Origin of the sequence: Herbaspirillum sp. WKF16 (assembly GCF_028993615.1) — a bacterium.
Lineage (GTDB): Bacteria > Pseudomonadota > Gammaproteobacteria > Burkholderiales > Burkholderiaceae_D > Herbaspirillum.
The window spans coordinates 4,362,852-4,478,194 of record NZ_CP118632.1 but is presented as its reverse complement, the minus strand read 5'-3'; the positions used below and the strand labels follow the sequence as shown (position 1 = coordinate 4,478,194).

Here is a 115,343-nt window from a genome sequence, read left to right as displayed (position 1 = left end):
AGCAGAGGTGACAGCGCCCGCAGAACTTCGACTCTATCGCCTGGATTGCGGCACCATGCGCCTGGGAGACATGTCCCTCATGTCTGATCGAGGTCGATATCAAGGACGTTCATACGATATCGTCATCTCCTGCTATCTCATCAAACATGGAAATGAATGGATGCTTTGGGATACAGGGCTGTCTCGCGAGTATCTGCAGGGTGTGACCGCGGATAAGCTCGAAATGAAATTGGAAAAGCCCATCGTCGACCAGCTGAAAGCCCTCGGATTAAAGCCAGGGGATATCAATTATGTTGGCTTGTCGCACGCGCATTTTGACCATACCGGCCAAAGTAACGAGTTTCCCGACGCGACCATGATTCTTCAGAAAAAGGAGTATGAGGTCCTGTCATCTGAACGTGCGGCAGAACATTTCATCGATCCAGCCTTGCTGGAGAAGCATGTCAAGGGTGGCCGCCTGCGCTTGATTGACGGAGATACGGACATTTTCGGAGATGGTCTGGTTCAGACCATTCTGCTTCCCGGCCATACCCCTGGCCATATGGCATTGAAGCTGAATCTACAGCATGCCGGCGTGGTGATCCTGTCGGGTGACCAATGGCACTTCCCCGAAAATCGGGCTGGCAACCAGGTGCCGAAGTTCAATTTTGATCATGACGATACGATCGCATCGTCAGCGAAGCTGGAGCGGATTATCAACGAGACTCATGCAACCCTGGTGATTCAACACGAACCGGCAGACAATCAAAAACTGCCGGCACTGCCGGCATTCTTGGAATAGCATCGACAAACCGTCCCCTCAAAAGAGAGGGGACGGATAAATCAGATGAGTTGCTCAAGCTTGCTGACTGACAGGTCGGCCCGACCATCGAGTTCTCTGACCAACTCCTTGAAAGCCGCGCCTTGTTCGTGGTTCTTCAAATCTTCTTCTCCCAGCCAACGTTCCAGCATCACCAGCCTGTCCGGATTCCCGCTGTCCCTGTGCAGGTCGTAGCGTTCACAGCCAGCTTCTTCCCGAACCAGAGGAACAGCCTTTTTAAGTGCAGCGGTAACCGCAACACGATGTCCAGGGCGCGCTGTAATTGTGGCGACGACGATAATTGCGTTTTTCATCATAATTCTTTCAGTTGAGATTCTTCACAGCGAAGCAGACATATTGTTGAATTTGGATTGCAGGTATTCGCGCAGCACGCGCGAAGTTGCTGAAATCTGTTTGCGCGCAGGGCTGAGCAGGTAAAGTGGGGCGGCTTCGCCATCCCAGTTCTTGCACAGCGTCACCAGCCGGCCCTCGGCGATATCGGCGGAAACGTCCAGGTACGAGCGATAACAGATACCGTGTCCGTCAATTGCCCATCGACGAACGGCGTCAGAGTCATCTGCCACTCGATTACCTTTAACCCGTACGTCGATTTCTTCTGTGCCGCGCGTGAATCGCCACCGATCGTGCAAATCTTCGCCGCGCATATACACTAAGCAATTACGATCTGTAAGCTCGGATGGATTTTCGAGTTGGCCGTGCTGTTTCACATACGTCGGCGAGGCACATAACACACGTCGGTTGGACTGCGCCAACGGGATCGCCACCATACTTGAATCAGGAGGGACGCCGTAGCGCAGGGCCAGGTCGACCGGCTGGCGGACAATATCGGCAATACGGTCGGTCAGTTGCAGGCGCACGGATACCGAGGGATAGCGATCCTGGAATTCGTCCATCCACCGCATCAAAACATGCCGACCGAGATCTGAAGGCATCGAGATTTGGAGAACTCCACTCACGCTGTGTGAAGATGCCATCTCCTGCTCGGCCTCCTGCAAGCTCGAGAGCACGGGACGGCAGTACGCCAGAAAGCGTTCACCGTCCTTCGTCAGGCGAATGTGGCGTGTGGTTCTGACGAAGAGAAGTACTCCCAGTTCCGCTTCAAGGCGTTTGAGCGAAACACTCGCGACTGCCGCCGATATGTCCAGGCTATTGGCAGCGGCAGTCAGACTTTTGAGTTCTGTCAGACGGACAAACAGCTCCAGGTCGCCGATGTATTTGATCTTCACGATGTTCAGTCCCGCCGCGGCAACCGGTTGTTACCCTGCTCATACATGACATTGATACGCGCGACGTATTTCGGAGTGCCGGCATCCACGCGGGCACCGACGTGCGCTACCGACTGCGTGTGGAAGCCATGACGGAAGAACAAGGCCGCCCCTTTGCGTGGTTGGACTTCCAGAATTTCGCCGCGGTGTCCGTAAAGCAAGGTGCTACCGCCCCGCACACCATCATTGGCATCGTTCAGGTAAAGCAACATGGTGAGCTTTGAGCGTAAACCAGGCCATTCCAGCATGGAGGTGCCATCCGCGCTGAGTCCGAATCCAGGCCAATCTCCATCGAGATGGCGATTGAAAACGTCATCTGCATCGTAGCGATACATATTGATCCTGTGGCTAAGACGGTCATGTAGTACATCGCCATCGATCTCTTTTGGCAGCAAAGGACTGATACGTTCCAAGATCGGACCAAGCAGGTCCTGCTCGGCAACCCAATGCACCGTCTTGTTCATGCGCATGCCTGGCGGGGTGGAAATTCCGGGCGCCTCAGACCGGTATCCCAGTTTTTCGCTCCAGGCGATCAACGCATCTGCTTCGGTGGCAGTGACCACATTATCGATGATGAATGCCATCAGGCCTGGCAATACGAGATCCGTACGGGCGGGCTTCAAGGCTTGTTCCGAAGCAAAGCGCAGTGCTGCCGGTAAGTTCCTGAAAGCATGAACAGGCGTATCGGCGACGACGCCCCCCATTGGCTTGGAACCCGGCAGGCTTGCAACGGTAAAGTGTGCCGTGTCGAGGGGCGACCGGATCAGTTCTGAAGTTTCAGATTGCGACATGATGTTCTCCTTACCAGTGACCAATATTGGGCATCGACACCCATGGTTGCGCTGGAGCGAGAGGTGCGCCTTGCTGCAGCAACTCGATGGAAATGCCGTCAGGTGAACGGACGAACGCCATGAAGCCGTCACGGGGTGGTCGGCTGATCTGCACGCCGTGATCAACGAGGCGTTGGCAGGTCGCATAGATATCTGGAACTGAGTAAGCGATATGCCCGAAATTGCGTGCATTGTCGTACTTGTTCTCGTCCCAATTCCATGTCAGCTCTACTTGCGCTGCCGAATCGCCAGGCGCCGCCAGATAGGCCAGTGTGAAGCGCCCTGCGGGCATCTCCATGACGCGTAACAATTCGAGACCGAGTGCGTCGCGATAGAAACCGAGCGATTGTTCCAGGTCGGCGACTCGGACCATTGTGTGAAGGTATTTCATGGCATTCTTCCTGTAAGGTGCTTACTTCAGCAGCACGGGACCAGCGTCAATGCGAACACGGAACAGGAGATACGGCTTGTTTCTCAGGTCAGTGCCTTCATGGAAGCCAGCCTGGCGATGCAGCTGGTTAGCCGTGAAATACAGGTAGCCGTCAGGTCCCACCGACAAGGTGTCCGGCCACAGCATGCGAGGATCGGATGCGATCGTGCGCCATTGGCCATCAGGCAGTCGCTGATGGATGCTGTTGTGCTCATAGTCGCTTGCATACACGCGGCCCTTGTTGTCCGATTCCAGGCCGTCCGACGCACCTTTCTCGCCCAGATCCTGTACCGCACGGCCGGCGACCTCGTCACTGATGGTGGGATCGGTCAGCATCGAGGTTGGGACCGAAAAGAGGTGCCGGCTCGACAGCGGGCTGTAGTACAAGGTCTTCCCGTCAGCAGAGAGGGCGATACCATCCGAAGCCACGCTGAAAGGCTGCGGTGCCTTTCCGGCGGCGCGTTGCATCAGGCGCTCGCCTTCCACGAACGGGACGAAGGAAGGATCGACCGACGTCGATGCGTGTCCGGTCAGTTTGCGCCAGCTCTTGCCACTGTCCAGGTCGACCACGATGATGCCGCCGGGTCCGGAAACCGAAGAGTCGGTGATATAGGCGATGCCCGCCTTGCCCACGCGCAGGTCGAAGCGCACGTCGTTCAGGTAGGTGGTATCCAGAGCCACATCGGGCGGAATGACAATCGATTTGACGACTTTGTCGTTATTGAGGTCGACGGCGATCAGCTTGGCGGCCCCTGCAATCCGGGTCTGGAATCCGGGCGCCGCGGTATCGAGAATCCAGAGCCTGTTGGCAGCATCGACGACCACACTTTGTACGCTGGACAAGGTCTGGCCAGGATGCGCGGGATCGAAGGTATTGATCTCTTTCGACGGGAAAGGAACGACCTTGCCTTGGCGGATCTCTCCAACCGTGAACGCGACGTCGTCGCCCCAGCGCGGGAAGTTCACGAAAATACGACCCGATTGAGAAACGGTCACGCCGGTGGGCATTGGACCGCTCGAGAACCGATGCACGACTTCAATGTTGCCGACCGGACGCACGCTGGGAGCTTCCTGCTTGGCAGCAAAGGCGGGCGAGAAGGTCGCTGTGCCAGCGAGCGCAGCACCAATCGAGAGCGCTGCTACAAGCATGCGGATCGGCTTGCTTGGCGTGGTAATTGCGGAGGAACGGTTAGATTTTGCTGTTGACATGATGAGATCCTGGAAATGAGAAGTAGCAGTTCTCTGGCGTCCGGGAGGTAATTCCTCGGTGCTGAACTGATGGGCTCAAGTCTGTCAGGATCTCTTCAAGTTGACGACGGGCGCGCGGCGAAATCAATTTCAAAGGAAATTTGATAATCAACCGGCAGGCCACGTCGGCAAAGCTTACCTTACATGGCGCGAGGCTGTTTTCGCGCGTCCATCCAATCACTTGGAGGAGGCATTGCCGTCTCGCTGGAACGTGCTATTCCGTATTCACGTAGCGCGCGACTCTCTCGGTCAGCAATTCACGTAGCGCCTTGACCGTGGGGGAGAGCATCATCCGGTGAGTACATACCAGGTTTAGCGGCGCCGCTTCTCCTTCGTATTCATCCAACGCCGTCAGTAGACGACCTCGTCGCAAGTCTTCGAGAACATCCAATCGTGATTTATATGCAATGCCACGCCCCTCAATGGCCCAGCGATGCACCAGCTCGCCATCGTCACAGACACGGTCGCCGTTGACGATGACATGCATGGGTGTCCCGTCTTTGCTAAAGCCCCAGCGGGAATGCAAGTTATCCGATAACAAGTAACGAAGACAATTATGCTGGCGCAGGTCCGCCGGGTTCCTTGGCTTGCCGTGCCGGGAGAAATATTCCGGCGATGCGCAGACCACCCGTCGGTTTTCCGGTGCCAGGGGCAAGGCCACCAAGCTGGAATCCTCAGGTGGGCTGTATCTGATCGCGACTTCTACCGGCTGACGATACATGTCGGCGACACGATCGCTGATCCGGACCTGCAAGACGACTGCAGGATGCAAGTTCTGGAATTCATCCAGCCATTTGAATACCAGATTACGTCCGACATCCGAAGGCAGCGACAGGGAAAGATGTCCTCCCACAATTCTTCGACCGTGGGCGATTGCATCGCGGCCGGCATTTACTTCGGCCAAGGTATTGCGGGCGTACTGAAGATAACGTTCCCCGTCCGGAGTAAGTTGCAGGCTACGTGTAGAGCGTGTCAGCAACCGGGCGCCGAGCTCTCCTTCCAAACGCTTGAGCGCGGCGCTGGCGACTGCCGGCGTCACCTCGTATTGGCGCGCGGCAGCGGACAAGCTGCCGTTGTCGGCAGCACAGATGAAAATGGCCAGATCTTCTAAACGAATCATGAGCAATAGTCGGGATAAACGGACGTAAGCACGAAGCGGCCATTCTACTTTCAAAATTGCTTTGAAAATGTTTTCGCTTTCGTCTGGTTTTTTGAACGCCGGAGTTCGGTGATCATGCGCTCATGAAATGCCATCCGGCTTTTCGAAAATCCCGAACCAAGGAGAAACCTCATGAGCATCCTTCAGTACGCCCGCAAGCGCCACTCTACCAAGGCCTTCGATCCCACCCGCAAGATCCCTGGCGAGAAAATCGCGGAGCTGCGTGAAGTGCTGCGCCTCGCGCCGTCGTCTGTCAACTCCCAACCCTGGCACTTTATCCTTGCCTCCACTGAGGACGGAAAAGCGCGAATCGCCAAGGCGGCACAAGGCAATTACGCATATAACGCGGCCAAGATTCTTAATGCATCGCACGTCCTCGTGTTGGCCACTCGTACCGAAATCACAGACACCCATCTGAACGCCATATTGACGCGTGAGGATGAAGATGGCCGTTTCATCAACGCCGACGCGAAAGCGGCAACTAACGGATCGCGGCTGTCGTACAGCAACCTTCATCGCTACGACCTCAAGGACGCGCAGCACTGGATGGAAAAACAGGTTTATCTGGCGCTGGGAACCGCGCTATTAGGCGCCTCGGCGCTGGGGATTGATGCGGTTCCAATGGAAGGATTCGACGCAAAAATCCTGGATAGCGAACTGGGTCTGCGCGAAAAAGGTTTCTCCAGCACTGTGCTAGTGGGCCTGGGCTATAGCGGGGTCGAAGACTTTAACGCCAAGTTGCCGAAGTCGCGCCTGGCCGATGCTGCCATTTTCACCGACATTTGATGAATAGCCCGCTTGCCCGCATTTGAACAGGTGCGGGCACTTTCGCGATTCCCCATTTTGCGGACATCTGTCTGATCTCCCGACTGGCCTCACCAATTCGAAATTTCCCGATGGAAATTCTCGATTGCGCCTGTGAGAGCGGCGTCGCTGTCCGGAAATACCTTCATGTGAGGCAGGTGTGAGTTCCAGGCAGGGACATCCCTCCCTCCCGCGCAAAGACCGAAAACATGCACATCTTCGTCATGTCATTCATTTGCACGCTCCCTATCATTGCTACATACGCTGTTGCTTCATCACGCGTGGTTTTTGTGAAGTTCAAATACTAAAAATCCAATCATACCCAGGGGAATATCGTGAAAACAGAAAATAGTGATATCAAGCGCACCTCTCTGAGTGTTGCCGCACGCTTGGCGCTGAGTTTTGCGCTGGTGTTGGCGATGATGCTGGCATTGACGGTAGCCAGCATTTCTAAAGTCAATTCCATCGAAGGCAGTTTGACCACCGTCAGCGAAGACAACAACGTCAAGCAGCGCTATGCCATCAACTTCCGTGGCAGCGTGCACGACCGCGCCATCGCCCTGCGCGATCTGACCCTGGTAGGTGACGCCGAGGTGAAAGATGTGGCGGCGTTGATCAACAAGCTCGATAGCGACTACCAACAGTCGGCCAAGCCGCTGGACGCGATTTTCGCCGGCGAACGCGGCCGACAGATCCGCGCCGAGGAACGCGCCGACCTTGATGGCATCAAGTCCGTCGAGGCGCGCGCCATGCCACTGGCGGCTAAGGTTGTCGCTGCCCGTAACGCCGGCGACATCGATGGAGCACGTCAGCTGATGCTCACCCAGGCAAAGCCTGCTTTCATTGAATGGCTGGCGGCGATCAACAAGTTCATTGACCTGCAGGAGAGCCTGAGCCAGGCTGAATCTGCGAAGGCTCGCGCAACTGCTCGCGGCTTCCAGGCATTCATGCTGGTTTTACTGGCGGCCGCTTTGGTAGCTGGTGTCGTTTTAGCTACCCTGATCACACGCTCTATCCGCCGCGCGTTGGGCGCCGAGCCGGATGACGTTAAAGACCTCGCGTTAGCGGTAGACCGCGGTGAGCTTTATCACAAAGTGTCGCTGCGCAAGAACGACGGCGGCAACCGCCTTAGCATCATGGCAGCACTATCCGAGATGAGTGGCAATCTTCGTGCTACCGTTACCGAAGTGCGCGACGCCGCCGCCGGCGTAGCCACCATCAGCGCCCAGATCGCTGCTGCCAACACCGACCTCTCGGCGCGCACCGAAGACCAGGCCGCCTCGCTAGAGGAAACCGCATCGGCCATGGAGCAGCTGACCGCCACCGTCAAGCAGAACGACGCCAACGCGCGCCAGGCCAACCAACTGGCGCACAGCGCCTCCGACATCGCAAAGCAGGGGGGCGCTATCGTTAGCGAAGTGGTCGACACCATGGCGGCCATCAACGAATCGTCACGCAAGATCGTAGACATCATCAGCGTCATTGACGGCATCGCTTTCCAGACCAACATCCTGGCCCTGAACGCGGCAGTCGAAGCGGCTCGCGCCGGAGAGCAGGGCCGTGGCTTTGCGGTGGTCGCCACCGAAGTGCGCAACCTCGCGCAACGCAGCTCGGCCGCCGCCAAGGAAGTGAAGCAGTTGATCGATACCTCGGTGGAAAACGTCGAGAATGGCACCAAGCTGGTCGAGCAGGCCGGCAGTACGATGCAGCAGATCGTCACCAGCGTGCAGCACGTCACTGACGTAATGGGAGAAATCTCCGCTGCCAGCCACGAGCAGAGCCTGGGCATCGAAGAGGTTCATAAGGCCATCGCCCTGATGGATGAGGTCACTCAACATAATGCGGCACTTGTGGAACAGGCCGCCGCTGCCGTGGGCAACTTGCAAGACCAAGCCGTGAGCCTGAATCACGCGGTGGGCGTTTTCCAGCTGGAGCCTCCATCAGTCATCGGCGCGGCAACGTCTACTTCGTCCAACGTTTTGCAACTGCGCACTGTGGACGTCAATCCGCGACTGACACTGGGCGTGGTGGCAAAGGAGCGTGCATATGGTTGAGGCGCATAACGATGCGCCCACTTTGCAGGAAGACGAAATGCAGCGCCTGGCAGCACTGCATTCCCTACACCTGCTCGACACCGGCGCTTCCGAAGATCTGGACAACGTCACCCGTCTTTGCCTTGGTGTCTTTGGCGTTAGCGGTGCATACGTGTCGTTGATAGATGCCGACCGTCAGTGGCTCAAGTCACGCAGTGGTCCCGACATGTGTGCGCCGTCTCGTGAACAATCCTTTTGCCACTACACCATCATGGATCGTGCGGTTATGGTGGTAGAGGATGCAGCGGCCGACCCGCGCTTTGCCACCAACCCAATGGTGACCAGCTCGCCGCACATCCGGTTCTATGCCGGTGCGCCGCTGATCACGCCGGACGGTCATGCCATTGGTGCCCTGTGCATAACCGATACCGAAACGCATAGCTTCACAGCAGCCCAGCGACGGCAACTGCAGCAGCTCGCCGCGCTAGCTATGTCGCAGATGCTGCTGCGGCGTGCGGTGGGCCGCGTGGATGTACTGACCGGCATGCCCAATAAATACCAACTGCAGGAAGACCTGGAAGCAGTGGCGCGGCAGCGCGTGATAGACAACGACACGGTGGAAACTCCTGGCACACGCACGCTGGCCTATATCGATATGCCAGATGCCAATACTGCGTTTGAAATTGCCAGCGTTCTTGGCACACGTGTCTTCGATGACCTGGTCCGTAATGTCGGCGCGAGGCTTCAGCATCTGACAGTCGGCAGCGCCGATGTCTATCACGTTACCGATGCCCGTTTCGCGCTGCTCTCACATGAAGGTCAGGCCCAGCATTTCGCGCAGAAGCTCCGAGAAATCACACCGGCACTTGAACAGCCGGTGCACAGCATGACACTACCGCTAAACTTGCCTAGTTATGGCGGCATCGTGCGTGTGGCGCCGCAACGTGAGGCCCTGTTGGATGCTCCACGCAAGGCGGTGGCGGCGTTACATGAGGCCGTTACCCATCAACGCCGCTGGGCCGATTATGACGCCGAGGCAGACGTGCGCCACCAGCGCAGTTTTCGACTGCTGAACGACATCCCGGAGGCGATCCAGGCGAAAGACGGCTTCCAGCTTGCCTACCAGCCCAAGCTGGACTTGCGGACCGATACCTATCACGGCGCCGAAGCGCTGCTGCGCTGGCAACACCGCGAGCTTGGCGCGATCTCGCCGGCCGAGTTCATTCCTCTGGTGGAGCGCACAGCGCTAATCCGGCCGGTGTCGGACTGGGTGATAACGGCGGCGCTGAAACAGATGGCCTCGTGGCGCGGCGAAGGCATGCATCTTAAGCTGGCAATCAACCTATCAGCGCCCAATTTCGAGGAAGGTGACATCGTCAAGCGCCTGGAGCGCGCCTGTATCGAGGCCGACATCGCACCGGCGATGATCGAGATCGAATGCACTGAAGGCCTGTGGATGCAGAGTCCTGCTGTGCTGAAGATGTTGCATGAGATCCGCAATTTGGGGATGGGACTGGCGCTTGACGACTTCGGCACCGGCTACAGCAACTTCGCCTATCTGCAACAGGTGCCGGCGTCGGTGGTCAAGATTGATCAGTCGCTGATTCGCAATCTCGACTCAAACCCGCGTGATCGTCGGATTGTGCAGTCGCTGATTGCACTCGCCAAGGAACTTGAATACCGGATTGTGGCTGAGGGCGTTGAGACAGCGCAGACCCTGCAGATGATTCGCGACTGGGGAGTAGACGAAGCCCAAGGCTATTATTTGGCTCGGCCGTTGGCACCGGAAGCGTTCCTGGCTCACATCCGTAGCGATTAATGCGCCAAGCCGCTGCTGGCACAACACTGCCAATATGAGTGAGGACAGAATCGGTGTGAGCTATCACGGTGCATACCAGTTCTGCCCATCAAGATGTGTCCTCTTCAACGCTGTTCCATAGATGGAAATTTAACGTGTGCTGTCTAGGGATTTTAATACCTCAATAAATGCCCGAAGCCCTGCCGGAACCTGACGATGTCCAGGGTAATAGAGAAACAGTCCTGGATAACTAGGGCACCAGTCTCGCAGCAAGGGCAGTAGCACTCCTGTGTCCAAATGGGCTCGTGCAATACGTTCGGGAACAAACGCGATACCGAGTCCCTGCAAAGCGGCCTCCAGCATCAACTCTGTTCGGTTGAGCATGATGTGCCCGGGCACCTCCAACGCCATCGATTCACCGTTACGGGAGAACTCCCATTTGTAGGGTCTTCCGTTGGGTGTGCGTGATCGAATGCAAATATGTCCTGCGAGATCATCGGGTGTTGTTGGAGCAATACGCCCCTTGAGATAACTCGGGGACGCCACGGGAATCATCCGCGATGTGCCACCGAAACGCACGGCCACCATATCTCGCGCAACGTTTTCCCCGAGTCTAAATCCGGCGTCATAGCCTTCAGCTACGATATCCACGAGAGCAGGTTCTGCAACCAAATCCACTTCCATCTCGGGATATTGCGTAAGAAACGTTGGAATGACTTCCTGGATCAACAGCATTGACACCGTTTCTGAGGCAGTTAGCCGCAATAAGCCGCTTGGACGATCACGTGATGCATCAACCTCAGCGAGTACCCGTTCTAGGTCCTGCAGTATGGGCCTGATTTTTGCGACAAGACGCTCACCAGCTTGCGTGGGCGAGACGCTTCGCGTGGTGCGGTTCAGCAGGCGCGTACCCATGCGATCTTCTAGACCTCGCATCATGTGGCTCAAAGTCGAGGGCGCCAGCTCCAGTTCATCCGCTGCCTTGCGAAAGCTGCGGTGCGTAGCGATGCACGCCAGAGCTTTCAATTCTGAGAGAGAGGGTTCATTCATGGTTATTTGCCACTAACGCATGCCATATTAGCTTACTTATCGCCACGTATGAGAATGGTTACATTGACTACTTCATTCATCACCAAAGAGGAATAGTCATGTCTCGTACTTGGTTTATCACTGGCGTCAACAGCGGCTTCGGCCGGGAAATGTGCAATCAACTCTTGGCGCGGGGCGATTCTGTATATGGAACCGTGCGTGATTTGGACAGTGTCAAGGACTTGACGGACCTATATGGCAAGCAATTTCGCGTTGCTCAGTTGGACATGACCGATACGCTGGCCATCGCGCCGCTTGTGAAGCGCGCCTTTGACGAAGCAGGTCATATCGATGTTGTAATGAATAATGCTGGCTATGGCTTGTTTGGCCCTGCCGAGGGGCTGACAGATCAACAGATACGCCATCAAATCGATACAAATCTGATCGGCCCTATCCAAGTGGCACGTAGCGCCATTCCTTATCTGCGGCAGCAGAGAGGCGGCAGACTAATGGTGATGTCCAGCTACGGTGGCCAAGCTACACACCCGGGAGCCTCCCTTTATCACGCAAGCAAGTGGGGAATTGAAGGATTTTTCGAATCACTGGCAGTTGAAGTTGCAGCATTCAACATTGATGTGACGATTGTCGAACCAGGTGCGGCACGTACTGCTTTTCGTAAGACCGCCGGCGCGCGGATGGGTGATTTTCCCGATGCATACGCCGATTCTCCGCTGGCGGCCATGTTTGCGCGCCTGTCTGACCCGGGATTCCTGGCCGCAGGAGATCCAGTGAAGATGGTAAAGACTATGATCGAATGTGTAGAGCAAAAACCCGCGCCGAAAAGATTGGTTTTGGGTTCTGATTCGTATGCAATGCTGCATAAGGCGCTGACTGAGCGCTTGGCCATGCTTGAGTCACAGCGAAGCGACGCACCGCTGACCGATTTCCAGAGCGGCTCTTGATTCAGATTTCCAAATAGATCTTGTCTCGCGACCGATCCCGGCAGTCCGCTTCTGGCCGATAACAGACGAAGTATTAGTTGTGTCGAAAAAAGAAAAGCCACCTGTGACGGTGGCTTTTACTTTTGAGGCCGAGCTACACATTTAGTCATAACATGTGCATGATGCAAAGGAATGAAAGCCTTTCTGGCTGCTATCCGTTAGCGCTCCAAGTAACTGAATTTATTACGTTAAATGTCTTTGAGAAAAGCTTTTGAGAGCCAAGATTTACACCCCATAAGCCTCAGTCAAATATTTCTTTATAGTTTAGGAATGAAAGCTTTTCTCGATAGACTTAGTGCGGATTAGCGGTCGATCTAACTTCTCTCCTTTGCACCTTGGGTCCGATGTCCGAGTGCACTACCCGTTATTGCACGCGTGTTCTGCAACCTCCATTTCTTCCTCACCGAGATGTCGCAGAGGGCTCTTTGCGCGAGGCCGCAGGTGTATTCGAACAGTAGATAGGCAAGTCAGCGCTATTACTGCGCACCGACTCTCCCTCCGCAGCCCATTGAAAGGCCCACCGGGTGCAAGCTCAGTTTCGCTGCCTTCATTTGCTTGATCTTCAAATCCAATTTCCTTGATGCTCACTAGGTCTCATGTATCGAATAGAATTTCTATAGTTCCTATGTGGTTTGGCGGGAAAATTCCAATGGAAATCATACTAATTAAAGAATATGGGGAAGATATGGACAATAAGCACGAGCAATCGTACGCGGACATTTTCAATAGAAAATTGGAGGAGAAAGCAGGGCCGGATAAATTTCATGCCTTTTCGGTAGACGGTCAAGACCGTGATGCAGGATGTGATTACGTAATTACAGATTCGGACAGGTTTGCGATTATTGAATTCAAGTGGCAAGAGAAGGACCTTCCAAGCGAAGCGAAAAAGGGTAGGCGTCGTGAACTATGCCAAGAATTAGAAAAAAACGAGGAGATGAAGAACTTGCACGATAGATGTCATTTCATTTCATGGTCGGACTCGATTCAAGGTAAGAGCCAAACGAATATCTACCGGAAGGAAATTTGCATTGGGGATATTTTTGGGGCGGGTTGTGGCTTCGGTGCAGCCGGCGCTTCAACCGAATCGCGCGTTGGCCTAGGTGAATTTGCCGAAGAATTTTTTGAAAAAAAGCGGTCGCTGAAACGACGTAAATTTGAAAAATATCTGGCGTGGGTCATGACTGAAACCAGTGAGTCTAAAAGCTCGACTGTTGAGTTGATCGCCTACAGGGAAAAATCTGATGACGTATTTACGTTCAGAATGAATTCACTTTCAGAAGTGAAAGCCTGGATGAAAACCTACAAGGTCGAGCCAAGGAACAAACAAAAAAAGAGAAAAGATAATAAATTTTAGTGCTAAGGGGAAAATGACTCGGTAGAAGAAGTTCCATCAACGCGCTTTACAAACAGGGGCTGATCCACTAAGGTGTCATCAGCCGTTTCACGTCGGCTCGCGCGCCCACTTAGCGAAGTGCAGTTAGGCAACGTGTCTCTCTCTGGTTGCAAAGGGATTCCCCTTTATCGCTACCTATTTTGGTATGTGGGCGTGCTGATGCTTGGTAGCTTTAATTGGAGAGCCCAGTGGCCATCATCTTTTCCGACGTCGATATCAAACGCTTCCGTCTCCGCGCGAAGCATCTTTCCCGAAGCTCCAAAATTTCGCACACAGAGGCTCTGGATGCAGTCGCTCATGAAGAGGGCTTCAGCAATTGGGCTTTGTTGATGAAGAGTGCGTCCCCCACGGAGGCTGCACCAGTTTCGACACTGAGACGTGAATACTTCCGATTTGTGCGAACAACGGAAGGAATGCACCAGGCTATGCGTAAAGTGCGAGCTCAAGGCCCGTATGACTACACTCAACGAGGAAGTCCGGCAGAGCGTGCGACAGCACAACTCGCAAATGACTTTGCGGATGGCGCCAATGCTGTCGATTTTGCAGTCGACTTCATGGAGTGCCTGCTGTCGGTGCCACAGTTCCGAATCCACCCTGAGTCACTGGTGAAAGCAGAAATGCGCTCCTGGTTGCCGTACTTTGTGTCTCCTCAGAACGACGACGCACAGCTTCTCGTGAATCGCCATTACAAGCCAGTAGGGCTAAGGACACCCGAATGGGTGGAATACGCTGCATATCCGCATTTAAAAGTTGCATTGAATAGCGAACAGCGACTGACCATTGCGCATAAGCCCTCGGCTGTAGGCTTTTTGTATGCCGACGCTATTGCGCCATGGCAGTCTCGGCAGAATGCCGAGCTTTATCTAGTCCGGTTGAGGGCATTGCAACAATTTCTTCGAGCCTCCCCACGCCGCAAGGTGTCCTTGTCGAGCTTGACGTCGACTCCGCCACGCAGCCTCGAACAAATTCGCGAGGCCTTCGCACAGGGTCGGTTTGCAGAATTGAAGCCTGACCAAGCGTAGTGAGCGCCGATTGCAGTTTCGCAGCCCAGCCAGGCTCAGCGCTTGGCTGGGAATTTCTTTTGACGGCGGCCACCTGGGTGGCCCTTTGTCGCACAGCAGCAACTCATCTGATAGCAGTCCGATTCCTGAAATTCGGGGGCAAGACTTGGCTGCTATGTATCGCTAATATTCATTGTGACCAATTTGGCGTGAAATCAGCACCAGACGATTTCCCACGCGTTCTCGTCTAGGTCTTTCTTGATTTTTTCGAACCTCGCTTCTTGCACTGCAAGGCAGAGTAGGTGGGTCGGCCGGGAGAATCCTACATAAACCATCTTGGATGATTGCTTGACCAGATTGTGTGCCGTAGCTTTGATCGTGTTTCCCTTTAGTTGATCTGCAAGGCGCTCTGACTCGAAGTTGCCCCCTTGGCCTTTCTCGTAATAAGTTTCCAAGTATAGGGTTGCCGTGTGCGTCTCTCCTTTTACGCCGTGAATAGTCGAAATTTCGACGGTGACTCCATCATGCTGCAGCATGTTGCAAGTATCCAATGAGGCTATCTGAGAAGAGGTCGTAGCGGCCGCCGGTGCGGAAATGAACGGAGCGCTATGGTTGATGACTCCATTGAACTGGACGAGAAATTCAGGCAAGTGTGCTTTGAACTCCGAGAGTGCTTCGGACTTCTTTCCACGAACCACGTTCATGCACCAATCGTATAGCTTGGACCGAAATAGCTGTAGATAATCTGGCCTCGCTTCCATCAGGAAAGCAAACATGCGTCGCTTTGAAAACGGGTTGCCGTTTTCGTCGAAGATATGCTCCTCGCGCAATATTCTAAGCAGTGCATTACAGATGTTCCTCTCAACTGGCGATATATTGCGGTCCCGGTTATCGTGATCGAAGTAACTTTCGAGAGACGTGTGATCCATCCTTCTTTTTGAATCAACCCTGGTATAGCCAGGGAAGTAATTACACAGCCTCAGCTTACCCTTCTCTCGTTTGGCTACCCATCCGACTGCCTTGTACTTGTTGCATGGGTCATCCGGAATTGAGCCCGCTTCAACAAACGACTTCACCAAGGTCGCGAACCTTGGAATGACTGCCTCCACTTTGTCTGCGGGAAAAACGATCATGTGAGGCTTAATGGGAATGTCGTTGCCGTCTTTTCCCTTTGCTCGGCCGTCGATTCGTATAGAGCTTACGGCAAAGCGACTGACCAAAGTGGCTACCATCCGGCTGAGTCGGTGGCTACCGTTCAGGTGTAAGACAACCTCTCTGTCGATCCAGAACTGCTCTGTTTCAGTACGTCCGTCATAAATCGACTGATTTTTATCGCCGATGCGCTGGTATGCAGACTGACTCGCTCCTCCATTGAAAAAGACGTCCTCAAGTATTCCGTATTGATGCGGCTTCATGTCTTGCATTTCATCGACGAACACCATGGAAAACCGCTTCTGAAGAAGCTGCTTTACACCGGGGTGCTTGTGAACGAATGCATCGGCCAGAAAGTACGCATCGTCGAAACTGAGGTAGCCAGCTTTCAGTATCTTTGTTTTAAAGTTGGATATCCAAGATTGAACTCTTCCTTTTTCAGTCGTGCTCCAGTCCTGGTATTTTTCCTTGGCGGTTTTTCCTTTGGGCTTCTTGAAGTCAATCATCGGGCCGCGCAGCCCGTTGGTTAGCTTGGCGCTGCCGTCGAGAAATGACCACCGGATTGCATATCGATTCAGCAGTAGAAAGTAACGTGCGTTCTTGTTTTCTTGCTTGCTGAATTTATCGAGATAGAAAGGTGGGCGTGAAAACTGCTGGTCGTATAAATCGTCGTCGATTCGTACAGGGGGATGCTTGTACTTGCTGATGAAGAAAGGGATAGCAAGAAATTCGTCGACGAAACTCTGAATGGTGCCGACGAAATTGGGATACCTAAAAAGCTTCGTGCAGTGAAGACCGATCCGGTTTTTTATCTCATCCATTGCCGCATTTGTATGCGATATCACCAGGATGCCGGAGCCGTCCGCGAAAGGCATGTAGCGGTCCAGAATTAGAAGCTTGGCGAGCAATGCGGTCGTTTTTCCGCTACCTGGGACCGCCTGCAAGTCGAGCGTACTAAGGTTCTTGATAAATGCTCGCCGTTCCTCGTCAAACGAAGCTCCTGGAGCCAGCAGAATGCTCTCGGCGAAGGCAATATCTTCCTCGGTTATTTCAATCTCCACAGGCATATTCGATGGCCTTCAACAAGTAGCTGATGTTTTCGTCTTCGTTGAGTTTGGCGCCGTCTATTTTCTTGTCTGCCATGGCCTGGGCTAACCTACTAGCAATCTCAGTCTTGGCAAGGGTGCCGTCTATCAATTTCTTTGAGAGCATCCCGTCGAAGTCTGTCCAGTCCGACCTGTTGTGGACGGCTTTGGCTATTTCTGCAAATTTCTCCTTGAAAACCACAGATTGCGAGAGACAGTATTCGAGCGTCCAACGCGGCGCGATAAACGAACGCACACATTGACCGTCAAAATTATCGACCTTAGCCTTTATAGCCTTCGCAAGATTGGCCTTGTCGCCGAGCACGTCTCCATCCTCCTTGTCTAGCGGGATATCGACATCGGTGACTATGGCGACCGGCTTCTTGAAATGGGGCTCGTTCTTGCGCTTGAAAATATTCGCGTATCTAGTGAATGCCAAACTCTGGACGTTAATTATCGCAACCCCTTTTTCAGTTAAATTGCGCCCAGCCATCTTCGCGAGTTCCGGCAAGATGAGTTCTTCTGACCATCCTTCCACTAGGATTAGCCCCTTCGCGAAGAACAGGTTTGCTTTCGTCACGTCGAGGAAGCGTTGGAGGAAGGCGTAGTCGTCGGGGTCTAGCTCCGTGTACTCTTCTCCAAGGGGGAGGGCATGTGCTCCATGGCAAATGATCAGATTTTTTAGTTCAAGTTTCGATCCTATGTTGGGACTGTGTGTGGTCAGGATAAGTTGAACGCCGTCTTGCTTCTGGAATGTTTCAATGGCTTGCATTTGTGCTTGCGGATGCAGGTGCGCTTCCAGTTCTTCCACCAATCCAAGTCGAATTCCAGCCCAATTCTTCTTATTCAAGTGGAGAAGTTCGGACGCCATGAAAAGCCGGTTGAGGGTTCCAAGTCCGGGGCCGATTTCGTCTCGGATTGAAAGCTCCAATTTTTCTAGCAAACTCTTTAGCTGCCACCTTTCAGTCACCGCGAGACCGGTGCTTTTCGAGGAGTCGTATAGAGAACGAATGTAAGTATCGATCTCGCTTTTTAGCTCTTTTCCCCGCAGGTCTTTTATATCGTTGCCTGCGGTGTCCTTTCCCTCGAAATAGTTTTCGATGGAGCCGTTAAAGTCTTTCAGGTGGCTGATGAGTAGATGGTCATAGCCATGGCCTTTAAATGCCTCGTGGCCTATCAATATCTGCGATAGCCGCGAATTTTTCCGGGCGATCAGTTCTTCTTCGGCGTCCCTCAGCGGCTTCAGATACGTAACCTTCAGGTATTCCTTGGCTTCTGGGCTGAGGGCTTTACCGTCGCTATCGGCGCCGGCACGAACCTCGTACGGAAGTACCTGGTTCGAGGTATGGTTCCGCTGAACGTCTAGGATGAGGCGCAACATTGGGGATGCCTCCTTTCCAGTCGACTCCCATGAAAGAAATTCTGTGAAGTTCTTTCCCTCGTCCGGTTCGATACCGCGGAGAGACAGCTCTATCCTCAGCCTGTGTTGACCAATATGAAAATCATCCCCATCAATCCTTAACCAGTCATAGCTGTGCGTTTTTAGTACGTGTCGGATAGAGTCAATAATCGCTGACTTCCCGGAATCATTTTCTCCGATCAACACATTCAGACCAGGATTGAAGTTTAGATCGAGATTCGGCGACTCAATGCTAAATTGGGCATCGCTACCGAATTTTCTGAAATTCCACAGTTTGAGGTTGGATAGGTACATGTTGGACGTTGTTGTAGTTGTTTTTTAGAAGTCACTAGTTTCCCGGAAGAGCAAGCCAGATAGTAGGACGGTAACATACTCGGCTGTTAAAATTTTGACTGCCAGCTTGACACTCAGGCTTCTATCTAGCGCTGAAATCAGTTGGGATATACTCATTTGATAAGGGGCAAGCGTGACTGGCCTCATGATCTGACAGCTCGTTCACACACGGAGAGTATATGAAGAGAAGTTTTGCTGAGCGGATTGCTTTCATGAATTCGATGTATGGTCTACCGTCGAATTCTTCACCAACGGTCCCTGAAAACGTCCAGGATCGACTCAAGAAATTTAAGGCAACGTTACTGGATGAAGTCAACGAAATCGACGACATCGTGAAACTTGCTGACGACGGTGCAAGTAAGGATGACATCGTCGTTGCGATTGCTGATCTGCTAGGTGATGTCATCGTCTACTGTCGGTCTGAGGCCTTGAAGTACGGAATCCCACTTGAGCAAGTCTTGGATGTCATCATGGACAGCAATGAGAGCAAGCTAGGGGCAGACGGTAAGCCGATTTACGACGAGAATGGAAAGTTTCTCAAGGGACCAAACTACTGGAAGCCAGAGCCAAAAATCCGTGAGCTTCTCGAATCTGCAGCATCTAACCGCTAGTTCATGCATGGTTATGGAGCCAATCGTTTTATCGGATTTAAAGACGCTCACCGAAGTTGAGGCAGGCCTGCGCTCAATTGACGAATCTCGTGGCGCACCACTTCAAGTTCAGCGCGATGCTGTGAATAAACGCAGTGGCGCCTTATACGATGCAGCGCGGTTGCAATTATTTGTGACGTGGGCGAGAGCGGCAAAAGAGGAAAACATTCATTTCCATCCTTCGAACAATATGGATGCGCTCATAGAAAAGCTTTGCGATTATGCTCCCGGTATCGCAATGCTTCGAATGGCAGGAGGAGTCCAAGTTGGTGAACAGATCGTCGGACGGCGTGAGGCTTTACGTCAGGCGAGAGAAAAAATGCAGCTGACTGATGATGAGGATTTGCCAAATATCATCAAAGGGCGATGCATAGATATGACATGCGTTAGCGGGATGAGATTGCAATATCTGGCACCGCTTTTTTCATTACGTTCTCCGAACGCATCGAAGGATGCCGCAGGAATGCTGGGGCTATTCAAGAGGTTGTTTGCACGGATTGCCCAACAAGATCAGGAGCTGTTGCCGGAATCTTTCTTGCAAGCCATCAGTATTTTTTCTTCTGAACTCTTCAGAAATACTCAGGAGCACGCTACAAGTAATCATCGCTACGACGAATATATCGCGCATGTCGAAGGATTCATTGCTAGTTGGGGCGTGATGGAGGAGCGACTGTTTAAGTCCGACTTTGAGGGGCACCAAAAACTGAGAAATTTTTGGGCTCGGGAGTCGTTGGTTTCGCGTGAGCCAGGGATGAGTTCGGTGCGGTGTTTGCAATTAAGCTTCTTTGACTCTGGCCCAGGATTCGCTAGTCGTGCCGCAGGTAAGCCGACCATAGAGCTGACGAGGGATGAGGAACGAAGGATTCTGATTCAGTGCCTTCAAAAGAACTTTACGACCAAGCAGCAGACCGGAGCTGGGCAAGGGATTCCCGGGGTACTCAGCGCTCTTAGGGATATTGGCGGGCTGATTAAGATTCGATCTGGTCGTCATTCCATTTTTAATTGCTTCGGGTTGGGAGAATCGAACCAACTGTTCGAGTTCGATGATTGGAGTGAGGAGGAGCTTGCAGAGGCCGCGGGGGCGGTAGTCACGATCATCATTCCATTGCGAGTCAATTGATGGACATGTCCTTCTTCTACAACGCTAAAAGCGTTTGTCAGCGGACCAATCTGGGAATTGATGTGTCGTGCATCTTCTTTGATGACCGGCGAGAGATTTCCAGTGTCGAGTTTTTCTCCGAGCTTGAAACTGCACTGAAAAGTAATGACACCATGCCGGATTGCATGGTGTTTGTCGCAGGCCAGAATCTTATAAGTGCTCTGAAGGTGCATTGGGATTCTCCAACGCAGCAAGATACGTTTGTAACGCGCGGGATTCGCAATCAAATTCACTACATCAAAGAGTTCCACTTCTATTCTTGGGAAGCTACTGGGCTGGTTGAGCACCATATTCACTCAACTTCTCAAGGAGGCAGTCGCTTCACACTAAATGTAGGCGAGATTTTGAGCCAAGGTTTGAAGAGCTTGGTCGAGCGCAACGATGTTGTCCAGGTTGCTCCAGCAGGCCATGTTTTTAGACACCCATCGGGTACTGTCAATAAGTTATTCATCCAGGCACGCGAGCTGGCAAAGTCTGAGCCACAGCTTTGCTTTATTGGTAGGTTGATCGTCGCGCAGCTGGAGAATTCTGTTAAAGATGAGTTGTGCATCGTGTTTATCGACACGATGAGTATCTATCACTATGTGCATGAGGCATTGAGCTTCATTGGAAGCTCAGCGCGTATTCATAGCTTTCATTCTTACGACGATGTCAAAAAAATCACGCCTCCAACAGAGCCGTATTTGGTAGTAATTTCGGCATCCACGTCCGGTGGCATGGCTCGTCAACTGCACAAGAATCAGCGATTTGATCCGAGGAGGTTGGTGACACTTGTTGACATGAGTTCGCAAGGTCGCAGCGGCAGCGTGTTGGTAGCCCTCGATAAAATCGACAGTCAATTTAGAACGCTCACCGAAACTGGTGTGGAGACAGAGATCGAACTAGTAGGCGAACATTTTTCATCGAAAGCTAAGCCGCCTCGGGCTGTGACGTTGGGCATCCCGCATACGCCAAAGCACTTGAAAGCAGCTTTGAAGTTCTTTGATGTCGCGGGTTTTTCTGCCCTCAATGTTCCAAAGCAGCCAAGTGGGACGCGTGTCATATCCCTTACTCCGCCCCTGATACAAGATGGGGATGTATTTGACAGATGGCTGAGGGACGAGATTAGGTGGAGTGTTTCTTCGTCGATTGATTTCATTGTTCATACAAATGATGATTGCTCACTGGCGCTAGCTAATCGTGCTTCAGTGCTATTGGCTGAAGCTAGAGGTGGCGGTTCGATTGCCGTGCTTTCGAGCGCCTTAATTAATCATGATGTGCTTGCACTGGCCAAGGGCATACTGGTTGTTACTGCACTCGCTGGTGACGGAGGTCAGCTTCGCGAAATTAGCCGTGATTTGCGTGAATACGTTGATCCGCTATTGCCAAGACATTTTCTTGTCGGTACAGGACTGCCTCAGTCTGAGGAGGCGTGGGACCGACTTAAGCAGTTCTTGGAGAGGAACACGTCACATCGGCGATATGGTTTTTCAGCTCGTTTAGTTTTGCCAACAGGACCCGAAAGTTCGGATGATGCCTGGCGAGCGATGCATAGGCTGGCTGAGAAGGCAGATATTACAGAGCTAGAGCATGTCTCGGTCGCTGCTTCAATCGTGACCGATTCTCTCCAGGCGGCTACTGGCGCACTTCATGCTGGTGCTAATGGATATTTGGCGAAATTCGACGGTTCGGCCCTAAGGTTGTCGGAAGGATTTCTATTTTTTGATGACGTTTTTAAGGACCGAATTCAAGAGGTTCCTGAGGCGGCGATATTCTTGGCGATGAGCTCTGCGATGCAGGCGGCTAGAGAATGCAAGATACCCGGCAACCAACTGAAACCGACAGGTTATGAGTCAGTCGTGATTTCGCCGGAATGCTTCCTACGGTTCAACGACAGTATTCTCCAAGCGTGTCTCCTCAGGGCCAGCCTTCCCTCTGAGTTGGACTACTCCGCTAGCCCTCATCTTAGTAAATTGATGAAGGAGTTCTTGATTAAAGTGTTTGATCGTTATTCCCACTCATATGGTGCTGCAGCGTCGGAATTCGCTGCCGCCTTGGCTACTGGGAGGCTAAAACTAAAAAAGAGTGATCAGGACGAGGTTCTGTCGAAAGCAATTGATCATGTCAAGGCCGCTCCATCGGCACTGCTTGGCTTGCTCTTGCTGGCCAATGATCTGTGACATTGCCGAGAGCGCGCTAAGAACTGAAGTGGTACGCAAGAGGGTAGCCCGCCCAGGTGACAATGCCAGGGTGGGATTTTTTCTTTGAAGGTACTCATCTTGGAGTCTGCAGTCATCTTCGAAAAGCTTGCTGGATAGCCACTTTGTCGCATGGCCACAACTCATCAGGGAGGCCGTTATAACCACAATTTGTAGTATGCCAACCGGACAGAAAAACGCTTTGACGGGGAACGCAGGCGCGCCGTAGATTGAAGTTTCGAAAGGGATGGACGGCTTGCCGCCCAGCTTCAATCCAGTCAATCTCAAAGGCGGGCACGCGTATGAGCTCTGTCACCCTCCAGGATGTACCTGCCGACTTTCCGCGATCCAGGCACCTTGCCTCGGTGGGCGGGGCCCAGCCTAAAGCCTCAGTGCGGCTAGTCCAAGGACGATTCCTCGAAGGCTGGACCGACACAGAACTCATAGAGCGATTTGATGCCTGCCACGATTTGGTGGAGCAACTCACGCCATTCTGCCGTGAGAAGTTGGCAAGCATTACTGGTTCGACCACCGAGAGCCTACTTCCGCGCGTGCGCAAAGGGGTGCTTAACAAAGGCTGGGACCTGACTGATGCGGAGTTGGACTGGATTTTTGCTCGGCTCAAATCAAGATTGGCGGAGCCATGAGCTCTCCCCCGAGGCGGTAAGGTCTGGACGAAAAACGGCGCAATGGGTGTCGAGAGATCTGCCCCCCATCCCGGCCATCCGAGATGGGGGACGAAGGGACGGTGTCAGTGGCCGGCCCTACCACTAAGCATCGAAGAGACCTACCTGCGTGTGCTGCTCGTGGTGTTGAATGACCTTGAGGACACGGCGGTTGGTATTAATCTTTTGGCCGACTTTGTACTGCTGGATATGCATCTCAACCTGCAGCATGTCACCTTTACCGAAGCGCTCACCTTCATTCACCCGCCGAACAAAGTCTTCATCTGCCAAAATGGCAGAGAAGTGGTTGTTGTCCCCGTCGCTGAACTTCCATTTATTGCCCTCTTGAAAATTGGGAGAGAGCAGTATGAGCGACATAGTTACCACGTTATCTGAGAGCTTTTCTTCGGGAGTGATTGACACGAAAAAATCTGCTTCTTCCTTCTTGACCTCTACCAACGCATCGTTCCCTCCCTCGATGTTCACTGAGTCGACTCCTTTTTTCTGGAGGGCTTCTCGAATGAATCGGCCGACAGTATCAGAACCTTTATCGCTGAGAACAATGTTCAGTGCTTCGGTTTGGACCTGAATAACATTCCCATTGTTATTGGTCACATTGGCTTGCATGCCATTCTCGTTGGTGTACGAAACAGCCTTTGGCTCCGAGCCCTTGAGAAACTTCCACAAAGACATCGCGTCTTTGATGAGCGAATAGACGTCCTTAGCGGAAACGGTTGCCAAGAGTGTCGCCGCAGGTCCTGCAATGTCCATGACCAAATTCGTGACGAACGAGCCGTGCTCGAATCCAGAAACCTCGGCTTTTACGTCGGTCTCGTCACCGTACTTGGTCTTTACGGCTGTAACCATGAATTCCGAGAACGCAATCATATTGCTAGCCGCTTGGTAGACATCCATCAGGCCATCGTCAACGGCTGGCCCTTTATACCGGATAGAGATGCTGGTCTGCATCTGGCATTTCCCCCATGTGTGTTCTGATTCTGTCCACTATGTTGATGCACCATCAGACTTTTATCAACCATCCGCGGCGTAAAGCGAAATCTGAGAAATCCTGGTCCGTAGTAGATAAGTTACGATGACGGCTTAAGAATGGGGAGGGGCGATGGCAATATTGGATGAATACAAAGAGAAAAAAGACAATTATGTTGAGTTGAAGCGCGTAGCGTTGAAGAGAATAAGGCGAATCCTACGCCAACATAATCTGAAAGTTCACCTTGTCGGTGGGCGCGTAAAGACGGGGAAAAGCTTAGCGGGGAAGATAAAGAAGAAGTGGTCTCGATATGAAACGTTGACAGATATTACTGATATCTGTGGGCTGCGAATCACGACCTATATGTCGTGCGAAATCGACGCTGTCGCCGCTCTGTTGACGGAAAGTTTTGATTATGATCCGTCGAAATCGGTCGACAAACGAAAGAAAATGAATCCACTGGAGTTCGGTTACTCCTCTCTACACCTGATACTTTCCCTTACTCGAGGTGGCTCTATCGAAGAGGGCGTTCCTCATCTACGCGGACTGCAATTTGAAGTTCAGGTGAGAACAATTCTTGAACATGCGTGGGCTGAAATCGAGCACGATATTGGCTATAAAGGGACCCAGGTCTCAGATGAGACGAAGCATAGCTTTGGTCTTATAGCGGCTGGACTGGAGCAGGCAGATAACGAGTTCGTGCGAATCCGCGATAAGCTGGAGCGAGACGATGTGAATGCCCATGCCAAACATCAAGATGTCCCGAAACTAACTCCAGAAATGAATGTGTCCATCAACACCCTCGAAGCATTTAAAACGAGCGATGTAGTCGGTGAGATGGAGGCACAGTTGTATGAAATCGCAAAAGTAAACTGGTTAGCGCCAGAAGGCAGATCAAATTTGCTCAAGCTTGTTGAGGCATTCGATGCCGTGAATGTCACGACCGTTTCTCAGTTGGGGAGTCATTGCGAGCGATTGAAATCGTATGTCCCAGCATTTCTTATTCATCACGGCGACGGATTTAACCGGGCATCCCTACCAAGGGGATCGATTCTGGCTTTTGTTCCGTATGCGATTGCAGCTGAAATGAACGATCCTGCCATATTCAATAGTCTGGCAGAGGTGTTGGGTATAAAAGTCGAACGGAAATTCACACTAGCAAGTTTGCGGGATTCCTACGAGAGAGCAGTTCAGGACCCTATGTTGAAGAAGCTGGGGAATTTTATTAAATGACCGAACCCGGTGCCAAGAGATGTTGGCCCCCGGGGCTTTTCGTAGATGTATGCCGCTAGAGTTTCAGAATCCGTTTTAATTTCCACGCGAAAAATGCAGTGCACAGCAATGCCCCAATGATCACGGCCTCCGTGGTCATATATTCTGACGCTAGATTATCAAGAGGGGTGATGTGCGTTTGAATACACTGCGTTTTGTTCGCCGCAGTTTCACAGCCTTTGCGGATATCTACGATTCGTGCGGTGGCATCCTTTCCTAACGTTTCAATCATTGGAAATACGGTGCTTGCGATCAGCCCTCCTACCAAGCCCATAGCGACGCCGACTTCAGCGTTGAGAATCGCAGATTTCTGTTCCGCGCGTGAGGGAAACATCTTCTCGAATCGCTCAGTTTTCTTTTCGAGTCGCTTTATCAGGCGGGCTGTCGTTGGACTACTTTGGTTTCTCGGATCGGTCTCCGACAGGAGTTCGAAAAATAGCTCAAAGTATCCACGTAGCAAATCGTCCCGGTTGCTGCGCAAAAACTCGGAAGCATGCGCATGGTGGCCGACTACGTAGCACGTGTCCCGAACATAATCCCGCTTTTCAGACCTATGGGGATATAAAAGGACTACGACCGATCCGTTTGAACTCAACGAGAACACTATGTCTGAAGCTGTTGGTGTTTTTACGAATTCTGGAATATTGGAATTGATGACAGCTCTGAAGTTGTATGTGATATGAGAGGTGTCTATTTCGCTTTGTTTGCCGCAGTAGAAGGTGTAATACCTAGAATTCGCTTCACCTTGCAATTGGCGCGAAACTGTATCGATCCTAGGTATGACCTCTTTGATGAAAACATTGCGCGAAAGATGCGCATTGGCCACTGATGCACTTGCCTTGGCACTTTTTTTGTCCAGACCTTGCCTGAGTATGTTCATCAATCGTTCGAGTTTGAGTTGTTCTTCGTCTTCGGAGGTCCCTACCATAGAGCCGAAGTGACGCTTAATTTTGTGAAGAGTCTGTGACGCCAGAGTCTTGATAAACATACTTATTTTTATGTTTGCATAGTTAGGGTTTAGGAGTATCTCTCTTCAAGATGGCATCTTTTTGACCTTCCGGCATTAGTGCAAAAAGGGCATCTCGCTGCTTCGGACTGGTAATCATCTCCTGAACAATGTAGTTCACTAGGAAAAACATTTTACGAACAAGATCGACATTGTCTTCAACCTGTATTTCTCCTGGATGAACTGAGCTGTTGCCTACGATCCGTACTACATCAAGTGCTTGTTGAATCTGTGCATTCAAGCTCCCTTTTTTTACCAAAGAGGCGATATCAGCATTAATGTTCTTTCCAGGCTCTCCGAAATGAACGCAAAGCTTCTGGACTATGAGGCGAAGTAGCGCTGCGGCTGCCCGAGGAGACAACTCAAGAATCTCCCTCGCCTCTCTGTAGTCTTGTCGGCAATCTTCAGGTAAGTCCATACTTGCCGGTGGGGCAGTGCTTTCTCTCGGATATATCATCGTGCCTGGTACTTCTACTATCGCGCTTTTGCTGGCCAGATCAGAGAGGAGTTGCCGTGTCGAGTTTAAATCTGAGCGCCAAATGGATACCTCGTCGCAGGCATTACATTTCGCTTGTCCAATGCGGTTTGAAGAAAATTCTTTGGGCGAGTCCCCATACGTCCAAGTCATCTGCGCAACCGCGCTACAGAACGGGCACGTAAATTTTTTCTTTTGATACCCTGGTTCATTTCCTGTCATTTATCTTCCCCTATTGGTAACACGGCGCACTTTGTGCGACTTATACCGCTCGAGCGAGATTGCTATGGCGGCTGCTGGCTGACCTCTGCGGCGGTTTGCGGCTTCCTGTCGACTTTAGTTTTTTATCGTGGACGCAGCAATTGTGCTTCAGAAGCTGGTCCAGCAGGGCAAGCTCCCGGCACAACTCGCTAAATCCAAGCATTGATTTTTTAACCGAGAAGAAGCCCGCCACTCAAGCGGGTTTTTTCTATCCCCGCAGCTCAATATTCAGTGCTTTTCAGCAGATAACTCGACCGATCACCTCCTCATTGCAAACTTTCTTCCGCGTTTGGCGCTTTCGCGCAAGGATCGAAATATCGCACCTGAAATTTACTAAAAAATCACCACCTCAAGGGTGGCGATTTTTTAGGCGTTGTCAGAGAGGAAGAGCTGCAATCAAGGTTCCGTGAATCTGAATTGGTGGTTGCCCTGGTACCGGCGAGTTACCACTCAATTGGAAGCCCGCACCTGATGCTTTTCCAGTGAGCTGCAGTTGAAATTTATTTCCACCGGTTCCGAACACTGAAGTGGCTCCGGTCACATAGCCTGCAATAATGAGCGATGCGCTAAGGATTTCTCCGGATTGGCTCAGACTGCCAGAATAAAGAAATTGCGGGTCGGCACCTTGAACTTGGCCATCGCGTACAACAACTACGCCGCCACTGCCTGGTTGAAGAGCGTGAAAAGCTACTTTGTAGAATCCGTCTTTCATGCGTATTCCTTTCTTGGATTTTTGATGAAGAAGCGCAGTATCAACTTAGCCTTCCCTCCATAGCTAAGTGGATCAAATCTAACATAGGGAAGCCTTCCGTTCCTGCACTGGGTCGGTTAGCGTCTATCAGCACTTCCTAATTTCCTCTAGAGTAAAGCGAAGTTGCCGTCGCGCTAGCTTCCAGCATGACCTGGCGACGTCATCCGCTATTACTGGGCGTCGCCGAACTCGACGTAAGCTATGAGGCCCATCAGATGATGTAGCCGAGGGCATCAGCCAAAATTAGACTAGTAATCCTTGTAAAGCACCTGGTTGTCATTCAGTGTTGTGCGTTCAATTGTCATTGCTTCTTCATGAGCGGTCGGCGCTTCGGGCTTGGATGGTTCAATACCAAGCTGTTCCTTCCGAGCCTCATGGTCGCTCCGCTGCTGATCCGCTTTCATCATCTTACGTGCTTTCCGAGCTTCCACCGCTCCTTGTGGCTCTGGAGCCGGCGCTGGAATGGTGGAACGCTGTTCGGTTTCGTCCACAGTAGCTTGCTTTGCCTTAGATAAGCGTCCAGTTTTACGCCTGTTATAGGATTTCACGGCTTGACCATACTTGTATAGCGCATTCGCAGACCTCTCCAGCTTGTTCAGGTAGTCGTTCAAGAAGTCCGCACGGTCGTCATAGTCTACTTTTTCGTGCTCAATGGCATACAGGCTAATCGGGTTTCCTTTCTCCCGCTCCCACCAAAGTTCGAATGGTGCATTTGGGATTGTGTGAACCACGATCTTCATTCCCCGGCCACGATGGGCTTGCGCATATTCTTCGGCATCTTGCTTCAAAATGTCATTTTCATATGAAATTCTCTTCACTGTGACTAACCCATTCGATTGAACGGTTCTAGGGTAGGCCGTGCAGAGTTTCCTATAAATGGTTTCTTCCGGCCAATCCCAACTGAAATCGCCCTTGCGGTTAGCTTTATTGAATTCATAAATGTGATAGGGCGTTGGCTTCACTCCCTTCATTAGCATTTTCAAGCTCAGTCTTCTTCTGGAAACAGGCCGGAGATTTCTATCGCTGATAGCGGTGAGTAGGCCGGCCATGAATTCTTCCAAGGTGACGGCATCCCCAGATTTAATGTTGGCCCGCCTCTTTCTATCTTTCTCAGCGTTACCGGTGCCGTGGATCGAGCCGGGGATTTTGACGAGTGCTTTTTGGAACCAGCGCATTGCCTGTTCGGCATGGCCTTTTCCCTTGGCATTCCTAGGTGCCGCGATTAGAGAGCATGCTTTCAATCGCTCGACAATGGCCTTTTGCACCGCCTTCGATACACCAGGCCCTCGATCTATGAATATCGCACTAGCACAGCCAAAGACCATACCGGGAAGGTCTGGAACACCCCAGCGCGTAAGTTCCTTGTCTTTCGGCGTGTATGCGCTAAAAACACATGAGAGATAGGCATCGCCATCTTCAAATCCGAATGTCACGTACCAGCCAACGATGGCGGCACTGGTCCGGTCAACGGCGAGTAATACCGTCGGGCGACCCTTTCCATCGATTGATATCTTTTTTCCTTCGTAAAGTAGGAAATTGTCAGCCAATGTTCCATCGATGTCGTATACAGATAGTTCGCGGTACACGATATCCCGAGCACTCCCCCCACTTGGCGCACGCGTATGGAGCGGCTCATATTCTAGGCCGCGGTTTCGAAGCTTCTTCTCTTCTCTAAGAATGCCTCGCGTCAACTCAAGCCCGTAATCCTCATTGGGTAGATGCTTTGGATGAACAGGATATTTATCGGCATCCGTCTTGCCGTTGATGCCTACCCGGGTAGAGACGAAGTCCCTGTAAATGACAGCAGCAGACTCCTCATCGTCTTCAAGTCGCTTCACCACCTCCTTTCGGAGAAGTGTTAAAAACCTCTTGGACACAAGCTTTCTTGGTGCGGCTGTCTTTGGATTAATTTTCTCGGCATCACTTCGACGACCGGACATCACGAGGGTGCCATCATTCTTTCGCTTGCCACGGCGTGCAATTCCTTTCCCGCCCTTCAACCAGTCTTGGTCGATCTGTGCATTTGGATGCCCGCCATAAAACTGGTCGGCGAAGATAGCTGACCGAATCGTAGGCCTGCTCAGCGGTACCTTAGACATGGCCCAAGTAACTGCTCCGCTGAATATCTTTATGCTTGTAACCAATCCATCGCCAAACTTCTGCTTTAGCTTTCGCACCAAAAGGTTCTTCAGTCGGAATTTATAACTATCCTTAGCATCCATCTGTTTGGGGTGTTTCATTTCATTTGGAATACCCCAATTCTCTGCATCTCTTGGCAAGAGCTTGCCTGCGCGTCCCCAACGCAAGACATCAACTGCAGGAAGTGGTTTATGTAGTTTCGCGCTCGTAGGGGCGGGATGGATTTTGTATTCGCCATCGATACTTTCACCGACTTCGATAACGTGTACCCAATTTCTGTCTTCGACAAGAACTCGATAGTATTTGGTAGGCTCGTTCGCAGCCGTTTTCAATGACCATAGAGATGTGCGATTGAGTGGAAGTTTGAATTTTTGATCAGGGATAAATTCCATCATTTCTCCTTACGGCGGATACTGCCGTATGTCGATGAAGCTGGCGGCTCAAGCATCATTGATAGTTTCGGGTCCAATCTGTGGTGGTGATTCCAACGGAGGAAACCTAGGTAATGAGCCAGAGCAAATAACATGTATCCGGTGGATTCCCGATCTAACTCCATTTTGGTACAAGTGATACCTAAGACCCTCTCGAGCGGTCCGCTTGCAGTGGAGTCGTGCAAACGCCGTGCAAGTTCACGGGCATGCGCTACGTAAATCGGCTCAATAGTCTCGGTTTTTTGCATGTATGAATGGAGCATCAGGTTGTTTTCGTCCTGTAGCTGTGTAATTGATTGCTCCGTGATGATGATGTGTTGAGAGCCTGGGATATCAAACAAGCGGTCTTCGTCCTCATGTCGCCGAATTACCTTTGAAGTTTCCAATTCATTTTCATATTTGCAGGACACACCAACGTATTGAAGAGGGCCGCTCGTTCGGGGCTTCACGGTGACGCAAAAATCAATGGCCTTGATGGCGGTGCCCAACATGTTTATATTGAGTTCCTTGTTTCTTGCATACGTTGATCGGTCCCATACTGGATACTGGCCACGAATTTCTACGATGCTTGGCTCCATATTCGCGAACCGAAGAAATTTGTGTTCAAGCCATGATTGGCATGGAACGTAGAGCCCACCACTTTTCAAGCTTGGGCCGTTTCCAGGTATGCCGAATATGCTCTCCGTGGCCTTATTCCAAGTTTTAAACTCTTTTGTGTTGATAACGCTGGGATATCCACGAGGGTCATACATTGGCAATTCAATTTCCAAGTCGTGGAAAGGGCTGCCATTGAAATCCCAGCGTAAAGGTGACGGAAGCGGCGTCTGATTTTGCACGCGTGCAAGCTGAATCCTGTGCGCCTCTCCGCGAGAAAATGGAAGTTGGCTGAAACGGTCCATTAGAGGTTTTGAGTGTTTAACCATTGTTTTGCTTTCCACAGACGCTTTACAAAATTTCGATGTGTATTGAGCTTTGTAAATGATTCTTCAACACCAAAATGATGGCCAGGAGAAACCGTTCGCACGTGTGAGCAAATAAGAGGTGTAACTCTCATTCGGAAAGTCTCATTGGTGTCCTTAAGCGTGTTCAGAAGCGAAACGATGGCCACTGACTTGTGTGCCATTGACTTACTTGACTCCGACGGAAATCCATTCAGTAGATATCGCTCAGAGATTCGGGAAAAGGGTTTCGTGGATATAGCCAGCTCGTACCGATTTTTGATATAGGTTTCCAGATGGCTTATTCGTAGTTGGATTGCACTCTCGTTTTTCCTTTGGCGCGCTGACAGCATCTGAGGCGGGAGGGTGCTTTCAAACCAAGCACTGTCTATTGCGCTCATATGCAATTGAACGGCGTATCCTCCTTCAAAAAGGGGAATGTCTGTTCTCTTGAAACTAGGGTTCTCACGTTTTTTTTGTTTTATCCATGAGCGGTGTTGCATGGTGATAGCTTGTCTCTTTCTTTTGGAAAGAGAATTCAGACGTTCTGCGTATGTGAGCTTTTGCAATTGCCATTTGGATGAGGAATTTATCCCCTTTGATTCAGGGGTAGATAATTGGGCGATAGACTTTGAATAGGAGCTAGTGCTCTTTGCCATATTCATAATTTGCTCAAATCCTCCAAACACCGCATGGACAACCGCCATAACGTGAATAGGTGTTCTCACAGGGCCAAGGTTCCGGAATCGCGGAACTCCGGCCAAACGCTTCATTGTGGTTTTTCGGATGTGAAGGCTTTCCAGTACCGAGGGGCCAAAGGCGCTCAACAGGGCATCCTCTAGACGCGCAACAATGATTTCCTCTGAGGAAGAAAAACTGCTGAGTGCAGCATGTGTGAGATCGGAAATCTGGGTTGGAGAAAGATGCTCGGGTATTTTTCCAAGCAATGCCGCCTCCGCCATTCCAGCTAGAACCATTTCTGAGGCCTCGTCATTGGCTGCAACGTTGGCTATGACCTTTAGACTTCCGCCACACAGACATGACGTGCTTGGAAGCCAGTGCGATTTGAGTCTGCGATGGCCGTCCTGGCAAGATTCGCAAAAAGTCATTAATGGCTGCCCGTGCTGCGGACACATCAACATTCGAGGTATGTGATGAAGTCGCTTCCAAGTCGCGTAACCCGGTCCAGATTCATGGGAAAGGTCTTCACCGATGCAGTCGATACAAACCGCCATCTTCCCTCTGAACATATGGCTACCAGTCGTGGAGGCGATCCCTCGCTGTGCCTCGTCAAGATGATGGCGACGAAGTACATCGGTATCCACTTCATCTAGGAATGGTGAAAAGTATGGGAACAGTGTGTGCTTCATGAGCAGGGCCTCTGCATCCGGTAGGACATCTGCGTATTCATTGGCAATCGACTGAATTCCTGTGGGAAATACCCATGCTGGTTTATTCGTTTCGTTAGACACACTCTTCGGCATGAGTAACCTCTCAAACGTATTCCGTCGTAAGCCTTGAACCGCTAGATATCCTGAAATGTGTTCTTCGGGACTAATTCGAGCGACAACCAATGCTGCATTTCTATCAATCTGAGCCAATTTTCTAGTTCCTTTGCTTCTTTGTCTTTGTGCTTCGCGCTTCAAGCACTGTTTGTTTTCTCAGGCCTGCTCTCCTAGCCAGGTCCCAGGTTTTCAGGCTCATATTTTTATTGCGGTTACGAACCCAATTGAGGCGCCGATTTATAAATCGTGGCCGGGTTTCATAAGATTCCTGTAGAACCCGAGCGCGTTGCAGTCCCCGTTGGGTGGACTCGCTGATGCCAGTGAGTGATCGCAATCGGTACAGAGATATATGAACAGGCCGAGCGTTACTGCGGCGGCATTGTGCGTTGGCCTCATTAAGAGCAGAGCCAAATAGCTTCAAGAGTTCGCCAGGCGCTCTCCGACGTGTACGCGGTCCTGCAACGGAAGCGGTCGGCCGGTGCAATTTCAGCCACTCTGGCGCCTTCCTGTAAAGCTGCATCCAGACACGCTGATGCAATTTTCGAAGTGCTGTATAACTAAGCCCGGGGCGGCTTTCGATAGCAGCTAGCCAACGCCTCTTTGCTTCCTCGGTTCTCAACCCAATAGCCTTGTTCTCGGGGTTAAGGTCATCTGCCCGGCCGCGAAGAATGCGGTAGGCCATGGTCTGGCTGATCCGAAACCTCTTCATCACATCGGCAGGACGCATTCCCTTGTCATAGGCTGCATTGATGGCGGAAACAAGTGCCGCGTCGTACTTCTTGGGCTTCGCATTAAATGGAATCATGTAGCTTGAGCAGAGGCAGGTTAGCTTCGCCATGTCTATGCCCATTGCCTTTGCCGTGGCCGTCAAGGTGCCGTGTTGCTCCATTTGCGAGGCAATCTCCTCCTTCGTGGGAGTTTTTGTGACACGCAAATTTTTCACGGCTGATTTCGTAGCTAGCCGAAGCTCTGACTCGGAAAACCAGACGAACAAGATGCACCAGATAGGGTGAATCCCTCTCTCTTCCCGAAGGAGAGAGCGAAGTGCGTCATTGATGTGCTTGTCGGACTGGGTGAGGTAGTCAAGACGCGCATCTGCGAAAGTTCTGTAAAACCTCTTGCAAAACCGCTGAGTAAATTCAGTCAGATGTAGCCGACCAGAATCGCTAATCCAACCCGAAGCTTTGAGTTTCGTAACCACTTCCTCTTTGTGATATCCCGATTGTTCTGCGCTCACAAGCATGCAGTGATTGATACGGTTCCCAAGTTCAACGTCATGATCAACCTGCGCTGGAGTTGCAGGCTGTTCGCAATGCTTGTCGAAGAGAAGAATTTGGGAGTGAAATCCTGCCAAGGGGAGCCGGTGCTCGGGGCAGTATTGAATAAACGGGGCTCCCATAAACCTGTGAATAAATGAAAAGCCGACCCGAGCCAATTGCTGCGCTTCGCATTCTGGGCATTTACGGTAGCGTCCTTCCAGGACGCCAAATATAGGAGGAAGACGGCACAGTCTCACGGGCCCCTTGAACCGATACTTCAATCGCCTCAACTGCTCCTCGAACTTCGTGCGGGGGAGCCCACAGCAGAAGAAGTGGTATTCCGTATGTTCGTGAACCCATTCATCGAGACTCTTATACAAATGCCCGACGGATTCATGAAGTGCGACGAGATTGCTCGGCATCCCGTCGAGCCCTCGTCTTTTACCGTAAAGCGCTTTATATGCGCCATCCATTGAATAGGCAGCACCGAAATTCATCATCCTCCATATGAATGCAGGAATGATCTCGCCGGACGGAAGGTCGGGCACTACGTGGATATCTGGATGGATATTCACTGAACCGCCTTTCGCGTTAGCGAGTACATCTGCTCCTTATACTTAGGCAAATGGAAGAACGATGGAAGGAAGTGATCCATATGGCTGATGAACTCCGCATCGGAAACGGCTTTTTTTGTTTCCGAGCTAGCGGTAGCGTCGCGCGCAGACTTCTGTAATAACAATGCCTTATCAAATATTTCCGTTACCAGGTCTTTGGTCACGAGACCGTTTAATGCCACATCGGGATTTCTGGCCAGATGCAGGTGTAATTTTTTAAATCCCGCCTTGAGCCAGCCACGTCGGCCGCGGGTAAGGGCGTGAGTCCAGAATGGCAGCATTGATGGCATCTGAATCTTTTTTGGGAGGACACCCAGAGACCAATGCCAATCATTGTGTTGATACCAAAGACCGCCTGTGTTGACGCGCTTATCGGCGTTCAGCTGTGGCCCCGAGAATGGATGTAGGAATGTTGTGTCTCCATCCAGAAGGTTTGAGCTTGTGCTGCCGTCCAGGCCGGTGACATGCATGAAGGCGCATGTGCCGGCTAAGACCAGCGGAATGCCTGTAGCCAGCTTGAGTCGCGCGAGGAATGACAGTACGGCAGCAGTTCCTTTATTGATGAATTTTGACGAGGCGCCGTCAATGACGATTGCGCCGACCATGCAGCGAATGCAAAAGCCAATGGCTGCATTGGTAGCAAGGTTGATGTCCGCTGCCGATAGTTGTTCTAGAGCCCTATGCGAACTATCAGCGGAGGTAATCTCGGCGCGTAGCTTTTCTCTCATCTCCGTTAAGAGCCCTCGCACTGTCCCACATGCGGGATAGGTGAGGATAAGAATGGGGATGATATGCACGATGGGCGGCTCATAGGCCCCACCTTCTATCCGGATTGTCTCGCCGGCCAGCATCTTGATTCGCTTAAGTAGAGACGTGGTTCCACACTGAGAGGGGCCGTACAGCACCATGCTTCGGCCCAAGTTCTGCACGCAAGTAGGTATTGGATTAAGATGGCCGCCTTTCCTGATGTACTCGTGGTTGTACCAATGTTGCTTGAACGATGGATTACTGAAGTCTCGTCCCCGCATGCTGGAGCGCATGTTGGCTGACAGTAAATGCACGAAGTCGCATTCTTCTTCAACGGGCCGATACGCAACAGCGTAATTTTCCACAATCGCCTCCATGCGCTTTTCCAGTGGAGCCGTAAGCAGCTCTGATGAAGTGTCGTAGGGGATCGCACGGTGGGTGAGGAGTGCGGGCAGTTGAGTTTCTGGGATGGCTTCTCTGAAGAAGCCCATCTCTTTCGACTGCAAAAAGCCGGGTGCCTGAACGCCGTTCTCGCTCTTCGGAGCTGTTGGGGCGCAAGTCGTCGTTGCAGGCTCCTGGACATTTCCTGTTGTCGCAACTTCGTTGTTCATAATTCGCGCAGTTGTAGTTCATTCCAGTTCCTCGTTCTGGCAGGGATGTCCCAACAGGTTGAAGAACGTAGTCAGTAACCCGAGAAAAATGCCGGGCCCCCACAAGTTGCAAAAATACGCGTTTCTCGATATACTAGATACCAAGATGGGGTAATTTGCATTTTTAACATTTTCATTGTTAAAAAATTGGGGGCGATATTACCCCACCTTTTGTCATCCGTATACTTTTCGATGGCAGTTTTTGCTCGTCCTCCCTTTCCACTATTGCTGCATATTTCGTGTTCTGATTGCACTAAAATATGATCGCAGCACGTGCGGCATCCTGCAGAGCTCCGCAAGATGGTTCGCCATAAACGGCAAACCATATGCCGTTTACGTTAGGCCAATTAAATTCAATTGCAAGGAAATTTGTGACAGCTGATGCTCAATGGTCGGCCCTGTCGTCTCGCGTCGTTCGTGTCGTGATGACAAGGAAAGATGTTGCCTACGATTTTGTGGCGCTTCGGCTGGCAGATGTGGGTATTAAAGAGACCAAGAGTGGCCTTGCATCTAGGTTGTCGCGCGGTCGGATCAGTTTGGTTCTCTTCTTGCAGATTCTGCGGATTTCTAAGGCAAAGGTTCCGCCACTATGGGCGGCTGCTCTCCAAAATGGCGAGGATTGGGAGAGGAGTGCGACTAGGATCGTTGAGTTGGAACTGAGTCGACGTCCTATGGTGACCATGGATGAGATGGTCCGGCGCGTTGTAGAGCTGGGCGCAGGTCCTGCAGGCCGAACACTGGCCACATACATTTTTCAGGGCACAATTTCTCTCGCATCCTTTCTTCAGTGCCTGGTAGTTCTGGGTAGCGAGAGCTTGGAGCTGTATATCGACTTTGAAGATATGGTCGCGCTTGTTTCACCCATGCCTGAGGTCTGACAGTGGAACTTGGGCTTGCGAATCAATGTTGTCTATCCTGAATTTAGATGGCAAATATTTTGCCGTTTAAATTTCGAGATATATGAAATTCCAAGACGTCGTGGCGCGCCTATTCAAGGCGATAGTTGGTGGGCAAGGCGGGCCTTTTCTCTTGCGCAAGCAGGCGCCGAGAAGTTGCATTTAATCAATTTCCTCGATGGCATATCAATTCCAGTGCTAGGAAAGCCTCTTGCAAACCTCACGAGGCACTTACATGTCTTGCGACTCTCCTTCGCGCTTATCGATTCCAGAAAAATAACTTCTCGCGGCTCGCTAGGGCATTCATTCGCGCACGCGCAAATGGATAGCGTGATGACCTTTATTACCGCGTGTACTGAGAGTGTTGCCTCGTTAGTTGTTCATTGCGAGGGAGGCTATTCACGCTCAGCCACGATAGTGGTTGCATCAGGGATGCTCCATAGAATCGCGGCAGAGCCGAGGTAGTCGACTTAGGCGAACCAGTCGGTAGTGAGCGTGATGATGAAGAGGTGGGTGGGGCCGGTTTCTGGAAAAAACGGCGAAGAAATGGGGGGTAAATTACTTGGGGATTGGGCTGAGAAAACAACAGGAATGAAAGCTTTTCTGACCGCTCTGGGCAAGGCTTTGAGGGCGGCTATGCCCAGAGTGAGAAAAGCAATTAACTAGGGTCGAGAAAAGCTTTCATTCCTTTGCAACAGTGCACTCACCGCTCCTTCCTTACCTCACTCCACCGTCACCGACTTCGCCAAATTGCGCGGCTTGTCCACGTCAGTGCCGCGCGCCAGTGCGGTGTGGTACGACAGCAGCTGCAGCGGCACCACGTGCAGGATGGGCGAGAGCACGCCGTAGTGTTCCGGCATGCGGATCACGTGCAGGCCTTCGGCTGAGGCGATGTGCGAGTCGCCGTCGGCGAATACGTAGAGCTGGCCGCCGCGGGCGCGTACTTCCTGCATGTTCGACTTCAGCTTTTCCACCAGCGCGTCGTTGGGGGCGATGGTCACTACCGGCATCTGGTCGGTCACCAGCGCCAGCGGGCCGTGCTTGAGCTCGCCGGCGGCGTAGGCTTCGGCGTGGATGTAGGTGATCTCCTTGAGCTTCAAGGCGCCTTCCAGCGCGATCGGGTAGTGCAGGCCGCGGCCGAGGAACAACGCGTTCTCGCGGCGGGCGAAGGCTTCGGCCCAGGCGGCGATGCTGGGTTCCAGCGCCAGCACGCTTTGCAGCGCGGCAGGGAGGTGGCGCATCGCCTTGAGGTGGGCTTCTTCCTGCGCTTCGCTCAACAGGCCGCGGGTTTGCGCCAGCGCCAGGGTCAGCAGGAACAATGCGGCCAGCTGCGTGGTGAAGGCCTTGGTCGAGGCCACGCCGACTTCCACGCCGGCGCGCGTGATGTAGGCCAGTTCGCACTCGCGCACCATGGCGCTGGTGGCCACGTTGCAGATCGTCAGGGTGTGCTGCATGCCCAGGCCGCGCGCGTGCTTGAGCGCGGCCAGCGTGTCGGCGGTCTCGCCGCTCTGGGAGATGGTGACCACCAGCGACTTCGGGTTGGGCACGCTGTCGCGGTAGCGGTATTCGCTGGCGATCTCGACGTTGACCGGGATCTTGGCGATCGACTCCAGCCAGTACTTGGCGGTCAGGCCGGCGTAGTAGCTGGTGCCGCAGGCCAGGATCAGGATCGAGTCGATTTCCTTGAAGACCTGGTAGGCCTTGTCGCCGAACAGCTCGGGCATAATCCCGACCACGCCTTCCAGCGTGTCGGCGATGGCGCGCGGCTGCTCGAAGATCTCCTTTTGCATGTAATGCTGGTAGGGGCCCAGCTCGACCGCGCTGGTGAAGGCTTGCACGGTGCGCACTTCGCGTTCGGCGGGCTTGCCGGCGGCATCGACGATCCATACCTTCTGCAGCTGCAGGTCGACCACGTCGCCTTCTTCCAGGTAGATGATCTGGTCGGTGGTGCCGGCCAGCGCCATGGCGTCCGAGGCGACGAAGTTCTGGCCTTCGCCGATGCCGACGATCAAGGGCGAGCCCTGGCGCGCGGCCACCACGCGGTGCGGCTCGTCGGCGCAGAACACGGCGATGGCGTAGGCGCCGGTGAGGCGGCGCACGGCTTGCTGCACGGTGTGGAAGAGGTCGCCGTCGTACATGTGGTCGACCAGGTGGGCGATCACCTCGGTGTCGGTCTGGCTCTCGAAGATGTAGCCGGCCGCTTGCAGTTCGGCGCGCAGCTCGTCGTGGTTCTCGATGATGCCGTTGTGCACCAGCGCCACACGGTCGCGCGAGAAATGCGGGTGGGCGTTATGCGTGGCCGGCGCGCCGTGGGTGGCCCAGCGCGTGTGGGCGATGCCGGTGAAGCCGGCCAGGCCGGTCTGGGCGATCTGCTGCTGCAGGTCGGCTACGCGCGAGGTGCTGCGCGAGCGCTGGGGTTTGCCGTCCACGTGCAGTGCGACGCCGCAGGAATCGTAGCCGCGGTATTCAAGGCGCTTCAGGCCTTCGAGCAGGATGGGAGTGACGTTTTGCTGGGCGACTGCGCCGACGATACCGCACATGGGAGACCTCGTTTAGGAAAATGTGAGGTCATATTAGGCGAGTAGTGATGAAATAAGATTTCTAAAAATGTCATATTTTGAACTATTATTGCTTGATAAATGAGTGATGCAATAAATAGTCAATGAATATTAATTTATGAATTTTTATTTCAATTCAATCTCTTTGATTCTCACGGATATTCGCCAAGTCTCATGAAACTGGAATTAGACGATCTCGACCGGCGCATCTTGCGCGCCCTGCAGGCCGATGCCGGCCAGACCAACCATCAGTTGGCCGAGGCGGTGCACGCGTCGCCCCCGACCTGCCTGCGCCGGGTCAAGCGACTGACCGAGGCCGGCGTGATCGCGCGGCAGGTGGCATTGCTCGATCCGGAGAAGCTGTCTTCCGCACTGACGGCCATCGTGGAGATCACGCTGGACCGCCAGGGCGAGGAGGAGCAGCAGGCCTTCGAGACCTCGGTCAGGGATGAGCCCGCCGTGCAGCAATGCTACCGGGTCTCGCCCGGGCCAGACTTCGTGCTGGTGGTGCTGGTGGCCGACATGCCGGCCTACCACGCGCTGGCGCACCGGCTGTTCGCCTCGCAGAAGAACGTGCGCAACGTGCGCAGCTACTTCTCCATCCTGCGCAGCAAGTTCGAGACGGCGGTGCCGATTCCCCCTGCGAGCGATCAATGATCGAAGGCCCAAGCGCAACGACCGGCCCGCGATGTGCGGAGCCGGCCGTTTCGCTTGCGGTGCGTGGGGCGACTATTTCTTGATCTTCACCGGACGCTGCCATCCCGCCAGCGAAAGCTGCTTGGGGCGCGACAGCGTCAGCTGCCCGGCCGGCGCGTCCCTGGTCAGGGTGGTGCCGGCGCCGATGGTGGCGCCCTTGCCCACGCGCACCGGCGCCACCAGTTGGGTGTCGCTGCCGATGAAGGCGTCGTCTTCGATGACGGTGCGGAACTTGTTGGCGCCGTCGTAGTTGCAGGTGATGGCGCCGGCGCCGATGTTGACGCCGTTGCCGATGTCAGCGTCGCCGATATAGGCCAGGTGGTTGGCCTTGCTGCCCACGCCGACGATGCTGTTCTTGACCTCGACGAAGTTGCCGACGTGGACGTCGCGGGCCAGTTCGGTGCCCGGACGCAGGCGCGCGTACGGGCCGACCTGGGCGGCGGCGCCGACCACTGCGTCCTCGATATGGGTGAAGGCCTTGATGCTGGCGCCGGCGCCGATGGCGGCGTTCTTGATGACGCAGTTGGCGCCGATGCTGGCGCCTTCGCCGATGACGACCCGGCCCTCGAACACGCAGTTGACGTCGATGCTCACGTCGCGGCCGCACTCAAGCGCGCCGCGCACGTCGATGCGCGCCGGATCGGCCAGCGTCACGCCGGCTTCCAGCAACTGGCGAGCGATGCCGCGCTGATGCACGCGCTCAAGCTCGGCCAGCTGCACCTTGCTGTTCACGCCCAGGGTCTCTGCCACGTCGTCAGGCTGGGCCGACACCACCTCCACGCCATCGGCCACTGCGGCGGCGATCACGTCGGTCAGGTAGTACTCGCCCTGGGCGTTGTCGTTGGACAGCGCCGCCAGCCACTTGCGCAGCCGCGCGGTGGGCGCGGCGATGATGCCGGTGTTCACTTCGCGGATGGCGCGCTGGGCGTCGCTGGCATCCTTTTGTTCGACGATGCTGGTGATCTTGCCGTGCTCGCGCACGATGCGGCCATAACCGGTCGGATCGTCCAGGGTGATGGTCAGCACGCCCAGCTTGTCGCTGCCGGCCGCGTCCAGCAGGCGTTGCAGGGATGCGGCGGTGGTCAGCGGCACGTCGCCGTACAGCACCAGGGTGGTGGCGCCGTCGTCGATGTGTGGCAGGGCTTGCATCACCGCGTGGCCGGTGCCCAGTTGCGGCTCCTGCCGGGCGAACGACAGGCCCTGGCCGTCGAAGGTCTTGGGCACGAGATCGCCGCCGTGACCGTAGATCACGCAGAGCTTGGCGGGCGAGAGCGAGCGGGCCGTATCGATGACGTGGCCCAGCAGCGGTTTGCCGGCGAGCGGATGCAATACCTTGGGGAGGGCGGATTGCATGCGTTTGCCCATGCCGGCGGCGAGGATGACGATGTTCATATGGGGGACCGTTGGGTGACTCAAGTGTCAATAAAAGAAAATCGGGGCAAGGGCCCCGATTTTCATTCGCTGTCGAGTGCCTGCAGTATATCGTTGACGATGAATTGCGCGCTGCCTTCCGGACGCGGCAGCAGCTGCCTAGTGATTTCCTGCCGCTTGGGGGCGAGCGGGTCGTTGCGCTCGACGCACAATTGCTCAAGATATTGGACTATCGCTTCGAAGTCGCTGGCGCGGTACATGCCCTCTTGCAGAATCTGTCCTATTTTGTTCATTGCGAAATGGCCGGGATTCTCCGACCAGATGAGGGGCTTGCCTGTCACCATATATTCAGCGAAGAACCCAATGCCGTCGGTGATCATGATGTCGGAAGCCCAAAACAAGGGGATGTAGTTGCCTCCCGTCACCATTGCAGTATTAGGGAGTGAAAGGAATTCCTCAAGATAGGCACGCAGATCTTCATGGGTGATCAATCCGAAAAAGACCACTTTTTCAAACAAGCTGGGATGCGGCTTGAGCACTATCTGCAAGTTAGGGCATTCGCGCGCCAACTGAAGAAAGTGCCGATAGTTGCTCATGAAGGTCGAGAAATTCAGCCAATCGGATTGCACGCTGTGATGCGGAGCCCAGATGATGCGGGTGGTATCGGGCAGCACTTCCATCGGCCAGCCGGCGTTTTCGCTTGTATTAATAATGCGATCCAGCTTTGGGGAGCCTGAAACTGCGACATTTCCCTTCGGCATCACCCACTCCCATGCCCTAGCTTGGAAATCGGTTTCGCAGTAGGCGCGCCAAAGATTTCGCATGAAGAATTCGTTGGTCTGTTCCGCTTCTAGATGCACAGAGCCGAAGCCATAAGACACATAGCACGTACGTGCGAAGTTGATCTCGTTGAAGTGGAACGCCGGCGGGATGCTGATTTCCCACGGAGATTGGCGGAAGATGATATCGGGGTTGATCACCTTGAGGAATTCCAGCTCCTGATTGGGGTCGTTGCTGTTAAAGCGAATTGGGTTGATGCCCAGTTGCTGCAAGCCCTTGAAATTAATTTCCTCTTCGCCGAACTTCTGAGTATTGAGAAAGTCCCGTTTGGTGGTAATGACGATGGCCTCGAACCGCTCATGGCCGCGCATGATCTCATAGATGTCATTGAGCGCGTCCCATGTCTCGACGTTGTGCACCATGAACACCACCCGGATGATGGGCTTATTCGCGCGGGACATGTTGCGGGCAACGATGTTGGTGACGCTCTTGATTTTGTGTAGAGTCGTATGCACCGGATGGAACAACTGCTGCATCGAGCGCTCGATCTGAACGCCGGTCTTGCTCTGGACTTCCAGCGATGAGCGAAGCAAGCCTACGGCCTGGCTTAACTGGCTTTCCAGTTTCTCGATGCGGGAGTGGCTGTCGTTCAGTTTATTTTCGAGCGCCTTGAGTTCACGCAGGATTTTTTCGTCGTTCTGGCTCATTGTCGTTTTCCGGGAGTATCTGGGGGCGGCGTCGGCCGTCCCGCAGAATCATTTGAAGAATTCCTTGATAGTGGCGCTCACACGGTCGATCTGCGCGTCATCCAGGCCTGGCCAACTGGGCAGCGACAGGCCGCGGGCAGAGATGGCCTCGGCGTTCGGGGTAGGCATGGCGCCCTGCGCATACATCGGGAAGCGCTGCAACGGCAGGAACACCGGGCGGGTCTGGATACCGCGTTCGCCGAGAAACGCCATCAGCGGGTCGCGCTGGGACGCTTGCGGCACTGCGGCCGATACCAGCCAGCCTGAGCTCTGGCTGCCGGGAATGTCTTCCTGGAAAGCGAGCACATCCGCCAGCGCTGCCCGGTAACGCTGCAGGATGGCGCGCTTGCGCTCGACAAAGCGTTCGAGTTTATTCAGCTGCGCAGTGCCGACGGCGGCCGCCAAGTTGGTCATGCGGTAATTGTAGCCGACTACCTCGTGCCAAAAACGGCGATCCAGCGGCACACCCTGTCCCTTGAGCAGCACCATGCGGTCATGCCAATCCGCATGGCGCGATAGCACTACGCCGCCCTCTCCGGTGGTGATGGTCTTGTTCTTGTAGAAGCTGAATACGGCGGCGTCGGCATGCAGGCCGGCCGGTTCGCCGTCGACGGTTGTTCCCAGCGCCTCGGCGCAATCCTCGATGACCAGCAGATTGTGTTCTTCCGCGAGACGCCGCAGTTCCGTCACCGGGCTGGCGTGGCCATAGAGATGGACCGGTACGATGGCGCGAGTGCGCTTGGAGATGAGTGGGCGTGCCTGCTGCGCGCCCATCTGCCAGGTAAGCGGGTCGACATCGGCGAACACCGGCGTGGCGCCGACGTAACGCACTGCGTTGGCCGTGGCCACGAACGTCAATGCAGGAACGATCACCTCATCGCCCGGTCCCAAACCGGCGGCCAGCATGGCCAAGTGCAGCGCCACGCTGCCGTTGCCCACCGCAATGGCCCGGCCGAAGCCGCAGCGTGCAGAGAAGGCTTGCTCGAATTCCTCGATGGGGCGATTGCTGTTGAAGCGATCAGGTGCCATGCAGGCGACCACCGCGTCGATTTCATCCTGGTCGAAGACGGGTTCGTAGATGGAGATGGGAGATGTGTTCATAAACGTCGACTGTTATTGCCAGGTGAGCAGCGAAATGCCCCAGGACAGTCCGACGCCGAAGCCGACCAGCACCAGCTTGTCGCCAGGCTTGAGCCGGTCTTTCAGGGAGGCCAGCACCATCGGTATGGAAGCCGAGACGGTATTGCCGATATCGCCCATGATCAGTGGGAAGCGCGACGCATCGATACCGATTTTCTTGCGCAGGTGATCGAGCATCCAGGCATTGGCCTGGTGGAATACGAACTGGGCGATATCGGCCTGTTCCAACTGGTTGTTTGCAAGGAACTCCTTGACCAGCGCCGGCACCCGCTCCAGTGTGAAATTGAAGATGGCCGGGCCGTCCATGCGAATGCGCCGGGATTGGTCGCCGTCGTCGGCCAATGCAGAGTTGCGCGCGACAAAGCCGTCGTAGCCGGCACCGTCGGTGCCCAGGACGATGGCGCCGATGGCGGCACCGGTCGGGTCGGCCGAAATCAGCGACGCCGTGGCGCCGTCGCCGAACAGTGTACGCGTGGCCAGATCGTCAGCGGCAAGCAGTTTGGAATAGGTGTCCGCATTGATGAGCAACACGCGTCGCGCGGCACCGGCATTCACCAGGGCGGCGGCAACCTGCAGGCCGTAGATGTACCCGGAGCACCCCATGTTGATGTCGAAAGCCGCGGTGCGGGTGGGCATGCCCAGCGCATGCTGCACACGGCATGCGCAAGACGGGATCAGGTGATCTGGGGTTTGCGTGCAGACGATCAGATGGTCGATGCTGTCGGCGGCGATATGATGGTTTTCCATCAGGGCGCGAGCCGCCGCCACCGCCAGATTGGAAGTCAGTTCGCCGCTGCTGGCCAGGTGGCGGCTGTGGATGCCGGTCTTGGAGACGATGCGCGCGGCATTCCAATCGGGATTCTCGCGGATCAGGTCTTCAGTGGTTTCAATTTTCTCCGGCAGCCATGCGGCGACGGCATTGATGTAAGCGGTCATGAACGGATCCCTGCGGCGCCGGACATGGCGCGTTCGTAGACATCGTGGAAGTGGCGGATACGTATCTCGTTGTCCCCTAGCAGGTAGGGGCTGCTGGCGCCGCGAATGCCGATCTGGCTTGTCTCCAGAACCTCTCGATCCTCCTTGAGCACGTCGTCCATGAATTGGATTGCGCCGGCGAGGAACGCGCGGCGCGCTTTCATATCGGCCGCCAGCAGTTTGCGCGTCGGATAGATCCGATAGTGAAGCATGGACTCTTGTTCATTGAGCGGGACGATGTTGCCGATGTAGTAAAGCAGCTCGTTGGACAGCGTGATGAACAGGTTGGGGAAAACATAGACATGCCGGAACGACGGCACGATGTCGGGGAAGGCGCTCAATGCCTCACGGGTAAGTTTTTCATCGGGATGGATGACGAAAGCGGAGTCGCGATCATTGAACGTATTTTCCATCCGGTTCGTCGAGGAGAAGCCGAGTTGGTAGAACGTATTGCTGTGAACGTGAGAGAGATGGTAGCCCTCGAGCACGTTCTCCACCATCAGCTTCCAGTTGCATTTGTGATGCATCTTGCTGCGATAGACGTGGTTGGCGTCAGGTTGTTCGCACCAGCCGAGCATCGCAGAAATCTCCTCACGGCGGACGCTGTCGTATTCACCCAGGAAGTGGAAGCCGTTCAGCGAAGTGGTCCCAAAGCGCTGCAAAGGTTCCGGTGAAAGATCGTCGGGGAAGCAGTTGCGCAACGGGATGAAGGTGGCCGATCCAGTGTGGTCGTAAGTCCAACCATGGTAACCGCATTTGAATTTTCGATTGCCGAAACCCGGTGGATCGATCAGGTTTGAACGATGCCGGCAGACATTGTCGAGCAGCACCGGGGCGTCTTCCTTCTTGCGCAGCGTCAGACTGCGGTCGCCCAGTTGGAAGCTGAAGTAGTCGTCGGGTTTGGGCAGATCCTTGTCGTGGGCGAGGAACATCGCGCGACCGAACAGCTGATGCATTTCGGCATCGAAAGTGTCCCGATGAAAATAGCGGCTGGGTTGGATAGGCATGTCCGTGGTTACGGTGTCAGGGCTGGCGCCGTTCTATCAGGCGCGCGGGATTGCCAAACACCGTGGTGTAGGGTTCGACATCCTTGACCACTACGCTACCCGCACCGATGATGGCGCCGTCGCCGATGGTGACCTTGGGCAAAATAGTCGCATGCGGAAAAATTGTCACCCCCTTGCCGATGCGCACATAGCCTCCAATGAAGGTAAAGGCGCTCAGCACGCAATAGTCGCCAACCGAAGCATCATGACCCAATAAAGCCATTCCCTGGAACAGGGTATGACGCCCCACCCTGCAATCGGTAGATACGCTGGCGCCGCCCAGCATGATGACGCCACCATTTTCGGGCAATTCGCTGGCCACGGTGGCTTGGGGGGCGATGACGTTGGCAAAGCGCGCGCCCGCACGTTCCAGCGGTTCGCTCAGCAGTCGGCGATTATCCGGATCGCCCACAGCGTTGACATAGAGCGCATCGGGCTTGGGTTGATGCCCGTCAATCTTGCCCAGGATGGTGGGGCCGGTCTTGTTGTTATCGAGGAAGCCCTTGATGTCGTAAGCAATCCCTTGGGCGCGGATCAGTCCGTCGAGCTCGCGCGCGAAGCCCCCGGCACCGACCAGGATCAGCGAAGGATGCGATGCTGTATTCATTTGAGTCGGTTTCATTTTTGTAACGGGTCGCTGCCGAACTGCTCAACCGGCGTAGACGGCGTCGTTTTCGATTATTTTCAAATAGCAGTCCGCCGGCAGGCGCGTCATTACCGAGCCCCACGACAAGCCGACGCCGAAACCGCACATCAGCACATTGCTATCGGCTTTGTTGAGCTTGTCGGCATTGAGGCTGAGCGTCAGGGGGACCGAGCCAGATGCACCGTTGCCGAAGTCCTTGAGACTGGACAGCATCTTTTCGCGAGACGCGCCGATTTTCACGCGGATCGTATCGTTGATGATCTTGTTGGCCTGGTGCAGCACGAAGAAATCAACGTCGTCGACGCCGGACTTGTGCTCCTGGAGCAAAGTGTTGATCGAATTGGGGGCTTCACGAATGGCGAAATTGAAGATCTCGGGGCCGTCCAACGCCAGTTGCATGGAGTTGCGCTTGATGCCGTCGCCCAGCTCGACAGGTTCCAGCAGTTCCGGCGTCAAGCGCAGGCGCGAGGAGAATCCGCCGGTCGGGACCATGATGGCCTGGTATCCGGCGCCGTCGTTCATCAGGTGGAAATGCATGGGGGCTGCGGCATCATCAAGTTCCATGGCGGTCGCCGTGCCGGCGTCGCTGAACAGGGGCCAGGCGCTCTTGTCCGTGTAGGCGCATCCTTTGGTGGAGGCATCGCCCACTACCAGCAACGCACGCTTGATCGACATTGTGCGCATCATGCTCGCCACGATGGACAGGCCGAATGGATATGCCGAGCAGCCAAGGTTGACGTCAAAGCTGATGCAATTTTGCGGCAGGCCAAGCTTGTTCTGCATGACGATGCTGGTGGCCGGAACCGGGTAGTCGGGCGACTGGGTAATCAACACCATCAACCCGATATCGGCTTTGTCCCAGCCCACGCCTCGCAGCACATCGTCCACCGCGAAGGAGCACAGGTCGGAGGCGCATTGTTCTTCGGCGGAAATACGGTGCGCCTCGATGCCGGTGACCTTCGCAAAGCGCGCACGTTCGTCCGGGGTGAGCATTTCGTAGTCAGCGCTCTTGGCGACCGTGGTAGGGACACAGGTGGAGACGCCACGGATGGCAACGCCTGGAATGCTGTACATGTTCAATCTCCTAGGGCCTGCAAGCACGCGCTCCGGCCGGACTTGGGCGGTTCAGTACTGGAAGGACCGGCCGCCGTCGATGGTGATGGTTTGTCCCGTGATGAACGAGCTCGAGTCCGAGAGCAGGAATGTCACCAGGTCAGCTACTTCGCGCGCGGTCGCGTAACGTTTGCCCAACGGATAGGTTCTCTTGTCTGCTTCGATGGTTTCGTTCGACAGGAAGTCTTCAGTTCGATCAGCCATTTCAGTGGCGACCATGGCAGGCGCCACGCTATTGACTCGAATCCCGCGCGTGGACAGTTCGGTGGCCAAGGACATGGTTGCGCCGGTCAGGCCTGCCTTGCTGATGCTGTAGGCGAGCAATCCCTTGATGACGACCGATGTGCCGGTAATCGAGGACAGGAAGACGATTGAGCCGCGGTCGCGCATTTTCTTCGCATTGCAGATATCCACGGCCAGCAGCGTCGGGCTGATCAGATTGATCGCCAGTGTCTCGTCGAAGATCTCGCGTTTGAGATATTTGACGGGATTGTTGTGAGCCACTCCTGCCGACATCACGACGCCGTCGATGGTGGGCAGTTTGGCCACCAGGTCCTTAAGGTTGTCGGTATCGGCAAGGTTGAAGGCGATTCCTTCGAAACGCTCGCCATATTCGTCCCGCAATCTGGCCAGTCGTTCCTCATTGCGTCCCACGCCGATGACGCGGGCGCCAGCCTCCAGCAAGCGTGTTACGCAAGTCTTGCCGATCCCGGAGGTAGCCCCCGTGACCAGCAGGATTTTGTCTTTGCAATCCATGGTGTTGAGCTGTAGGTGTCAACGATCTTGCTTCTTGAGCAAAATCGGTCAATTCCTTACTTCTTCTGGCGCGATTGAACCACGCTGTAGAGATCGGTGACGGTGGACGCGTTCTTGATGTCATCGCCGTTGATGGTGGCGCCGAACTTGGCGTCGGACATTGCGATGACCACCAGCACTGCCAGCGAATCCCAGATTTCCAGATCTTTGAAGACGGTATCGCCATTGACCAGTTGCGGATCGACTTCGATTGCGTCAGCGAATTCGGCGGAGAATGCTTCGATGTTCATATTGAACCTTAGATAAGAAATTTCAGTATTGGTGAAACACGTGCTGGCCGCGACGTCAATCCCACTTCTTCCAGGGGGCTTTGCCGTCCTGCCACAAGGCTTCCAGATTGGTCTTGTCCCGCAACGTATCCATCGGTTGCCAGAAGCCACGGTGGAAATGCACCCTCAGGTTGTCCTGCTGGGCCAGTTGTTCGATGGGCTCTTGTTCCCATACAGTTGAATCATCGGCGATGTAGTCGATTACTTTAGGCGATAACACGAAGAAGCCGGCGTTGATCCAGCCGCTCTCATCGACCGGTTTTTCCTTGAAGCTCAGCACTTTGTCGTCTTCGATCTTGAGCGCGCCGAAGCGGCCCGGAGGCTGGGACGCGGTTACCGTGGCCAGCTTGCCGTGCGATTTGTGATAGCGGATGGCCGCACTGATGTCGACATCCCCCACGCCATCGCCATAGGTGAAGCAGAAATCCTCGTCGCCGATGAATTGCCGCACACGCTTCAAGCGGCCGCCGGTCATGGTGTCCTGGCCGGTATCGATCAGCGTCACCTTCCATGGCGGGGTATGACGTTCGTGGACTTCCAGCGCATTGGTGGACAGGTCGACGGTGATGTCCGAGTTGTGCAGGAAGTAATTGGCGAAATATTCCTTGATCATGTAGCCGCGATAGCCGCAGCACACCACGAACTCGGTCAGGCCGTGTGCGGCGTAGATCTGCATGATGTGCCACAGCACCGGCTTGCCGCCGATTTCGACCATGGGTTTTGGACGCAATGCGGTCTCTTCGCTGATTCTGGTGCCCAGCCCGCCTGCAAGAATGACGACTTTCATGTGCGTTGATTGTATTTCATTCGATAAGATCCGCCACCGGCCTCTCCGGCTGTGTTGATCCAACGCAATTGGAACACGAAACGGCTCGTCTTCATACTCGGATCAGCAGGGAAAATGCCGTGCATTCCATGCATTGATATTTCTCTTTGGAAATTTATCTGCGGCGCCTCTGCCGCTGTTTCACTCCGGCAGGTGTCCGCCGCCCGCGAGGTCATGACGTCTGACCATGTCGTTCAGGCAACAGAGTACATCTTTTTCCCATGGCGCAAGCGTCACCTGCAGCGTATCGGATAATTTATCGCAGCACAGTCGCGAATTGAGGGGGCGCGCCGGAGGCGGTGGAAACGCGGAACTTGGCACGGCTACGATATCGGCTGGGCTGCTGATTTTCATCGGCACGCCCAGCCTGTGCAATTCGGTGGCGATCAGTACGGCATAGCCATGCCACGAGGTGGCGCCGGCCGCGCTCAGGTGATAGAGCCCGCTGGTGGCGCCAATCCTGTCCGGCCCGCCACTGTCCAGCAGGCCGCAACAGATATCTGCGATGGTGGCTGCCCCGGTAGGGGCGCCGATCTGGTCGTCGACGATGCTGAGCCTGTCTTGCCGCTGCAGCAGCCTGATTACCGTCTTCATGAAGTTGTTGCCGTGCAGGCTGTATACCCAGCTGGTGCGGAAGATCCAGTGCGCGGCACCGGAGGCCTCGATGGCCAGCTCGCCATCACGTTTGGTCGCCCCGTATACGTTCAGTGGATGGGGATCCGAGTTCTCGGTGTAGGGCTTCGAGGCGCGACCATCGAATACGTAATCGGTCGAGTAGTGAATCAGGGCAATGCCGGAGCGCCGCGCTTCTTCCGCCATGACTGCCGGGGCTTCGGCATTGGCCGCGCGCGCGGCGGCAGGCGCTTCCTCTGCGGCTGCTACCGCCGTCCAGGCGGCGGCATTGATGATCAACGCCGGACGGAAATCTCGAATGGCGTCGCGCAGTCTTCGGGCATGCGCGATATCCAGTTGCGTCCGATTGGGGGCAAACAACTCTACCGCGTCTCCCATGGCCAAAAAGCGGGTTCGAAGCTCGCCTCCGATTTGTCCGCTGGCCCCGGTCAACATGATCCGCAGCGCCGTCATGGAAATACCTCCGCCTCGGCCAGCGGCATGCCCTTGCGATCCTTTTCCGACAGCACCGGAGGGGTGTCCAGTTTCCAATCCGCGCCGATGCGGGGATCATTCCAGCATATGCAGCGCTCGTGTTCTGGCGCCCAATAGTCCGTGGTTTTGTAGAGCACCTCGGCCTCGGGACTCAGTACTGAATAGCCGTGGGCAAAACCGGGCGGCACCCAGAGTTGAAGCCGGTTGGCCTCGCTCAGTTCCACCCCGTGCCACTGCCCGAAGCTTGGCGAGCCGCGCCGGATGTCGACGGTGACGTCCCACACCGCGCCGCGCACCACGCGCACCAGCTTGCCCTGGGGATGGCGGACTTGATAGTGCAGTCCGCGCAGTACGCCGCGTGCCGAATGCGCATGGTTGTCCTGGACGAAATGAACGTCGATGCCCGTCTGCTCCTGGAACTGCCGTGCATTGAAGCTTTCATAAAAGGAGCCGCGCGCGTCGCTGAAGATACGCGGCTCGATCAGGAGCAGGCCGGGAAGGGGGAGGGGGGAAATGTGCATGTTCTGCTTCAGGACCATCCGCCATCGAGGGCCTTCCCGGCCCAATGCGGGTTGGCCAGGTACCATTCGACGGTTTTGCGTATGCCGCCGGCAAAATCTTCGGCAGGGCGCCAGCCCAGCTCGCGTTCTATCTTGCGCGCGTCGATGGCATACCGGCGATCGTGGCCGGGACGATCCTGCACGAAGACGATTTGCTCCCGATAGCTGCCCGTAAATTTAGGCTTGAGTTCATCGAGCGCGTCGCATAGCGCGTGGACCACGCCAAGGTTGGATTGCTCGTTCCATCCGCCAATATTGTAGGTTTCGCCGGGAACGCCCCGGGCCAGCACTTCACGCAAGGCCGAGCAATGGTCGCCAGCATACAGCCAGTCGCGAACCTGCATGCCGTCGCCGTACAGCGGCAGCAACTTGCCCTCCAGCGCGTTGGAAATCACCAGCGGAATCAACTTCTCAGGGAAATGATAGGGGCCATAGTTGTTCGAACAATGCGTGGTCAGCACCGGCAAGCCGTAGGTGTGATGAAAGGCCCGCACCAGATGGTCAGACGCCGCCTTGGATGCGGAATACGGATTGTTCGGGGCATATGGCGTGGCTTCATTGAATGGAGCATCCTGCGGGCCGAGTGTGCCATAGACCTCGTCGGTGGAAACGTGCAGGAAGCGAAATGAATCCCGCGCTTCTCCTTGAAGCCGTTGCCAATGACGGCGCGCCGCCTCCAGCAGCGTGAGCGTGCCGTGCACGTTGGTACGGATAAATTCGGTGGGACTGGCGATGGAACGGTCGACGTGGCTTTCGGCGGCCAGATGCACCACGGCGCGTGGCCTGTGATGATCAAAGAGCGACTCCATAGTCTCGGCGTCGCAGATGTCGGTGCGCGAAAACAGATAGCGTGGATCGTTCGCCACGCTGTCGAGGTTGTGCGGGTTACCCGCGTAGGTCAGCTTGTCGATGTTGAGCAGGCGCTCATCCCGGCCCAAGGCCAGATAGTCGATGATGAAATTGCTGCCGACGAACCCGGATCCGCCTGTTACGAAGAGCATGATCTCATCCGGGTTGTCTTACGACTTGAACCCGTTCGGATTCATCTGCTGCCAACGCCAGGAGTCCGCGCACATCGCGTCCAGCCCCAGCTTGGCTTCCCATCCCAGCGCGCGTTTGGCTTCGGCCGGGTTGGCGTAGCACGAGGCGATGTCGCCCGGGCGGCGGCCTGCGATGACGTAGGGCACCGGCTTGCCGGATGCCTTTTCGTAAGCCTTGACCACGTCCAGCACGCTGTAGCCGATGCCGGTGCCCAGGTTGACTGCGAAGCACTGCGGTTCGGTCAACGCCTGCAGCGCCGCCAGGTGGCCGTTGGCCAGGTCGACCACGTGGATGAAGTCGCGCACTCCGGTGCCGTCCGGCGTGGCGTAGTCGCCGCCCCAGATGCTGAGCTTCTCGCGGCGGCCGACGGCGACCTGCGCCACGTAGGGCATCAGGTTGTTGGGGATGCCGCCCGGGTCTTCGCCGATCAGGCCGCTCTCGTGCGCGCCGACCGGGTTGAAGTAGCGCAGCAGCGCGATCTTCCAGTCCGGGTGGGCGCGGTGGTAGTCGCGCAGCATGTCTTCGACCACGATCTTGCTGCGGCCGTACGGGTTGCTGGCCGACAGCGAATGCGCTTCGTCCAGCGGCAGGTATTGCGGGTCGCCATAGACGGTGGCCGAGGAGGAGAAGACGATGGTCTTCACGCCGACGGTTTCCATCGCCTCCAGCAGGCGCACCGTGCCGACCACGTTATTGTCGTAGTACATCAGCGGCTGTTCGACCGACTCACCGACGGCCTTCAGGCCGGCGAAGTGGATCACCGCCTCGCATTTGAATTCGCGCAGCACGCTTTCCAGCTGTTCGCGGTTGCGGATATCGCCCTTGACCAGCGAGACGGGCTTGCCGGCGATTTTCTGCACGCGCGCGACCGATTCGGGGCTGCTGTTGCAGAAATTGTCGAAGATGATGACTTCGTGGCCCGCCTTGAGCAACTCCACGCAGGTATGCGAGCCGATATAGCCGGCGCCGCCGGTGACGAGGATGTTCATGGTCGACCTGTTCTGAAATTCGCGATAGCGCGATTATGTCAGACTCTGGTAGAAAGCGATCTGGTTCTCGGACAGCGTGCGCAGGTCCTCATTGTTGAGGTAGCCGGCGTACCACTGCGCGGTCAACTCCAGCGCGGTGTAGAGCTCCATCTTCGGAATCCAGTCCAGGCGCTGGCGCACCTTGGAGATGTCCAGGCGCAGGAAGGCCGCTTCGTGGGGGGCGTTGGCCTGCGGCTCCAGGCGCACTTCCACCGGCTCCACGTCGTTCTTCTGGAGCGAGTGGTTGAAGGTGGCGCACAGCTGGCTCACGGTCTGCAGGTCGGTATCGGCCGGGCCGAAGTTCCAGCCTTCGGCGTACTTGCCGCCGTGCTCGAAGAGCAGCTGGCCGATCTGCAGGTAGCCCGACAGCGGCTCCAGCACGAACTGCCAGGGACGCACGGCATGCGGGTTGCGGATGCTGACCGGCTCGTCCCTTTCCAGGGCGCGGATGAAGTCGGGGATCAGGCGATCGGCCGCGAAGTCGCCGCCGCCGATCACGTTGCCTGCGCGTACGCTGGCCACGCCCACCGGGTTGTCAGGGTTCTTGGCGAAGAAGGAGCGGCGATAGGCCGACGTGACCAGCTCGGCCGCGCCCTTGCTGCTGCTGTAGGGGTCGTGGCCGCCCATCGGGTCGTCCTCGCGGTAGCCCCACAGCCATTCGCGGTTTTCATAACATTTGTCGCTGGTCACCACGACCACGGAGCGTACGCTGGGCGTGTTGCGCACGGCTTCCAGCACGTGCGCGGTGCCCATCACATTGGTGGCATAGGTGTCGACCGGCGTGAGGTAGGAGTCGCGCACCAGCGGCTGCGCCGCCAGGTGGAACACGATGTCGGGCTGCACCGCGGCCATGGTGTCGGCCACATGCTTGGGGTCGCGCACGTCGCCGGTAGTGGTCTGCGCGCAGCCCTGCAGGCGCGCCAGGTGGAACAGGCTGGGATTGGTCGGCGCGGGCAGGGAGTAGCCACTGACTTTCGCTCCCATCAAATGCAGCCACAAGGTCAGCCAGCTGCCCTTGAAGCCGGTGTGACCGGTGACGAAAACGCGCTTGTCGCGCCAAAAATTAGACATCAGGCAGCCTCATACACGTGTTGCATAGAGTCGTTCGAGTGCAGAGGCGCGCATGCGATGATCCGCGCGGATGACCGGCGCTGGAAACGCCGCCGGCCTCCCGGTGTTTTCCGTGTCGGGGCCACGTTTCCCTGCGAAACCACGACTTCATGGTTATGTTTGTTCTTCCCCCGCAACCGTGCCCGCTGGCATCAGTTGCGACGGTCAGATTAGACCATGCGGATTTTGAGGGTCAAGCGAGGATCAGGAGGGTATTTGTCGCCCATTCCCGGATATATGCTTTGTATCAACAAAAATTTACTTTTTGGATCCGCCGCAGTTACGCCGCCTCCCGGCAAAGCCGCGCTTGGGGCGGGTTTGCCGGGCACGTGATGAAACGCCGTGTATCGCCAGGCCGGCGAAAAGGCGAGCGCTCAGTCGGCCGGGAACAGGGAAATGACCTGCGAGCTGAACTCGCCGCCGGGCAGGGCGCCGCCGGTGCCGCAGGGCTCCTCGTCGAAGGCGATGTCGCCGTTGGCGTCGGCTTCGCCGGTAGCCTTCAGGTCGGTGAAACCGAACAGTTCGCGGTCCATCAGGTGCGAGGGCGCCACGGTGGACAGCGCCGAGAAGATGTTGTCGACCCGGCCCGGGAATTTCTTTTCCCATTCGCGCATCAGGCCCTTGATCTGCTTGCGCTGCAGGTTCTCCTGGCTGCCGCACAGGTCGCAGGGGATGATGGGGAACTGCTTGACGTCGGCGTAGCGGATCAGGTCGGCTTCCTTCACGTAGGCCAGCGGGCGGATCACGATGCGCTTGCCGTCGTCGGACTGCAGCTTGGGTGGCATGCCCTTGATCTTGGCGCCGAAGAACATGTTCAGGAAGAAGGTTTCCAGGATGTCGTCGCGATGGTGGCCCAGCGCGACCTTGGTGGCGCCGAGCTCGCCGGCCACGCGGTACAGGATGCCGCGGCGCAGGCGCGAGCACAGCGCGCAGGTGGTCTTCCCTTCAGGCACCACGCGCTTGACGATGCTGTAGGTGTCCTGGTTCTCGATGTGGTAGGGCACGCCGATCTTCTCCAGGTAGGCCGGCAGCACGTCGGCCGGGAAGTTCGGCTGCTTCTGGTCGAGGTTGACCGCCACGATGTCGAAGTGGATCGGCGCGCGCTCGCGCAGGGTCAGCAGGATGTCCAGCAGGGCGTAGCTGTCCTTGCCGCCGGACAGGCAGACCATCACCTTGTCGCCGTCCTCGATCATGTTGAAGTCGCCGATGGCCTGGCCGACCTGGCGGCACAGGCGCTTGTGCAGCTTGTTGTTCTCGTAGGCGATCTTCTCGGCCTTCTTGAGGTCGGTGGCCTGGCCGGCAGTCGCAGTGGCTTCGGGATGGAGTCGGTTGTTCATGATGCTGCCTGTCTGGTTCAGTTGCCGCTCTTGATGCGGAAGGTTTCCACGCCCACCGAATCGCAATCGGGATAGACGTCCGGCTTCTCCGTCGAGACCCGCACCGCGCGTACCTTGGGGTGCGCCAGCATGGCGTCCATCACGTCGTCGCACAGGGTTTCCTGCAGGTGGATGTGGCCCTGCGCCATGCGCCGCGCGATGGTGGAGCGGATGAAGTCGTAGTCGACCACTTCATCGAGCTGGTCGGCCTTGGGCGTGGTCTCGGCCAGCGGGACGTACAGGTCCACGTTGACCAGGATGCGCTGCTCGCCCTTCTTTTCGAACTCGTGCACGCCGATGTTGATGAACACCTCGTAGTTGCGCAGGAACAGGCGGCGGCAATCTTGCAGGGAAGGATGGGCAGGGAAGAGCATGATGAGTAGAGAGAAAAATTATTTCGCCACGAACATGACGTCGCGCGAAAGGGGGAGCAAATGCTGGCCGCCATCGACCAGCAGCGTGGTGCCGGTAATGGCCGGCGCCGAGGCGACGTAGCAGACCGCGGCGGCCACGTCCTCCGGCGTGCTGCTTTTGCCCAGGGGCGTGACCTGGTGCGCCAGGCCGAACTGTTCGGCGGTCTGGTCGCCCGAGACCATCGTGAGGCCGGGCGCCACGCCGACCACCCGCACGCGCGGCGCCAGCGCCTGCGCCAGCAGAGTGGTGGCGCTGTGCAGCGCCGCCTTGGACAGCGTGTACGACAGGTAATCGGGGTTGGGATTGTACAGTTTCTGGTCCAGCAGGTTGACCACCACCGCCTGCGCGCCTTCGGGCGTGAGCTCGTAGAGCGCCTGCGCCAGCAGCACCGGCGCGCCGACGTTGGCGCTCATGTGCCGCAGCAGGCGCTCGTTGCCGAAGCTGGCGGCATCGTCGAAATCGAACAGCGAGGCGTTGTTGACCACGCAGCCGACACGGCCCAGCGGGGCCGCCTGGCGCAGGAGATCCCGCACCTCATCCTCATTGCCCAGCTCGCCGCGCACGGCCAGCGCGCGCCGGCCCAGCGCCTCGATCTCGCCCACCAGCTGTTGGGCCTCGTCGCGCGAGCGGTTGTAATGGACGGCCACATCCCAGCCGGCGCGCGCCAGCGCGAGCGCGATGTGACGGCCGATGCGGCGCGCCGCGCCGGTCACCAGCGCGACGCGGCCGGTGCAATGGGAGGGGGATGTGGATTCCATAAGTTCAAATACAATACGGCCCATGCAACTGCAACTACCAGAACCGGGCGCCGACGCACAGGCCGCCTCGCACGCCCTGAAACAGCTGATCGCCGGCGAGATCGCCGCGGCGGGCGGCTGGATTTCCTTCGAACGCTACATGGAGCTGGCGCTATATGCGCCGCAGGTCGGCTATTACAGCGGCGGCTCGGCCAAATTGGGCAAAGACGGTGATTTTACAACCGCCCCGGAAATTTCGCCCCTGTTTGGCGCGACTTTGGCGCATTTGGCGACAGAACTGATCAATGGCAGCCAATCGCTGGCCAATGTCTTCCTCGAGTTCGGGGCCGGCACCGGCAAGCTGGCGGCCGACATCCTCACCGAGCTGCACTTGCGCGGCCGCTTGCCGGAAAAATATTTCATCGTGGAAATATCGGCCCAGCTGCGCGCGCGCCAGAAGGAAACCCTGGCCGCATTCGCGCAGCAGGTGGAGTGGCTGGATGCCTTGCCGGAGAGTTTCTCCGGCGTGGTGGTGGGCAATGAAGTGCTGGACGCCATGCCGGTGCGCCTGGCGCGCAAGGCCGGCGACGCCTGGCTGGAACGCGGCGTGGCCGTCGACGGCGCCGGCAACTTCCGTTACGAGGATCGCGCGGTGCAAGACCTGCCCTTGGCGCAGATCCCCGAGGCCGACGATTTGCCGGACGGCTACCTGACCGAGCTGGCCCCGCTGGCGACCGGTTTCATGCGCACGCTGGCGCGCATGGTCGCCAACGGTCCGGGCGCGGCGGCGATCCTGCCGGACTACGGCTTCCCGGCGGCGGAATACTACCTGCACGACCGCTCGGCCGGCACGCTGATGTGCCACTACCGCCATCACGCCCACGACGATCCCTTCTACTGGCCGGGTTTGCAGGACATCACCGCCCACGTCGATTTCACCGCGATGGCGATCGCCGCCGTGGAAGCGGGCGCCGAGGTGCTGGCCTACACCAGCCAGGGCGCCTTCCTGCTCAACGCCGGCATCGGCGAACTGCTGTTGCGCACCTCGCCAGAGCAGAGCCTGGACTACCTGCCGCAAGCCAACGCCATGCAGAAGCTGATCTCGCCGGCCGAGATGGGCGAGCTGTTCAAGGTGCTGGTGATCGGCAAGGACGCCGAGTGGCCGCAGCGCATGCTGCGCCATGACCGCACGCATCGCCTGTGAGGGGGGAAGCATGATACGTTGGGTGATCGTCATCTTTCTGGCCGTGATCGTGTTCTCCTCGCTGCTGCCCTGGCTGGAGAAACTGGGCATAGGCCGGCTGCCGGGCGACCTGCGCTTCCGCCTGTTCGGGCGCCAGTTCTCGCTGCCGTTCGCATCCACCATCCTGCTCTCGGCGGTGGTGTTCGCGCTGGCCAAGATCCTTTAGAACGGAGCGTATATGCGCGTATTGCTGGTCGAAGACGATCCCATGGTGGGCGAGGCGGTGCGCAAGGGCCTGCGCCAGGACGGATTCGCCATCGACTGGGTGCAGGACGGCAAGTCGGCCGACGCCGCGCTGCGCAACGAGGACTACGCCATGCTGCTGCTCGACCTCGGCCTGCCGCAGAAGGATGGCCTGGCGGTGCTGCGCACCATGCGCGAACGCGGCAACGCCATCCCGGTGCTCATCACCACCGCGCGCGACGCCGTGGCCGATCGCGTGGCCGGGCTGGATGCCGGCGCCGACGATTACCTGATCAAGCCCTTCGACCTGGAAGAGCTCTCGGCGCGCATGCGCGCGCTGCTGCGCCGCCAGTCCGGGCGCGCCGACAGCCTGGTGCAGGTGCGCGAGGTGGTCTTGAATCCGGCCACCCATGAAGTCACCGTGGCCGGCGCCCCGGTCAGCCTGTCGGCGCGCGAGTTCACGCTGCTGCATGCGTTCATGGATCGCCCCGGCGTGGTGCTCTCGCGCGCCCAGCTGGAAGAGAAACTCTACGGCTGGGACGACAGCATCGAGAGCAACGCCGTCGAGGTCCACATCCACGCCCTGCGCAAGAAGGTCGGCAGCGACTTCATCAAGAACGTGCGCGGCGTCGGCTACCTGGTGCCGGCATGAATTCGGTGCGCAACAAGCTGCTGCTGTGGCTGGGCCTGGGCCTGTTTTCCATCATCCTGATCGCCGGCGCCGGCCTGTATTTCCAGGCGCGCGGCGAAGCCAACCAGATCTTCGATTACCAGATGCGCCAGATCGCGGCCTCGCTGCCGCGCCAGGCCTTCTCGCCGATCTCGCCCGGTCAGCAACTGCCCGAGCTGGAAGACGAGATCATGATGCAGATCTGGGACAGCCGCGGCACCGTCATCTACCACTCGCACGCGCGCAGCGCCATGCCGCGCCAGGCCGAGCTGGGCTTCGCCAATGTGCGCGGGCCCAACGGCATGTGGCGCGTCTACAGCGCGCAGATCGGCAGCACCGTGGTGCAGGTGGCGCAGCCGCAAAGCGCGCGCGACGAGATCGCCGCCCAGATGGCGGTCAAGACGGTGGCGCCGATGCTGCTGCTGTTCCCGCTCATCGGTATCCTGGCCTGGCTGGCGGTGAGCCGGGGCCTGGCGCCGGTGCGCCGCGCCGCCGCCGAGGTCGCCGCGCGCGACATGAACTCGCTGCAGCCGCTGGCCGAAGTGGGCATGCCGCAGGAAATCCAACCGCTGACCCATGCCCTGAACGACCTGCTGGCGCGCCTGAAGCATTCCACCGAAGCGCAGCGCGCCTTTGTGGCCGACGCCGCGCACGAATTGCGCACGCCGTTGACCGCCTTGCGCCTGCAGGCGCAACTGGCCGAACGCGCCGTCGACGAGGAGGAGCGCCGCGCCGCCTTCGCCGATCTCAAGAACGGACTGGAGCGCGCCACCCACCTGGTGCACCAGCTGCTCACGCTGGCGCGCCAGGAACCCGACGCCATGAGCTTCACGGCGGTCGACCTGCGCGCGCTGCTGGGCGGCGTGGTGAGCGACCTGTCCTCGGTGGCGGAGCACGGCGGCATCGACCTCGGCTTGTCGGGCGAGGCGCAGGAGCGGCCGTTGCAGGTGCGGGGCAATCCCGACGCCCTGCGCATCCTGTTCAACAACCTGGTCGACAACGCCTTGCGCTACACGCCCGCCGGCGGCGTGGTGGACGTGTCCTTCGATACGTCGGAGGCGGGACGATGCGCGGTGCTGATCCAGGACAGCGGCCCCGGCATCGCCGAGAGCGAGATGCCGCGCGTGTTCGACCGCTTCTACCGGGCGCGCCGCCCGCAGGAGCAGAACGCCGGGCGCGCCGCCTTCGGCAGCGGGCTGGGCCTGGCCATCGTGCGCCAGGTGGCCGACCTGCATCGGGTGCCGGTGGAATTGAAGAACACCGGTCGCGGCTTGCAGGCGAAGGTGGTCTTCCCGCTGCAAGCCTGAGAGCCGGCAAGGCCGGCGCCCCATCGCGACGCTGTTTTTTGCCTTAAGTCTGTCTTAATTTTCGCGTCTTAATCTTCACTCCAACGGCAGAGCAGCCACGGCCTCCCAGGCCCGGCCGGCCGCTTTGCCACCGATATTTCTCTCAGAAGAAAAGGAGTGCATGATGAGCCGTCGCATCGTCTTCGTTCGCAATACCCTGGCCGTGATGATCGCCGCGGTGGTCGGCGGCAGTTATGTCTACTTCCGCGGCGCCGACCTGCCGTCCGCGCACGCGGCCACGGTCAACGCCCCGCTGGTCGCCTCCAACACCGCGCCGGTGGCGCCGGCCGGACCGGTCATCGCGGCGGCGACCGACTTCTCGGGCATCGTGCAGCGCGCCGGTCCCGCCGTGGTGAACATCAGCGTCACCGGCAAGGTCAAGAAGGTGGCCGACGACGATGACGACGCCGATTCCGACGACCCGATGGCGCAGTTCTTCAAGCGCTTCGGCCCGCAGCTGCAGATGCCGCGCCAGCCGCGCGTGATGCACGGCCTGGGTTCCGGTTTCATCATTTCGCCCGACGGCCTGATCCTGACCAATGCCCACGTGGTCGACGGCGCGCAGGAGGTGGTGGTCAAGCTGACCGACCGCCGCGAGTTCAAGGCCAAGGTGCTGGGCGTGGACAAGCAGAGCGATATCGCGGTGATCCGCATCGAGGCCAGGAACCTGCCCACGGTGCAGATCGGCGACCCTTCCCGGGTCAAGGTCGGCGAGCCGGTGCTGGCCATCGGTTCGCCCTACGGCTTCGACAACACCGCCACCGCCGGCATCGTCAGCGCCAAGTCGCGCAGCCTGCCGGACGACAACTACGTGCCATTCCTGCAGACCGATGTGGCGGTCAACCCCGGCAACTCGGGCGGCCCGCTGTTCAACCTGAAGGGCGAGGTGATCGGCATCAATTCGCAGATCTACAGCCAGACCGGCGGCTACCAGGGCTTGTCCTTCGCCATCCCGATCGATGTGGCCATGAAGGTCGAGCAGCAGCTGGCGCAGCACGGCAAGGTCACCCGCGGCCGCCTGGGCGTGTCGGTGCAGGACCTGAACCAGACCTTGTCGGAATCCTTCGGCCTCAAGAATGCGCAAGGCGCGCTGGTGTCGTCGGTGGAGAAGGGCAGCCCGGCCGAGAAGGCTGGCCTGCAGCCGGGCGATGTGATCCTGAGCTTCAACGGCCATGCGATCGATCATTCGGTGGACTTGCCTACGCTGGTGGCCGACACCGCGCCCGGCACCTCGCAGCCGCTGGAGGTGATGCGTGGCGGCAAGGTCCGCACCATCAGCGTGAAGGTCGGCGAGATGAAGCAGGCCAAGAACGACGCCCCGGCCAACAAGGCTGAAAACCCCGGTCGCCTTGGCCTGGCGGTGCGCCCGCTGGACAAGGACGAGCAAAAGCAGCTGGGCGGGCAGAACGGCTTGCTGGTGGAAGACGTCAACGGCCCGGCCGCGCTGGCCGGGATCCAGAGCGGCGACGTGATCCTGGCGCTGAACGGCACGCCGGTGTCGTCCGCCGAGCAGTTGCGCAAGCTGGCCAGCCAGGCCGGCAAGAGCGTGGCGCTGCTGGTGGAGCGCGGCGACGAGAAGATCTTCGTGCCGCTGACGCTGAACTGAGGCCGGCGCGATGACGGTTTTTGCAGTGGGTAGTACCGGTAGCGGCAGTAACCCGTGGGGGCGTAGCGGCAGTGAGAGCAGTGAGTAGTGAGTAGTGAGTAGTGAGTAGTGCGTGGTAGCAGTGAGGGAGTGGCCGGGCATGCGCAAGCATGTCCGGCCTTTTTTATTGCGCGGAGCGTCCTTAACCCTGGCCGGCCGGCGGCTTGTCGTGCGGGGCCGGTTCGCCGCGCCAGTGATCGTGTGTGTGTTCGCGCTCCATGGCGGCGCGGTCGCCGGCGAACATGGCCTGCAGCTCTTCGCGCGCCTGCACCGCCATCGAGACCATCTGCTGCTGGTCCTTGTAGTGCGGGTAAAGTTCGAACAGGGTCTTGAGGTTGTGCGCGCGGAACTTCATCGCCGCCTGGCGCGCGCGGTAGGCGCCGAAGTCCAGCTGCTGCAGCACCTGGCGGCCCATCTGCAGCGCGCTTTCGAAGGTTTCGCGTTCGAGCACCGTGACGCCGCGGTCCAGCAGGTCGTAGTAATGCGTGACGTTGCGCGCGCGGGCGGCGATCTGCAGATGCGGAAACTCCTCCTTCACCTTGTCCACCATTCCCAGCGCGGCCTGGGCGTCGTCGATGGCGATCACCAGCACGCGGGCCTTGTCGGCGCCGGCGGTGCGCAGCAGGTCGATGCGGGTGGCGTCGCCGTAGAACACCTTGAAGCCGAACTTGCGCAGGAAATCGATCTGGTCCGGGTCATGGTCCAGCACGGTGGCGCCGATGCCGTTGGCCATCAGCAGGCGGCCGACGATCTGGCCGAAGCGGCCGAAGCCGGCGATGATGACCGGATGGTCCTGCGGCTCGATCTTGTCTTCCGGGCGGCGCTTGCCGCCTTCCAGCCAGCGCACCAGCAGGCGATCGTGCAGCAGCAACAGCAGCGGCGTGATCAGCATCGACAGCGCCACCACCACCACCAGGATCGAAGAAACCTCAGGCGTGAGCACCTTGGCGCTGACCGCCGCGCCGAACACGATGAAGGCGAATTCCCCGCCCTGCGAGAGCAGGAAGGCGAAGAACAATTGCTGGCCGCGCGGGATGCCGAAGCAGCGTCCCAACAACCACATCATGAAGGACTTGATGGCCAGGAAGGCGGCCACCAGGCCGAGGATGCGCCAGGGCTGGGCAAGGAACACGCCGAAGTCCACCGACATGCCCACGGCGATGAAGAACAGGCCCAGCAGCAGGCCCTTGAAGGGTTCGAGGTCGCTTTCCAGCGCGTGGCGGTATTCGGAGTCGGCCAGCAGCACGCCGGCCAGGAAGGTCCCCAGCGCCATCGACATGCCCACCGACTGCATCAAGAGGCAGGTGGCGATCACCAGCAGCAGTGCGAAGGCGGTGAAGATCTCGCGCATGTCGGTCTTGGCGATGATGCGCAGGACGGGGCGCATCAGCACGCGGCCGCCGAAGATCAGCAGCGCGATCACCAGCACCACCTGGCCGGCGTGCAGCCAGCCCTGGCCGCTGCCCTGGCTGGCGGCCACGCCCAGCAGCGGCACGGCGGCCATCATCGGGATCGCGGCGATGTCCTGGAACAGCAGGATGGAGAAGCCGGCCGCCCCGGCCGGGGTGGTGGTCAGCTTGCGTTCGCCCAGCGTGGCCAGCGCGATCGCGGTGGACGAGAGCGACATGCCGAGCGCGGCGATGAGCGCGATGCGCCACGGTACGCCCGCCAGCAGCGCGGCCACCAGCAGGGCCGCGGTAACGGCCGCCACCTGCGCGCTGCCCCAGCCGAAGATGGAGCGGCGCAGCGCCCACAGGCGCTTGGGGTCGAGTTCCAGTCCGATCAGGAACAGCAGCAGCACGACGCCGAACTCCGAGAATTCGAGGATGTGCTTGACCTCGGTGATCAGGCCCAGTCCCCACGGGCCGATGACGATGCCGGCCAGCAGGTAGCCCAGCACCGCGCCCAGTCCCAGGCGTTTGGCGATAGGCACGGCGGCGACCGCGGCGAGCAGGTAGACCAGGGCTATGAGCAGTTGTTCATCCATGATGGCGTCTTTGTCTTGTCGGTATCGGTGGGAAGCGTGTGGCTCATTCCCAGTTCGGGTAGCGTTCCAGGCGTTCGAGATAGTGCTCGACGTGGCGCTGGAAATCCACCGGCGGCAGGTGGTGGGCGCCGTGCAGGATCAGCGGTTCCATCCAGCGCATGCCGCACAGGCGCGCGGTCTGCTGATAGGGCGGCAGGAAGTCGGCGAAGGGATGGCCGTGACGTCCGCCCGGCGCATAAGCCTGCTCCTCCCCGCCGGTGGAGGCGACCAGCCAGAAACCCTTGCCGTGCAGCGCGTCGCCGTCGTGGCCGAAGGCCCAGCCGCGCGCCAGCACCAGGTCTACCCACTCCTTTTGCAGCGCCGGCATGCTGTACCAGTGGATGGGATGCTGCATCACCACCAGGTCGGCTTGCTCCAGCAAGCGCTGCTCGTGGGCGACGTCGATGATGAAATCCGGATAGCGCTCGTAGAGGTCGTTGACCGTCACGCCGGGCAACTTGGCGGCGGCCTCGATCATCAGGCGGTTGGTGCGCGAGAGCTCGGCGGCGGGATGGGCGTAGAGGATGAGTACCTTGGGCATCGGTGTCGTCGTGGCTGGCGGTGGGCCGGTTGTCGTGGCGCAGGGCAAGGCAAGCGTCTCCCGTTTGCCGAAAATCGCCGGAACATGCGAAGGCGATCCGCTGTCTGCTCATTAAAGGGAAGGGAGTTTGCCACGAAAGCGTCTGCCGCCGCTTGTACGAAGCAAGCCGGGCGCGACGCGTTTTCGCGCTGGCGCCCGTTTCCCTGAATTTTCCTGCGGGTATCAAAAGCCGGGTAATGCGCTTATACTCAGCCGACCCCAAGGCTCCCGTCGCTCCCTCGGCGCGGGGGAGCCGCAGCGTTGACACTCGCCGCAGTTTATTCACATTCCGTCTTTATTGCAGCCATGTCCGACATCCAAGATTCCGAAGCCAACCTGCCCAAGGAACCCATCCCGGCCAAGCCCGGCAGCGCCAGTGTTCCCGCCGCGGCCGCAGACGCCGTCGCCCCTGCCCATTCTCCAGCCCAGCCCGCATCCCCGGCGGCACCGGCGCCGCAAGGCGTGCAGCCCGGTCCGGGCGCCGAGCCTGCGGCGCAGGCCGCGCAGCACCAGCCGGCTGCGCACGCGCCCCTGCCGCCGCCCCCGCATCACGCGGGCGACGCGCCATGGGCGCAGACCTGGCAGTTCCTGGCCGCGCGCCTGCGCGCGCTGTCCGACAAGGCGGGACGCCGCGTCATGCAGCGCACGCTCAAGATCGGCGTGTCGGCCCGCATCTTCCACCCCGAATCCGGCGCCAAGGGCCTGCGCAGCAAGACGCTGCAGTATCTTGAGGAGTCGATCGCGCAATGGGTGATGTCGCGCGACGTGCTGGTGTTCATGATCCCGACCGTCAACACCAACGGCCTGGTGCACCCCAGCAACATCCGCCTGCGCGACTACGCCAAGAACCTCGACGGCCTGGTGCTCCAGGGCGGCGCCGACGTCTCGCCGCAAAGCTACGCGCAGGCCGCGACCCGCCCCGAGTGGAGCGGCGACCGCGTGCGCGACATGTACGAGCTGGAACTGCTGCATGAATTCATCGAGGCGGGCAAGCCGGTGCTGGGCATCTGCCGCGGCTGCCAGCTGATCAACGTGGCCTTCGGCGGCACCCTGTACCAGGACATCGCCACCGACGTTCCCGCGGCGATCTCGCACGTCAACGACCAGTACGACAGCAACTATCACACGCTGCAGTTCCCGCAGGGGTCGTCGCTGGCGTCGCTGGTGAAGACCGAGAACGCCGTGGTCAACTCCATTCACCACCAGGCGGTGCGCGACGTCGGGCGCGACCTGTCGGTGGAGGCGGTTTCCGGGCCTGACCAGATCGTGGAGGCGATTCGCTACCGCAAGGCGCCGTTCGTCATGGGCCTGCAGTGGCATCCCGAGTTCCACCGCGCCGGCAGCGCCGAATTGCTCGACTGCACGCCCATTCTCGACAGTTTCTTGCGCGCCGCGCGCGAGACGCGTTTCTGAACGTTCGCAAACGCCACGCCGCCGCGCTTGAATTGACGGAAACTATTGTGGGGGCGCGCCATCGAACTGGTTTGCGCTATCGCAAGGTCGCTCCGTTTCCGCTACCTGCCGGATGCAGGCCTCTGTAGAATCGATCGGTGCGGCGCAGCTGACCAGCGCGCCGCGCCGACATGCTTGTCTTTTTCGCCAACCGGGATAAAAAGGAGAATCGAATGACCCAATCCGCCGCTCTCAAGACCGTCAGGAACGACATGAAGACGCTCGTCAAGGACGCCCAGGCGCTGTTCGCCGAGGCCGCCGCCGCTACCGGCGACAAGGCCGACGAGCTGCGCGCCAAGGGCCTGACCCTGCTGGAAGCCGCCGCCGAAGCCGCCCAGGGCGCCCAGGCCGCCGCCATTGAAAAGGGCAAGGAAGTCGCCGCCAAGACCGATGACTACGTGCACGAAAATCCGTGGCGCGCCGTGGCCATCTCTGCAGGCCTGGGCCTGCTGGTGGGCCTGGTCATCGGCCGCAGCAAGTAAGCGGCGCATCCATGGCGACCCCGCACAAGGAGGGACAGCCGGCCCAGCCTCCCAATCCGGGGCTCACTGCCGGACTGTTGGGGCTGGCCAAGAACCTGCTCGGCCTCATCATCAGCCGTATCGAACTGGCGTCGCTGGAGATGTCGGAGATAGGCGTCAACCTGATCCGCTTCGCCGTCATCTTCGTGTTGGCCGCGGTCGCGCTTTGGTTCGCCCTCGCGTTCTGGTCGGTGCTGATCGTGATGCTGGCCTGGGATGCCTGGGGTTGGAAGATCCTGGCGTTGCTGGGGTTCATCTTCAGCTTGGCCACGGTCGGCCTGGTGTTCTACGCGCGTTCGGTGCTCACGCAGGGCAAGCTGTCGTTGCCCACCACCATGGCCGAGCTGCGCAAGGACCGCGACGCCTTGCTATGAGCGCATTACCGGGGACATCCATGCAAACAGATCCGCACGACGGCATGACGCACGAGGAGCGCAAGCGCAAGGTGCTGGCGCAGGGTGCCCTGTACCGTCTGGGCGTGATGGAAGCGCGCCAGGTGGTGCGTGAAAACCTCAGCCCCGAATCGCTGGCCAAGGGCGCCTTGAGCCGGGTGGGCCACTTTGCCGCCTCCTTTGTCGGCGGCGGCAAGACGGTTCAATCGATCAAGTCGCTGGCCGGCGGCGGCCTCTCCGGCATCAACCTGCAATCGGTCACGCCGCTGCTGATGACCGGCGCGTCCCTGCTGTCGCGCCGCTGGCTGCGCAAGCCCATGCTGTATGGCGGCATCATCGCCGCCGTCGGCGGCCTGGCGTATTTCTTCAGCCAGCGCCATGAGGCTGGCGGCGAGGAGGCCGGTCCGCCGGAAATGCCGGGGCCGTTGCAGGAGTAACGGCGCGGCGTTGCCGGCATCGGCGCATGCCAAACGACAAGGGCATCCGGTTCGCCGGGTGCCCTTGTCGTTTGGTGTTACAGAAATCCCCACCTCGGCGGTGGAACATATTGACGCCGGCCCGCTCTGAACCAGACCGGCCGCAAGGTCCGTACAACAACGCTGAGAAGGCAAGAAAGGACATCCCATGAAGACATTATCGATAGCGGCCATCGTCGGCGTGCTGGCCATCTCCGGTTGCGCCGACATGAACCAGACGCAACGCGGCACGGCGACCGGCGCCGGTATCGGCGCGGGTATCGGCGGCATCCTCGGCGCCGCCACGGGCGGCGGCGGTGGCGGCCGCGCGCTGGGCGGCGCTGCCATCGGCGGCGCGATCGGCGCGGTCGCCGGCAACATCTGGTCCAACCGCATGGAGAACCAGAAACGCGCGATGGAGCAGGCCACCCAGGGCACCGGCGTGCAGGTCACGCAGACCGCCGACAATCGCCTGAAGCTTGAAATTCCCAGCGACATTTCCTTCGACACCGGCCGCGCCGACATCAAGCCCGACCTGCGTCCGGTGCTCGATCGCTTCGCCGCCACGCTGGCGGAGAACCCCGCCACCAATGTGACGATCGTGGGCCATACCGACAACACCGGCAGCGACGCCATCAACGACCCGCTGTCGACGCAGCGCGCCGCCCGCACGCGCGACTACCTTGCCACGCGCGGCGTTGCCGCCGGTCGCTTCTCCATCCTGGGCCGCGGTTCGCACGAGCCGCTGGCGCCCAACACCTCGGAGGCCAACCGCGCCAAGAATCGCCGCGTGGAAATCTTCGTGGCCGAGCCGCAGCAGGCGCCCCAGCAGCAACCGCCTGCCGGTTACGCGCCGGGCGCATATCCGCCGCCCCCGCCGCCGCGTTATTGATCGCATCGCAGAACAGGATGCGGAAAAGAAAAAGCCCCGACTCGGTCGGGGCTTTTTCATGGGTGATGGAGATTACTTGGCGGGGGCCGCTGCGGGCGCGTCGCCCTCGGCCGGAGCCGCTGCCGGCGCCTTCACTTCAGGCTCCTTGAACTTGGCGCCGGACTGGTTGGCCATGTAGACCACGGTGCGCTGGATCTCGACGTCGTCCAGGTCCGGGTTGCCGCCCTTGGCCGGCATGGCGCGCAGGCCGTTGATGGCGTGCGACACCAGCGTGTCGTAGCCTTCGGCGATACGCGCCTTCCAGGCGGCCTCGTCGCCCACCTTGGGGGCGCCGGCGACGCCTGCGGCGTGGCAGGCGGCACAGGTCGACTTGAAGATCTCTTCGCCGGACTGGAGTTGCTTGGGAGTGTTGGCGTCACGGAAGGTGAAGCCGTCGTCTGCCACCGGCTTGATGCGCGCGGCGATCATCTCGGGCGTTTGGCTGTCGGATCCGGCGCCGGTCTTCTGGCCGTTGGTCACGTACTGGACCAGGAGCACGATGCATACGATGGGAACCAGAAAACCTGCTACGACTGCTGCGATCAACTGCTTGGGAGTCCTGATTGCCGACTCGTGTTCTTGATGAGCTGAGCTCATTGGCGTCCCTCCGTAATGTGTCCTCGAAATTGGGGCGGAAAACGTCGGTTCCCTTTGTATCGCCTGGCATTGCGTGGAACTAGGATCAGGCAGGGCTTTCATTGCGCTCTCTCGCCGAACTCTTGATTATAGTCACAATGCTTTCCGTTTGACACGGAAAAACGCCCTGCGGCATGGACGGCCTGAGGGAAAACCGGTATCCTTCAGGCCTCTTCGGGTTTCGGCCCGATTTGTCCTATATGCGGCTGTAGCTCAGTGGATAGAGTATTGGCCTCCGAAGCCAAGGGTCGTGGGTTCGATCCCCGCCAGCCGCGCCAAAGGCCTTGCAGTTCAGCGCCTTGCGCAAGCTTCAACCGTTTTCCCCTACCTCGCCGTGCGTACGCATCACCGTGACGATGATGCTTTCGGCCGCCTTGTTACCGCCCCCTGCACCTGCCCTGACCGCACCTTCCGGCCCTACAAAGTGGAACAACGTAGTTATTGCAATAATTGCAATCTGTTCCGATAGGGAAAGATGATGCAGCCTTTGGCTGCCCATTGCTTTGCGCGATATCAATTCCGACGTGTCATCTTCTTAATCCCGACGGTTGTCCGGCCGGGTGCGGCGGGCGAACAACAAGGGCGCGCCCGGTCGTCGGGCGTGCCTCGTTTGCGTTGCCGCTCAGGCCGCAGGCTTACTTGCTGCCGCTCAGCCTGGAGAGCTGCTGCGTGAGATAGCTCTGGCGCGATTGCATCGTCGCCAGCGTGACGTTGAGCCGGTTGAATTGGTTGGTGTAGCTGTCCTTGAGCGTCTGCAGCCGCGAGTTGGCCGCGGTCTGCAGGGCGGTGTTGGCCTTGAGGCTATCTTGCAGCCCCTTGGTCTTGCTGGCCACGATGCCACTGTCGCCGAGCATGTTGCCCAGCAGCGTCTGCAGTTTGGGCACCACGCCATCGGCGCCGCCGAACAGCTTGGCGACGCCGTCGAAGTTCTTGCTGGTGGCTTCGCTCAGCTTCGCGGCGTCCAACGCCAGCGTGCCGTCTTTCTGGAACGAAATGCCCACGCGCGACAACGAGCTTGCGCCGCCGGTGTCGCCCATCGAACTCATCAGCGCGCCGCGCAACTGCGTCATGACGTTCTTCACCGCCGACTCCGATCCCAGCGGCGAGTTGCTGTTGGATTCGCCCTTGGTGGTCGAGGGCGTCTGCTTGGTCAGCGAAGCGATCGCCTTGGCCAGGGTGTTGTAGGCCGAGACGAAAGTGGTGGCGGCGGTGGTGACGCCGGCGGTGTCGTTGCTGATCGACAGCGAGAAATTGTCATCGGCGGTGGTGACCTTGCTCAGGTTGAGCGTGACGCCCGAGATGGCGTCGCTGACCTTGTTGCTGGCGCTGGTGACGGCCACGCCGTCGATGGTGAGCTTGGCGTCCTGCGCCTTGGTCAGCTGGCCCATGCCGCTGGCCGTCAGCGGCGTGTAGTCGCCGGAGCCGGTCAGGGCCACCGGCTCGGTGCCGGCCGGCTTCAGCACCAGGCGCTCCTTGCCGTTCTCGGTGGCGATGGTGGCCGTCACGCCGGCGTTGGCGCCGTTGATCGCCTGCATCACGTCGCTCAGCGCGGTGCCGGCAGGGGTGAGGCTGATGGTCTTGGCGCCCACCTGCAGGCTGACGTTGCCCGTGGCGAAGACCTCGCCGGGGGCCACGGGCGGCGTCATGACCTGTCCGCTGGGATCGAAGCCGAACATCGCATAGTTGCCGGTGCCGCTGATGCGCAGGCTGTTGGCCGAACCGCTGTCCTTGGCGGTGATGACCAGGTGATTGTTGGTGCCGTCGCTGACGATCGATGCCGTCACGCCGGCGTCGCTGGCGTTGATCGCATCGCGCACGCCGGCCAGCGTGTTGCTCTTGGGCTGGATGATGGCGGTCGATCCGTTGCCGGTCTTGATCGCGAGAATGCCGTTTTCAAACGTCGTGCCCGGCGCGATGCCGGCCGATGTCACCTTGTGCGACTGTGCCAGCTGCGACACCGCGATGGAGTATTTGCCGGAAGCGGCCTTGGTCGCATCGCGCGGCGCCTGGATCTGGGTGACCGTGCCCGGCGTGCTGGAGGAGGCATCGTAGTTGAGGCCGGCCAGGCTGCCGTTGGCGGTGATCTTGACGGTATTGGCCGTGCCGCCCTTGGTCGATTCCAGCACAAGGTGATCGCCGCTGCCGTCGGTGACGATGGAGGCGGTCACGCCCGCGTTGCCGGCATTGATGGCGTCGCGCACGCCGGACAGCGTGGCATCGGCTTTCAAGGTAATGAACTTGGGCTGGTCGGCGCCGACCTTGATGGCGATCGAGTCGCCGGCCTTGAAGATGCTGCCCTTGGGGTAGCCCGCGGACTTCAGCTTTTGCGCCAATGCCTTGGTGGTCTCGTCGGTGTTGACGTCGGCGGTAAACGGATCGGTGGTGAGCTTGGTGCCGGTGCCGGCATTGCTGACGGTCGGCTTTTGCGAGCTGAAGCTGGCCACGTTCAGGCCCTTGAGCGCGTTCTGGTAGCTGGTCAGGGCGTTCTTGAGGCTGCCGTAGGCGGAGATCAGGGCGTTGAAGCTGTTGGCCTTGTTGGCCAGCGGCGTCAGGCGCGACTTGCTTTCAACCGCGATCAACTGGTTGACCAGGGTTGCAACATCCAACGGGCCTGCGGAGGTCGAAATGGTGCCGGTAGAAGTGGCCACGGATATTCCTGTTCTTTGCGAGGGGGACTGCCTGGGTTGAGAAGAAAAAGCGCTCTTATCGTGTTTTTGGCGAAGCTTCTGTTGTTAAGCACCCGATACGTTTTGGCTCGCGGGGGAAACGAAATGGCCGTGCTTTTCTTTTCATATTTTTACAAAGCGGGTTACGTATGAATTGCGAATTTCTTTAACTAGAAGTCGACTTTTCTTTCGAAACAGCCGTATTCAGGCTGTTTCGCCGCAAAAATGGTTTGCGAGTGGAGTGCTCATGTGATGAGTGAGCAGGCCCGCGAAGCGGCTGCGGCGATCGTCGCCAGTCGGCGTGCGGGCGTCGTTGAGGAGGAGGGGCGGCTGGGCGTCGCTCCGGGGATACCGTGGTTCTACGATACGACGGACGCGGTGCCGCCGCCTGCGCCAAGGTTTACGCTGTGTTGCAACATCCCGCCCCAAAAGCGAGTCATGTCGTCTGATGACTTGTATTCGCGCGATATCGGCGGCTGCTTCTACGTCATCGATTGCGAGCGCTCCCCGTCCGCAGATAAATCATTGAATTACTTGGGGATTTTGGTCCGGCGACATGGTATTTTGCGGCTTGGCCCGAGAATTTCACCGGTCTTGGGCTGAATTGCCTCGCGCAAGGCCTCGGCCGTCATGCTGGGAGGGCGCGCGTCGGCCGGCGAAAGCCTTTGGCAATCGTCCCGTTTCTCCGGGCGCATGAATTCCCGAAAATCGCGTGCTGCAACGCACAAAATCGAAGTCGCCGCCTACTTACCCTATTTCGCCTACAAATGGCCGAGATAACGCCGCGATCTGGCTGTAAAAGGTTTGACTTACCCGAAAACGAACCTTTATAATCGCCGGGCTTTTAAGCTGCCGTACGCTCGTAATAGGTGCGGCGCATGCACGATATTGGATATTTATGCTGCGCATCATCCTTTTGCAGCTCGTAACCACGGTCGTCGCTGCACTGGTGGCAGGCATGATGGGTGGACTTCCGGCGCTATGGTCTGCCTTGTTGGGCGGAGCCTGTTGCGTGGTTCCCAACGCCCTGTTTGCATTGCGACTTCACATCAGCGCGCGTAAGCCAGGTGGTACCAACCCGATGACGTTTTTCTTCGGGGAATTTATCAAGATTGCTACGACCTTCGCGCTCATGGGCGTGATCGTTTGGTTGTACCACGGTGTCAACTGGCTCGCATTTGTGCTGAGCTTCATCGTGGTGCTTAAGAGTTATTTCATTTTACTGTTTAGACACCGACCATGACCGTAGAAGCCGCTGAACACGCGCCCACAGCCTCCGAATACATCGTCCACCACCTCGGACACCTCTCCACGCATCACCAAACCAAGATCGTCGATTTCTCCATCATCAACATGGATACCGTTTTCTGGTCCGTGTTCTGTGGCGTGATCGCATGCTTCTTCATGTTCCTGGCCGCCCGCAAGGCGACCTCGGGCGTGCCGGGCCGCTTCCAGGCCTTCGTCGAGATGGTGGTCGAGATGGTCGAAGACCAATCGAAGGCCATCGTGCACGGCGACCGCAGCTTCATCGCGCCGGTGGCGCTGACCGTGTTCGTCTGGGTCGCCCTGATGAACTCGCTGGACTTCCTGCCGGTCGACCTGGCTTCCGGCATCCTGGGCCTGTTCGGCATGGGTGAAGTGCACCACCGCATCGTCCCGACCGCCGACCTGAACGGCACCCTGGGCATCGCCCTGGGCGTGCTGGCCCTGATGCTGTACTACAGCGTCAAGATCAAGGGCGCAGGCGGCTTCGTCCACGAACTGTTCGCAGCGCCGTTCGGCATCTGGATGGCGCCGTTCAACCTGCTGTTGAACATCATCGAATTCGCCGCCAAGACCGTGTCCCTGGGCATGCGACTGTTCGGCAACATGTATGCAGGCGAACTGTTGTTCCTGCTGATCGCATTGCTGGGATCGACCGCAACCGCATTCGGCTTTGTCGGCCATGTGATCGCTGGTTCTATCTGGGCAATTTTCCACATCCTGATCGTGCTGCTCCAAGCATTCATCTTCATGATGTTGACACTGGTTTACCTGGGCCAGGCGCACGAAGCGCACTAACAACAAGGCTTGCAGTACCTGTTTTTCAGTTTGTTTTTTGGTTTTTTGTATTTACTTAACTTTTCTTGAGGAATTGTCATGACTGATGTCTCTTTCGTTGCTTTGGCTTGCGGTTTGATCATTGGCCTGGGTGCTATCGGCGCTTGTATCGGTATCGCGATCATGGGCGGTAAGTACCTCGAAGCATCCGCACGTCAGCCTGAACTGATGAACACCCTGCAAACCAAGATGTTCCTGCTGGCCGGCCTGATCGACGCTGCATTCCTGATCGGCGTTGGTATCGCCATGCTGTTCGCATTCGCAAATCCGTTCATCGCCAAGTAATTCGCGCTTCATAGCCGACTCTCACCTGCCGGACGTATGGTTCCGGCACTTGTTATTCTGAGAAGGGAATTACCGTGAACTTAAATGCAACATTGATTGCGCAGTTCGTGGTCTTCTTCATCCTCGCCGGCTTCACGATGAAATTCGTGTGGCCGCCGTTGATCAAGGCGCTCGACGAGCGCGCCAAGAAGATTGCGGACGGATTGGCTGCGGCCGATCGCGGCAAGGCCGACCTGGCCGCCGCTGAAAAGCGCATCCAGGGCGAGCTGGCGACGGCTCGCGATGAAGGCCAGAAGCGCATCGGCGAAGCCGAAAAGCGCGCACAGCTGATCATCGAAGAAGCGAAGAAGACGGCTGCCGACGAGGCCGCCCGTATCGTCGCCGCTGCCCGTGCCGACGCTGAACAGCAAGTGAACAAGGCGCGCGAAGAACTGCGCGGCGATGTCGCTACGCTGGCGGTCAAGGGCGCGGAACAGATCCTGAAGCGCGAAGTGAACGCCGCTGCGCACGCCGACCTGCTGAACCAACTGAAGACAGAGCTGTAATATGGCCGAACTCGTAACGATCGCTCGCCCTTACGCAGAAGCCCTGTTCCGTGTGGCCAAGGCAGGCAGCCTGGCAGCCTGGTCCGATCTGGTGACAGAGATGGCCCAGGTGGCAGCGCATCCCGAGCTCAAAGCCATCGCGCACAATCCTTCCGTTTCGCACGCCAAGCTGGCCGAAGTGTTCGCCGCCGCCTTGAAGACCCCGCTCTCCGTCGAGGCGCAGAATTTCGTCAAGACGCTGGTCGAGAACGGCCGCCTGGTGCTGTTGCCGCAGATCGCCGAACAATTCCATGAGCTCAAGAACGCTCAGGAAGGTTCGGCCGACGCGCACATCGCCAGCGCGTTCGAACTGAGCGACGCCCAGGTCAAGGATGTGGTCTCCACGCTGGAGAAGAAGTTCGGCCGCAAGCTGATCCCTTCGGTGACGGTGGACAACAGCCTGATCGGCGGCGTGCGCGTCGTGGTCGGCGACGAAGTGTTCGATACCTCCGTGCGCGCGAAACTGCAGCAGCTGCATGCTGCTCTGGCCGCGTAATTGCCCGAGCCTGGCTCAGCGAAAGAACAATTTTTAGGAGTTAGTATGCAACTCAACGCATCTGAAATCAGCGAGCTGATCAAGAGCCGGATCCAAGGCCTTGGCGATTCCGCTGAGATTCGCAATCAAGGCACGGTGATCTCCGTGTCCGACGGTATCTGCCGTATCCATGGTCTGTCCGACGTGATGCAAGGTGAGATGCTGGAATTCCCGGGTAACACCTTCGGCCTGGCGCTGAACCTGGAGCGTGACTCGGTCGGCGCCGTTATCCTGGGCGAGTACGAACACATCTCCGAAGGCGACGTGGTCAAGTGCACCGGCCGCATCCTGGAAGTGCCTATCGGCCCCGAACTGCGCGGCCGCGTGGTCAACGCGCTGGGTCAGCCGATCGACGGCAAGGGTCCGATCAACGCCAAGCTGACCGCTCCGATCGAAAAGATCGCTCCGGGCGTTATCGCCCGTGAATCGGTTTCGCAGCCGATGCAAACCGGCCTGAAGTCGATCGACTCGATGGTTCCCGTTGGCCGTGGCCAGCGTGAGCTGATCATCGGCGACCGCCAGACCGGCAAGACCGCAGTCGCGATCGACGCCATCATCAATCAAAAGGGTCAGAACATGACCTGCATCTACGTCGCGATCGGCCAGAAGGCTTCGTCGGTCAAGAACGTGGTGCGCGCGCTGGAAGAGCACGGCGCGATGGAATACACCATCGTCGTGGCTGCAACCGCCTCCGAATCGGCAGCGATGCAATACGTGTCGGCTTATTCGGGTTGCACCATGGGCGAATATTTCCGCGATCGCGGCCAGGACGCCCTGATCGTTTATGACGATCTGTCCAAGCAAGCCGTGGCCTACCGCCAGGTCTCGCTGCTGCTGCGCCGCCCGCCGGGCCGTGAAGCTTACCCGGGCGACGTGTTCTACCTGCACAGCCGCCTGCTGGAACGCGCCGCTCGCGTGAACGCCGACTACGTCGAGAAGTTCACCAACGGCGAAGTCACCGGCAAGACCGGTTCGCTGACCGCGCTGCCGATCATCGAAACGCAAGCCGGCGACGTGTCCGCCTTTGTTCCGACCAACGTGATCTCGATCACCGACGGCCAGATCTTCCTGGAAACCTCGCTGTTCAACGCCGGTATCCGTCCCGCGATCAACGCCGGTATCTCGGTGTCGCGCGTCGGTGGCGCCGCCCAGACCAAGGTCATCAAGGGCCTGTCCGGCGGTATCCGTACCGACCTGGCGCAGTACCGTGAACTGGCAGCCTTCGCGCAGTTCGCTTCGGATCTGGATGCGGCAACCCGCAAGCAGCTGGATCGTGGCGCACGTGTGACCGAACTGCTGAAGCAGTCGCAGTACGCTCCGCAATCGATCTCGATCATGGCCGTGACCCTGTTCGCTGTGAACAAGGGCTACATGGACGACGTCGAAGTGAAGAAGATCCTGGCCTTCGAAGCCGGTCTGCATAACTTCGTGAAGACCAGCCACGCTGACCTGCTGAAGAAGATCGAAGACACCAAGCAACTGGATAAGGATGCTGAAGCAGCACTGGCAGCCGCCATCGCTGACTTCAAGAAATCCGGCGCGTACTAATTTTTACTGAAGCTATAAGGAGTCTTACTCATGGCTACAGGTAAAGAGATACGTGGCAAGATCAAGAGCGTAGAAAATACGAAGAAGATCACCAAGGCGATGGAAATGGTCGCGGCATCCAAAATGCGCAAGGCGCAGGACCGGATGCACGCTGCCCGCCCGTACAGCGACAAGATCCGCAACATTGCGGCCAACCTGTCGCAAGCCAATCCGGAATACGTGCACCCCTTCATGGTCAAGCAAGATACGGCCAAGCGGGTTGGTTTCATCGTCGTCACGACCGACAAGGGTCTGTGCGGCGGCATGAATACCAACTCGCTGCGCCTGCTGACCGCGAAGATGCGCGAGCTGGAAGGCAAGGGGCTGGAATTTGAATCCGTCGCCATTGGCAACAAGGGTCTGGGTTTTCTGAATCGTATCGGCGCGCGCGTTGCCGCCAACGTGACGCAATTGGGCGATACGCCTCACCTGGAAAAGCTGATCGGCCCCGTCAAGGTGCTGCTCGACGCCTACCAGGAAGGCAAGCTGGATGCGGTGTACCTGGTGTACACCAAGTTCATCAACACGATGAAGCAGGAAGCCACCCTGCAGCAGCTGCTGCCGCTGACCAGCGACAAGCTCAAGGCTGACGAGGGTGCGCACTCCTGGGACTACATCTACGAGCCCGATGTGCAATCCGTGGTGGACGAGCTGCTGGTGCGTTACGTTGAAGCGCTGATCTATCAAGCCGTTGCAGAAAACATGGCGTCCGAGCAATCGGCGCGCATGGTGGCGATGAAGGCGGCAAGCGACAACGCAGGCAGCGTGATCGGCGAGTTGAAGCTGGTCTACAACAAGACCCGCCAGGCAGCGATTACCAAAGAACTTTCGGAAATCGTCGCCGGCGCCGCCGCTGTCGGTTGATCTGCTCATACGTAGCGCAGCGATGCGAAACAGAATTTAAATTTTATCTATTGAAGGAACGAAAATGGCTGATGGCAAAATCGTTCAGTGTATCGGCGCTGTGGTGGACGTTGAGTTTCCGCGCGATGCGATGCCCAAGGTTTACGATGCCTTGAAATTGGAAGGTTCGGAACTGACCCTGGAAGTCCAGCAACAGCTGGGCGACGGCGTCGTTCGTACCATTGCGCTCGGTTCGTCGGACGGTCTGCGCCGCGGCCTGACCATCACGAACACCGGCAAGGCGATCACGGTGCCGGTCGGCACCGCGACCCTGGGCCGCATCATGGACGTGCTGGGCAACCCGATCGACGAATGCGGTCCGGTCTCGCACGAGCAAACCGCATCGATCCACCGCAAGGCTCCCGCGTACGACGAACTGTCGCCGTCGCAAGAGCTGCTGGAAACCGGCATCAAGGTGATCGACCTGGTGTGCCCGTTCGCCAAGGGCGGCAAGGTCGGCCTGTTCGGCGGCGCCGGCGTGGGCAAGACCGTGAACATGATGGAACTGATCAACAACATCGCCAAGGCGCACAGCGGTCTGTCCGTGTTCGCCGGTGTTGGTGAGCGTACCCGTGAAGGTAACGACTTCTATCACGAAATGGCAGAAGCCAAGGTGGTTGACCTGGAAAACCCGGCCAACTCCAAGGTCGCCATGGTCTACGGCCAGATGAACGAACCGCCGGGCAACCGCCTGCGCGTGGCGCTGACCGGCCTGACCATCGCCGAAGGCTTCCGCGATGAAGGCAAGGACGTGCTGTTCTTCGTCGACAACATCTACCGCTACACCCTGGCCGGTACCGAAGTGTCCGCGCTGCTGGGCCGTATGCCTTCCGCCGTGGGCTACCAGCCGACGCTGGCCGAGGAAATGGGTCGCCTGCAAGAGCGCATCACCTCGACCAAGACCGGTTCGATCACCTCGATCCAGGCCGTGTACGTCCCTGCGGATGACTTGACCGACCCGTCGCCTGCAACCACCTTTGCCCACTTGGACTCGACCGTCGTTCTGTCGCGTGACATCGCATCGCTGGGTATCTACCCTGCCGTGGATCCGCTGGACTCGACCTCGCGCCAGCTGGACCCGCAAGTGGTCGGCCAGGAGCACTACGAGACCGCGCGCGCTGTCCAGGGCACCCTGCAGCGCTACAAGGAACTGCGCGACATCATCGCGATTCTGGGCATGGACGAACTGGCTCCGGAAGACAAGCTGCTGGTGGCGCGCGCTCGCAAGATGCAACGTTTCCTGTCGCAGCCGTTCCACGTCGCCGAAGTGTTCACCGGTTCGCCCGGCAAGTACGTTTCGCTGAAGGACACGATCAAGGGCTTCAAGATGATCGCCAGCGGCGAACTCGATCACCTGCCGGAACAAGCGTTCTACATGGTCGGCACGATCGAAGAAGCAATCGAAAAAGCCAAGAAGATCAACTAAGCAATTATTGATTTTCGGCGCCGCTCCCTTCACCGGGAGCGGTCAATCGACTAGGAAACGACATGGCACATACTATTCACGTGGACGTGGTCTCGGCGGAAGAGGCAATCTTCTCCGGCGAGGCTGAATTCGTCGCGTTGCCGGGTGAAGCGGGCGAGCTGGGTATCTATCCCCGCCACACGCCGCTGATCACGCGCATCAAGCCGGGTGCCGTCCGTATCAAGGTGCCGGGCCAGGCCAATGATGAGTTCGTCTTCGTCGCCGGCGGCCTGCTGGAAGTTCAGCCGGACACCGTGACCGTGCTGGCCGACACCGCGATCCGTGGCGCCGACCTGGACGAAGCCAAGGCTGCGGAAGCGAAGAAGCTGGCCGAGGAAGCACTGGCCAACCGCGATTCCAAGATCGACTACGCCGCTGCCCAGGCCGAACTGGCCGCAGCCGTGGCGCAGTTGGCCGCGATCCAGAAGCTGCGTCAGAAGCGCTGATTCACCGGTATTGCCGGCCGCTTGCGGCAGGCGAGAGCAAGGCAAGAAAGGCAGCCCAGGCTGCCTTTTTTCATGGGCGCTCGCCGGGCAGGGCAATGCCGCCGGCGAACCGCCTCATGCCCCTCAGCCCGGATCGCCGTGATCGGGTAAAGTGAATGCGAGGCGCGGCAATCGGATCGAACCAATTGGCGCGATGTAAATCATTTCCATGATGGCTGTCGCCGACGGCGGCATAGACGAGACAGGAGAGAGCAGATGGCGTCTCCGCCCAGTGAGCATCGGCAGTTGTCCTTCCGCGCCGGCGGCAAGCCGGTCATCGCCGTGGTCGGCTTGTCCAACCGGCCCGAGCGCGCCAGCTACGACGTTGCCGCCTACATGCAGGATGCCGGCTACCGGATCGTCGCGGTCAATCCCATGTACGCCGGCCAGGCCATCCTCGGCGAGCATTGCCATGCCACGCTGCAGGAGGCCAACGCGGCCCTGGCCGCAGACGGGTTGCGCATTTCCATCGTCGACTGTTTCCGCAAGTCGGCCGATATCCCGCCGGTGGTCGACGAGGCCATCGCCATAGGCGCCGAGTGCGTGTGGATGCAGGTCGACATCGAGCATGAGCAGGCCGCGGCCAAGGCGCGTGCAGCCGGCTTGAAGGTGATCATGGACAAGTGCATCAAGATCGAGCACCGTATGGGGAATTTACTCGGCGTGCTTTGAGATCGCGCGCCGCCAGGAACATCAACAACGATACAACGAGACCACATGGCAAAAAAGATCGCCCCGCAATTCATCGTCGGACCGAAGAGCCTCATCAAGGACGCCAGCGCATCGCAAAAGCCGCTGTCGCTGGGCGACAAGGAGCAGGACCGCGCCGAAATCCAGCGCCTGGCCGCGCTCATCGGCGAGCAGCAGCAGATGCTTTATGCCGGTCACAAGCACAAGCTGCTTGTCATCCTGCAAGGCATGGACACCAGCGGCAAGGACGGCACCGTCAACGACGTATTCGCCGGCGTCAACCCGCAGGGCATCCGCATCGCCAATTTCAAGGGGCCTACCGCGGTCGAGCTGGCGCACGACTACCTGTGGCGCATCCACCAGCAGGTGCCGGTGGCGGGCGAGATTGCCGTATTCAACCGCAGTCACTACGAGGACGTGCTGATCACCCGCGTGCACGACTGGATCGACGACCGGGAGTGCAAGCGCCGCTACCGCCAGATCAACGATTTCGAGCGCATGCTGGCCGAGACCGGCACGGTGATCCTGAAGTTCTTCCTGCACATCTCCAAGGACGAGCAGAAGGCGCGCCTGCAGTCGCGCATCGACGATCCCAGCAAGCACTGGAAATTCGATCCGCAGGACCTCGCGGAGCGAAAATATTGGGAGAGCTACCAGCAGGTCTACCAGAACGCATTGCGCGCTACCAGCACGGCCCACGCACCCTGGTACATCGTGCCGGCAAACTCCAAGCCGCATCGCAACCTTGTTGTGGCCAATGTGGTGCTGGAGACGCTGCAGAAACTGAAACTCAAGTTTCCGGATCCGAAGCCGGAACTGAAGAAGCTCAAGATCGACTGAGGCAGCGCCAGTCAGATTTTGGGGGAGGGCCTGGATACCGCTCCGCGCGAGCCGGCCCATGCCGGTCGTGCCGGCATCGCCCAACGATCACTGCGGCATGAAAAACGTCGCTGGATCCCGGCCCGCGCCGGGACGACGGAGCAGAAAGACAGGCCGGCGCCGTTTGCCTTGCGCCGGCCGAAGCGGTCAGGTCATTTCAACCACTTGTCGAACACCTGCTGGTATTCGCCGGTGGCCTTGGCCAGGTGCAGCCAGGCGTCCACGTAGGCCTTGAAGGCGACGTCGCCGCGCGGCAGCATGTAGGCCTTCTCGGCGAACTGCAGCGGCTGTTCCGGCATGACGGGGCACAGCTCCGGATGCAGCTTGGCCTGCCACATGGTTTCGCTGGCGTCGGTCACCATGACGTCGGCGCGGCCATCGACGATCTGCTGGAAGATGGTCACGTTGTCCGGATGCAGCATCAGCGTGGCGCGCTTGTAGCGGGTGCGTGCGAAGCGCTCGTTGGTGCCGCCGGGATTGACGATGGCGCGCGTGCCTGGCTGGTCGATCATGTCGAAGTTGCGGAATTTATCCTTGTCGGCGCAGCGCACCACGGGCGCCTTGCCGTCTACCATGGTCGGGTCCGAGAAGGCCGCCTTCTTCGCCCGCTCCAGCGTGATCGAGACGCCGCCCATGGCGATGTCGCACTGGGCGATGAAGTCGTTCATCAGGTTGCTCCACGTGGTCTTCACGAACTGGGCTTCCACGCCCAGCGACTTGGCCAGCGCCTGCGCCAGTTCGACGTCCATGCCCTCGAAGCTCTGGTCCGGCCGGTAATAGGTGAAGGGCTTGTAGTCGCCCGTCATGCACACGCGCAGCTTGCCTGATTTCTGCACCTGATCCAGGCGCGAGGGCGCGGCATCGTCGGCCATGGCCGGGCGCAGGGAAAGCGAAACGAGGGCGAGGCCGGCCAGCAGCGCGGCGCCGATGAACTTCTTCATGTGATTGTCTCCTGATTGTTTTTGGCAATGCGGCGCCGCTTGTGGTGCTGCTTGTCGCCAGGGCGCGCGTCTGCTTGTCGGATGCAGCGTTGCGATCATAGCAAAAGCCGCCATCCTTTCGTAGGACAACGCGCCGTTTCTGAACTCCGGCCCCGGGCGGCTTACTAAAAGATGTCCCCCGCGCCGGCGCCGCCTGCGCGGCGCAATCCGACACAACCCAGGGAGCAGACATGATCAAGCTGAACGATGCGGCGCTGTTGCGCCAGCAAGCCTATGTAGATGGCAAATGGGTGGACGCCGACAGCGGCCAGACCACCCCCGTGAAGAATCCGGCCAACGGCCAGCTCATCGGTTCCGTACCCAAGATGGGCGCGGCCGAGACCCGGCGGGCGATCGACGCCGCGAATGTTGCATGGAAGGCCTGGCGCGCGAAGACCGCCGCCGAGCGCGCGAAGATCCTGCGCAAGTGGAGCGAGCTGATGCTGGCCAATGCGGACGACTTGGCCCTGATCATGACCAGCGAGCAGGGCAAGCCGCTGGCCGAATCCAAGGGCGAGATCGGCTACGCCGCTTCCTTCATCGAATGGTTCGGTGAGGAGGCCAAGCGCGCCTATGGCGATGTGATTCCTTCGCCGCTGGCGTCTAACCGCATCGTCGTCACCAAGGAACCGATCGGCGTCTGCGCGGCGATCACGCCATGGAATTTCCCGGCCGCGATGATCACCCGCAAGGCCGGTCCGGCGCTGGCGGCCGGCTGTCCCATGGTATTGAAGCCGGCCGGCGCCACGCCGTTCTCGGCGCTCGCGCTGGCGGTGCTGGCCGAGCGCGCCGGCGTGCCGGCAGGCGTGTTCAGCGTGGTGACCGGCTCGTCCTCCGAGATCGGCGGCGAGATGACCGCCAATCCGCTGGTGCGCAAGCTCTCCTTCACCGGCTCCACCGAGACCGGCCGCAAGCTGATGGCGCAGTCCGCCCCCACCATCAAGAAGCTGTCGCTGGAGCTGGGCGGCAATGCGCCCTTCATCGTGTTCGACGATGCCGACCTGGATGCCGCGGTCGAGGGCACCATCGCCTCCAAATACCGCAATGCCGGGCAGACCTGCGTTTGCGCCAACCGCATCTACGTGCAGGACGGCGTCTACGACGCCTATGCCGAGAAACTGGTGGCCGCCGTGAAGAAGCTCAAGGTCGGCGACGGCACCGGTGAAGGCGTGACCCAGGGACCCCTGATCAATGAGGATGCCGTCAAGAAGGTCGAGCAACACCTGGCCGACGCCGTCAGCCAGGGCGCGCGCGTGCTGCTCGGCGGCAAGCGCCATGCGCTGGGCGGCACCTTCTTCGAGCCCACCGTGCTGGTCGACGCCAAGCCCGGCATGCGGGTGGCGCGCGAGGAAACCTTCGGCCCGATGGCGCCGCTGTTCCGCTTCAAGACCGACGAGGAGGCGGTGGCGCTGGCCAACGACAGCGAGTTCGGCCTGGCCAGCTACTTCTACTCGCGCGACATCGGCCGCATCTGGCGCGTGGCCGAAGGGCTGGAGTCCGGCATGGTGGGCATCAACACCGGGCTCATCTCCAACGAAGTGGCGCCGTTCGGCGGGGTCAAGCAGTCCGGCCTCGGGCGCGAGGGATCGCATTACGGGCTGGACGATTACCTGGTCGTCAAGTACCTCTGCATGGGCGGGATCTAAGGCGGGTGCAGGCAGGTCGCGGCCGCCGATTTGCGCGCGCCACGACCTGCGTCAATATCTGCGCTGGCCTATAGCGACAATTAGGCCGGAAGCGTCGCGCATGCAATGAGATAATGGCGGATTGACGCACGATAGCCATCAGGCCGCCTCCCATGTCCCAATTCGCCCCGCTGAAAAACGATACTTTCCTGCGCGCTTTGCTGCGCCAGCCTACCGACTACACGCCCTTGTGGCTGATGCGCCAGGCCGGCCGCTACCTGCCCGAATACCGCGCCACGCGCGCACGCGCCGGTTCCTTCATGGGCCTGGCCACCAATCCCGACTACGCCACCGAGGTCACGCTGCAGCCGCTGGAACGCTTTCCGCTGGATGCCGCGATCCTGTTCTCCGATATCCTCACCGTGCCCGACGCCATGGGCCTGGGCCTGTATTTCGCCGACGGCGAGGGTCCCAAGTTCGAGCGCCCCTTGCGCGACGAGGCGGCGGTCAAGGCGTTGCAGGCGCCCGACCTGTCGCGGCTGAACTATGTGTTCGAGGCCGTCACCCAGATCCGTCGCGAGCTGGACGGTCGCGTGCCGCTGATCGGCTTCTCCGGCAGCCCGTGGACGCTGGCCTGCTACATGGTCGAAGGCGGCGGCTCGGACGATTTCCGCCTGGTCAAGAGCATGCTCTACGGCCGCCCCGACCTGATGCACCACATCCTCAAGACCAATGCCCAGGCCGTGGCCGCCTACCTGAACGCGCAGATCGACGCCGGCGCCCAGGCCGTGATGATCTTCGACACCTGGGGCGGCGCCCTGGCCGATGGCATCTACCAGCAGTTCTCGCTGGCCTACATGGCCGACGTCGTCAGGCAACTGAAGCTGGAGAAGGATGGCGTGCGCATTCCCGCCATCGTCTTCACCAAGGGCGGCGGCCTGTGGCTGGAGCAGATCGCCGCCATCGGCGCCGACGCCGTGGGCCTGGACTGGACCGTCAACCTGGGCGAGGCGCGCCGCCGCGTGGGCGACAAGGTCGCGCTGCAAGGCAACCTCGATCCCAACGTGCTGTTCGCCGGCGACGAGGCCATCCGCGCGGAAGTGCGCAAGCTGCTGGAATCCTTCGGCGCGCCGGGCGCCGGCAGCGGCCATGTCTTCAACCTGGGCCACGGCATTTCCCAGCACACCCCGCCCGAGGCGGTCAGCGTGCTGGCCCAGGCCGTGCACGAAATCAGCCGTTCGATGCGCGCCTGACGCATTTTCCGTGCGCCATCGGCCGCAAGGTCGGGCATGGCGCCGGAAGTGGTCGGTTTGGCAAGCGCCGCATCACTTATGCACATTCCTGGCTCGCACCATATTGAGAATCACTCATATCGACATGCGGATTTCTTTGTCACGCCCGGATTTGCAAGTCATTGATTTTATTGGTGTTATTTTTTGACGCGCTTTTGGGCAATCTATTGAAAGGCGCTCCCTTGGCGGGCCTCCGGGCTGTCAAGAGGCACTTGTCAACAAAGTTATCCACAGGAATTGTGAATAAGCCAAAAAGCGGTTATGAAACCGCCGCTTACGGGTTTTTTTGAAGTTTTACTTTAACTATGTAGGACGACCTCCGAATGTGCATGCCGGAAATTTCCGGCGCAAGGCTGTCGGAGAATGCTTGACAAAAGTGCGGGCCGCATCGTCGCCGGCGGGACTTATGCACATTGCAGGAGCCCCGCAGCCGTTCCGGAAATTTTTGTATAGAATATTTTTCGCGCGCAGGCTGAAAATATAAGTATTTGATTTTATTGAATAATTTTTTTGCTTTTGATTTGGGCAATTTATTGAAAGCCGCTCCCAGCCTGGGGTAAGGGCTGTCAATAGCGACTTGTCCCCAAAGTTATCCACAGCATTTGTGGATAGCTCAAAAAATACCAATGAAACCAATAGTTAGCTCGGTTTTTCAGGAATCACATTAAGTTCGTGGAACAACGCATCCTCCAGGTCGCCCTCGACACCCCCTTGCACACCGTCTTCGATTATTGTTGGCGGCCCCAGGAGCCGGGCGAGGAGATTCCCGCCATCGGCCACTTGGTAGTGGTGCCGTTCGGCCGCCGCGAGGCGGTCGGCGTGGTGGTCGGCCATGCCGACGCCAGCGAGCTGGGCGCCGACAAGATCAAGAACGTGATCGCCGTGCGGCGCCAGCTGGCGCCGCTGTCCCCGCACTGGCTGGCGCTGGCCGGCTTCGCGGCCGACTACTACCAGCGGCCGCTGGGCGAGGTGATGCTGCCCGGCCTGCCCAAGAACCTGCGCGCGCTGACCACCGTCGCCCTGGATAAGGCGCTCAAGTCGCTGGACAAGACGCCGGCGCCGAAGAAACGCAAGGCCAAAGCAAAGGCCCCCGAAGCTGCCCCGGCCGAGGCGGAGCCGGCCGAGGCGCTGCCCGATCCCATGCAGTTCGGCCCGGCGCCCCCCTTGAACGCCGCCCAGCAGGAAGCCGTCGACGCGATTTCCCAGGCTGAAGGTTTCACGCCGCTGCTGCTGTACGGCGTCACCGGCAGCGGCAAGACCGAGGTCTACCTGCAGGCGGCGGCCGGCATCCTGCGGCGCGAGGCCGCGGCGGCCGGCGCCCAGATCCTGGTGCTGGTGCCGGAAATCAATCTTACCCCCCAGCTGGAAGGCAACATCCGCGCGCGCTTCCCGCACCTCAACGTGGTCGCGCTGCACAGCGGCCTGGCCGAGGGCGAGCGCACCCGCAACTGGGTGGCGGCCCACCTGGGGCAGGCGCATATCGTGCTGGGCACGCGCCTGGCGATCCTGGCTTCGCTGCCGGCCTTGAAGCTGATCGTCATCGACGAGGAGCACGACCCCTCCTACAAGCAGCAGGAAGGGCTGCGCTACTCGGCGCGTGACCTCGCGGTATGGCGCGCGCATCAGCTCGGCATCCCGGTGGTGCTGGGGTCGGCCACGCCCTCGCTGGAAACCTGGCAGCACGCCCAGGCCGGCCGCTATCGCCGCCTGGAACTGCGCCAGCGGGCGGCGCAGCAGGCGGTGCTGCCCAAGGTCAAGGTGGTCGACCTGGAGCGCGACAAGCCCACCGACGGCCTGACCTCGACCCTGATCGCCGCCGTGCGCAAGCGGCTGGAACACGGCGAACAGTCGCTGCTGTTCCTCAACCGGCGCGGCTATGCGCCGGTGCTGGCCTGCGACGCCTGCGGCTGGATCAGCAATTGCATGCGCTGCGACGCCTTCATGGTGGTGCACCGGCCGGAGCGCCGGCTGCGCTGCCACCATTGCAGCCTGGAGCTGCACATTCCCAAGTCCTGCCCGACCTGCGGCAATATCGACCTGCAGCCGCTGGGCCGCGGCACCCAGCGCGTAGAGGAGGGCTTGCACGCGATCTTTCCCGAGGCGCGGGTGCTGCGCATCGACGCCGACTCGACGCGACTGAAGGGCTCGGCACAGAGCGCCTTCGACAGCGTGCATCGCGGCGAGGTGGACATCCTGATCGGCACCCAGATGGTGGCCAAGGGCCACGACTTCAAAAAGCTGACGCTGGTGGGCGTGATGAATCCGGACACCGCCTTGTTCTCGCACGACTACCGCGCCAGCGAACGCCTGTTCGCGCAGCTGATGCAGGTGGCCGGGCGCGCCGGGCGGGCCGGGCTGTCGGCCGACGGCAGTTCCGGCGAAGTGCTGATCCAGACGCGCTATCCGCATCACCCGCTGTACCAGGCGGTGATGCGCCACGACTACGACGGCTTCGCCGGCGCGCTGCTGGACGAGCGGCGCCAAGCCTACTTCCCGCCCTTCATGTACCAGGCGCTGCTGCGCGCCGAGGCGCGCGAGCTGGAACAGGCCATGGCTTTCCTGAAGGAGGCGGCCGCCATCCTGGACGCGCCCGCCATCACCATCAACGAGCCGATCCCCATGACCATGATGCGGGTGGCCAATACCGAGCGCGCGCAACTGCTGGTCGAATGCGCCTCGCGCCCGGCGCTGCAGGCTTTCCTGAAGGAATGGCTGGCCCTGCTGCGCCAGCTGAAGACGCGCGCGCGCTGGTCGCTGGAAGTCGACCCGGTCGATATCTGACTGAGCCGCTGCGGCCCGGGCGCGCTTCGCGCCGCCGTCGCGCGTGTGCCGCCGCGATTGCGGCGTTTCGTCGCAAACCGCTGGGGCCGCGCGCCGGGGCCTCCTACACTTGCTCCCTTTCTTGCACACCGATCCATTGCAAAGGAGCATTCCATGATCGTCGCCATCATTTCGCACACGCCTTTGTGGGTGTGGCCGCTGCTGGCCTTCCTGCTCTATCGCGGCTGGCAGGCCCGCCGCGACCGCGAGACCCCCATCCTCAAGGCCCTGGCGCTGCCGGTGGTGATGCTCTGGCTGTCGCTCTCCGGCCTGCTGGCAGCCTTCCATGCGCATCCGCTCAATGCGGCGCTGGGCGCCGGCGCCTTGCTGCTGTCGGCGCTGCTGAGTTTTCGCAGCCGCACCGCCCGCGCCATCCGGGTCGACGCCGCCGGTCACCGTATCGTCCAGCGCGGCAGCTGGCAGCCGCTGCTGCTGACGATGGGCATCTTCGCCGTCAAGTACGCCGCCGCAGCGACGCTGGCCCTGCAGCCGCAACTGGCCTCCCAAGCCTGGTTCGCCCTGCCGCAGGCCATGCTCTACGGCGCGTTCTCGGGCGTGTTCGCCGGCCGTTTGTTGCGAATCCTGCATCTTTACCGTCGCGCGCTGTCCGCCCAGCGCGAGGCGCCGGCGGCCGCGGGTTGAGCGGGATGGCAAAAAGGCAGCCTGCAGGGCTGCCTTGGGGCGCAAAGCGGATCGGCAAGCCGGTATAATCTCGGCTGCTCAATTAAATCGGCGTTCCATCTCCGCGCGGCGTGTGTCACCGCCCGCAGCCGCTTCCGCCTTAAGCCATTCCCATGCTCGCACAACAGAAACAAAGCATCTCCGACCTGTTCTCGTCCGCCCTGGCGCCCATCCTGGCAGGCACCGACCTGCAGCCGACCATCACGCTGGAGCGCCCGCGCGACGCATCGCACGGCGACATCGCCTGCAACATCGCGATGCAGCTGGCCAAGCCGCTGAAGAAGAATCCGCGCGAACTGGCGCAAGCCATCGTGGCTGCAGTGATGGCCGACCCCGCACGCGAAGGCCTGGTCGAGTCGGCGGAGATCGCCGGCCCCGGTTTCATCAACCTGCGCGTGGCGGCCGCCGCCAAGCAGGCGGTGGTGAAGGTCATCCACGAGCAAGGCGCCGACTACGGCCGCAGCCGCGCCGGCGAGGGCAAGAAGGTGCTGGTCGAGTTCGTCTCGGCCAACCCCACCGGTCCGCTGCACGTCGGCCACGGCCGCCAGGGCGCGCTGGGCGACGCGCTGTCGTCGCTGTTGGACGCGCAAGGCTACGACGTGCTGCGCGAGTTCTACTACAACGACGCCGGCGTGCAGATCGCCACGCTGGCGACCTCGGTTCAGGCGCGCGCGCGCGGCTTCAAGCCGGGCGATGCCGAGTGGCCGGCGTCGGCCTACAACGGCGACTACATCGGCGACATCGCGCAGGATTTCCTGGACAAGAAAACCGTCTCCGCCAGCGACGGCGAGCCGGCCACCGCCAGCGGCGACGCCAACGACATCGACTCGATCCGCCGCTTCGCCGTGGCCTACCTGCGCCACGAGCAGGATCTCGATTTGCAGGCCTTCGGCGTCAAGTTCGACAACTACTACCTTGAGTCGTCGCTCTACGCCGACGGCAAGGTGGCCGCCGCGGTCGAGGCGCTGGTCAAGGCCGGCAAGACCTACGAGCAGGAAGGCGCGCTGTGGCTGCGCACCACCGACTATGGCGACGACAAGGATCGCGTCATGAAGAAGACCGACGGCACCTACACCTATTTCGTGCCCGACGTCGCCTATCACATCAACAAATGGCAGCGCGGTTACGGCAAGGTCATCAACATCCAGGGCAGCGACCATCACGGCACCATCGCGCGCGTGCGCGCCGGGTTGCAGGCGGCCGGCGTGGGCATTCCGCAAGGTTATCCCGACTACGTGCTGCACAAGATGGTCACCGTGATGCGCAACGGCGAAGAGGTGAAGATCTCCAAGCGCGCCGGCTCCTATGTCACGCTGCGCGACCTGATCGAATGGTCGGCCGGCGAAGCCGTCGAAGGCCAGCCGCGCGACCTGACCCGCGGCCGCGACGCGGTGCGCTTCTTCCTGATCTCGCGCAAGGCCGACACCGAGTTCGTGTTCGACGTCGACCTGGCGCTGGCGCAATCCGACGAGAATCCGGTCTACTACGTGCAGTACGCCCATGCGCGCATCAGCACCGTGCTGGGCAAGTGGGGCGGCGACGAGGAAGAGCTCAAGACCGTGGCCGACCTGTCGCCGCTGACGGCGCCGCGCGAGGCCGCGCTGCTGGCCAAGCTGGCCGAGTATCCGGAGATGCTGGCGCACGCGCTGGCCGAGCTGGGGCCGCACCAGGTCGCCTTCTACCTGCGCGATCTGGCAGGCGAGCTGCATAGCTACTACAATGCGGAACGCGTGCTGGTCGACGATGTCCCAACCAGGTCCGCGCGCCTGGCCCTGCTGGCCGCGACCCGCCAGGTGCTGCGCAACGGCCTGGCGCTGTTGGGCGTATCGGCGCCGGCCAGAATGTAAAAACGCAAGTCAAAGCTGCCAAAAGAGAAACGTGAAACAGTTGAACGCGAAACATCACAAGCAGGCCGGCGGCACGCTGCTGGGCCTGATCCTGGGTTTGATCGTCGGTCTGGGCATCGCCGTCGGCGTCGCCCTGATGATTACCAAGTCGCCCATCCCCTTCGTCAACAAGGTAGTGCGTCCCGAGCGCGCCGACCCGACGCCGGCGCAGGCGGCCGACCCGAATCGTCCGCTGTACGGCAACCGCGACATCGCGCGCGAGGCTGCGCGCGAACAGCAGCAGTCGCAGACCCCGGTGCCGCCCAATACCGCCGCCGCCCAGCCGGCCGCTCCCGTGACGCCTGCCCCGGCGCCCGCCCCGGCCCCGAGCAAGCAGCCTGAGACCAAGGCGGCCGACGCCAAGCCGTCCCCGGCGGCGCCGGCCAAGAACGACGCCGACGACAAGTGGACCTATTTCCTGCAGACCGGCGCCTTCCGCGACCAGAACGATGCCGAAAGCGCGCGCGCCAAGCTGGCCCTGCTCGGCTTCGAAGCCAAGGTCACCGAACGCACGGCCGACAGCGGCGTGCTGTACCGCGTGCGCATCGGCCCCTTCGACCATGCGGAAGTAATGAACCGTACGCGCAGCAAGCTGTCCGATAACGGGGTCGATGCGGCAATCGTGCGCATTCCCAAGTAATCCGTACAACATCAGGAACACGCGGGCGCGGCATCAGGGGATGGCCGCGCCGGACGGTTCCGGGGCCGCGGCGGGCTGGGCGGCCCTCGTCGAATATCCATCAGAGAAGGGTAATTTCATGCGTTTCCATCAAAAGCTGCTGGCTGCCGTCAGCTTTGGCGTGCTGGCCCTGTCGGCCGGCCTGAATGCGTCGGCTTCGCCGGCCAATCCGCAGGTCGGCACCGACTACCGCGTGCTGGAGCAGGCCCAGCCTACCGACTCGGGCAACAAGGTCGAGGTCACCGAGTTCTTCTGGTTCGATTGCCCGCACTGCGCCGCCTGGGATCCCTCGCTGACCGCATGGGTCAAGAAGCAAGGCGACAAGATCAACTTCAAGAAGGTGCCGGTGGCCTTCCGCGACAGCTTCGTGCCGCAGCAGAAGCTGTACTACACGCTGGAAGCGATGGGCAAGGCTGAAGAACTGAGCCCGAAGATCTTCCACGCGATTCACGTCGAAGGCCAGCGCGTCAACACCGACAAGACCATCCTGGCTTATATCGAGAAGCTGGGCATCGACAAGCAAAAGTTCCAGGACCTGTACAACTCCTTCGGCGTGCAGACCAAGGCGCGTCGCGCAGCCCAGCTGCAGGAGGCCTACAAGGTCGACGGCGTGCCGATGATCGCCATCGACGGCCGTTACGTGACCTCACCCTCGGTGGTCGGCGTGGCGCTGGCCAACCAGCCGGAATCCATGCAGCAGGCCGCGGCCCTGCAGGTGATGGATCACCTGGTGGCCAAGGCGGCGGCCGAAAAGGCTGCCGGCGGCAAGAAGAAATAAGCGCCAGCGCGCATCGAACGGTCCGCGCCCGCAAGGCCGCGGGCCGTTTTCATTTCCAGCCGTGCAATTCAACAGAAGAGGAGCGGACGTGGCAGAAGCGACAGAAACCCGGGGCGCGCAGTCGCGCCAGCGCGTATTCCTGACCGGCGCCTCCAGCGGCATCGGCATGGCGCTGGCGCGCGCCTATGCCGCGCAGGGCGCGGTGCTGGGCCTGGTGGCGCGCCGCGCCGCCGAGCTGGAGGCCTTGCGCGCAAGCCTGCCCGACGCCGCCGCGCATCGCGTGTACGCGCTGGATGTAACCGATCATGCCACATTGCAGGACGCCGCCCACGCTTTCATGGCGGAGTTCGGCGGCGCCGATGTGGTGATCGCCAACGCCGGCATCTCGCAGGGCACGCTCACCGAATACCAGGAAGACCTGGCCGCATTCGAGCGCATCATGGCCGTCAACGTCACTGCCGCCTTCGCCACCTTCACGCCCTTCGTGGCGCGCATGAAGGCGCTGCCCGAGCATGAGCGTCGCCGCTGCCGGTTGGTCGGCATCGGCAGCGTGGCCGGCATCCGCGGCCTGCCCGGCGCCGAGGCCTACAGCGCCTCCAAGGCCGCCGTGATCAGCTACTGCGAATCGCTGCGGGTGGAGTTGCGCGCCAGCGGCATCAAGGTGGTCACGGTGGCGCCGGGCTACATCGACACGCCCATGACCCGGGTCAACCACTACCGGATGCCCTTCCTGATGCCGGTCGACGTCTTCGCCGGGCGCGCGCTGCGCGCCATTGCCGAGGGCGACAGCTATCGCGTCATCCCCTGGCAGATGGGCGTGGTCGCCAAGCTGCTCAGGCTGGCGCCGAACTGGCTGTACGATATGGCGTTCGCGCGCGCCCCGCACAAGAAACGCAACCTGTAATCCGCGCGGCGGATGCCCTCATCGGCTTCGCCGTGCGCACCTGGAGTCCACATGAAGATCATTTTCGCCGGCACGCCGGAATTCGCCGCCGTGGCGCTGGAAGCGCTGTACGCCGCCGGCCACGAGATCACGCTGGTGCTGACCCAGCCCGACCGCCCCGCCGGGCGCGGCATGCAGCTGCAGGCTTCGCCCGTCAAGCAATGCGCGCAGAAACACGGAACCACGGTAGCGCAGCCGGTCTCGCTGCGCCTGAACGGCAAGTATCCCGAGGTGGCGCAGGAGGCCCACGCGCTGCTGCAGGCCACGCCGCATGATGTGATGGTGGTGGCCGCCTACGGCCTGATCCTGCCGCGCAGCGTACTGGACATCCCGCGCCTGGGCTGCATCAACATCCACGGTTCGCTGCTGCCGCGCTGGCGCGGCGCCGCGCCCATCCATCGCGCCATCGAGGCCGGCGACGCCGAGACCGGCATCACCATCATGCAGATGGAAGAGGGCCTGGACACCGGGCCGATGATGCTCATCGAGAGCCTGTCCATCCTGGAAGACGACACCACCGGCAGCCTGCACGACAAGCTGGCCGCGCTGGGCGGCAGGATGATCGTGGAGGCGCTGGACAAGCTGGGCCGCGGCGAATTGCCGGCCACGCCGCAGCCGGAGGAGGGCGCCAACTATGCCGCCAAGATTGCCAAGGAAGAGGCTGCGCTGGACTTCTCGCAAAGCGCGCAGCAGCTGGCGCGCCGCATCCGCGCCTTCAATCCCTTCCCCGGCGCCACCGGCCGCGTGGGCGAGACGGTGATCAAGCTGTGGCAGGCGCGCCCGGTCACGGTGGCGCAGCGCGGCGCGCCGGGCCAGGTGCTGTCGGCGGACGCCCAGGGCGGCATCGTGGTGGCCTGCGGCGAAGGCGCGCTGCTGCTGACCGAACTGCAAAAGCCGGGCGGCAAGCGGCTGCCGGCGTCCGAGTTCCTCAAGGGCTTCGCGCTGGAAGATGCACGCTTCGCCTAATCCGGTATCGGCAGCGGGCTGGCGGGTTTGATCTCTTCCATGCACACCATGGAGCGCACGCCGGCCACGCCCGGCACCTGCATCAGGCGGTCGGTGAGGAAGGCCGACAGGCTCTTGAGGTCGGTCGCCACCACCTTGAGCAGGTAGTCGAAGTCGCCCGAGATGGTGTAGCACTCCAGGATCTCGGGGAATTGCCGGATCGCCTTCTCCACGCTGCGCACCTGCTTGAACTGCTCGCGCGCCAGCGACAGGCTGACGAAGGCCGTCACGCCCAATCCCAGCGCGGCCGCCTCCACCTGCGCCGTGTAGCCGCGAATCACTCCCTCCTGTTCCAGCCGCTGCACGCGGCGATAGCACTGCGGCGGCGACAGGCTCACGCGATCTGACAGCTCGACATTGCTGGCGCGGCCGTCCGCCTGCAGCGTTTCCAGGATGATGCGGTCATAACGATCGAATTTTTCCATTTTCAGCTATTCCATGAAAGGATCGTTCATGATAGTTCGAAATGAGGAATTGAAACGCAAAGTAATTTCCCCCTTCTGCAACTAACATGTACGCATGCAGTGAACCACCGGCCGGCGCGATGTTCTACCGGGTACCGGAGCGGGCCGGCAGACAGGGAGGGCGTCATGAATGCACGGATCGGCAATCCCCATATCGCACTGGAAGAGCGCTACTGCGCGCATAACTACGCGCCGCTGCCGGTGGTGCTCTGCCGCGGCGAGGGCGTCTGGTTGTGGGACGACCACGGCCACCGCTACCTGGACATGATGTCGGCCTATTCGGCTGTCAGCTTCGGCCATGCCCATCCGCGCCTGGTAGCTGCCCTGGCCGGGCAGGCGCGCCGGCTGGCAGTGACCTCGCGCGCCTTCTACAGCGATCGCCTCGGACTCTTCCTGCAGCGCTTGTGCGAGATGACGGGCATGCCGCGCGCCTTGCCCATGAACAGCGGCGCGGAGGCGGTGGAGACCGCCATCAAGGCGGCCCGCAAATGGGGCTATCGCCATCGCGGCATTGCAGATGGCCGGGCGCGCATCATCGCGTGCCGCGGCAATTTCGCCGGACGCACCACCACCATCGTCGGTTTCTCGTCGGAGGCGCAGTACCGCGACGGCTTCGGCCCCTTCGATGGCGGTTTCGATCTCGTGCCCTTCGGCGACGCCGCCGCGCTCGATGCCGCCATCACGCCAGAGACCGTGGCCTTCCTGGTCGAGCCCATCCAGGGCGAGGGCGGCATCGTGATGCCGCCGGACGGCTACCTGCGGCGCTGCCGCGAGATCTGCGCGCGCCGCGGCGTGCTGATGATGTGCGACGAGGTGCAGACCGGGCTGGGCCGCACCGGCCGCCTGCTGGCCTGCGATCATGAAGACGTGCGCCCGGACTGCCTGATCCTGGGCAAGGCGCTGGGCGGCGGCTTGCTGCCGGTATCGGCATTCCTCGCCGGCGACGAAGTGATGGATGTGTTCACTCCCGGCGACCACGGCAGCACCTTCGGCGGCAACGCCTTGTCGGCGGCGGTGGGCGCCGAGGCCCTGGCGCTGCTGCAGGACGGCGAGCTGATCGCCAACGCGCGCGAGCAGGGCCGTCGCCTGGCGGACGGCCTGCGCCGCATCGCTCACCCGGCCCTGCGCGAAGTGCGCGGACGCGGGCTGATGCTGGGCATCGACCTGGATCCGCGCTTCATCAAGGCGCGCGGCTTTTGCGAGCGCCTCATGGCCTGCGGCGTGCTGACCAAGGAAACGCACGACACCGTGGTGCGCCTGGCGCCGCCGCTGGTCATTGCAAGCGAGGAGGTGGACCTTGCCCTGCAGGCCGTGCGCGATGTGTTCCAGAGCATTCCCGCGCATCGCGTCTCCGATTCATAAGCCAGCCAACCAAGGAGAATCTTCATGAAACAGCAACGCCACGATGCATTCCTGATGTGCCCGCCGCAGCACTTCGGCGTGTCCTATGTGATCAATCCCTGGATGGAGGGCAATGTCGCCCATGCCGACCTTAGCCTGGCCGAGCGCCAGTGGCAGGCGCTGCGCGATGGCCTGGCCGGCGTGGCGCAGGTGCGCGAGATGCCGGCCGCCGCCGGCGTGCCGGACATGGTGTTTACCGCCAACGCCGGCCTGGTGCTGGAGGACCAGGTAGTGCTCTCGCATTTCCGTCACGCCGAGCGGCAAGCCGAGGAGCCGCACTTCAGGGCCTGGTTCGAATCGCAGGGCTTGCGCGTGCTGGCGATGCCGGAGCACGTGCCCTTCGAGGGCGCCGGCGACGCCTTGCTGGATCGCCAGGCCGATCTGCTGTGGATGGGCTACGGCCACCGCACCGACGTGCGCGCCGCGCCGCTGGTGGCCGGCTGGCTGAAGATCGAGGTGCAGTCGCTGCAGCTGGTCGACCCGCGCTTCTACCACCTCGATACCTGCTTCTGTCCGCTGCAGGGCGGCTACCTGATGGCCTACCTGCCGGCCTTCGATGCCGCCTCGCGCAAGGCCATCGCCGCCCGCGTGCCGCCGCAGCGCCTGATCGCGGTGGGCGAGGAGGACGCGCTGCGCTTCGCCTGCAATGCCGTCAACGCCGGCCGCCACGTGTTTCTCAACCGGGCGTCGCCAGCCTTGCGCGGGCAGCTGGAGGAAAAGGGTTTCGAGGTGCATGAGACGCCGCTGTCGGAGTTCATGAAAGCCGGCGGCGCCGCCAAGTGCCTGACGTTGAAGCTCGATGAGCCGCGCCGGCATGCGGACGGGGCGGCCAACGCCCCCACGCGCGGCGACGACCGGCGCAGCGCGTGAGGCTTGCGCCATCTGCAAAAAGGCCCGCATCCGCGGGCCTTTTTCATTGCTTGATCACATGCGGCAAGTGACGCCAGAACAGTTCCGCGCCCAGGTGCACCTTGGCCTCCCAGTCCATGGCCGCGTCATCGTCGGCGCCATCGGTGATGAACTTGAACGCGCGCCACGGCACGCCGAAATGGCGGCACACGCGGGCGATGGCGAACAGCTCCATGTCCACCAGGTCGACCTGCTGCTCCAGCAGCCAGGCGTCGCTGGCGGTGACGAAGCTGTCGCCGGTGCCGCAAACCACGCCGGGATACCCGGACTCCAGGCGCGGCGGTTCCCGGTCCTGCGGCATCAGCGGGGTGACGCCGCGCGGCGCCAGCGGCATGGCCATCATGTCGCGCTGGACCACGGCGGCCACCTCCAGCAAGCCATCGTGCAGAGGATCGATCTTGCCGGCCGTGCCGAAATTGATCATCAGCCCTGGACGCCGCTCCAGGATGGCCTGGGCGGCATGCAGCGCGGCGTTGACCTTGCCCACGCCGCAATAGACGACCTCTGTTCCGGGCGGGGCGTCGGCGGCGTTGAGTTCGTGGGGCAAGGCGGTCAGGATAAGGACGCGGCGATCGGTCATGAGTTGTCGTTTTGAAATGTTTTTGGGGCCTGGCAGCCATGCCCGGAATCGGGGCTCGGGGCGGGTTTGCCGTATAATCCGGGGTCTATTTTCGCTCACAAAACCGGTCTTCCGACGGCCGGTTTTCTTGTCCGGCCGACCGGACGACGCAGCGCGCATTTTTGCCGAAACAAGAGAACAACGCCAGATGAAGCCGAACGAACTCTGCCAAACCGAATTGCTGCTGCGCGACCTGATGTCCAAGCGCATCCTGATCCTTGATGGCGCCATGGGCACCATGATCCAGCAATACAAGCTGACCGAGGAAGACTACCGCGGCAAGCGCTTCGCCGACTTCAGCGTGCCCGGCAAAGACATGTTCGTCAAGGGCAACAACGAGCTGCTTTCCCTGACCCAGCCGCACATCATCCAGGAAATCCACGAGCAATACCTGGCCGCCGGCGCCGACCTGATCGAGACCAATACCTTCGGCGCCACCAGCGTGGCGCAGGACGACTACCACATGGCCCATCTCGTCTACGAGATGAACGTGGAATCGGCGCGCCTGGCGCGCGCGGCCTGCGACAAGTATTCGACGCCCGACAAGCCGCGCTTCGTGGCCGGCGCCTTGGGTCCCACGCCCAAGACCGCCTCGATCTCTCCGGACGTCAACGACCCGGCCGCGCGCAACGTCACCTTCGACCAGCTGGTTGCGGCCTACCTGGAGCAGACCCGCGCGCTGGTGGAGGGCGGATCCGACGTGCTGCTGGTCGAGACCATCTTCGACACCCTCAATTGCAAGGCCGCCCTGTTCGCTATCGACACCTTCTTCGAAGAGTCGGGCAAGCGCCTGCCGATCATGATTTCCGGCACCGTGACCGACGCCTCCGGCCGCATCCTGTCGGGCCAGACCGTGACCGCGTTCTGGAACTCGATCCGCCACGCGCGGCCGCTGACGGTGGGCCTGAACTGCGCGCTGGGCGCGGCGCTGATGCGTCCCTACGCGGAAGAGCTGTCGCGCATCGCCGACACCTACGTCTGCATCTATCCCAATGCCGGCCTGCCCAACCCGATGAGCGACACCGGCTTCGACGAGACGCCCGACGTGACCTCGGCGCTGTTGAAGGAGTTCGCCGAGAGCGGTTTCGTCAACGTCGCCGGCGGCTGCTGCGGCACCACGCCGCCGCACATCAAGGCGATCGCCGAGACCGTCGCCGCCATCGCCCCGCGCAAGCTGCCCGAGCCCACGCATGAGATGCGCCTGTCCGGCCTGGAGCCGTTCACCATCAATGACCAGTCGCTTTATGTGAACGTCGGCGAGCGCACCAACGTCACCGGCTCCAAGGCCTTCGCCCGCCTGATCCTCAACGAGCAGTACGACGAGGCGCTGGCCGTGGCGCGCCAGCAGGTCGAGAACGGCGCGCAGATCATCGACATCAACATGGACGAGGCGATGCTCGATTCGCTCGCCGCCATGACGCGCTTCCTCAACCTGATCGCCTCCGAGCCCGACATTGCGCGCGTGCCCATCATGATCGACTCCTCCAAGTGGGAAGTCATCGAGGCCGGCCTGAAGTGCGTGCAGGGCAAGTCCATCGTCAACTCCATCTCGATGAAGGAAGGCGAGGAGAAATTCCTGCGCGAGGCCAAGCTGTGCCGCCGCTACGGCGCCGCCGTGATCGTGATGGCCTTCGACGAAACGGGCCAGGCCGACACCTTCGCGCGCAAGATCGAGATCTGCGAACGCGCCTATCGCCTGCTGGTGGACCGGCTCGGCTTCCCGCCGGAGGACATCATCTTCGATCCCAACATCTTCGCCGTCGCCACCGGCATCGAGGAGCACAACAACTACGCGGTTGACTTCATCGAGGCCACCCGCTGGATCCACGAGAACCTGCCCTATGCCAAGATCAGCGGCGGCGTCTCCAACGTGTCCTTCAGCTTCCGCGGCAACGACCCGGCGCGCGAGGCGATCCACACCGTGTTCCTGTACCACGCCATCAAGGCCGGCATGACCATGGGCATCGTCAACGCCGGCATGATCGGCGTCTACGACGACCTGCCGGCCGAGCTGCGCGAGCGCGTCGAGGACGTGGTGCTGAATCGCCGCGAAGACGCCACCGAGCGCATGATCGAATACGCCGCCACGCTGAAGGCCGGCGACAAGAAGGAAGAAGCCACGCTGGAGTGGCGCAACGATCCGGTCGAGAAGCGCTTGTCGCACGCGCTGGTGCACGGCATCACGCAATGGATCGTGGAAGACACCGAAGAAGCGCGGGCGCAGATCGCCGCCCGCGGCGGCCGTCCCATCCACGTGATCGAAGGCCCGCTGATGGACGGCATGAACGTGGTCGGCGACCTGTTCGGCCAGGGCAAGATGTTCCTGCCGCAGGTGGTGAAGTCGGCGCGCGTGATGAAGCAGGCGGTGGCCCACCTGATTCCCTTCATCGAAGAGGAAAAGCGCCAGCTGGAGATCGAGACCGGCGTGGTGGCCAAGCCCAAGGGCAAGATCGTGATCGCCACCGTCAAGGGCGACGTGCACGACATCGGCAAGAACATCGTCACCGTGGTCCTCCAGTGCAACAATTTCGAGGTGGTGAACATGGGCGTGATGGTGCCGTGCGCGCAGATCCTGGCCCGTGCCAAGGAAGAGAACGCGGACATCATCGGCCTGTCCGGCCTGATCACGCCCTCGCTGGAAGAGATGGCCTACGTCGCCAAGGAAATGCAGCGCGACCCCTATTTCGCCGGCCTCAGGATGCCGCTGCTGATCGGCGGCGCCACCACTTCGCGCGCGCACACGGCCGTGAAGATCGCGCCCAACTACGAAGGACCGGTGGTCTACGTGCCGGACGCCTCGCGCGCGGTGTCGGTGGCGCAGTCGCTGCTCACCGACGAGCAGAAGGGGCAGTACGTGGCCGAGCTCAACGCCGACTACGAGCGCATCCGCGAGCAGCACGCCAACAAGAAGGCGGTGCCGATGCTGACGCTGGCCGCCGCGCGCGCCAACAAGACCCGGCTCGAGTATGCGCCGGTCAAGCCCAAGTTCATCGGCCGCCGCGTGTTCAAGAACGTCGACCTGGGCCTCCTGGCCAACTACATCGACTGGGGCCCGTTCTTCCAGACCTGGGACCTGGCCGGCCCTTACCCCGCCATCCTCACCGACGAGGTAGTGGGCGAGGCCGCCAGCAAGGTGTTCGCCGAAGCGCAGGTGCTGCTCAAGAAGATCGTCGACGGCCGCTGGCTGACCGCCAACGGCGTGGTCTCGCTGCTGCCGGCCAACAGCGTCAACGACGACGATATCGAGATCTACACCGACGATACCCGCAGCCAGGTCGCCTTTACCTATTACGGCGCGCGCCAGCAGACCGAGAAGCCGGTGGTGGACGGCGTGGCGCGTCCCAACCAGTGCCTGTCGGATTTCATCGCGCCCAAGGCGTCCGGCATCCAGGATTACATCGGCCTGTTCGCAGTGACCTCGGGCCTGGGCATCGAGAAGTACGAGAAGCGCTTCGAGGATGCGCATGACGATTACTCCTCGATCATGCTCAAGGCCCTGGCCGACCGCCTGGCCGAAGCCTTCGCCGAATACCTGCACGAGCGGGTGCGCAAGGACTTGTGGGGCTACGTGCCCGACGAGGCCCTGTCCAATACCGAGCTGATCAAGGAAAAGTACCTGGGTATCCGCCCCGCGCCGGGCTATCCGGCCTGCCCCGAGCATACCGTCAAGGCCGAGGCCTTCCGCGTCATGCAGTGCGAGGACATCGGCATGCAGTTGACCGAGTCCTACGCCATGTTCCCGGGCGCGGCGGTGTCGGGCTTCTACTTCGCGCATCCGCAATCCAAGTACTTCGTGGTCGGCAAGATCGGCGAAGACCAGGTGCAGGACATGGCCGAGCGCCGCGGCGTGCCCAAGGAAGACATCGAGCGCTGGCTGGCGCCGAACCTGTAACGACCCGAGCCGCGCCGGCGGGCCTTCTCCCGCCGGCGCGCTCTTGAAATCGCCCGCCGTCCTGCTATCATCCTGCGCCATGATCGATTCCGCCGACAACGCCACCCATTCGCTGCCCGTCACGGTGGCCACGCGCCTGCATTTTTCCGACAGCGCGCGCAGCACGTTCACCGTCGACCTCGGGCAAGACCTGCTGGGCGACTGGATCCTGACCCAGACCTGGGGCGGCAGCCAGATGCAGCGCGGCGGCGGCAAGCGCATGGTGGTGGACGGCCATGAGGCCGGCCTGCTGATGCTGCAGAAGATCGCGCAGAAGAAGGAGCGCAGCGGCTACAACCAGGTGCATCCTTACCATGTGCGTTCGCATTGGCTGTAAGGCCAGGTCGCCTGCATCGCCGTAAGCCGCCGCCGGGCGGCTTTTTTTTCGCCACGCCGGCGGTGAGCGCCGCTTCCGGCCTGCGCGCGCAGGGCGCCTGCACCCCGATTCCCCTCGTGTTAGTCTGTGCAGCTCGCGCCGCCGCGCTTCGTCGTGATGTCGAAGCGATAACAATAACCTGCGCGCGCCACCTCACCCAATAAGAACACGGAGACAAACAGTGGATTCCAGCCCATCCAGCCAGGCCGCGGGCCTGCATCAGGTCGACTCGTCCTATGCCGTCATGCGGCTTTTCATCACGCTGATCCTGATGATCGTCGGCGCCAGCGGCATGTACGTGATGGCGGTGGTGCTGCCCGCCGTGCAGGCCGATTTCGGCGTCGACCGCGGGCTGGCCTCGCTGCCGTATACGCTGACCATGCTGGGGGTGGGCGCCGGCGGCATGCTGATGGGGCGCATGGCCGACAAGGTCGGCATCATGAAACCGCTGCTGCTGGGCGGCGCCTGCCTGGGCGGCGGCTTCATCGCGGCGGCGCTGGCGCCCAACATCTGGGCCTTCATGGCGGCGCACTGTATCCTGATCGGCCTCCTGGGCACGGCCTCGACGTTCTCGCCGCTGGTGGCCGACACCTCGCTGTGGTTTCGCAAGCGGCGCGGCATCGCGGTGGCGGTGTGCGCCAGCGGCAACTACCTGGGCGGCGCGCTGTGGCCGCCCATCATCCAGCATTTCGTCGACGCGGTCGGCTGGCGCCAGACCTACATCGGGATGGGGATCGTATGCGCCGCCGTGATGTGCACGCTGGCCTGGCTGATGCGGGCGCGCCCGCCGGTGCAGGCCGCCGGCGCGGGCGCGGCCGGCAATGGCGCCGGCAACCGTCCGTTCGGCTTGTCGCCGCGCGCGGCCCAATTGCTGCTGTGCCTGGCCGGCATCGCCTGCTGCGTGGCCATGGCCATGCCCCAGGTGCACATCGTGGCCTACTGCGGCGATCTCGGCTACGGCCCGGCGCGCGGCGCGCAAATGCTCTCGCTGATGCTGGCCTGCGGCGTGGTCAGCCGGCTGGTGTCGGGCGCCATCTGCGACCGCATCGGCGGCCTGCGCACGCTGCTGCTCGGCTCCTTCCTGCAGGGCGTCTCGCTGCTGCTGTTCCTGCCCTTCGATAGCCTGGCCTCGCTGTATGTGATCTCGGCGCTGTTCGGCCTGTTCCAGGGCGGCATCGTGCCCTCCTACGCCATCATCGTGCGCGAATACTTCCCGGCGGCCGAGGCCGGCCAGCGGGTCGGCGCGGTGATCATGACCACCATGTTCGGCATGGCCATCGGCGGCTGGATGTCGGGCAAGATCTTCGACCTGGCCGGCTCCTATCACGCGGCCTTCGCCAACGGCGTCGGCTGGAACCTGCTCAATCTCGCGATCGCCTTCCTGTTGTTGACCAGGGTGCGCGGCGCGCGGCTGAAGGCGGCCTGAAACCGGCGCCTGGCCGTCCGGCTGCGGTTGGCAGCCGGGCGGCTTTCCGCTACGCTGTGCGCAGATAACTCGAACAACGAATTGCCACCACAGCCATGCTGATCCTCTTCCTCAAAGCCGTCGTCCTGATCCCGATCACGCTGCTGCCCATCCTCAACCCGCTGGGCATCGCGCCGGTGTTCGCCAACCTGCTGGGCAACGTCAGCCGCAGCACGGAAAAGCGCATCGCGCGCCAGGTCGCGATCAATTGCTGGTTCATGCTGGTGGCGGCGATCTTCATCGGTTCGCACGTGCTGACTTTCTTCGGCATCTCGCTGCCCATCGTGCGCGTGGGCGGCGGCTTGCTGGTGGCGGTGTCGGGCTGGAAACTGCTCAACGACAACAACCAGGACAGTTCGATTCCCACCCAGGTCGCCAAGACCTACGACGAAGACCTGCCCGATGAGGAGATCAAGGCGCGCAGCTTCTTTCCGATGAGTTTCCCGCTGACGGTGGGGCCGGGCACCATCGCGGCCTCGATCACGCTGGGTGCCAACACGCCCACGCGGCTGCTGGATTGGGTGATTTCGGTGGGCAGCGCGGCGCTGGGGGCGGCGCTGACGTCGGTGGCGATCTTCCTGTGCTACAACTACGCGCACAAGCTGGTCAAGCTGATGGGGCGATTGGGGACGATGGTGGTGTTGCGACTGTCAGCCTTCATCCTGCTGTGCATCGGCATCCAGATCTTCTGGTCGGGTTTGTCCGCCTTGCTGGCCGAAGCCGGCATCAGCGGCGTGGCGCCGTGAAGCCGTGAGCGGCTGACGACGGCTACTTCAGCCAGCCCAGTTCATCCAGCGCGTCCTGCACCAGCTCCAGCCGCAGCAGCGGATTGTCCAGCGCCAGCAGGCTCTGCTTCACTTCCACCGGCACCGGCATCATCTCGGCCCAGCGGTTGGCGACCCAGCCGCAGTCGTGCAGCCTGAAGGGCTGGGCGATGGGCACCTCGCTCTCGGGCAGGCCCTGGCGCATCACCGATTGCAGCAGGTGCTCCAGCGCCTGTGCGGTGTTCTTCAATTCGTCCGGAATCGCCACGGCGCGGTCGGCCTCCATGATCTCTACCTCGGCGGTCCACAGGCCGTGCTTCTGCTGTTCCGCCTGCAGGATGCGGAAACGCTCGGCGCCAGTGCAGGCGATGCGCATCAGGCCCACCGAAGGCGTTGACCATTCCTGGATCCTGGCCAGCGTGCCCACGCCGACGAAGCGCTCCAGCTGCCCCGGCCGTCGCACCTCGGCGCCCTCGGTCAGCGCCACCACGCCGAAGGCGCTGCCGTCGGCGATGCATTTGCCGACCATGTCGAGATAACGCACCTCGAAGATCTGCAGCGGCAGCCGTCCCTCAGGGAACAGCGTGCTGGCCAGCGGGAACAGCGGGATGGTCTGCGCCGAGATCGGCGGGCGGGGAGTGGCGGGGGCGGCGGGCATGGTCAGCTCCGCCGTCCGGCCGCGGGCAGGGTCGGAGGGTTCATGGCCGCAGCATATACCGGTTCTCGGCGACGCACTCGTAGCGCTGCACGATGTAGCCGTTGTCGTCCACGCTTTCCAGGTAGACGTCGAACTGCCACAGGCGGGCCATGTGGCGCAGCACCTCGTTGGTGCTCTCGCCCAGCGAGCGGCCGTCGCTGCGGAAATGCCGCAGGGTCAGGCTGCGGTTGCCGCGCGTGTTGACCGACCACACCTGGATGTTGGGCTCGCGATGGTTGATGTCGTACTGCCGCGAGAGCGCCTGGCGCACATACTGGAAACCGCGCTCATTGTGGATCGCCGAGACCTCCATCTCGCTGCGCGCGTCGTCGTCCAGCACCGCGAACATGCGCATGTCGCGCATCAGCTTGGGCGAAAGGTATTGCGCGATGAAGCTCTCATCCTTGAAGTTGCGCATCACGTGGTGCAGCGTTTCCAGCCAATCCTTGCCGGCAATCTCGGGGAACCACTCGCGGTCCTCGCCGGTGGGATGCTCGCAGATGCGGCGGATGTCGCTCATCATCGAGAAGCCCAGGGCATACGGATTGATGCCGTTGTAGTAGGGCTTGGTGATGGGCGGCTGGAACACCACGTTGCTGTGCGAATGCAGGAACTCCATCATGAAGCCGTCGGTCAGGCGGCCCTGGTCGTACAGGGTATTCAACAGCGTGTAGTGCCAGAAGGTGGCCCAGCCCTCGTTCATCACCTGGGTCTGGCGCTGCGGGTAGAAGTACTGGCCGACCTTGCGCACGATGCGCACCACTTCGCGCTCCCACGGCTCCAGCAGCGGCGCGTTCTTCTCGGCGAAGTACAGCAGGTTCTCCTGCGGCTCGACCGGATAGCGTTCCTCGGCCTGCGCGGCGGTGGCTTCCTTCTTCGCCGGCAGCGTGCGCCACAGTTCGTTGACCTGCGACTGCAGATAAGCCTCGCGCTCGCGCTGGCGCGCCCGTTCCTGCGACAGCGACAGGCGCTGCGGCCGCTTGTAGCGGTCCACGCCGTAGTTCATCAGCGCGTGGCAGGAGTCCAGCAACTCCTCGACGCGCTCGAAGCCGTGGCGCTCCTCGCACTCGGAGATGTAATTGCGCGCGTACACCAGGTAATCGATGATGGCGCTGGCGTCGGTCCACAGCTGGAACAGGTAGTTGCCCTTGAAGAAGGAGTTGTGGCCGTAGCCCGCGTGCGCGATGACCAGCGCCTGCATGGTCATGGTGTTCTCTTCCATCAGGTAGGCGATGCAGGGATCGGAGTTGATCACGATCTCATAGGCCAGGCCCATCTGGCCGCGCTTGTAGTCGCGCTCGGTCAGCATGAAGTGCTTGCCGTAGGACCAGTGGCGATAGTTCACCGGCATGCCGTGCGAAGCATAGGCGTCCATCATCTGCTCGGCCGAGATGATCTCCAGCTGGATCGGATAGATGTCCAGCTGATAACCCTTGGCCACGCGCGCGATCTCGTCGTTGTAGCGCTCGATCAGATCGAAGCTCCAGTCCGACGGGCAGGGCAGCGGATCGTACTTGAAGCGGGTATTCATGCGTGCACCTGCTTTTCAAAGAGTTCGCGGAACACCGGATAGATCTCGGCGGCCGACTGCACCTTCTTCATCGCGAAGTGCGGGTGCGAGTCGATCAGTTGCATGTACTCGGTCCACAGGTTCTGCTCCGGCTCGGCCACCTGGATGTAGGCGAAGTAGCGCGTCAACGGCAGGATCGCGCTTTCCAGGATCTCGCGGCACTTGGGCGAATCGTCGTTCCAGTTGTCGCCGTCGGAAGCCTGGGCGCCGTAGATGTTCCACTCGCTGGGCGAGTAGCGCTTGGTGATGATCTCGTGCATCAGTTCCAGCGCGCTGGACACCACGGTGCCGCCGCTTTCCTGCGAATGGAAGAAGGTGTTCTCGTCGACCTCGTCGGCGCGGGTGTGGTGGCGGATGAACACCACCTCGATGTGTTCGTAGTTGCGCGTCAGGAACAGGTAAAGCAGGATGAAGAAGCGCTTGGAAAGATCCTTGCGCTGCTCGTCCATCGAGCCCGATACGTCCATCACGCAGAACATCACGGCGCGGCTGGAGGGCTGGGGCTGGCGCACGCGGTTGACGTAGCGCAGGTCGAACGGGTCGATGAAGGGGATGCGCAGGATGCGCGCCTTGAGCTGGCGGATCTCCTCTTCCAGCAGCTTGATGCTGGCGCGGTGTTCCTCCGGCTTGCGCTTGAGTTCAAGCAGTTCTTCCTCGGCCGCTTCCAGCTGGCGGTTCAGCGGAGCGCCCAGGGCGATGCGGCGGCCCAGCGAGCTGCGCAGCGAGCGCACGATGTCGATGTTGGTGGGAGAACCGTCCACCGAATAGCCGGCGCGCATGTTCTTCCAGTTGGGCACCGTCATCAGGTTGGTTTCCACCAGCCGCGGCAGCTCCAGGTCTTCGAAGAAATAATTCATGAATTCTTCGCGGGTGAGCTCGAAGGTGAAATCGTCCTGGCCTTCGCCCTCGTTGCTGGCGCTGCTGCCGCCTTCGCCCCCGCCGCCGCCCTGGCGCGGGATGCGGTCGCCCTGCAGGTAATCCTGGTTGCCGGGATGCACCGCTTCGCGGCGGCCGCCCTTGCCGTGATGGAAGAACGGCTCGGTGACGTCCTTGCGCGGGATGCTGATGCTCTTGGATTTGTCGAGATCGGTGATGCTGCGGTCGCGCACCGCGTCCGCCACCGAACGTTGGATATGCCCCTTGAAGCGCCGCAGGAAGCGCTCGCGATTGGCAATGCTCTTGTTCTTGCCGGCCAGCCTGCGGTCGATGATCTGATGCAGCACTCGGTTCTCCTGCTAGTGGTCGGCGGCCTGTCGCATCGTGGGCGAGGGCGCGCCGAAGGATCGCCGCGGCGCGCGCCGGCACGGCGGCCGGCACGCGCGCGCGACGCTTACGAGGACTTGCGCACGCGCAGGTACCACTCGCACAGCAGGCGCACCTGCTTGGGCGTGTAGCCCTTGCTGACCATGCGGTTGACGAAGTCCTCGTGCTTCTGCATTTCCTCCGTCGATCCCTTGGCGTTGAAGGAGATCACCGGCAGCAGGTCTTCGGTGTTGGAGAACATCTTCTTCTCGATCACCACCCGCAGCTTCTCGTAGCTGGTCCACAGCGGGTTCTTGCCGCCGTTGTTGACGCGCGCGCGCAGCACGAAGTTGACGATCTCGTTGCGGAAGTCCTTGGGATTGCTGATGCCGGCCGGCTTCTCGATCTTCTCCAGCTCCGCGTTCAGCGCCGCCCGGTCGAAGCTCTCGCCGGTGTCGTGGTCGCGGTATTCCTGGTCCTGGATCCAGAAGTCGGCGTAGGTTACGTAACGGTCGAACACGTTCTGGCCGTACTCCGAATACGACTCCAGGTAGGCGGTCTGGATTTCCTTGCCGATGAATTCCGCGTAGCGCGAGGCCAGCGTGTCCTTCACGAAGGACAGGTATTTCTGTTCGGCCTCCTGCGGGAACTGTTCGCGTTCGATCTGCTGCTCCAGCACGTACATCAGGTGCACCGGGTTGGCCGCCACTTCGGTGGTGTCGAAGTTGAACACGCGCGACAGGATCTTGAACGCGAAGCGCGTCGAGATGCCATTCATGCCTTCGTCCACGCCGGCGTAGTCGCGGTATTCCTGGTAGGACTTGGCCTTGGGGTCGGTATCCTTGAGGTTCTCGCCGTCGTACACCTGCATCTTGGAGAACAGGCTGGAGTTCTCCGGTTCCTTCAAACGTGTGAGCACCGAGAACTGCGCCATCATCTTCAGCGTGCCCGGCGCGCAAGTGGCCCGGGAGAGCGAGGAAGTGCGGATCAGCTTTTCATAGATCTTGATTTCTTCGGACACGCGCAGGCAATAGGGCACCTTGACGATGAAGATGCGGTCCAGCAGCGCCTCGTTGTTCTTGTTGTTGCGGAAGGCCTTCCATTCCGACTCGTTGGAGTGGGCCAGGATCACGCCGTCGAAGGGAATCGCGCCGAATCCCTCTGTGCCCTTGAAGTTGCCTTCCTGGGTGGCGGTCAGCAACGGATGCAGCACCTTGATCGGCGCCTTGAACATTTCGACGAATTCCAGCAGGCCCTGGTTGGACAGGCACAGCCCGCCGGAGTAGCTGTAGGCGTCGGCGTCATCCTGCGAATACTGCTCGAGCTTGCGGATGTCCACCTTGCCCACCAGCGTGGAGATGTCCTGGTTGTTCTCGTCACCCGGTTCGGTCTTGGAGATGCCGATCTGGCGCAGGATGGAAGGGTAGCGCTTGACCACGCGGAACTGCCGGATGTCGCCGTTGTACTCATGCAGGCGCTTGACCGCCCACGGACTCAGGATGGGCTTGATGTAGCGGCGCGGGATGCCGAACTGCTCTTCCAGGATGGCGCCGTCCTCGTCGTAGTCGAACAGCCCCAGCGGCGATTCGTTGACCGGCGAGCCCTTGATTGAATAGAAGGGCACCTGTTCCATGAGCTGCTTGAGGCGCTCGGCGATGGAAGACTTGCCGCCGCCGACCGGGCCCAGCAGGTAGAGGATCTGCTTCTTCTCTTCCAGGCCTTGCGCGGCGTGGCGGAAGTAGGCGACCACCTGTTCGATGACTTCCTCCGCCCCGTAGAACTCCTTGAAGGCGGGATAGACCTTGATGACCTTGTTGGCGAAGATGCGGGACAGCCGCGGATCCTCCCGGGTGTCGACCTTCTCCGGTTCGCCGATGGCCATCAGCATCCGTTCGGCAGCAGATGCATAGACCGCCGGATCGTTCTTGCAAAGATTCAGATACTCTTCAAGCGAAAATTCTTCTTCTCTGGTCTTGTCGAACCGGCTTGCAAAGCTGCTGTAGATATCCATACCACCTCCGTCGCAACGAAAATACGAAACAGAATTTATATGTCTGGACTTGCCATCTGCGGTTATCGAAGAACGCGTCGGTGACTCTGTGATGCGTCATTGCCGAAGTGTTCTTTGAAAGCCGTAGCATCAACAGCGCGATGCAAAAAATCTCGTTTTATTCTATTCCTTTTTCTCTTTCAGCTACTGAGCGAATCGCTCCTGTTTTGTTTCAGGATAAGTCGGATTTATTTTCGCGTACCGGCAAACATCAGGCGTTTTCAATCCCTTCTTGCAGGAATGGGCAAGGCGCATGCGCGAGGCGACGCGCCGGATGTTTGCCGCAATGCGCGAAGACCTTTCCGTCCCATGCTCTTTCAATGTGCGGCGCGGCGTCGCGGTTGACTTCACGATGCGCTATTTTCGCGCAGCCCGCCATCGTGGAAACCCCGATGGCGCGCAACGGCAGCGCGCGCGATAATGCCGCCTCCATCCCGCCGTCGCAGCGCCTGCGCGCCGGTCGCAACGCGTTCTCGCCGGGTCGGTCGCGCTTGCTCGCCGCCGCCCTTGCGTGTCCCCGCGCGGCGCAGCATGCCCCTTGTCTCCGTTATAGCTGGAATCGTGCCAGATAGGGGAAAACTTCCGGTGCGCATCAACCGATAAGTTTTATCGCCGGTGTTGCGATGCGCCGCGCGAGGTCGGGCGGCAGGCGAATGCGGCGTCTCCATGCATGCGGCGATTGCGTCGGCGGCCCCGGATTTATTTTGTAACGGCCGCGCTCGCCAGTGCGGGAGTGTTGCTGATCGGCCTCATCGGGAAATCGCCGGATGCGGCGACATGGTTTTTCGCATGAGCATATGCGTCGCGCACGCAGTCGGCCGGCCGGCTCGTTGCCGGAAATTCTTTAGATCATATCGGGCGTCCTGAACCCGCAGGAGCCGGTTCCGGCGTCGCCCATCGATTGCCGCCCGGCATCCCCCGGCGCCGTCCGAAATAGTGGCTCCATGGAAACTTTCTGGTCGTCGCAGTGGCGATGTTTGGCAAATCCGCCACGTTCCCGGCATCCAGCGCCCGTGTGGGGCGCCGCGAACGCATCCCGGAGCGCATAAGTCATTGACAGGTAAGTGGAAAATGCAGTCTAATTCAGGGTTCACCATCTGAAGAATTGCGCGCAGTGCCGTCGCAGTGCTGTTTCAGCTTTCGACCCGTCGGACTACGGACTCAGGAACGTAGGAGGCAAGGGGCGAAGCGGGCCAACAAATGGTGTCAGCGATGCAGGGGCTGCCGGGGATAACAGGCGGCAGGGGCATCGATGATACGGAACGGGCACACTGAAGGCAGTTCCAGAATTCCGATTTATTTTTGCTGTTTGCTGAATAGGCAGCCCAACTAAGCGAGTCCAACATGAAACGTACTTACCAACCCTCCGTCGTGCGTCGCAAGCGTACCCATGGTTTCCGCGCCCGTATGGCAACCCGTGGCGGCCGTGCCGTGATCAACGCTCGCCGCGCCAAGGGCCGCAAGCGCCTGGCAGCTGTTTAAGCCAGGGCATTGCGCAGCCGTTTCGTGTGACGGACGTTCGTTCACCGCTTCAACCTGGCGACTTTCCACGCGATCGGCGAATCGTTAAAACGGATGAATTTTCATCCGTTTTTCGTTTGCGCCCCGTCCATCGGACGGAGCATTTCGTGTTGTATGCGCGCCGCAACAGCTTGCCGCAGGCTCGCCTGGGCGTCGTGGCGGCCAAGCGTTTGGCGCCGCGCGCGGTGACCCGCAACACGATCAAGCGCGCTACGCGCGAGCTGTTCCGCCAGGCCTCTCTGCCCGCCGTCGACTGCATCGTGCGCTTGTCGCGCCCGGTCAACGCCAAGAGCGATCCAGCCACCAATGCCGCCCTCAAGGCGGCATTGCAGGCCGAACTGGCGCAGCTGTTCGCCTTTTTGACGAACGCGCCAGCGTTTGCCAGGAAATAGGAAGTGATGAAAACGCCTTTGCTCCTGCTGTTACGCGCCTACAAGCTGGGAGTGAGCCCTTTCCTCGGGCAGAATTGCCGTTTCTATCCCAGCTGTTCCGACTATGCCGCCGAAGCGGTGCGTATCCACGGCGCGTTCAAAGGCAGCCTCCTGGCAGGCAAGCGCCTGTGCAAATGCCATCCGTGGCATCCGGGCGGCCTCGATCCGGTGCCCGGTTCGCCCGAGGCATCGGCCGGGTCTTCCCCTGCTTCCCCGAATTCTGCGCAGCCTCCCGCTGCGCGAGTTTCCTCCACTGTGGCCGCTGACGGTTGCAGCCACTCCTGAACTAATCAATACGCATATGGATATCAAACGTACCGTCCTGTGGGTTGTATTCTCCTTCTCCCTGCTGCTGCTCTGGGATGGCTGGATGCGCCATAACGGACACCAGTCGATGTTCTTCCCGTCGGCTAACCAGACTCAGGAGCAGGCCGCCGCCAACCCGGCGGCGCCCGTCGCCAGCCAGACCGGTTCGCCGGTGCCGCAAGCCGGCGCCGCGGCGCCGGCCGCAGTGCCGGTGGGCGACGCCGCGCAGGCTGCCGCCAAGGGTGAAACCATCACCATCACCACCGACGTGGTCAAGGCCGACATCGACACCCTGGGCGGCGAATTGAAGCGCCTGGAGCTGCTCAAGCAGCGCGACGTGGTCGACCCGACCAAGAACCTGGTGCTGTTCGACTCCGTCGCCGGCCATACCTATATGGCCGAATCCGGCCTGATCGGCGGCCCGTTCCCGAACCACAAGTCGCTGTTCACGGCCAAGCCGGGCGCGCGTTCGCTGGACAACGGCAATAGCGTGCAGCTGGTGCTGGAAGCCGAGCAGGGCGGCGTCAAGCTGACCAAGACCTTCACCTTCAAGCGCGACAGCTACCTGATCGACGTGCAGCACACGGTCACCAACACCACCGCCGCGCCGATCACCCCGTCGCTGTACCTGCAGCTGCTGCGCGACGGCAACAAGCCGGGCGGCGAATCGCACTTCTACAGCACCTTCACCGGCCCGGCCGTCTACACCGAAGCCGAGAAGTTCGAGAAGCTGGACTTCGAGAAGATCGCCTCCGGCAAGCAAGAGCACGTCAAGAAGGCCGACAACGGCTGGATCGCGATGGTGCAGCACTATTTCGTGTCGGCCATCATCCCGCCGCAGCAACTCCAGCGCGACATCTATGCCGAACAGGTCTCACCCAATCTCTACCGTGTCGGCGTCAAGCTGCCGCTGGGCACCATCGCGCCCAATGCCAGCCTGACCTCGGACTCGCAGCTGTATTCCGGCCCGACGGTCAACAAGACCCTGGAAGCCATCGCTCCCGGCCTGGATCTGGTGCGTGACTACGGCCACCTCGCCATCATCGCCAAGCCGATCTTCTGGCTGATGACCCACATCCATGCCGTCGTCGGCAACTGGGGCTGGACCATCATCCTGCTGACCGTGCTGATCAAGCTGGTCTTCTTCCCGCTGTCGGCCGCGTCGTATCGCAGCATGGCCAAGATGAAGGCGGTCGCGCCGCGCATGCAGGCCATCCGCGAGCGCCACAAGGGCGATCCGCAGGCCATGAACCGCGAAATGATGGCGATGTACAAGACCGAGAAGATCAATCCGCTGGGCGGCTGCCTGCCCATCGCGATCCAGATCCCGGTGTTCATCGCCCTGTATTCGGCACTGCTGGCTTCCGTGGAAATGCGCGGCGCGCCGTGGCTGGGCTGGATCCATGACCTGACCGCCCCGGACACGCTGTTCGGCACCATCCCCTACTTCAACATGCCGATCGGCCTGCTGCCCATCATCATGGCCGCGTCGATGTTCCTGCAGACCAAGCTGAACCCGACGCCGCCGGATCCGGTCCAGGCCAAGGTGATGATGTTCATGCCGCTGGTGTTCTCGTTCATGTTCTTCTTCTTCCCGTCCGGCCTGGTGCTGTACTGGGTGACCAACAACGTCCTGTCGATCGCGCAGCAATGGGTGATCACCAAGAACATCGAGAGCGGCAAGACCAAGTAACACCGGCGGTCGCCTCGACGGTTCCGCCAGGCGGGGCCGCTTTGAAAAACCCGTGGCTCCACGGGTTTTTTTTCGTCTGCGATTCCTTCACAAGCCTTAACATTGAGTCTTGCCGCACGCGCGCCTGCGTCGCCGGCAAGACCCAAGATCCAAGACCACAACAAGATATCCGCATCATGACTTTCGATTCTTCTCCCATCGCCGCCATCGCCACCGCGCCCGGACGCGGCGGTATCGGCGTGGTCCGCATCTCCGGCAAGAACCTGGCGCCGGTGATCGCGGCCCTGTGCGGGCGCGCCGGCCTGCAGCCGCGCCATGCCACCTACCTGCCGTTCCGCCGCGCCGACGGCAGCGCCATCGACCAAGGCCTGGCGATCCATTTCCCGGCGCCGCATTCCTATACCGGCGAAGACGTGCTGGAGCTGCAAGGCCATGGCGGCCCGGTAGTGATGCAGATGCTGCTGGCGCGCTGTATCGAAGCCGGCGCGGAGATCGGCCTGCGCCTGGCCGAGCCGGGCGAGTTCACGCAGCGCGCCTTCCTCAACGACAAGATCGACCTGGCCCAGGCCGAGGCCGTGGCCGACCTGATCGAAGCCACCACCGAGGCCGCCGCCAAATCGGCGTCGGAGTCGCTCTCGGGCGCCTTCTCCAAGGTGATCCATGCGCTGGTGGAGCAGGTCACCAGCCTGCGCATGCTGGTGGAAGCGACGCTGGACTTTCCGGAAGAAGAGATCGACTTCCTCAAGCAATCCGACGCGCGCGGCCAGCTCGCCAAGATCCGCGCCACGCTGGAAGACGTGTTCAAGCACGCCGCCCAGGGCGCGCTGCTGCGCGACGGCATCAACGCCGTGCTGGCCGGCAAGCCGAACGTGGGCAAGTCATCTCTGCTCAACGTGCTGGCGGGATCCGACGTGGCCATCGTCACGCCGATCGCCGGCACCACGCGCGACAAGGTCACCCAGACCATCCAGATCGAAGGCATGCCGCTCAACATCATCGACACCGCCGGCATCCGCGAAGCGCAGGAAGACGGCAGCGGCCCGGACGAGGTCGAGCGCATCGGCATCGAGCGCACCTGGGCCGAGGTGGCCAAGGCCGACGTCATCCTGCACATGCTCGACGCCGACCGCGGCCCCACGCTGGAAGACGAGAAGATCACCGCGCGCTTCCCCGAGGGCGTGCCCATCATCCGCATCTGGAACAAGATCGACCGCTCG

Annotated in this window: 105 protein-coding genes and 1 tRNA gene (2 of these 106 cut by a window edge); 57 read left to right on the top strand and 49 right to left on the bottom strand. The window is 59.9% G+C overall.

Translation table 11 applies throughout. The annotated features are described in order from the left end of the window. Positions 1–781: the 3' portion of an N-acyl homoserine lactonase family protein gene (locus tag Herbaro_RS20255; protein ID WP_275011399.1), read on the top strand. 74 nt of this gene lie to the left of the window's left edge; only the last 781 of its 855 coding nucleotides appear in the window; its start codon lies off the left edge, out of view; its stop codon occupies positions 779–781. A gap of 41 nt (positions 782–822) precedes the next feature. On the opposite strand, the gene Herbaro_RS20250 is transcribed toward Herbaro_RS20255, so the two are convergent. The 6 genes from Herbaro_RS20250 to Herbaro_RS20225 all read right to left on the bottom strand — a co-directional run bounded on the left by Herbaro_RS20250 (position 823) and on the right by Herbaro_RS20225 (position 5,713). Beyond that, positions 823–1,113 (bottom strand): putative quinol monooxygenase, encoded by a 291-nt coding sequence (locus Herbaro_RS20250; RefSeq protein ID WP_275011398.1) that lies wholly within the window; start codon positions 1,111–1,113, stop codon positions 823–825. Between the two features lie 24 nt (positions 1,114–1,137). Further along, positions 1,138–2,046: a LysR family transcriptional regulator gene (locus tag Herbaro_RS20245; protein WP_342456499.1), complete on the bottom strand. Its 909-nt coding sequence runs from the start codon at positions 2,044–2,046 to the stop codon at positions 1,138–1,140. Between the two features lie 5 nt (positions 2,047–2,051). After that, entirely contained in the window at positions 2,052–2,876 is an 825-nt protein-coding gene (locus Herbaro_RS20240) for a 2OG-Fe(II) oxygenase (RefSeq protein WP_275011397.1), read from the bottom strand. Between the two features lie 10 nt (positions 2,877–2,886). After that, positions 2,887–3,306 carry a VOC family protein gene (locus Herbaro_RS20235; protein WP_275011396.1) on the bottom strand — a complete coding sequence of 140 codons (420 nt, stop codon included), beginning with the start codon at positions 3,304–3,306 and terminating at the stop codon, positions 2,887–2,889. Positions 3,307–3,327: 21 nt separating this feature from the next. Further along, the gene (locus Herbaro_RS20230) at positions 3,328–4,554 is read right to left on the bottom strand and encodes an L-dopachrome tautomerase-related protein (RefSeq protein WP_275011395.1); all 1,227 of its coding nucleotides are present in this window, start codon (positions 4,552–4,554) and stop codon (positions 3,328–3,330) included. Between the two features lie 253 nt (positions 4,555–4,807). Continuing rightward, entirely contained in the window at positions 4,808–5,713 is a 906-nt protein-coding gene (locus tag Herbaro_RS20225; protein ID WP_275011394.1) for a LysR family transcriptional regulator, read from the bottom strand. Between the two features lie 171 nt (positions 5,714–5,884). Between Herbaro_RS20225 and nfsB the strand changes: the two genes are divergently transcribed. The 3 genes from nfsB to Herbaro_RS20210 all read left to right on the top strand — a co-directional run bounded on the left by nfsB (position 5,885) and on the right by Herbaro_RS20210 (position 10,408). Further along, on the top strand, positions 5,885–6,538 hold the full coding sequence (nfsB, locus tag Herbaro_RS20220; RefSeq protein WP_275011393.1) for an oxygen-insensitive NAD(P)H nitroreductase: 654 nt from the start codon (positions 5,885–5,887) through the stop codon (positions 6,536–6,538). 353 nt (positions 6,539–6,891) lie between these two features. Further along, positions 6,892–8,610 carry a methyl-accepting chemotaxis protein gene (locus Herbaro_RS20215; RefSeq protein ID WP_275011392.1) on the top strand — a complete coding sequence of 573 codons (1,719 nt, stop codon included), beginning with the start codon at positions 6,892–6,894 and terminating at the stop codon, positions 8,608–8,610. Next, positions 8,603–10,408, top strand: a complete 1,806-nt coding sequence (locus tag Herbaro_RS20210; RefSeq protein ID WP_275011391.1) for a sensor domain-containing phosphodiesterase — start codon at positions 8,603–8,605, stop codon at positions 10,406–10,408. Before Herbaro_RS20215 ends, Herbaro_RS20210 begins: the two co-directional genes overlap by 8 nt. A gap of 129 nt (positions 10,409–10,537) precedes the next feature. On the opposite strand, the gene Herbaro_RS20205 is transcribed toward Herbaro_RS20210, so the two are convergent. After that, a complete protein-coding gene (locus tag Herbaro_RS20205; RefSeq protein ID WP_275011390.1) occupies positions 10,538–11,437 on the bottom strand; it encodes a LysR family transcriptional regulator in 900 nt (299 codons plus the stop codon). Positions 11,438–11,535: 98 nt separating this feature from the next. Here Herbaro_RS20205 and Herbaro_RS20200 point away from each other — a divergent pair, with 98 nt between their 5' ends. The 3 genes from Herbaro_RS20200 (at position 11,536) to Herbaro_RS20190 (ending at position 14,832) form a co-directional block, all read left to right on the top strand. Continuing rightward, a complete protein-coding gene (locus tag Herbaro_RS20200; RefSeq protein ID WP_275011389.1) occupies positions 11,536–12,378 on the top strand; it encodes an SDR family oxidoreductase in 843 nt (280 codons plus the stop codon). Positions 12,379–13,066: 688 nt separating this feature from the next. Continuing rightward, on the top strand, positions 13,067–13,771 hold the full coding sequence (locus Herbaro_RS20195; protein WP_275011388.1) for a hypothetical protein: 705 nt from the start codon (positions 13,067–13,069) through the stop codon (positions 13,769–13,771). A 227-nt stretch (positions 13,772–13,998) separates the two neighbouring features. After that, the gene (locus Herbaro_RS20190; RefSeq protein WP_275011387.1) at positions 13,999–14,832 is read left to right on the top strand and encodes a glyoxalase superfamily protein; all 834 of its coding nucleotides are present in this window, start codon (positions 13,999–14,001) and stop codon (positions 14,830–14,832) included. Between the two features lie 194 nt (positions 14,833–15,026). Here the strand turns inward: Herbaro_RS20190 and Herbaro_RS20185 are convergent, their stop codons facing one another. Beyond that, positions 15,027–17,024: a UvrD-helicase domain-containing protein gene (locus Herbaro_RS20185; RefSeq protein ID WP_275011386.1), complete on the bottom strand. Its 1,998-nt coding sequence runs from the start codon at positions 17,022–17,024 to the stop codon at positions 15,027–15,029. Then, entirely contained in the window at positions 17,014–18,762 is a 1,749-nt protein-coding gene (locus tag Herbaro_RS20180) for an ATP-dependent nuclease (protein ID WP_275011385.1), read from the bottom strand. Before Herbaro_RS20180 ends, Herbaro_RS20185 begins: the two co-directional genes overlap by 11 nt. Before the next feature lie 218 nt (positions 18,763–18,980). On the opposite strand from Herbaro_RS20180, the gene Herbaro_RS20175 reads away from it, so the two are divergent. The 4 genes from Herbaro_RS20175 (at position 18,981) to Herbaro_RS20160 (ending at position 23,434) form a co-directional block, all read left to right on the top strand. Then, positions 18,981–19,412 carry a pyrophosphatase gene (locus tag Herbaro_RS20175; RefSeq protein ID WP_275011384.1) on the top strand — a complete coding sequence of 144 codons (432 nt, stop codon included), beginning with the start codon at positions 18,981–18,983 and terminating at the stop codon, positions 19,410–19,412. 13 nt (positions 19,413–19,425) lie between these two features. Next, positions 19,426–20,571, top strand: a complete 1,146-nt coding sequence (locus Herbaro_RS20170) for a hypothetical protein (RefSeq protein ID WP_275011383.1) — start codon at positions 19,426–19,428, stop codon at positions 20,569–20,571. A gap of 5 nt (positions 20,572–20,576) precedes the next feature. Further along, positions 20,577–22,769: a hypothetical protein gene (locus tag Herbaro_RS20165; RefSeq protein WP_275011382.1), complete on the top strand. Its 2,193-nt coding sequence runs from the start codon at positions 20,577–20,579 to the stop codon at positions 22,767–22,769. A gap of 320 nt (positions 22,770–23,089) precedes the next feature. Continuing rightward, on the top strand, positions 23,090–23,434 hold the full coding sequence (locus Herbaro_RS20160) for a hypothetical protein (RefSeq protein WP_275011381.1): 345 nt from the start codon (positions 23,090–23,092) through the stop codon (positions 23,432–23,434). 123 nt (positions 23,435–23,557) lie between these two features. On the opposite strand, the gene Herbaro_RS20155 is transcribed toward Herbaro_RS20160, so the two are convergent. After that, complete coding sequence (locus tag Herbaro_RS20155) at positions 23,558–24,421, bottom strand: LAPAL motif-containing putative phage structural protein (RefSeq protein ID WP_275011380.1); 864 nt, start codon at positions 24,419–24,421, stop codon at positions 23,558–23,560. 151 nt (positions 24,422–24,572) lie between these two features. On the opposite strand from Herbaro_RS20155, the gene Herbaro_RS20150 reads away from it, so the two are divergent. Continuing rightward, entirely contained in the window at positions 24,573–25,673 is a 1,101-nt protein-coding gene (locus Herbaro_RS20150) for a GTP pyrophosphokinase (RefSeq protein ID WP_275011379.1), read from the top strand. 55 nt (positions 25,674–25,728) lie between these two features. Here Herbaro_RS20150 and Herbaro_RS20145 read toward each other — a convergent pair whose 3' ends face one another. The 8 genes from Herbaro_RS20145 to Herbaro_RS20110 all read right to left on the bottom strand — a co-directional run bounded on the left by Herbaro_RS20145 (position 25,729) and on the right by Herbaro_RS20110 (position 36,449). Further along, on the bottom strand, positions 25,729–26,700 hold the full coding sequence (locus tag Herbaro_RS20145; RefSeq protein ID WP_275011378.1) for a hypothetical protein: 972 nt from the start codon (positions 26,698–26,700) through the stop codon (positions 25,729–25,731). A gap of 22 nt (positions 26,701–26,722) precedes the next feature. Beyond that, entirely contained in the window at positions 26,723–27,415 is a 693-nt protein-coding gene (locus Herbaro_RS20140) for a DUF4145 domain-containing protein (RefSeq protein ID WP_275011377.1), read from the bottom strand. A gap of 415 nt (positions 27,416–27,830) precedes the next feature. Beyond that, entirely contained in the window at positions 27,831–28,166 is a 336-nt protein-coding gene (locus tag Herbaro_RS20135; RefSeq protein ID WP_275011376.1) for a GrlR family regulatory protein, read from the bottom strand. 287 nt (positions 28,167–28,453) lie between these two features. Then, positions 28,454–30,736, bottom strand: coding sequence for a TnsB C-terminal domain-containing protein (locus Herbaro_RS20130; protein ID WP_275011375.1), 2,283 nt, complete (start codon positions 30,734–30,736; stop codon positions 28,454–28,456). Further along, entirely contained in the window at positions 30,736–31,674 is a 939-nt protein-coding gene (locus Herbaro_RS20125; RefSeq protein ID WP_275011374.1) for a PDDEXK family nuclease, read from the bottom strand. Before Herbaro_RS20125 ends, Herbaro_RS20130 begins: the two co-directional genes overlap by 1 nt. Further along, positions 31,674–33,314: a TniQ family protein gene (locus tag Herbaro_RS20120; protein ID WP_275011373.1), complete on the bottom strand. Its 1,641-nt coding sequence runs from the start codon at positions 33,312–33,314 to the stop codon at positions 31,674–31,676. The genes Herbaro_RS20125 and Herbaro_RS20120 overlap by 1 nt, the downstream gene beginning before the upstream one ends. 4 nt (positions 33,315–33,318) lie before the next feature. Then, positions 33,319–35,052, bottom strand: coding sequence for a TnsD family Tn7-like transposition protein (locus Herbaro_RS20115; protein ID WP_275011372.1), 1,734 nt, complete (start codon positions 35,050–35,052; stop codon positions 33,319–33,321). Next, positions 35,049–36,449: a P-loop NTPase family protein gene (locus tag Herbaro_RS20110; protein ID WP_275011371.1), complete on the bottom strand. Its 1,401-nt coding sequence runs from the start codon at positions 36,447–36,449 to the stop codon at positions 35,049–35,051. Before Herbaro_RS20110 ends, Herbaro_RS20115 begins: the two co-directional genes overlap by 4 nt. Before the next feature lie 410 nt (positions 36,450–36,859). Between Herbaro_RS20110 and Herbaro_RS20105 the strand changes: the two genes are divergently transcribed. Then, positions 36,860–37,366, top strand: a complete 507-nt coding sequence (locus tag Herbaro_RS20105) for a DUF6471 domain-containing protein (protein ID WP_275011370.1) — start codon at positions 36,860–36,862, stop codon at positions 37,364–37,366. Between the two features lie 740 nt (positions 37,367–38,106). Here Herbaro_RS20105 and glmS read toward each other — a convergent pair. Beyond that, the gene (glmS, locus tag Herbaro_RS20100) at positions 38,107–39,924 is read right to left on the bottom strand and encodes a glutamine--fructose-6-phosphate transaminase (isomerizing) (protein ID WP_275011369.1); all 1,818 of its coding nucleotides are present in this window, start codon (positions 39,922–39,924) and stop codon (positions 38,107–38,109) included. A 192-nt stretch (positions 39,925–40,116) separates the two neighbouring features. Here glmS and Herbaro_RS20095 point away from each other — a divergent pair, with 192 nt between their 5' ends. After that, positions 40,117–40,599: an Lrp/AsnC family transcriptional regulator gene (locus Herbaro_RS20095; protein WP_275011368.1), complete on the top strand. Its 483-nt coding sequence runs from the start codon at positions 40,117–40,119 to the stop codon at positions 40,597–40,599. Between the two features lie 72 nt (positions 40,600–40,671). On the opposite strand, the gene glmU is transcribed toward Herbaro_RS20095, so the two are convergent. From glmU to Herbaro_RS20005, 18 genes are all read right to left on the bottom strand, one after another. Further along, positions 40,672–42,030, bottom strand: coding sequence for a bifunctional UDP-N-acetylglucosamine diphosphorylase/glucosamine-1-phosphate N-acetyltransferase GlmU (gene glmU / locus Herbaro_RS20090; protein ID WP_275011367.1), 1,359 nt, complete (start codon positions 42,028–42,030; stop codon positions 40,672–40,674). A gap of 62 nt (positions 42,031–42,092) precedes the next feature. Further along, positions 42,093–43,496 carry a glycosyltransferase family protein gene (locus Herbaro_RS20085; RefSeq protein WP_275011366.1) on the bottom strand — a complete coding sequence of 468 codons (1,404 nt, stop codon included), beginning with the start codon at positions 43,494–43,496 and terminating at the stop codon, positions 42,093–42,095. Between the two features lie 48 nt (positions 43,497–43,544). Beyond that, positions 43,545–44,636, bottom strand: coding sequence for a DegT/DnrJ/EryC1/StrS family aminotransferase (locus tag Herbaro_RS20080; RefSeq protein WP_275011365.1), 1,092 nt, complete (start codon positions 44,634–44,636; stop codon positions 43,545–43,547). A 12-nt stretch (positions 44,637–44,648) separates the two neighbouring features. Next, positions 44,649–45,611 carry a 3-oxoacyl-ACP synthase III family protein gene (locus Herbaro_RS20075; protein ID WP_275011364.1) on the bottom strand — a complete coding sequence of 321 codons (963 nt, stop codon included), beginning with the start codon at positions 45,609–45,611 and terminating at the stop codon, positions 44,649–44,651. Beyond that, positions 45,608–46,606 (bottom strand): aromatic ring-hydroxylating oxygenase subunit alpha, encoded by a 999-nt coding sequence (locus Herbaro_RS20070; protein ID WP_275011363.1) that lies wholly within the window; start codon positions 46,604–46,606, stop codon positions 45,608–45,610. The genes Herbaro_RS20075 and Herbaro_RS20070 overlap by 4 nt, the downstream gene beginning before the upstream one ends. Positions 46,607–46,673: 67 nt before the next feature. After that, the gene (locus tag Herbaro_RS20065) at positions 46,674–47,303 is read right to left on the bottom strand and encodes a NeuD/PglB/VioB family sugar acetyltransferase (protein WP_275011362.1); all 630 of its coding nucleotides are present in this window, start codon (positions 47,301–47,303) and stop codon (positions 46,674–46,676) included. Positions 47,304–47,345: 42 nt separating this feature from the next. Further along, positions 47,346–48,416: a 3-oxoacyl-ACP synthase III family protein gene (locus tag Herbaro_RS20060; protein WP_275011361.1), complete on the bottom strand. Its 1,071-nt coding sequence runs from the start codon at positions 48,414–48,416 to the stop codon at positions 47,346–47,348. A gap of 51 nt (positions 48,417–48,467) precedes the next feature. Next, a complete protein-coding gene (locus tag Herbaro_RS20055) occupies positions 48,468–49,211 on the bottom strand; it encodes an SDR family NAD(P)-dependent oxidoreductase (protein ID WP_275011360.1) in 744 nt (247 codons plus the stop codon). Between the two features lie 56 nt (positions 49,212–49,267). Then, positions 49,268–49,501 (bottom strand): acyl carrier protein, encoded by a 234-nt coding sequence (locus Herbaro_RS20050; protein ID WP_275011359.1) that lies wholly within the window; start codon positions 49,499–49,501, stop codon positions 49,268–49,270. A gap of 55 nt (positions 49,502–49,556) precedes the next feature. Next, the gene (gene rfbF / locus Herbaro_RS20045) at positions 49,557–50,327 is read right to left on the bottom strand and encodes a glucose-1-phosphate cytidylyltransferase (RefSeq protein WP_275011358.1); all 771 of its coding nucleotides are present in this window, start codon (positions 50,325–50,327) and stop codon (positions 49,557–49,559) included. Positions 50,328–50,507: 180 nt separating this feature from the next. After that, complete coding sequence (gene rfbD / locus Herbaro_RS20040) at positions 50,508–51,452, bottom strand: dTDP-4-dehydrorhamnose reductase (protein WP_275011357.1); 945 nt, start codon at positions 51,450–51,452, stop codon at positions 50,508–50,510. Beyond that, entirely contained in the window at positions 51,449–51,994 is a 546-nt protein-coding gene (gene rfbC / locus Herbaro_RS20035) for a dTDP-4-dehydrorhamnose 3,5-epimerase (RefSeq protein WP_275011356.1), read from the bottom strand. The genes rfbD and rfbC overlap by 4 nt, the downstream gene beginning before the upstream one ends. Positions 51,995–52,002: 8 nt before the next feature. Next, positions 52,003–53,034 carry a dTDP-glucose 4,6-dehydratase gene (gene rfbB, locus Herbaro_RS20030; protein WP_275011355.1) on the bottom strand — a complete coding sequence of 344 codons (1,032 nt, stop codon included), beginning with the start codon at positions 53,032–53,034 and terminating at the stop codon, positions 52,003–52,005. A gap of 18 nt (positions 53,035–53,052) precedes the next feature. Next, entirely contained in the window at positions 53,053–54,063 is a 1,011-nt protein-coding gene (gene galE / locus Herbaro_RS20025) for a UDP-glucose 4-epimerase GalE (protein ID WP_275011354.1), read from the bottom strand. Positions 54,064–54,096: 33 nt separating this feature from the next. After that, positions 54,097–55,173 carry a CDP-glucose 4,6-dehydratase gene (rfbG, locus tag Herbaro_RS20020; RefSeq protein WP_275011353.1) on the bottom strand — a complete coding sequence of 359 codons (1,077 nt, stop codon included), beginning with the start codon at positions 55,171–55,173 and terminating at the stop codon, positions 54,097–54,099. 413 nt (positions 55,174–55,586) lie between these two features. Next, positions 55,587–56,549 (bottom strand): tRNA 2-thiocytidine(32) synthetase TtcA, encoded by a 963-nt coding sequence (gene ttcA, locus Herbaro_RS20015; RefSeq protein WP_275011352.1) that lies wholly within the window; start codon positions 56,547–56,549, stop codon positions 55,587–55,589. Positions 56,550–56,566: 17 nt separating this feature from the next. Further along, positions 56,567–56,962, bottom strand: a complete 396-nt coding sequence (locus Herbaro_RS20010) for a dihydroneopterin aldolase (RefSeq protein WP_275011351.1) — start codon at positions 56,960–56,962, stop codon at positions 56,567–56,569. Positions 56,963–56,980: 18 nt separating this feature from the next. Next, positions 56,981–57,760: an SDR family oxidoreductase gene (locus Herbaro_RS20005; RefSeq protein WP_275011350.1), complete on the bottom strand. Its 780-nt coding sequence runs from the start codon at positions 57,758–57,760 to the stop codon at positions 56,981–56,983. 22 nt (positions 57,761–57,782) lie between these two features. Between Herbaro_RS20005 and Herbaro_RS20000 the strand changes: the two genes are divergently transcribed. The 5 genes from Herbaro_RS20000 (at position 57,783) to Herbaro_RS19980 (ending at position 62,787) form a co-directional block, all read left to right on the top strand. Beyond that, positions 57,783–58,943: a class I SAM-dependent methyltransferase gene (locus Herbaro_RS20000; RefSeq protein ID WP_275011349.1), complete on the top strand. Its 1,161-nt coding sequence runs from the start codon at positions 57,783–57,785 to the stop codon at positions 58,941–58,943. A gap of 10 nt (positions 58,944–58,953) precedes the next feature. After that, entirely contained in the window at positions 58,954–59,148 is a 195-nt protein-coding gene (locus Herbaro_RS19995; protein WP_275011348.1) for a DUF2905 domain-containing protein, read from the top strand. A 12-nt stretch (positions 59,149–59,160) separates the two neighbouring features. Then, positions 59,161–59,817 carry a response regulator gene (locus Herbaro_RS19990; protein ID WP_275011347.1) on the top strand — a complete coding sequence of 219 codons (657 nt, stop codon included), beginning with the start codon at positions 59,161–59,163 and terminating at the stop codon, positions 59,815–59,817. Next, positions 59,814–61,142, top strand: a complete 1,329-nt coding sequence (locus tag Herbaro_RS19985) for an ATP-binding protein (protein ID WP_275011346.1) — start codon at positions 59,814–59,816, stop codon at positions 61,140–61,142. Before Herbaro_RS19990 ends, Herbaro_RS19985 begins: the two co-directional genes overlap by 4 nt. Before the next feature lie 163 nt (positions 61,143–61,305). After that, entirely contained in the window at positions 61,306–62,787 is a 1,482-nt protein-coding gene (locus Herbaro_RS19980) for a DegQ family serine endoprotease (RefSeq protein ID WP_275011345.1), read from the top strand. Positions 62,788–62,968: 181 nt separating this feature from the next. Here the strand turns inward: Herbaro_RS19980 and kefC are convergent, their stop codons facing one another. Both kefC and kefF read right to left on the bottom strand, forming a co-directional pair. Then, a complete protein-coding gene (gene kefC, locus Herbaro_RS19975; protein ID WP_275011344.1) occupies positions 62,969–64,813 on the bottom strand; it encodes a glutathione-regulated potassium-efflux system protein KefC in 1,845 nt (614 codons plus the stop codon). 43 nt (positions 64,814–64,856) lie between these two features. Then, positions 64,857–65,393 (bottom strand): glutathione-regulated potassium-efflux system oxidoreductase KefF, encoded by a 537-nt coding sequence (gene kefF, locus Herbaro_RS19970; protein WP_275011343.1) that lies wholly within the window; start codon positions 65,391–65,393, stop codon positions 64,857–64,859. A 345-nt stretch (positions 65,394–65,738) separates the two neighbouring features. Between kefF and Herbaro_RS19965 the strand changes: the two genes are divergently transcribed. From Herbaro_RS19965 to Herbaro_RS19945, 5 genes are all read left to right on the top strand, one after another. Beyond that, positions 65,739–66,845 carry a gamma-glutamyl-gamma-aminobutyrate hydrolase family protein gene (locus Herbaro_RS19965; protein ID WP_275011342.1) on the top strand — a complete coding sequence of 369 codons (1,107 nt, stop codon included), beginning with the start codon at positions 65,739–65,741 and terminating at the stop codon, positions 66,843–66,845. Positions 66,846–67,057: 212 nt separating this feature from the next. Further along, positions 67,058–67,366: an ElaB/YgaM/YqjD family protein gene (locus tag Herbaro_RS19960; protein WP_275011341.1), complete on the top strand. Its 309-nt coding sequence runs from the start codon at positions 67,058–67,060 to the stop codon at positions 67,364–67,366. Positions 67,367–67,377: 11 nt separating this feature from the next. Continuing rightward, positions 67,378–67,779, top strand: coding sequence for a phage holin family protein (locus tag Herbaro_RS19955; RefSeq protein WP_275011340.1), 402 nt, complete (start codon positions 67,378–67,380; stop codon positions 67,777–67,779). Between the two features lie 20 nt (positions 67,780–67,799). Next, on the top strand, positions 67,800–68,234 hold the full coding sequence (locus Herbaro_RS19950) for a hypothetical protein (protein WP_275011339.1): 435 nt from the start codon (positions 67,800–67,802) through the stop codon (positions 68,232–68,234). A gap of 187 nt (positions 68,235–68,421) precedes the next feature. Next, complete coding sequence (locus tag Herbaro_RS19945) at positions 68,422–69,144, top strand: YiaD family glycine zipper/OmpA-like lipoprotein (protein ID WP_275011338.1); 723 nt, start codon at positions 68,422–68,424, stop codon at positions 69,142–69,144. Positions 69,145–69,216: 72 nt separating this feature from the next. On the opposite strand, the gene Herbaro_RS19940 is transcribed toward Herbaro_RS19945, so the two are convergent. Beyond that, on the bottom strand, positions 69,217–69,780 hold the full coding sequence (locus tag Herbaro_RS19940) for a c-type cytochrome (protein ID WP_275011337.1): 564 nt from the start codon (positions 69,778–69,780) through the stop codon (positions 69,217–69,219). Between the two features lie 241 nt (positions 69,781–70,021). On the opposite strand from Herbaro_RS19940, the gene Herbaro_RS19935 reads away from it, so the two are divergent. Beyond that, positions 70,022–70,097 (top strand) — tRNA-Arg (locus Herbaro_RS19935). A 357-nt stretch (positions 70,098–70,454) separates the two neighbouring features. On the opposite strand, the gene fliD is transcribed toward Herbaro_RS19935, so the two are convergent. After that, a complete protein-coding gene (gene fliD / locus Herbaro_RS19930) occupies positions 70,455–72,467 on the bottom strand; it encodes a flagellar filament capping protein FliD (protein ID WP_275011336.1) in 2,013 nt (670 codons plus the stop codon). A 270-nt stretch (positions 72,468–72,737) separates the two neighbouring features. Here fliD and Herbaro_RS19925 point away from each other — a divergent pair, with 270 nt between their 5' ends. The 12 genes from Herbaro_RS19925 (at position 72,738) to Herbaro_RS19870 (ending at position 81,959) form a co-directional block, all read left to right on the top strand. Continuing rightward, positions 72,738–73,088 (top strand): hypothetical protein, encoded by a 351-nt coding sequence (locus Herbaro_RS19925; protein ID WP_275011335.1) that lies wholly within the window; start codon positions 72,738–72,740, stop codon positions 73,086–73,088. A gap of 295 nt (positions 73,089–73,383) precedes the next feature. Continuing rightward, positions 73,384–73,728 (top strand): ATP synthase subunit I, encoded by a 345-nt coding sequence (locus Herbaro_RS19920; protein WP_275011334.1) that lies wholly within the window; start codon positions 73,384–73,386, stop codon positions 73,726–73,728. Beyond that, positions 73,725–74,546, top strand: a complete 822-nt coding sequence (atpB, locus tag Herbaro_RS19915) for a F0F1 ATP synthase subunit A (protein ID WP_275011333.1) — start codon at positions 73,725–73,727, stop codon at positions 74,544–74,546. Before Herbaro_RS19920 ends, atpB begins: the two co-directional genes overlap by 4 nt. Before the next feature lie 78 nt (positions 74,547–74,624). After that, on the top strand, positions 74,625–74,870 hold the full coding sequence (atpE, locus tag Herbaro_RS19910; RefSeq protein ID WP_006461334.1) for a F0F1 ATP synthase subunit C: 246 nt from the start codon (positions 74,625–74,627) through the stop codon (positions 74,868–74,870). Positions 74,871–74,944: 74 nt separating this feature from the next. After that, complete coding sequence (locus tag Herbaro_RS19905; protein WP_275011332.1) at positions 74,945–75,415, top strand: F0F1 ATP synthase subunit B; 471 nt, start codon at positions 74,945–74,947, stop codon at positions 75,413–75,415. A gap of 1 nt (position 75,416) precedes the next feature. Further along, positions 75,417–75,950 (top strand): F0F1 ATP synthase subunit delta, encoded by a 534-nt coding sequence (locus Herbaro_RS19900; protein WP_275011331.1) that lies wholly within the window; start codon positions 75,417–75,419, stop codon positions 75,948–75,950. A gap of 45 nt (positions 75,951–75,995) precedes the next feature. Further along, positions 75,996–77,537 carry a F0F1 ATP synthase subunit alpha gene (atpA, locus tag Herbaro_RS19895; RefSeq protein WP_275011330.1) on the top strand — a complete coding sequence of 514 codons (1,542 nt, stop codon included), beginning with the start codon at positions 75,996–75,998 and terminating at the stop codon, positions 77,535–77,537. A 30-nt stretch (positions 77,538–77,567) separates the two neighbouring features. Further along, the gene (gene atpG, locus Herbaro_RS19890; protein WP_275011329.1) at positions 77,568–78,440 is read left to right on the top strand and encodes a F0F1 ATP synthase subunit gamma; all 873 of its coding nucleotides are present in this window, start codon (positions 77,568–77,570) and stop codon (positions 78,438–78,440) included. A 64-nt stretch (positions 78,441–78,504) separates the two neighbouring features. Continuing rightward, positions 78,505–79,905: a F0F1 ATP synthase subunit beta gene (atpD, locus tag Herbaro_RS19885; protein WP_275011328.1), complete on the top strand. Its 1,401-nt coding sequence runs from the start codon at positions 78,505–78,507 to the stop codon at positions 79,903–79,905. A gap of 62 nt (positions 79,906–79,967) precedes the next feature. After that, a complete protein-coding gene (locus Herbaro_RS19880) occupies positions 79,968–80,390 on the top strand; it encodes a F0F1 ATP synthase subunit epsilon (protein WP_275011327.1) in 423 nt (140 codons plus the stop codon). Positions 80,391–80,645: 255 nt separating this feature from the next. Further along, positions 80,646–81,101 carry a CoA-binding protein gene (locus Herbaro_RS19875; protein WP_275011326.1) on the top strand — a complete coding sequence of 152 codons (456 nt, stop codon included), beginning with the start codon at positions 80,646–80,648 and terminating at the stop codon, positions 81,099–81,101. A gap of 45 nt (positions 81,102–81,146) precedes the next feature. Beyond that, the gene (locus tag Herbaro_RS19870) at positions 81,147–81,959 is read left to right on the top strand and encodes a polyphosphate kinase 2 family protein (RefSeq protein WP_275011325.1); all 813 of its coding nucleotides are present in this window, start codon (positions 81,147–81,149) and stop codon (positions 81,957–81,959) included. A gap of 191 nt (positions 81,960–82,150) precedes the next feature. On the opposite strand, the gene Herbaro_RS19865 is transcribed toward Herbaro_RS19870, so the two are convergent. Continuing rightward, a complete protein-coding gene (locus tag Herbaro_RS19865) occupies positions 82,151–82,939 on the bottom strand; it encodes a transporter substrate-binding domain-containing protein (protein ID WP_275011324.1) in 789 nt (262 codons plus the stop codon). Between the two features lie 230 nt (positions 82,940–83,169). Between Herbaro_RS19865 and gabD the strand changes: the two genes are divergently transcribed. From gabD to fmt, 9 genes are all read left to right on the top strand, one after another. After that, positions 83,170–84,624 (top strand): NADP-dependent succinate-semialdehyde dehydrogenase, encoded by a 1,455-nt coding sequence (gabD, locus tag Herbaro_RS19860; protein ID WP_275011323.1) that lies wholly within the window; start codon positions 83,170–83,172, stop codon positions 84,622–84,624. Positions 84,625–84,776: 152 nt separating this feature from the next. Next, on the top strand, positions 84,777–85,856 hold the full coding sequence (gene hemE, locus Herbaro_RS19855) for a uroporphyrinogen decarboxylase (protein WP_275011322.1): 1,080 nt from the start codon (positions 84,777–84,779) through the stop codon (positions 85,854–85,856). Between the two features lie 711 nt (positions 85,857–86,567). Further along, positions 86,568–88,676, top strand: coding sequence for a primosomal protein N' (locus Herbaro_RS19850; protein WP_275011321.1), 2,109 nt, complete (start codon positions 86,568–86,570; stop codon positions 88,674–88,676). A 153-nt stretch (positions 88,677–88,829) separates the two neighbouring features. Beyond that, positions 88,830–89,357: a DUF6622 family protein gene (locus tag Herbaro_RS19845; protein ID WP_275011320.1), complete on the top strand. Its 528-nt coding sequence runs from the start codon at positions 88,830–88,832 to the stop codon at positions 89,355–89,357. 152 nt (positions 89,358–89,509) lie between these two features. After that, positions 89,510–91,243: an arginine--tRNA ligase gene (argS, locus tag Herbaro_RS19840; RefSeq protein ID WP_275011319.1), complete on the top strand. Its 1,734-nt coding sequence runs from the start codon at positions 89,510–89,512 to the stop codon at positions 91,241–91,243. A gap of 31 nt (positions 91,244–91,274) precedes the next feature. Beyond that, positions 91,275–91,922, top strand: coding sequence for an SPOR domain-containing protein (locus Herbaro_RS19835; protein ID WP_275011318.1), 648 nt, complete (start codon positions 91,275–91,277; stop codon positions 91,920–91,922). Positions 91,923–92,040: 118 nt separating this feature from the next. Further along, the gene (locus Herbaro_RS19830) at positions 92,041–92,739 is read left to right on the top strand and encodes a thiol:disulfide interchange protein DsbA/DsbL (RefSeq protein ID WP_275011317.1); all 699 of its coding nucleotides are present in this window, start codon (positions 92,041–92,043) and stop codon (positions 92,737–92,739) included. Between the two features lie 88 nt (positions 92,740–92,827). Beyond that, positions 92,828–93,643 carry an SDR family oxidoreductase gene (locus tag Herbaro_RS19825; protein ID WP_275011316.1) on the top strand — a complete coding sequence of 272 codons (816 nt, stop codon included), beginning with the start codon at positions 92,828–92,830 and terminating at the stop codon, positions 93,641–93,643. 51 nt (positions 93,644–93,694) lie between these two features. Further along, positions 93,695–94,648 (top strand): methionyl-tRNA formyltransferase, encoded by a 954-nt coding sequence (fmt, locus tag Herbaro_RS19820; RefSeq protein WP_275011315.1) that lies wholly within the window; start codon positions 93,695–93,697, stop codon positions 94,646–94,648. Here the strand turns inward: fmt and Herbaro_RS19815 are convergent. After that, a complete protein-coding gene (locus tag Herbaro_RS19815; protein WP_275011314.1) occupies positions 94,645–95,112 on the bottom strand; it encodes an Lrp/AsnC family transcriptional regulator in 468 nt (155 codons plus the stop codon). The genes fmt and Herbaro_RS19815 overlap by 4 nt on opposite strands. Positions 95,113–95,277: 165 nt before the next feature. Here Herbaro_RS19815 and rocD point away from each other — a divergent pair, with 165 nt between their 5' ends. Together rocD and Herbaro_RS19805 are read left to right on the top strand one after the other, a co-directional pair. After that, positions 95,278–96,513 (top strand): ornithine--oxo-acid transaminase, encoded by a 1,236-nt coding sequence (rocD, locus tag Herbaro_RS19810; RefSeq protein ID WP_275011313.1) that lies wholly within the window; start codon positions 95,278–95,280, stop codon positions 96,511–96,513. A gap of 24 nt (positions 96,514–96,537) precedes the next feature. After that, the gene (locus tag Herbaro_RS19805) at positions 96,538–97,422 is read left to right on the top strand and encodes a dimethylarginine dimethylaminohydrolase family protein (RefSeq protein WP_275011312.1); all 885 of its coding nucleotides are present in this window, start codon (positions 96,538–96,540) and stop codon (positions 97,420–97,422) included. Positions 97,423–97,465: 43 nt separating this feature from the next. Here the strand turns inward: Herbaro_RS19805 and Herbaro_RS19800 are convergent, their stop codons facing one another. Then, positions 97,466–98,041 (bottom strand): phosphorylase family protein, encoded by a 576-nt coding sequence (locus Herbaro_RS19800; protein WP_275011311.1) that lies wholly within the window; start codon positions 98,039–98,041, stop codon positions 97,466–97,468. A gap of 187 nt (positions 98,042–98,228) precedes the next feature. On the opposite strand from Herbaro_RS19800, the gene metH reads away from it, so the two are divergent. From metH to Herbaro_RS19780, 4 genes are all read left to right on the top strand, one after another. Beyond that, on the top strand, positions 98,229–101,972 hold the full coding sequence (gene metH / locus Herbaro_RS19795; RefSeq protein WP_275011310.1) for a methionine synthase: 3,744 nt from the start codon (positions 98,229–98,231) through the stop codon (positions 101,970–101,972). Between the two features lie 79 nt (positions 101,973–102,051). Further along, positions 102,052–102,348: a hypothetical protein gene (locus Herbaro_RS19790; protein ID WP_275011309.1), complete on the top strand. Its 297-nt coding sequence runs from the start codon at positions 102,052–102,054 to the stop codon at positions 102,346–102,348. A gap of 283 nt (positions 102,349–102,631) precedes the next feature. Further along, complete coding sequence (locus tag Herbaro_RS19785) at positions 102,632–103,813, top strand: MFS transporter (protein WP_275014063.1); 1,182 nt, start codon at positions 102,632–102,634, stop codon at positions 103,811–103,813. 95 nt (positions 103,814–103,908) lie between these two features. Further along, positions 103,909–104,598 (top strand): MarC family protein, encoded by a 690-nt coding sequence (locus tag Herbaro_RS19780; RefSeq protein ID WP_275011308.1) that lies wholly within the window; start codon positions 103,909–103,911, stop codon positions 104,596–104,598. Positions 104,599–104,620: 22 nt separating this feature from the next. Here the strand turns inward: Herbaro_RS19780 and Herbaro_RS19775 are convergent, their stop codons facing one another. From Herbaro_RS19775 to Herbaro_RS19755, 5 genes are all read right to left on the bottom strand, one after another. Continuing rightward, on the bottom strand, positions 104,621–105,274 hold the full coding sequence (locus Herbaro_RS19775; protein WP_275011307.1) for an LON peptidase substrate-binding domain-containing protein: 654 nt from the start codon (positions 105,272–105,274) through the stop codon (positions 104,621–104,623). Between the two features lie 40 nt (positions 105,275–105,314). Continuing rightward, positions 105,315–106,844, bottom strand: a complete 1,530-nt coding sequence (locus tag Herbaro_RS19770) for a SpoVR family protein (RefSeq protein WP_275011306.1) — start codon at positions 106,842–106,844, stop codon at positions 105,315–105,317. Beyond that, positions 106,841–108,106: a YeaH/YhbH family protein gene (locus Herbaro_RS19765; protein WP_275011305.1), complete on the bottom strand. Its 1,266-nt coding sequence runs from the start codon at positions 108,104–108,106 to the stop codon at positions 106,841–106,843. Before Herbaro_RS19765 ends, Herbaro_RS19770 begins: the two co-directional genes overlap by 4 nt. Positions 108,107–108,213: 107 nt before the next feature. Then, positions 108,214–110,136 (bottom strand): PrkA family serine protein kinase, encoded by a 1,923-nt coding sequence (locus Herbaro_RS19760; protein ID WP_275011304.1) that lies wholly within the window; start codon positions 110,134–110,136, stop codon positions 108,214–108,216. A gap of 250 nt (positions 110,137–110,386) precedes the next feature. Beyond that, positions 110,387–110,608 carry a hypothetical protein gene (locus Herbaro_RS19755; RefSeq protein WP_275011303.1) on the bottom strand — a complete coding sequence of 74 codons (222 nt, stop codon included), beginning with the start codon at positions 110,606–110,608 and terminating at the stop codon, positions 110,387–110,389. A gap of 911 nt (positions 110,609–111,519) precedes the next feature. On the opposite strand from Herbaro_RS19755, the gene rpmH reads away from it, so the two are divergent. The 5 genes from rpmH to mnmE form a co-directional block, all read left to right on the top strand. After that, the gene (gene rpmH, locus Herbaro_RS19750) at positions 111,520–111,657 is read left to right on the top strand and encodes a 50S ribosomal protein L34 (protein ID WP_006461360.1); all 138 of its coding nucleotides are present in this window, start codon (positions 111,520–111,522) and stop codon (positions 111,655–111,657) included. 26 nt (positions 111,658–111,683) lie between these two features. Next, complete coding sequence (gene rnpA, locus Herbaro_RS19745) at positions 111,684–112,088, top strand: ribonuclease P protein component (RefSeq protein ID WP_275011302.1); 405 nt, start codon at positions 111,684–111,686, stop codon at positions 112,086–112,088. A 6-nt stretch (positions 112,089–112,094) separates the two neighbouring features. Continuing rightward, positions 112,095–112,412, top strand: coding sequence for a membrane protein insertion efficiency factor YidD (gene yidD / locus Herbaro_RS19740; RefSeq protein ID WP_275011301.1), 318 nt, complete (start codon positions 112,095–112,097; stop codon positions 112,410–112,412). A 16-nt stretch (positions 112,413–112,428) separates the two neighbouring features. Next, on the top strand, positions 112,429–114,126 hold the full coding sequence (yidC, locus tag Herbaro_RS19735; RefSeq protein WP_275011300.1) for a membrane protein insertase YidC: 1,698 nt from the start codon (positions 112,429–112,431) through the stop codon (positions 114,124–114,126). A 176-nt stretch (positions 114,127–114,302) separates the two neighbouring features. Further along, a protein-coding gene (mnmE, locus tag Herbaro_RS19730; protein ID WP_275011299.1) for a tRNA uridine-5-carboxymethylaminomethyl(34) synthesis GTPase MnmE crosses the window boundary here: on the top strand, positions 114,303–115,343 show its 5' portion. The gene runs 360 nt beyond the window's last position; only the first 1,041 of its 1,401 coding nucleotides appear in the window; its start codon is at positions 114,303–114,305; the stop codon falls past the right edge of the window.

Coding starts and splice junctions, on each gene's coding strand:
- Herbaro_RS20250 (WP_275011398.1), bottom strand. CDS start 1,113: ATGAAAAACGCAATTATCGTCGTCGCCACAATTACAGCGCGCCCTGGA.
- Herbaro_RS20240 (WP_275011397.1), bottom strand. CDS start 2,876: ATGTCGCAATCTGAAACTTCAGAACTGATCCGGTCGCCCCTCGACACG.
- Herbaro_RS20235 (WP_275011396.1), bottom strand. CDS start 3,306: ATGAAATACCTTCACACAATGGTCCGAGTCGCCGACCTGGAACAATCG.
- Herbaro_RS20230 (WP_275011395.1), bottom strand. CDS start 4,554: ATGTCAACAGCAAAATCTAACCGTTCCTCCGCAATTACCACGCCAAGC.
- Herbaro_RS20225 (WP_275011394.1), bottom strand. CDS start 5,713: ATGATTCGTTTAGAAGATCTGGCCATTTTCATCTGTGCTGCCGACAAC.
- nfsB (WP_275011393.1), top strand. CDS start 5,885: ATGAGCATCCTTCAGTACGCCCGCAAGCGCCACTCTACCAAGGCCTTC.
- Herbaro_RS20210 (WP_275011391.1), top strand. CDS start 8,603: ATGGTTGAGGCGCATAACGATGCGCCCACTTTGCAGGAAGACGAAATG.
- Herbaro_RS20205 (WP_275011390.1), bottom strand. CDS start 11,437: ATGAATGAACCCTCTCTCTCAGAATTGAAAGCTCTGGCGTGCATCGCT.
- Herbaro_RS20200 (WP_275011389.1), top strand. CDS start 11,536: ATGTCTCGTACTTGGTTTATCACTGGCGTCAACAGCGGCTTCGGCCGG.
- Herbaro_RS20195 (WP_275011388.1), top strand. CDS start 13,067: ATGGAAATCATACTAATTAAAGAATATGGGGAAGATATGGACAATAAG.
- Herbaro_RS20180 (WP_275011385.1), bottom strand. CDS start 18,762: ATGTACCTATCCAACCTCAAACTGTGGAATTTCAGAAAATTCGGTAGC.
- Herbaro_RS20175 (WP_275011384.1), top strand. CDS start 18,981: ATGAAGAGAAGTTTTGCTGAGCGGATTGCTTTCATGAATTCGATGTAT.
- Herbaro_RS20170 (WP_275011383.1), top strand. CDS start 19,426: ATGGAGCCAATCGTTTTATCGGATTTAAAGACGCTCACCGAAGTTGAG.
- Herbaro_RS20165 (WP_275011382.1), top strand. CDS start 20,577: ATGTCCTTCTTCTACAACGCTAAAAGCGTTTGTCAGCGGACCAATCTG.
- Herbaro_RS20160 (WP_275011381.1), top strand. CDS start 23,090: ATGAGCTCTGTCACCCTCCAGGATGTACCTGCCGACTTTCCGCGATCC.
- Herbaro_RS20155 (WP_275011380.1), bottom strand. CDS start 24,421: ATGCAGACCAGCATCTCTATCCGGTATAAAGGGCCAGCCGTTGACGAT.
- Herbaro_RS20150 (WP_275011379.1), top strand. CDS start 24,573: ATGGCAATATTGGATGAATACAAAGAGAAAAAAGACAATTATGTTGAG.
- Herbaro_RS20145 (WP_275011378.1), bottom strand. CDS start 26,700: ATGTTTATCAAGACTCTGGCGTCACAGACTCTTCACAAAATTAAGCGT.
- Herbaro_RS20140 (WP_275011377.1), bottom strand. CDS start 27,415: ATGACAGGAAATGAACCAGGGTATCAAAAGAAAAAATTTACGTGCCCG.
- Herbaro_RS20135 (WP_275011376.1), bottom strand. CDS start 28,166: ATGAAAGACGGATTCTACAAAGTAGCTTTTCACGCTCTTCAACCAGGC.
- Herbaro_RS20130 (WP_275011375.1), bottom strand. CDS start 30,736: ATGGAATTTATCCCTGATCAAAAATTCAAACTTCCACTCAATCGCACA.
- Herbaro_RS20125 (WP_275011374.1), bottom strand. CDS start 31,674: ATGGACCGTTTCAGCCAACTTCCATTTTCTCGCGGAGAGGCGCACAGG.
- Herbaro_RS20110 (WP_275011371.1), bottom strand. CDS start 36,449: ATGAACAACGAAGTTGCGACAACAGGAAATGTCCAGGAGCCTGCAACG.
- glmS (WP_275011369.1), bottom strand. CDS start 39,924: ATGTGCGGTATCGTCGGCGCAGTCGCCCAGCAAAACGTCACTCCCATC.
- Herbaro_RS20095 (WP_275011368.1), top strand. CDS start 40,117: ATGAAACTGGAATTAGACGATCTCGACCGGCGCATCTTGCGCGCCCTG.
- glmU (WP_275011367.1), bottom strand. CDS start 42,030: ATGAACATCGTCATCCTCGCCGCCGGCATGGGCAAACGCATGCAATCC.
- Herbaro_RS20085 (WP_275011366.1), bottom strand. CDS start 43,496: ATGAGCCAGAACGACGAAAAAATCCTGCGTGAACTCAAGGCGCTCGAA.
- Herbaro_RS20080 (WP_275011365.1), bottom strand. CDS start 44,636: ATGAACACATCTCCCATCTCCATCTACGAACCCGTCTTCGACCAGGAT.
- Herbaro_RS20075 (WP_275011364.1), bottom strand. CDS start 45,611: ATGACCGCTTACATCAATGCCGTCGCCGCATGGCTGCCGGAGAAAATT.
- Herbaro_RS20070 (WP_275011363.1), bottom strand. CDS start 46,606: ATGCATCAGCTGTTCGGTCGCGCGATGTTCCTCGCCCACGACAAGGAT.
- Herbaro_RS20065 (WP_275011362.1), bottom strand. CDS start 47,303: ATGAATACAGCATCGCATCCTTCGCTGATCCTGGTCGGTGCCGGGGGC.
- Herbaro_RS20060 (WP_275011361.1), bottom strand. CDS start 48,416: ATGTACAGCATTCCAGGCGTTGCCATCCGTGGCGTCTCCACCTGTGTC.
- Herbaro_RS20055 (WP_275011360.1), bottom strand. CDS start 49,211: ATGGATTGCAAAGACAAAATCCTGCTGGTCACGGGGGCTACCTCCGGG.
- Herbaro_RS20050 (WP_275011359.1), bottom strand. CDS start 49,501: ATGAACATCGAAGCATTCTCCGCCGAATTCGCTGACGCAATCGAAGTC.
- rfbF (WP_275011358.1), bottom strand. CDS start 50,327: ATGAAAGTCGTCATTCTTGCAGGCGGGCTGGGCACCAGAATCAGCGAA.
- rfbD (WP_275011357.1), bottom strand. CDS start 51,452: ATGACGGCGCTGCGGATCATGTTGACCGGGGCCAGCGGACAAATCGGA.
- rfbC (WP_275011356.1), bottom strand. CDS start 51,994: ATGCACATTTCCCCCCTCCCCCTTCCCGGCCTGCTCCTGATCGAGCCG.
- rfbB (WP_275011355.1), bottom strand. CDS start 53,034: ATGCTCTTCGTAACAGGCGGATCCGGGTTCGTCGGCAGCAATTTCATC.
- galE (WP_275011354.1), bottom strand. CDS start 54,063: ATGAACATCCTCGTCACCGGCGGCGCCGGCTATATCGGCTCGCATACC.
- rfbG (WP_275011353.1), bottom strand. CDS start 55,173: ATGTCTAATTTTTGGCGCGACAAGCGCGTTTTCGTCACCGGTCACACC.
- ttcA (WP_275011352.1), bottom strand. CDS start 56,549: ATGAACAACCGACTCCATCCCGAAGCCACTGCGACTGCCGGCCAGGCC.
- Herbaro_RS20010 (WP_275011351.1), bottom strand. CDS start 56,962: ATGCTCTTCCCTGCCCATCCTTCCCTGCAAGATTGCCGCCGCCTGTTC.
- Herbaro_RS20005 (WP_275011350.1), bottom strand. CDS start 57,760: ATGGAATCCACATCCCCCTCCCATTGCACCGGCCGCGTCGCGCTGGTG.
- Herbaro_RS20000 (WP_275011349.1), top strand. CDS start 57,783: ATGCAACTGCAACTACCAGAACCGGGCGCCGACGCACAGGCCGCCTCG.
- Herbaro_RS19995 (WP_275011348.1), top strand. CDS start 58,954: ATGATACGTTGGGTGATCGTCATCTTTCTGGCCGTGATCGTGTTCTCC.
- Herbaro_RS19990 (WP_275011347.1), top strand. CDS start 59,161: ATGCGCGTATTGCTGGTCGAAGACGATCCCATGGTGGGCGAGGCGGTG.
- Herbaro_RS19985 (WP_275011346.1), top strand. CDS start 59,814: ATGAATTCGGTGCGCAACAAGCTGCTGCTGTGGCTGGGCCTGGGCCTG.
- Herbaro_RS19980 (WP_275011345.1), top strand. CDS start 61,306: ATGAGCCGTCGCATCGTCTTCGTTCGCAATACCCTGGCCGTGATGATC.
- kefC (WP_275011344.1), bottom strand. CDS start 64,813: ATGGATGAACAACTGCTCATAGCCCTGGTCTACCTGCTCGCCGCGGTC.
- kefF (WP_275011343.1), bottom strand. CDS start 65,393: ATGCCCAAGGTACTCATCCTCTACGCCCATCCCGCCGCCGAGCTCTCG.
- Herbaro_RS19965 (WP_275011342.1), top strand. CDS start 65,739: ATGTCCGACATCCAAGATTCCGAAGCCAACCTGCCCAAGGAACCCATC.
- Herbaro_RS19960 (WP_275011341.1), top strand. CDS start 67,058: ATGACCCAATCCGCCGCTCTCAAGACCGTCAGGAACGACATGAAGACG.
- Herbaro_RS19955 (WP_275011340.1), top strand. CDS start 67,378: ATGGCGACCCCGCACAAGGAGGGACAGCCGGCCCAGCCTCCCAATCCG.
- Herbaro_RS19950 (WP_275011339.1), top strand. CDS start 67,800: ATGCAAACAGATCCGCACGACGGCATGACGCACGAGGAGCGCAAGCGC.
- Herbaro_RS19945 (WP_275011338.1), top strand. CDS start 68,422: ATGAAGACATTATCGATAGCGGCCATCGTCGGCGTGCTGGCCATCTCC.
- Herbaro_RS19940 (WP_275011337.1), bottom strand. CDS start 69,780: ATGAGCTCAGCTCATCAAGAACACGAGTCGGCAATCAGGACTCCCAAG.
- Herbaro_RS19925 (WP_275011335.1), top strand. CDS start 72,738: ATGAGTGAGCAGGCCCGCGAAGCGGCTGCGGCGATCGTCGCCAGTCGG.
- Herbaro_RS19920 (WP_275011334.1), top strand. CDS start 73,384: ATGCTGCGCATCATCCTTTTGCAGCTCGTAACCACGGTCGTCGCTGCA.
- atpB (WP_275011333.1), top strand. CDS start 73,725: ATGACCGTAGAAGCCGCTGAACACGCGCCCACAGCCTCCGAATACATC.
- atpE (WP_006461334.1), top strand. CDS start 74,625: ATGACTGATGTCTCTTTCGTTGCTTTGGCTTGCGGTTTGATCATTGGC.
- Herbaro_RS19900 (WP_275011331.1), top strand. CDS start 75,417: ATGGCCGAACTCGTAACGATCGCTCGCCCTTACGCAGAAGCCCTGTTC.
- atpA (WP_275011330.1), top strand. CDS start 75,996: ATGCAACTCAACGCATCTGAAATCAGCGAGCTGATCAAGAGCCGGATC.
- atpG (WP_275011329.1), top strand. CDS start 77,568: ATGGCTACAGGTAAAGAGATACGTGGCAAGATCAAGAGCGTAGAAAAT.
- atpD (WP_275011328.1), top strand. CDS start 78,505: ATGGCTGATGGCAAAATCGTTCAGTGTATCGGCGCTGTGGTGGACGTT.
- Herbaro_RS19880 (WP_275011327.1), top strand. CDS start 79,968: ATGGCACATACTATTCACGTGGACGTGGTCTCGGCGGAAGAGGCAATC.
- Herbaro_RS19875 (WP_275011326.1), top strand. CDS start 80,646: ATGGCGTCTCCGCCCAGTGAGCATCGGCAGTTGTCCTTCCGCGCCGGC.
- Herbaro_RS19870 (WP_275011325.1), top strand. CDS start 81,147: ATGGCAAAAAAGATCGCCCCGCAATTCATCGTCGGACCGAAGAGCCTC.
- Herbaro_RS19865 (WP_275011324.1), bottom strand. CDS start 82,939: ATGAAGAAGTTCATCGGCGCCGCGCTGCTGGCCGGCCTCGCCCTCGTT.
- gabD (WP_275011323.1), top strand. CDS start 83,170: ATGATCAAGCTGAACGATGCGGCGCTGTTGCGCCAGCAAGCCTATGTA.
- hemE (WP_275011322.1), top strand. CDS start 84,777: ATGTCCCAATTCGCCCCGCTGAAAAACGATACTTTCCTGCGCGCTTTG.
- Herbaro_RS19845 (WP_275011320.1), top strand. CDS start 88,830: ATGATCGTCGCCATCATTTCGCACACGCCTTTGTGGGTGTGGCCGCTG.
- argS (WP_275011319.1), top strand. CDS start 89,510: ATGCTCGCACAACAGAAACAAAGCATCTCCGACCTGTTCTCGTCCGCC.
- Herbaro_RS19830 (WP_275011317.1), top strand. CDS start 92,041: ATGCGTTTCCATCAAAAGCTGCTGGCTGCCGTCAGCTTTGGCGTGCTG.
- fmt (WP_275011315.1), top strand. CDS start 93,695: ATGAAGATCATTTTCGCCGGCACGCCGGAATTCGCCGCCGTGGCGCTG.
- Herbaro_RS19815 (WP_275011314.1), bottom strand. CDS start 95,112: ATGGAAAAATTCGATCGTTATGACCGCATCATCCTGGAAACGCTGCAG.
- rocD (WP_275011313.1), top strand. CDS start 95,278: ATGAATGCACGGATCGGCAATCCCCATATCGCACTGGAAGAGCGCTAC.
- Herbaro_RS19805 (WP_275011312.1), top strand. CDS start 96,538: ATGAAACAGCAACGCCACGATGCATTCCTGATGTGCCCGCCGCAGCAC.
- Herbaro_RS19800 (WP_275011311.1), bottom strand. CDS start 98,041: ATGACCGATCGCCGCGTCCTTATCCTGACCGCCTTGCCCCACGAACTC.
- metH (WP_275011310.1), top strand. CDS start 98,229: ATGAAGCCGAACGAACTCTGCCAAACCGAATTGCTGCTGCGCGACCTG.
- Herbaro_RS19790 (WP_275011309.1), top strand. CDS start 102,052: ATGATCGATTCCGCCGACAACGCCACCCATTCGCTGCCCGTCACGGTG.
- Herbaro_RS19785 (WP_275014063.1), top strand. CDS start 102,632: ATGCGGCTTTTCATCACGCTGATCCTGATGATCGTCGGCGCCAGCGGC.
- Herbaro_RS19780 (WP_275011308.1), top strand. CDS start 103,909: ATGCTGATCCTCTTCCTCAAAGCCGTCGTCCTGATCCCGATCACGCTG.
- Herbaro_RS19775 (WP_275011307.1), bottom strand. CDS start 105,274: ATGCCCGCCGCCCCCGCCACTCCCCGCCCGCCGATCTCGGCGCAGACC.
- Herbaro_RS19770 (WP_275011306.1), bottom strand. CDS start 106,844: ATGAATACCCGCTTCAAGTACGATCCGCTGCCCTGCCCGTCGGACTGG.
- Herbaro_RS19760 (WP_275011304.1), bottom strand. CDS start 110,136: ATGGATATCTACAGCAGCTTTGCAAGCCGGTTCGACAAGACCAGAGAA.
- Herbaro_RS19755 (WP_275011303.1), bottom strand. CDS start 110,608: ATGGAGGCGGCATTATCGCGCGCGCTGCCGTTGCGCGCCATCGGGGTT.
- rpmH (WP_006461360.1), top strand. CDS start 111,520: ATGAAACGTACTTACCAACCCTCCGTCGTGCGTCGCAAGCGTACCCAT.
- yidD (WP_275011301.1), top strand. CDS start 112,095: ATGAAAACGCCTTTGCTCCTGCTGTTACGCGCCTACAAGCTGGGAGTG.
- yidC (WP_275011300.1), top strand. CDS start 112,429: ATGGATATCAAACGTACCGTCCTGTGGGTTGTATTCTCCTTCTCCCTG.